Here is a 114,199-nt window from a genome sequence, read left to right on the forward strand (position 1 = left end):
AATTCCCTCGGTCGATGTCCAGTTGAGTCTTTGGCGGGAGGTCAATCAATGTCCCGTAATGGTTGCCATGGATGAGCCAACTGGCCCACGTTCCCTTTTGAGGGCTTGTTTTGAACCAGTCAGGTTCGGGCGTTTCGAGGACGGCAATGTTTGGGTGTTTCATGGCGTGTGAGAAACCGTTTGCCATTATTGAGCTTCCTTCAAGTCGTATTGGCTCTGGTACGACTCGATCTTGATGTTGACAGTCGCCGGCAGTGGTAACGCCACGAGCGACATGATGGATTCCGAGGTTGGAGATTCAACCAGGAGGACATTCCTGATTCGTTTGGCTTTGGCGCAGTAAAGACCGCGGGAGCCATTGGACAGGGCTTCTCGGAGAATGATGTGACGTCTGCGTACAGTCGGAAGCGCGAGAGGGCCTCGCACCTTCACCCCTTGCGTGCGGCTCAGGGCAGTTTTAATCGTTTTGGCAGTTTGCAGGACGATAGGGTGGTCCAGCCCATCGATGACGATGTAGAAGCTGGCGGAGGAAAAATTCGAGCGCATGGTCCTGGGATCTGCAAGATCCCAGGCTTGGGCAGATTTCGCTTCGCTGTACATTGGACGGGGCCCTTGAAATATCTCATGCCCTAATAGTGGAAAGAGACAGCCCCATTTCAGCGACTTTGACCGATATTATTTGTTCAGATCTGCAATTTTCTGATGATGATAGAGGGCGCTTGCGAAGGATCGCTGCGCTTTCCTTAGGCGCAGTGCATCAAACAGCCCCGGGTCTCGGCGGACTCGGATTGTGTGCGGCCCAGTGAGAACCCCAAGGATCTTGTCGTAAAGAGCCATTATCTGGGGATTGGCGAGCTGGTTCACCATAGGGAGTGACTCTTCATGTGCAGAGACGGCCTGACTGATGACCTGTTGCTTCCAAAGCTTATAGTCGAGGATCACTTAATTGCTCCCTTGGGTTTTGACTTCCTGCGGGCCTGGTGCATAAAGACCAGATGCATCCCACCAAAAAACCACACAGCTATGAATGTGGTTGAGAACGAAAGTAGACCAACCTTGGCGACGTCGAGGGAATGACTAGGGAATTTTTCATCGAAAACCGCCCGATGTAGGGTGTCGTTTTTGTAAGCAGTGATGATCACCTTCTGGCTTGCGCTAACCCCCCTCAGGACGGTATCGGATTCGTTATCGGTAGCAGGGAAGACCTCTAGCCATCCGGTAACACTCATTTTTGAGCTTTCGATCGACTCTAGGATACCTTGAGCAGAAGGTGCAGCCAAAACCTCAGCTGGGATTTCATTTCCCACCCATTGAAAGCATTTGATGGGTAGACGCTCACATTCATACTTGAACCGACCCGGATAGGTTGCCGTCAGTTCCTCTTGGTAACGCATCCTTTCTGTCAGCAATTCGCCCTGGATGTAGTAAGCGAAGAGATAGTGGATGCAGCACAAGAAGGTGGTGTAGGCCACAAGGAAGAATGTGATGTGAATTCGCATGAAACTGCGGAACCCACGCTGGGCAATGAACCGCAAAATCAAGCTCGTAAAAACGAGAGCCAGTGTGTAGACGTCTCCGCGTTGGCGCTCTTCGCCGGTGGGTACGTGACCGACCATCCAGCAAATTCCTTCGTACCCCAGGTTAAGAAAATTGACCTCTTCTTGGAATAGTGAAACTGCGGCAATTGCCGCGAGCCACCCCAAGGTCATTTCACGGCTGAAATGAGCATAGATACCAGTCCATAAGCTCAGAAATAGAACGTAGACGCCAAGATCCTCGAGCACTTTCAGGAAAGTGATTTGTTCGCCGTCAGGTGTGGCGAATGTGAGAGTCACACACACAGCCAAGTAAACAAAAAGGAACACCGGGATCTGAAGTTGCCAGGGTATTCGGGACTCGAGCACACCAGCACCTCGGGGCCAAATTGAAGCTGTGCTAGGGAGGAATTTCATAAGGGGGTTTTGAATAGCCGTTGAATATGTTGTGACGATACTATTCAGTTCCTTGAAGGTGACCAGCCAAAAAGGGGTCTCGGATTTCTGTAACGGCGCTCTGAACAGATCCGCACAACTAGCTATAGGAAACAAAGGATGAATGCGTCCAGCCGACGGCACACGCGGTACGTGATCTCTGAAGGAGCGCTGCTCTCTCAAAAAATCAAAGGAAAGGGTTTGGTAGCAGGGCTCCTGGGTTGGGCCGATTGCCGGGTGCGAGATTTATCGATCGCGGGCGCTATGATCCTGACAGAAAAGAAGAAAGGAATCGGAGATGCTATCTCGATGAAGCTGATCCAGCGGAATGGTGACGAGCTTCAATTCGAAGGGAGGGTGGTGAACTGCGGTACTGATCATCGAAGCGGAAATTTCCAGCTTGGGATTGCCCTGTCCGAACAAGCTCCGGAATCTCGTGAACATATTTTTCTTCACAGTCTGGGCGAGTCCTTCCCCGAAGCGCGCTGACCCGATAGCAGTGACTGCTTGGTTGTGATACGACAAGGCCCGCCCATTTGCATGGACGGGCCTTGAATAAGTCGAGGAGAAGCAACGGCACCCATAGGCATTTGGATGTAGAAGGGGGTGACTTAGGAGTTAGGAGGTCTAAAGCCTATGCTTTCCTCAAGAAACTGTGTCAAAAACTGGCTTGGGGGAGTGAACCCCATTCCGGACATTCTGTACGAACGACCGGGCTTTGTGAAGATGAAGGCCGTGAATTTGCGATAAATTGACACCTATGCAGCGGTCTCAGAAATCTCGCAAAACGGCGAAAATCTGGAAAAGCTTTCTATCTCAAGGGTCTTCGACCCTCTCGCCGCCCATCGGTTCAAAAAAACCAGGATTTTTCTTTTCTTGTCTCCGGCCCGAGTGGGCTGGTAATGCTCTATTTCAGGGCGTGCAGCTTCCTGTTGCGGGAATTCTACACCTCCCTTTTACGACAATTCTGTCAACTTGGTTGTGATTCTTGGCAATAACAGACGCGCTAATTTAGGACGCGTCTGGGAATGATAGAGCTCAACCAACGGCAGGCTTGCCGAATATCCGTTTGAATAGCGTAGCTCCTTGTGCCTGGGCTTGGGTTTCCGGCACGAGCTGGACGATGCTGAAGATTACTCCTGTGTCGTTCGAATGATAGGCGAGTTGCAGGTTGTTCTTCTTGAGGCCAATGAATGGAGCCGAAGCAACTAGCGATTGATCCATTTGCTCATGGCCCGTAGCAACCATTGTAGGGTCGAAGCCAAATATGACACGACTATCAAATTTGTCCCAAAGCATCGGGTCTGGATGAGAGATGGTTAGAACGACGTTGATGCCTACGCTACTGGCAAGCTTCAAACCGGCAGTGACCGATTCCTCATCCCTCGCGACCGATACCCGGTCGATGATGAGGGTGCGTCCACGCACAGCTCCCTCGTTAAGGGCAGAATAATGAGCGGAGACTAGCTGCTCGAGCGTGTAGGTACGACTTGGTAAAATCGTCACCGCCAAGTGGTGGTCTGGATGCTTCTGACGTTCACCCAGGATGAACGAACTGTGATCTTCAGAAAGCGATTTTCTGAAGACATCATGGCCGCGGCTGTAACGGTTCAGATAGTTGTCGCCATCGTTTGTGGCTCGCACTACGGCAACGAACAGGTCATCAAGGCGGTTGAGGCAAATCTCTTGGTCGATCCATTGAGAGATGTGCAGGGGCTCGGTATGGATGATTAGGGTATGGCCGGCATAATCACGTCCCAGTAAATATTGGGAGGGTGGCATGAAACCAGTGCGAGCCTTGAATCTCGCCATTTCCTCCGCTGATTGAGAGGTTGGATCTATCTTATCTTGCCTTGCGTATGCCTTCAGCGCTTCAAAATTGCTAAACCCCCACATGGTTGCAATGAGCGTTCCCTGAGGGTGCCCTTTACGAATGTCGGGTAACGTATTCTTGAGGGGATCCATGTTCATGGCCATTCGCAAGAACTCCATCATCTGGAGGCTTCGATCGGAAATGGCTCTTATCTGATCAGGGGTCTTGATCATCTGCAGGCCATTGATTGGCTCTTCGAGTTCACCAGTTTTAGCGTTCAGACGGTTGTACCCGTAAGCACGCGCAACGATCACATTTGCCGCTTCAGCATTAATGCCCAAGGCCATTTTCTTGACCAAACGTTCAGATTGCTCTTTGTACATGCTCACGAGTCCAGAAGGTTGGTGATGGGCTGGTGGCGCTCTACGAATCCAACGTAGGCCGCGTAGAGGGCTTTGTCGGACTTCTCGCTAAGCGAGGATGCCAGTAAGCGGTAAGCGCGGCGAAGATCTGGTTTGATGTCAGTCATGCCATGCTCGACGATCTTGACGAGCTCTATAGTGGCTTTAACGTAACCGGCAGAAGCAGCTCGCTCGATGTATTGGATGCCCTTAACTGGATCGGCCCCTGCGCGTTGTTTGAGGACGTGGGACATTCCGTAGGTGAATAGGGCGTCGGTCGACGCAGGTTTAGCAATGCAGGCGAGCCGGAGCCAGTGGTCAGCGCGGGTTATGTCAGTGTCTACACCGATGCCTTGATTGAGACACCTCGCCACTTGGAACATTGCTTTGCCATCTCCATTTTCAGCAAGCTCAAGCATGTCTCGATATGCGTTCGCTCGGTTTCGCTCATCGCAGGAGACCAGATCTCGAGTGAGACTGGCCAGGCGGAGACTGGTGGTTTGGTCAGTGGACTGCATTCTGATTATTGCCTTATTCATCAATTGAGGCAGGAAATGAATCGCTTTCGGCTTTCTGTACCAAAGGCCCAAAGACGCGATAGTTCTCGAGATACTGATAGAGGTTCATTTTCTTGATGTACGGTTCTTTCTCGAGTAGTTCGCGGCCGGCAGATTTGCGTCTTGCCGTGACTACGTCGTAGCTAAGTAGCGGTTTAATTGTGGGTGCAAACTTGCATTCATCGATGTCGTAAACGAAGGGCACGGAAGAGATGATCTGGCGCACCGGCGTATCACCGTCACGAACCCGTGCTCGGATGTGGGGTTTGACTGGTCTCCGAATAGCGACCTGTTCATTGCCTAGCTTCCGTAAGAGATCAATAGCGGTCAGCAAGCCCTCTTCAATTGATCCCTCAGGAGCGTCGGACATGGTAGGACGTCGGTCGTGAAGCTCATCCAAGAGGTCTTCCCACTCTTTCACTAAATCTGAAGCCACATGCCTTGATCCGGATGTGCCGGTATCAGTCCAGTAGAAATTAATGGTCTGAGGGTTCATCAGCACCGGGGTGCAACGCATTGCCTGCTTTGGCGATATGGCCTCAAACTTAATCCAAACCTTCCGGCGATCGTTAGATTTCTTGATCTTGCCGATTAGCATTTCCAGCTTGCTGCGCAGATCATTCGTTTCGATGATTTTGGCAATCACTTCCCCAGGCAGCGCAACTACCCCTGGACTCCTCAAGGTTTCCTTCGCGTTCTGAGTTTCCTTCATCGTGATGCAAGTGAGGACGTCTATAGCTGCGTCGACCGCGTCGCTACCTTCAAGCCTCCTCACCGGGATAGGCGCAGCTTCGTCAACTTCTGGCTCATGTCGAAACTCCATCTCAAAGATCGCATCGACTCTCAATCGGTGTCGTGAGTCATTGAGCATTCTGACCAGTACCTTGAGCTCGGCCTCAAGCTGTTTGACCACTGCGATTGCTTCACTGATAGCGCTGAGGTGGAGTTCCATAGAGATGTCCACTGCGTGAGCCCACACATCACTTTAACGGGCGTTGGATTTTCGACTAGGCGTTTTGAATTGGATTCTATTATGGCGCGGGTACACTCTGGCACATAACCAAATTGGGGTATCCGAATCTTGTCTCTGGCAAAAACCTTTGAATCTGCAGTGAACCTGGGCGCTCTTACTGAAGCCTGGTTGCGCACAATCAAGCCTCTGCTGAAGACCCAACTTTTCGAACTCGGGGTGAAGGCCAAGCTCAACAACGCTGCCTCGGTAATGGCCCCGGGAGCTTTAGTCGCGAATGTCGTTCGTCAATCAGGTATCAGCTGGAGCGAGAAGCCAATTCGTGTCCTTCTGCTGGGATCAGATCCTCTCATAAGATTCGATAAGTCCAAGTGGGCTAGCTTGGCTGGCGAATTTCTTGGAGCTCCAGGAGCTGTGGAGATCATCTATACCCTGGATGAGAATGCGGACTCCGAATTCTCAAAGCTTGCGACAGCGCTCAACCTTCCCGCATGTAGCGTATTGACCCACGGGGAAGCAGTCGAGAGCGGCTTTTCGAAGGTCGACTTGGCAATTTGGGTTCACCCTGCCGCAGAGTCAGCAGACGAGACTGAGGCTCTGAATACCTCCACTGCGATGTCGCTGTCCACCAAGCAAGGTGTTCCTGTTTATTCGGCCTCATTTAACGAGGTCGACCTCCACACACAGAATTTCCTGATTCAACATCACTCTGTGCAGTTGCAGCCACTTGGCGGGACGATTGCTCGTGGGGCCCCATCCATCAACCGGTACGGCATTTCTACCTTCGGTTTAGGGGTAGAGGGTGGGTGGGGTGCAATATTGGCAAAAGTTGAGCCGGCGCAGCAGCTCGGCGATCCAGGCGAGGCCGCTCTTGTACGCACGGCGATGAGACTCGTATGTGCAGAAGGAGCACTCCATACGTCATGGAGCCTGGGCCAGCGCATAAACGGTGTTGCCTTCAACCGGATCATCCCGTTGGGATTGCTTGGCAACATGGCCATCGACCCTTCAACTGGTCATGTCTTCCAAAAAAATGAAGACTCACGTGATCTCCGCGTTGTCGGCCATCTATGGGACAGCGAGCTTAGGCTGATGCCTAGCTCCAAGCGTGAGCTGTTGCTGTGGGCATGTCGAATTAAGCTGGCATTTCAAACAGAGCTGCCAAAAGAAGATTCCCGGCGCAAAGAGGCAATAGCCTCCCTTGAGCAGGGTTTTAATGACGGAATTGTCGAAGCTGCTGTAGCGCTGGCTCGGTGCTATGAGTCATCAAAAGCTGATGGAAGCGATGTAACGGCACATCTTTGGCAAAGCAAGGCTGGGGCCCGGCACCCATTGAGCTCTTACGGCTTGGCCTATGAGGCTTTGGGGGCTGGAGACTTAGCCGCCGTTGAGCGATATCTGCGAATCGCTGTCGCGTTCGGATACCCGATTGCGATGACAGACCTCGGGAAGATGCTCTGTGAAAGTAAGCGAGTAGACGAGGGTCTGGCTCTCTTGAACGAAGCTGCCTCTCGCAAGGATCCTGAAGCCAATTACGAGCTTGGAGAATTGTCTGCCAAAGGTGGTGACCTGCAAGGCGCCCTGGAATTCCTTCGCGCGGCATGGATCTATGGTCATGTCGACGCAGCAGCCCTTGCGCGGCAAGTAGCCGATTACATGCTTGAGCACGGAATTGGAAAGCGCTCGTTAATCAAGCGCGAAGCGAAGGAAATCGCCGCATTCCAAAAGAAGCTCGACACCCGCCTGGTGGCCAATGCTACCTAGGATTCGACTGAGTGCCTCAAATTGGGCTGGAAGAATCGCAATATCAGCGATCCTCGCATGGATGCCTTTACATTCTGTGGCATCAACGGCTCCAGTTGTGGATTCCAAGCTGATCACTTACGGAGTGTCCGGGCAAACCATCGATCAAATTCAACGATCGATTGCAGAGCATACACCCAGTCGAAACGGGGGCTCCTACTACGCCGGCGTCACGATATGGAATCTCTCAGCATCCTATGACCTGATTCCCTCCCCACATGGCTGCCTACTCGATAACGGGCAGGTGTTCTTGAAAATCAGGATTCACCTACCTGTTCTGGAATCGATTCCCAAATCCCCTGGTGTTGAGCAAGAGTGGCGGCGGTTTTACAGCGCCCTCAATGCTCATGAAGCATTGCATGCGCAAAACGCCTACCGGGCCGCCACCACGCTGCTGGCAAAAATAAACGGGACACGCACTGATGTGCCCTGTTCTCGCGCCAAGGTGATAGCTGAGAAGGCTACGGCCGCGCTGATAGAACGGATTTCTGCCTACGACAAAGATCTAGACATTCAAACCCGTCACGGAACTACGCAGGGCGCTTATTTGAACCCCGTTGTCAGATGACCCCCCACAGAATATGAAGCCTAACTGCCTGGAGCATAACCTTTGAAGAAAACGTTATTGATGTCTGCTTTGTTGGTGTTGGCTACTGCTATATCAGGGGTTGCCGCAGCCGCAGACGCTCGTGTTGGAACCTGGAATACAATGCGTCTGGGCAACGGTGACCAGAAAAGTTACCCAGCTTTAGCAGCAGTCGCCGCCAATGTTGACGTCCTGGCCGTTCAGGAGGTGATGAATGATGAGGGCATCCAATACCTAAAACTGGCACTGGAGCAACGGACACGTGAGAAGTGGAGCTCGCTGTGCTCAAGCCCTGTAGGCTCGCGCAGTTATAAGGAGCAGTATTGCTTTCTTAGCCGCGATTCGGCAGTTCAATATGAAGACGGCGCCGTAAGCTTTTTGGATCGTAAGCATGTGTTCATGCGAGAGCCCTATAGCGCGCGCTTTAAGTCCCTCAGTGACGGCAATACCTTCGCCTTGGCCACCGTACATATCATTTACGGCAAGTCAGCCGCTGACAGAACCCCAGAGCTGAAAGAGCTCGGTAATTACTGGGAATGGCTCGAGCAGGTATACCCAGGAGAGCCCATCATGCTGATGGGTGATTTCAACATGCCCCCTTCGGACCCTGCGTTCGAGTCCCTTCGAGCACGTGCTATCCCAATGGTTACAGACGGCGCAAGCACGTTGTCGAACACAAGCGGTCGGTTTGCCAATCTGTACGACAATGTGTTTGCCAACCAGTCAGCGCGATCGATGATGTCCGGTGTTGGGATCGTCAATTACCCTGCGATGCTCAAGGTAAGCCATGAGGATGGGCGACGCGCCGTGAGCGATCATGCGCCAGTGTTCTTCCAGCTTGGGAAGGCTAGGCTGGGGAGTGCTGTCCAGATGGCTTATCCTCAAGGCCCTGCTCAGCTGATGCACCAGGTAGTGAATGCTCCGGCTCGTAATGACTCTGTCTTCACTCCTCTCGCATCGACCGGGCTTGGTGCCCTTTCTACCGCTTCGAATACTCAGGTCGGGAGCGTGCACGGTAATAAGAGCTCCCATATCTACCACCTTTCCAGCGGTTGCCCGTCCTACGGAATGATCTCGGAGAAGAATCTGGTGGTATTTGCTAGTGAAGCCGAAGCGATTACGAGCAACTACAGGAAGGCGGGTAATTGCAAGTAAGGTAAGCAAACGGCATCTTGTCATGAATGACGGTAAATATAAAATGAGAGACCCAATGAAAGCCACAATGCAGCAGGCAACCGAACACAATCAAAACGTACTGAATGTCCTAACTGAACTTCTTAGTGTACTTCGCGATGCAGATGCCATTATCGGTCGTGACGAAGAAATTTTAGCTTTCGACAGTCACCGCACCCTAGCGGCAATTCATGGTGACATACACTCTATTTTTTTGGCTCGCTAAGTTTGATTGCGGGAGGTGAATATTCTGGCGGGTGGAACGTGTTCTCTCAAACCCAACAGGATAAGGACTTCTTTCTGCTCAATATTTGCTCCCTGCTCCGTGAATCGGACTTCAATAACGGCTTCCCGCTGATCACAGATGTTTGCACCCTGATCGAAGGGTTGCCGTGTATGCCACCCGAATACGCTTTGAAGGTCAAAATCGCTCACGATAAAATCTCTCATGCGATGAGAAGTTTTCGCTCGAAAAACAGTGGAGAGATTGAGGCGGCGATTTTTGACCACGAATGACCACGGAAACAGTCCTGACTGTTGCAAACAAAAACGAGCCTTGCGATCTGTTGGCAGCAAACAACATCGTTCGACACAAGACAACTTATTGCGACACTCGGCATTATAGATTGACACAAAAACGCTGATGAATCGCCCTCTGGAGCAGAGCAACAGCCTGCAGCGCCCGGAATCACTGGTAGGTTGTGTCAAACTATGTTGTCGTTGCTGTCCGGGTTGATACGTGAGTGGTCAGTGATTTAGGGGCTTTGTGTCAATCTATGTTGATGCCACCCAGTGAACCCGCAAAGCGCGGTCAACGCCCGCTTCACATGCGAAGGCATTGTGCTGGACGAAATCGTCGCCCGAATCGGTTTGAAGATGCGCAGCAGTGAAATCGTATGTTTAACTGACAACACCGTGTGGTGAAAAGCCTAAGGTGGCGCAGTGCAGATGTATCGCCACAGCGATGGCGGGATACCCAGCGTTGTTTGAATACGAGGCCACCGTCATGACGCAATTCATAGCTACTGAACACAAATTGGCTCGCCTATGGGTCGAGGTCTGCGGCAAGAGCTTGGGCATCGAGCGTGCTGAGGCCGCAGCCATGTATGCAAATCTGTGCGGTTTCCGAACTTGGGATGCAGTTACCAGTGCGATAGGGAACAAGCAGCCCAGTGTTCCAGACGAGCAACTAGAAGTACCCGAGTTGATGGCTCGACGGGATAGCTACATTGCTGTGATGGTTGATGTCTTTGCGATAAACCCATCGATGGCCGTCCACCTGGCCGCGAACCTCAGTCCCTCCAGCGGCAAAATGCCTAAGACTATATCAATCAACCGAAGTACTTTGCATTCTCCGCCTGAAGATGAAGGTTTGAGCCTCTATGTGCCGGGCTTTGATGATCCTCGGGTAGCAAACGCAATGCTCAAGGATTTGCTAGGTGGTGCGCCAGGCCTCGAAGGCTGCAATCTGGATAACTTAACCGACCGCCTGCGCATTTCTCATCCGGTTGAACCGGGGGATTTCTGGGACTTTTACAGCGATCAGGGCTTCGACCTGATCGAAGATACCTTTGTCGAAGATTATGAATACGGTGGACCATCGTTCTTCATGCCGTGTAGCCCTGAAATATCCGATAGCGAAAAGGTACCGGTCTTCCTGACCAGCCTTGCTTACACGCCGCTAGATCATCATGACCAGATGGCAGATGAGGTTCGTCGAGTGATGCTTGAGAGCGCCAAAGCGATCACTGGTGCGGATACCCTGCTCCTCTGCTGGGGACATTTGCAGCAAAAAGAAATTGGGGGCAAGCGGTTCACCTACGCTGGCCAGATTCATCATGAGGGGACTTGGCGCGATCTGCTCCTGAACAGATCGCTGGACTCATTCGACAAGTTGCTTCGTGCAGCAACTGCTCTACAGGACATTAATGAGCCAGGGCCAGAGTTTCAGGACAGCGGCTCGGAATGCATGATTCGCTTCTTTATGGTGCAGACCCAGTGCGAGTCTAGCGCGGAGTTCTTCCAAAAATACATTGTGAACAACATCGGCAACCCCAGCGGATGGTCAATTGGGATAATTTCTAGCAAGTCCGAGTAGACATCAAGAAAATCGCATGAGGAACACCCAAGCCCCGCCTAACCCGTGGGGCCGTTGCCGTAGGGGCGGCGTGATTTTCGCTCCCAGGATCGATCGTGAATATCAAATACTGGGGGCAAGCAACATAGATTGACGAAGCGCCACTAGATGCGACAAGAGACAATATAGTCTGACATAGGAACGGCACCCAATGAGGCCTCGGAGCGCCTGCCAGGATGGAGCCCCCAGAATCGCTGAGGGCTTGTGTCAAACTATGTTGTTAGTCGTCAGCCGCTGGTTTTTGACAATATATTTTGACACCAAGCAAAGGCCCCGGATTTGCTGGGGTTGGTGGCTTTTGCAAACATCGACAGGTTGGAGAGTTGGGTGCCCCACACGGTCTGCACCAGGCTGGTGAATGCTTTGGTCGCTGCCTCAGGGGTGAATAGTTTCCTAGAACATTTTTGAAGCGTCGATTCCTGCACTGCCGATCACAACCTGGACGGTCAAAGTGTCAAAATATTTTGTCGAGCGCCGAGGCGCGATTAGTGGTCATGGTTGAAAACTGTCAAAATCTATTTTCAATTCAGCAGTACCGGCACTCTTGCGAAGCCCGCTTTATGAGGGCAGCAGTGTCAGAATATTTTTGTTCGGCACCAGCCGCGAGCCGCGGATTTCGCGCCAAGCATCGAGCAGGAAAAGTCTATGAAAGTTAAATTAGCAGCTTGTCTGAGCTGTCTACTGGCAGTCCTAGCTATAGCTAGTGGCACCATAACTCTGACCGCCGGCGATGGAGTCATTATTCCGGTATTCGCGATTGTAACCGGTATCGCAACCCTCGTTTTGCTTTGGTGGGGCCAGAGCAAGCGCCGAACCTAGGAAAAATAGGAATGGATATTCTGAAAGTCGCCCGTTCTTTCCGCGAATCACTTGATGCGCAGAAAAACGAGGGCACTCTTCCATCCCATATGCAGAGGTTTCCCGTGTGCTGCTGTGGCGTTGTATCAGAGCTGCTAGGTCATTACTTAAACGCTTCTGGGGTTCAAGCTGAATACGTCTGTGGCTCTGGTCACGCTTGGCTTGAGTTCGAAGATGTTGTGATTGATATTACTAGCGATCAGTTTGCAGGCAGACCAGCGGTTTTCGTTGGGGCTAAAGATGATTGGTACCGGTCACTGGGTGAGTCATCTCGGCGTATAGCAACCCGTCTAAAAAGCAATCAATACAGTGAGGAAAGTGATGTCCTCCGTGAGGTCTTGCGTATGGCACAGCTACAGGATCCAGGTATTTAGTAAGAAGTCATGGCAATGTTTGATGACGTGGAGTTCGCGGCCGCTGGCTGCAATGGCTGTTCCGCAAGACTGTTGAGTGAAAAGTCGCCCGTTGCACCCAAGCCCGGCCTGGGGTCGGGTCAGTAGAAACGCCGGAATGGCCGGCGCGCAATGAGGGAACGACGATGACGAAGCCAGACCAGTCAATTACTGATATTCCAGAGGCAACGCTTGAGCAATTGGGACTTGCAAACGCCAATTTTGGCTTTCCGTTTGAGCCGCAGTATTGTGCGATGGACGATGGTATCGACTGCCCTGCTGGTTGCTGGCACTTGTTCGAGGATCTTCCTTCTTTCGATCCAGTCACACTTTCCTGGAAGAACGATGGTAATGCATGGGAGGTCGGTGTTGACGACTCTGAAGACCTGCATGACACGCCAGAATTTCAGCGTTGGGTGAAGGCCGGTTTTTCGCTCGTTCGAGTCGTGAAGCACGCTACCGCAGCGCCTCAATACCACCCGCTCGCGTACATGACTCCGGCTGCGTAGGAAATTATTATGGAAACGCTGCACTACCTGTTGAGTTTGGCAATTGTGTTGTGCACACCGCCGCTGTTCTTTTGGCTGATTGTAAGACCGACCAAGGCCGGGAAAGCAGCACAAGGAAAATCAGTCGAGTAAGTGGTGAAAATCGTGAATAACCCAAGCTGGAAACTGTTTGGCATCTCCCCCAGAACATTGGTTGCGACCGTTGCTTTCGGCATTGCACTGATGCTTCTGTTTAGCATCTGGATCGGCCTCCTTGCCGTGCTGATCGTATCTGGCGTAATCCAATATCGGAAATACCTCAAAGGGCGACCAGAGGCCGGGTATGAGGTCACTGAGAACGGCACTCGGCAGTTGTGGAATGACGGCCCGAAAATGTTCGAATAAAAGTCAAACTGACATGTGAAAGCGGCTACACGCCATCCATCGATTGGAGTCAGGGCGGGCCGCTGATCTTCGATCACCGTGTGAACTCGCTTTAGGTTATCGACGACTACTGGGAGGCATGGGTTACTGGTCGTGAGGAGCATCCGTACAAGGGTGGGATGCGCCGCTGGAGGCTATCGGCCGTGTTCTCGTTGCCTCGCAACTCGGCGATGGCATCAAGGTAACCTTACAGTTTTCGAGTAAACAAGCTGTGAACGATCAGGAAGCATTCAGCCGCGTGGTGGACGAATTAGCGGCTTTAGTTCGGCAACTAGTCCACCAACTCGGTAAGGTCGCACCAGATAGCGACCTCCCGGCGAAGGCTCTGGACTAATTAAAGCGCAAGTGTCTGCAAGGTAGTCCACTACGCAAAGACACCCTGCAGCTCACCTCACCTGGTGGTGCTGGCATGGACGAGGGTCTGCCTTCCCCTGATGCTGATAAGACCTTCCTGAGAAAGCTCCTTCATCACCTTTCCAACCATCTCTCGCGTGCACCCGACCATGGACGCGATCTCGACCCGTGTATTCTTCAATACGTACCCCTCTGGGTGAGAGATTGCACCGGGTAGACTGCATAGTTCCACGAGCGCGCTTGAAACTCTGCCGCGAACGTCATAGAAGGCAAATTGGCCGACCTTGCGTAAAGACCTAACGCTCGTGCGTGAAAGCTCACGACAGAGTCCAAACATCGCAAGAGGCTGAGATGCACAGGCCTGCAGCAGCTCTTTGGCAGTCAGCACGTATGCAAAGCACTCAGATTTGGCAAGCACGTACATTTCGATCTTGTTGCCTTCTCCGGGATCGATGCTTCCAAATACGTCGCCAGGAATTAGGTGCGCAATGTTGAGCTCGCTTACTTGAGAATGATCAGTGACTTGTATAGCCGCAGTACCTTCTGTGAGCAAAAAAACACATGGTTCCTCAGAGTCGAATCTCATCAACGTCGAACCCCGAGCAAATTTTCGTCTTTTGCCCGACGCAGTAAACAAGGTATTAGCGCCTGCCTTCTGGAGCGCACTGCTGCCGGCATGTTTCATTCATCGCTCCATCATCTGTAAGTCCCATAATGACGAGATACCTGGTCATTGGGAGATGGCAGGACGATACCCAGATTCAGTGGAAGGTGTTACTCAAAAGAGGGCTGTGTAATTTCCGTGAGCTCGTTTTGGGTAGCACATAGAGGATCCTGAAGACACACTTGATCTATTAATTTGTTCGACAGGCGATCACAGTGAATCAACCAATCGAGCCACCCTACGAACTCGATGAGCTTCCATTTCATCATCGCTTGGCAGCCCAGGTGTTGGGTGCTGGATTGGATCTGCTTAATGCGAGACATCTCGAGTCCTGGGAGGCTGGCCGCCGTATCGGTCTCATGGAGGCCAAGGCATTAGCTCAGCAGTCATCTACCCAGGATCAGGTCGTAATTCCCGGTTTGAAAACCACTGAGCCCGATCATCAGGTCACAGGCAAAGATGACTTGGTGTTTGGCGGCGAACGCATTCATATCAGCAGTGATGCTCGCGCAGCTATGCGCGCTGACTGTGAAGCAAGGCTAGATAAGTGTGCACAGCCCACAATGGAGCAATGGAAGGCTATCCTTTCGACATCCAATACGACTCTTCTCGGAGGTGGTGCGGGTACTGGTAAGACCAAGACATTGCTGTTCAGGGCATTGTTTTTCCATCGATATGCGCAGGTCCCTCTATCTCAGATACGTATTCTCACGTTCAGCCGTGAGGCTCGTGTAGAGATGGCCAGCGATCTACAGGAGGTCTTTGGTCTGTTCGGTGTGGTGCTCTCGCCGGCCGAATGTCAAGCGATAGTGATGACCCCACGCTCATGCCTTTTAACCCAATCGATGGCTCTTCCTGACCTTGCCACGGTGGTACCGCTTGAGAACTATGGAGCCAGCCCGCCTGACACATCTGCCCTCGCTGACGGCCGACCCTTCGAGGCGTCATTGAACAATACGCAGAGGGTGGAGATGACCAAGTGCCTCAACCTTCTCTATCGATCCAATAAGCGGTTCAATGAAACTTACATTGCTTTGTGGATTTCGTCGCTAAGACTACCTCAGCTTGAAGTCGATTCACCCGAAGTCGTAAAGCGCGCTTCATTGGGATGGAAGCTCAGCGAGCATGACGAGGCCCTGACCAACTCTGTTGAGGCTTTGTGGCGCAAAGCAAAGGCCTGGCCTGTTGAGGGTGTGACAGCCGCTAGAAAGGTCTTCACCGTCAGAGGTCGACCTTATGCAACACATGGCTACATCCCACAATTGAAACTCCACGTGGTGCTTGGCTTCGATAGGTCGGAAGGGCCGAGCTTGCGCCGCGATCCTTCAGCTTCAATGGAACTGTACAAAGAGGTCGCGATCAAGCGCACCCTGTTCCAGGCCTACTTTCCAGAGGGTGTGGTGCACCTGGACTCCTATCAAGATGCTGCCGAACTGTCGGAGAGGCTGAAATACCTCGCTCAAGCCGCTCCAAGCTTTTCTTACGCACTACAAGGTCAAACAGGTCCGGTACCGGTTCTCGATTCGTTCAATTCAACGTCAGCCTTACTTGATTCGCTGGGCATAGAGGTAGGGTCTGTGCCTGGCAGAATGAATTTTCTACCTGCAGATTCTGACGCACTCTACTTTGAGGCATTGGCGATTTACTGGGAGGCCCTTGAGCGGCACCTCTCTAAACTAGAGGGACCTGTGATTCCGTTTGGTCGTCTGTTCGCCGCGCTTGGGGGCGGTAAGCTGCCAGCCGTACGGTACGTGCCTATGAGTATTCTCGAGCAATGCCGCCACCTTCTCATTGACGGTGCAGAAGATCAGACGCTCCCGGTTGCCTCTTGGGTGCGGTCGGTACTGATTGAGATACGTAGAAGAGACTCAGCTCAAATATACACAAGGGGTTTGTCATCAAGTATTACAGTGGCAGGAGATCCGAATCAGTGGGTGTACGGTAGTTTTGGGGCGACTCCAAAATTGTTCTTTGACTTCGAAGATATGTTTAGTAGTCCGGTACCGGCTACGAAGGTGACCCTGACCGAGTCATTCCGGTCTACTCAAGCCATTATCGATGCGGGATCTAACCTGGTCCAAAACCTTTCTTTGGGAGTAAACCGAAGCCCTAGGTCTATTCGACCTCCAAAGGGGGAGGATCAGCCTGTCAGGATAGTTGGTGATGATCTGGATCAACTTCAACGCATCTGCCAGTCAGCAGCGGCAGATGGCTACAAAGTTTTGATACTCATCGACAGCGAGGTCGACAAGGCTTGGGTCGACTCTGCTGTTGGGGACCAGATTAGAGATGATCGTGCTTCAGGCGGGCGGTCTATCCGTGTTCGTTCATTCCACAAGGCGAAGTCACTTGAAGCGGACATCGTCGTGATGGTCGGAGACCCGTCGACTGGTGTTTCGTCTTGGTACCGCAATCAGCTCTACAAGATAGCGGGGTTCAGTTCGGGTGGTGACTCTGCGCCGGGGGATACGGTCTCTCACGGCGAGGCTTTGCGCCTAGTCCACGTGGCAATCACCAGGGCGAGGCATAAGTGCATTTGGTTTCCAAATCGCGGAGTGGGTACTGTCCGTACCGCGAGTGTGCTGGGTGGGCTGATGCCGGGACTCTTCGATGATGAGCGCCGTGCTTGATGCGGTAGGTATTTAGTAGATGGGCTGGTAAAGCCGATAGGTGATGCTCGAAATAGTGGTGAGGAGTTTGTGCTTGTTCTGTCAGGTGTAGATCTCGATGGGGCGTATGGGCTGACTGAGAAGTTTAGTCATTAAGTGGAGCGTCGCTACATGCATCTCAGCGTTCCTGTAGGCAGAGTGACCATAAGCGCTGACGTTTGTGCAGGCTTACCTGGTCAGTGCTTTGCGGCCACAAACAGTGGGTCGAGCCCTCTACTCAGCGAATTATTTCGGGCGTAATCAGGCGGCTCTGGCTTTCTGACTCGACGTCGGCAAAAGACATCAACATCAGCCTTCTAATCGGTTCAGGGAGCACTTTTACCTCTATGGTGACCCCTTCGTAGATAGCTTCGGTTTCAGAGGCTCTGAATACGCCATGGGGAATCCATGGCTCATGTCCAAGCCACCGCCTGGCCTGGTAGTCGATCATAAAGCCGTATACCTCGATCCAGAGGTGTGGACGCACGATAGCGCCGCGGGCGGACAGTGCCCCCGCTTTGAGAATTGGTTTGTGCCCTCTCTCCGTCAAAACGGAAAAGACAATTCGTGAAAATCCATCGCATTCGACGTTCGAGTGCTGGATAGGGTCGAAGAGGGCAGCCAGTTCATCGCGGGTCACAGTAGATCTCCATAGTGGAGTCAAGACTTTAACCGCGCTACATCATCCCTACCACCTGAAGGCTTCTGCCACAGGTTTCGCGATGGGAAGGTAGGGCATCGATATTTTAGGCGAGTTATCAGCAATGAAGTCTTTTAAGGCCAAGTCAGTACCAGCTTCGCAAGGTGAGCTTTTCGGAGCAGATCAGATCGCCGCCATCTATAGATCCCAACCGGAAGCACACATCGACAATGCCACCTTGTATGGATTGGTTGCCATGCGAAACGGATTGTCGGCTGGCGCATTGAACGAGCGTGTACCCGTAGGCCGATCAGGGCAGCGGCATAGCCTAGAGAGGCGTGCGATTCGATGGACGCAGCAAGATCTGCGCAGGGCAGGGGTCCTTGAGCGAGTACCGGGTGAGCGTGGTATTTGGCGCCTTACGGAGGAGGCTAAGCGCGATTTAAACATGGCGAAGCCAGGCGTCAAGGTACTTGGCTTTCGAACTGATCTAGGTGTCGCAATTTTCGGCGGTAGCGAGTATATCTTCAATAACTTAGATGTTCAGCCAGTATCAATTATTTGCAGTCCTCCCTATCCTTTGGCAAAAAGTCGGGCTTACTCTAATCCTACCCAATCGGAAATCGTTAAATACATTGTGGGGATTCTTGAGCCAATTATTGAAAAGCTTGCAGACACAGGTAGTCTCGCTATCAATGTCAGCAATGATATTTTCCTGCCTAATTCCCCCGCGCGCTCAACCTACGTTGAGCGATTGACGATAACACTGGAAGACATGGGTCTAGGGCTTATAGATCGTTTGGTATGGAAGTCCAACAAGCCGCCTGGGCCAGTTCATTGGGCGTCTAAGACGAGGCAACTTCTTAACGCAACCTATGAACCAATTCTAATATTTGCAAAGAACCCAAAGCTTTTTAAAGGGGACAATAGGCGCGTTCTCGAGCCTCACTCTGAGCGACATCTTGCATTAATCAATTCAGGTGGCGAAAAGAGAACAACAAACTATGGGGACGGTGCCTATCGGCTACGGGTTGGCAGTTACAGCAACCAAACTGAGGGACGTATTCCTAAGAACGTACTGGAGCGCGGCATTCGCTGCCCATATGGCTCACAGTTTCGTGCTTCAGCGGAAGCGCTGGGGTTGCCTAGTCATGGTGCGGGCCAGCCCTTTAGCGTTGCTGAATTCCTTATCAAATATTTGACTGAGGAAGGTGACCTTGTGGTGGATCCATGGGGTGGCCGCTCGATGACAGGTTTGGCCGCCGAAATGCTTAATCGGACTTGGATCACTGGCGAGCGGGCTCTACAGTACGTTCGTGGTGCAGCAGAGCTATTCCGCGAGCGCCCAGGCTTTCGTATCAACCCTCAACTAGAACAAGCATTCGCCGGCTCAGTCCAGCGCTAAGGATCCATTTTGCCAGCCATCAACGTTGCTGAGTTTCCTGCATTTCTTCGCGCCTATCGCTGGACTAACGTTAATCATGCTTCTCGTGGATATCCAGGGGACACGTTTCCTGATTTTCCATGGATTCAGTCGCTAGAAGGACGTGGTGTGAGGATTGTGGCGAAAGGTGTCATTACTGCGTGCCCGACGGACTACCTTCGCGAGATCCTTGCATGGGGCGCGGGGAAGAATGACCCCGGGATGAAATTTGAGGCCGGGCTGGGTAACGTGTCTCTCATTGTAATCCTCCAGCAAGTAGTGGCCAATCTTGAACAGCCGCTTGCTGCTATTGACGCTGCTCTTAAAATTCCGGGATTTGGTCTGACGTATGCTTCCAAGCTTCTCCGTTTTTTTGACCCTGGCCGGTATGGGAGCTTGGATCGCCGGATTAGGCTTGCACTGTTGAAAGCAGACCTACTTCCCAAAATACACGATAGCTATAAAAGCTCGATGATCGAAGGCTACGTGAAATTCCAAACACTCTGCGAGAGTTTGGTTTTCGAGCTCGAGTCTAAGGGCATATGCCGCCCGGAGTGCAATCTACCCTCCGCTGCGTCAGCGACGGGATGGCGCATCGCCGATGTTGAAATGGCTCTCTTCACCTGGGCCGATCGCGGCTTGCAAACGGAAAAGGGCAACCAATTCGAAACGGTGAATCCTGACATCTAGTGATAGACTTGATATTGATCCTCCGTTCTGCGTTGGCCCACTTTACACCGAATCATTTTTAGCTGGGTATCGTGATCCTTCATATGCCGAAATAGATTATCTGTGGACGACTAACTTGGAGTCTCTGCATAATTAGAGGGAGATTGTTGGGATTGTTAATCAGTCTTGGCCGTGCCGAAACTTATAATGTAGATGTTGTTTATATTTTACCGGTCTACCTTACCTCGTTTTGCCCCACACCCACCGTCGAGAAATATTTTGCTAGCGCAGTTACCGCAAGCAAGGCCGACCAATTTGAAACCCGCAAAACGGAATTGTAGAGGGGGGCTTTTTGTCGAAATGACGTCTCTATTTTGGGCGGCCCCCTGCATTGCCTTGAAGCTACAGCTGGACTCGTTATGTTCCGGTTGAACAATCGAATGCTGTCAGTCCCCTTCCTCGGGTTTGACTGTCAGTGCACATCTACAAGTGAGGTTAAAGTATGATTTGGTTTCTCGAAGGGCAGTCAAGCCAGCGTGACATTATTGAAGGTGCGCGTGACGCGCTGCCACCTGAGGTGAAGATATTCGCCTCGCACCGCGACAATCGCCCCGAAATTATGGCTGGAGCAGATATTAGCTTTTGCGAGCCCCGTGGCGCTGAAGAGCGGGTTTCGTGGGTGATTACTACTGCACGCACCTATGGAATCAAAGTAATCCTGGCGGGTCGCTTGGGGGCGGTATTTGAAAGCGCCCGGGATCGATTCGAGGAAGCTGGCCTGGTGCTGGTAACTGGTGGTTCATCGATGCGCACATTCGATCTTGTTGATGACAAAAGCAGGTTTACCGCTGAGGCGGAGCTTGCGGGCTTGGATTGCGTTCCGGCAATAACCGCAACTAATGCCGATGAAATGTTAGCAGCGTACGGGACTCTGTCTGCTTCGGGAGAGGTTTGCGTAAAGCCTGCCGTTGGCATTTATGGTCAAGGCTTTTGGCGCTTCAAGGAGGGTGCTGACCCATTTCGTAGCTTTGCTGATCCCGATGCCCGCGTTGCGAATTTCGCGACCTATATGCGTGCATACAGCGAGGTGGAAAATCCTCCGTCGATGCTTGTAATGCCCTACATGGCTGGAACCGAGTGTTCGGTGGATATGGTCTGTGAGACTGGCCGAGCGGTTGCGTTTGTAGGCCGGAGGAAGACCGGCGCGTATCAGTTATTTGAAAAGGAAGGTGCGGCGGTCGAGTTGGCACTAAAAGCGGCTGCTCATTTCCAGTGTGATGGCATCGTGAACGTTCAAACAAAGGATGATGCACAGGGTAAACCGCATTTGTTGGAAATCAATCCTCGCTACTCCGGTGGAGTCGGTTACACCCGGGAGGCTGGCGTCAATTTGGCAGGGATCTTTGCTACGCGCCGCTTAAACCTTCCTGAGCCACCTACCGTTTGGCGGGCAGGCGTACGTGTGAAAGGGGTCTCCGTTGCAGCTGTAGTTCCAAAATGACATCCTGAATCATCGAGAACCCTGAAGTTTGGTACCATTGGAGCGCTTCCGGTGGCGCGGTGGATTTAGCACTCAAGGAGTAAAAAAGGAATGATGGTGCTAGCGCCAGGCGCAAACACCGCGGTATCTAGTGCACGGAGTGAATGGACTCTGGAATGCGGGAACTCCTCGGCTTTCGGAGAGTACGCTGCGATTGCCATACTGCCGGTAAATGACAAGCGCCTACCCACTGGTGAGGCTGCCCTATTTCAGACGTCTCAGTCCTGGATGGAGTGGAGCGGCGACCAAGCAAAGGTTGGTTGTAAGTTGAACTTGTCAGCCCTCCCGTCCGGTAGCGATAGGCTACTCCTCATCGCATACACTTTTTCTGCAGCAGGACCGGTAAGCGATCTTCGTTCGTTGCACCTACTTGTTGACGAACAGATTGAATATAGGTTGGACCTTCGCGATAACGGTGAAGCGGCGATCATTATCGGCGAATTCTACATCCGCAATCAGCAATGGAAGTTTCGTGCACTGGCTGAGGGTTCGGCTTATGGTTTAGCCGCTCTAGGCCGCCGCATCGGGATCGATATTAATGACGCTCATCCAAAAGGGCGCACTAGCTCTGCGGAGGCTGACCGCGCACGAGCGGGCGCAACCGGCACTGGTTTCGCTGTTTCCCAGCACCATGTGCTCACCTGTGCTCATGTAATCGAGGGCATGAGTGATATATTCATTTCCTCCTTTGAAGGTCGTTATCGTGCAGAGCCGGTCGTCGTTGATCAGCGTAATGACATCGCTCTCCTCAGGGTGATGGAGTCGCCTGTCCTCAGATCTGTCACTTTTAAGGAAGGCTCCGGCTGCGACTTGGGTGAATCTGTAGTCGCGCTGGGTTTCCCTATGTCGGGTTTCGCCGGCGGTGGTGTCCACGTGACCCAGGGCGGCGTGTCGGCGTTGTTTGGCCTGCATAACGATTCTAGCCTTCTACAATTTACTGCGGCTATTCAACCGGGCTCTAGCGGATCCCCCTTATTTGATTCGACAGGCGCTGTTATCGGGTTGGTAACTTCTACAATGCCTGATGCTCAAAATATGAACTTTGCCGTTAAAGCGTCTTTGCTCCTCTCCTTTCTGGATGCGTGCCGCGTTGATGCAGTTCAAACATCCAGCAGCAGGACGTTCACAACTGCTGAATTAGCACGTTCGGCCCAAGCATCTATGTGGCGCGTCGAAGCCAAGAATTTTTAGCCCCTATTTTGACTTGAAAACTGCGGAAGAGACGTTAGGTTATCGACCTCACGCAACCCTAGGAATTTTTTCATGGAATGCAACGCAGATAAACAAGCTCTAAGCGCACAACTGATGCGCGGGCGTCTCGATGTCACTGTCGATGCCACACATATCGACCCGGACTCCTTGTTCGGTTTTGCCGAGCGCCGTAATCCAAAGCGTGCGTTTCTTTTCGTGTCCAAAGTACTTGGTCGCCACATACCTGTGCGGCCTTCGATCATGAATTCAAGCTTCAATAGCCTCGCAGCACAAATTCCTGACGACCTGCCTGGGCCCGTACTCGTTATCGGCATGGCTGAAACAGCAGTTGGCCTGGGTGCTGGTGTGCATCGCGCATACAGCGCGACGCGCCCGGACACGGTTTATATGGTCAGCACACGCCACCCTACTGGCAATGACCTGTTCGCCCGATTTGAAGAAGAACATAGTCACGCCAGTGCGCACCTCATTCATTTGCCGATCGATGCCGACGTTCGGGAAATGATGTTGAATGCCCGTTCGCTAGTGCTGGTCGACGACGAAGCCTCAACGGGCAAAACCTTCATCAATCTTCACCGTGCGCTGGTCGATGCCGGCCTGACTCGGGTCGAGCGCGTGGTGACTTGCGTACTGACGGATTGGTCCGGCGATGCGGTGCGCAAAACCATCGGTGACTCTGCTCAACAGGTTTCGCTGTTGCAGGGGGCGTATACCTTCCACGAGGACGCTGATGCGCCGCTGCCGGAAATGCCGGCCGTGGGCAGCATCGAGCCCGGAGAGTGGCCGTTGTCGGCGGAAAGCGATTGGGGGCGCCATGGTATTCGTTGTGTAGAAGACACTTTGGCTCTCGATCTGAAGGTCAAAGCGGGCGAGCGCGTACTCGTGGTTGGTACCAGCGAATTCGTCTGGCGTCCGTTTTTGCTCGCCGAGCGCTTGGAGCGTGCTGGTGCTGATGTGCATTTCAGTTCGACCAGTCGCTCACCAATCGCACTGGGCCATGCCATCGGTCACGCGTTGTCGTTCGCGGACAACTACGGTCTCGGTATCCCCAACTTCCTCTACAATGTCAGCCCAGGGCAATTTGATCGTGTCCTTATTTGCTCGGAAACACCTGAGCAGGCTGTGTCCGCCGCCCTGATTGAATCCCTGAGCGCGGAGGTGATTGTCGATGGTCAATAAGCGCCCCCTCGCCCTGGTTGATCTCGACGACACCCTGTTCCAGACTGCTCGCAAAATGCCAGAAGGTTCTCAGCGGATTACTGCGACTCTCGATATCGAGGGTCAGCCCAATGGCTACATGAGTACGGTCCAACACTCCCTCGCACAATGGCTCCTGTCCACGACCGACGTGGTCCCAGTTACAGCGCGCAGCGTTGAAGCATTCAGTCGTGTGAAACTGCCTTTTATGCACGGTGCCGTCTGCTCCCATGGCGGCGTGATCCTTGGTGCTGATGGAAAGCTTGACGAGGAATGGCAAGCACGCATGAGCGATGTTCTTGCTGACTATCAGGCTCGCTTGCCAGGCCTCAGTGAAGCAACCCTCGCCATTGGCAAGGAGCTTGGCATTTCCTTGCGCGGATGGGTTGTCGAGGAAGAAGGCCTGCGCCACTACGTAGTGACCAAGCACAACGAATCCAATGATGAAGTCCTGCAAACGGTTCTCGCTGAAGTTCAGGCCCGCGGTTTATTGGAAGGCATGCACATCCACGGAAATTCCAACAACCTCGCGTTCTTGCCGCTGGGCCTGTCGAAGGTAGTGGCTGTTCAAGAATTGTTGCGCCGTGATCGTGAGGCCAATGGTGAGCGTCCGGTGTTGGGCTTTGGGGACAGCATCACTGACCTCGGTTTCATGCAGGAGTGCCATATGTGGGCGACCCCAGCGCGTAGCCAATTGGCCAAGCTCGTTGGAGGGAAAGTCCATGACTAAGGCCATTGCGGGTCTGGTTACCGTGGGGAGCGGCAGCTATGCAGCAGATGATGTTCAGTTCCTGCTGCAGGCCGTTCAGATGGAGACCACTGATGTCTTGGAGAAGGAGCGTCTGATTCAGTCGAAGCAGAAGCACTACTCCGAAATGATCAGCCTTGAGAGTGCGCCGACTGACGTGCACAAAGCCCTCTACGAGCGCGCACTCGAACAAAACGGTACCCGCATGGCCATGGACGTTCAGTCCCTGGCGCTGGCGCTGAGCGAGGCATGCACGGGCCCGTCTATTGTTCTTGTGTCTTTCGTTCGTGCTGGCTTGCCGCTCGGCGTGTTATTGCGTCGGGCCCTGCTCGACATGGGTCGAGATGCGCACCACTACGGAATCAGCATTGTCCGAGATCGCGGGATCGACAAAGTCGCCCTCGAGGCCATCATTCAGGAACATGGTTCCGAGAACATCGTCTTCGTCGATGGCTGGACAGGGAAGGGCGCAATCTCTGGCGAGATTCAGCGCAGCCTCAATGGCGACTCGCGCTTCCCTGAGGAACCCCGGCTTGTAGTACTGGCAGATCCCTGCGGCCGGGCGTGGTTGTCCGCGTCGGCTGAAGACTGGGTTATCCCCTCCGGCATCCTTGGTGCGACGGTGTCTGGTCTGGTTTCGCGCTCCATATGGCCCGCAGATGGAGGCCTGCATGGTTGTGTGGTTTATGACCATCTGCGTGAGCACGATGTCACCCGCGAGTTCATCGAGCAGATCGAAGAGAAGCGAAAGGCGTTGGGGACGGCTCCTCAAGCCTCTCCATGGACCGATACCCAGCGTTTTGAACTGCAGGGTGCAGCTTCGCACGTAGTCAAGTCGCTGGCCTCCCAGTTCGGCATTACCAATCTCAATCGAGTAAAGCCTGGTATTGCCGAAGCAACACGCGCGGTACTGCGTCGCGTACCTGATCACGTCTTGGTGCGCAGCCGTAGCGACAGTGATGTTCAGTTGCTCATGCACCTGACTGAGGGCGCTGGGGTCGCTGTGGAAGAAGTGGGTGCTGCATTAGGCCCTTACCGGGCGGTAACCATCATTCGGAGTGTGAGCTGATGAAAGTCCTTTCTCCTTATGCCCTGGGGGCAACGCTCTACATGCCGGCCACACGTCCGGATCTGCTGGATGTGGTTTTCCGCACAAAACTGCCAGAACTGCGTTCTTTGGTCGTGTGCCTTGAGGATGCGGTCGCGGAGATTGACGTCGACACGGCTTTGAGAAATCTGCATGGACTGCTTACCGCAATCAACGAGCGCGGTGGGCGTCCGTCCGATGGTCCACTGCTGTTTGTTCGTCCCCGAGACTCGGTGATGGCTGCTGTGCTGAATGATTGGTCGTTGATGGCCCACGTTGATGGGTTCGTTGTGCCGAAATTGACCCTGCGCAACCTCGGGGAATGGGAACACGCCGTTACAAACCCGGCGCTGTACCTTATGCCGACGCTGGAAACCACAGACGTGTTCAACCCTGGTGCAATGGTCGAGTTGGGCCAGGCGCTGAAGGCGAACCTAAATCAGCGGATTATCGCCCTACGTATCGGTGGGAACGACCTGATGGGAAGTCTTGGACTTCGTCGGAATCCTGCAACAACGCTCTATAGCACCCCAATGGGCTACGTGATCCCAATGTTGGCAGGCGTCATGGGGTCCCAAGGTTTCGCACTGACGGCACCAGTGTTCGAGCAACTCGCGACACCGCATTTGCTGATGGAGGAGCTTGAACTCGACATCGCCCATGGCTTGGTAGGGAAGACGGCGATTCATCCATCGCAGATCAGCACGATCCAGGACACGTTGCGCGTAAGCCTCGAAGACCTCAACTGCGCGAAGATGATTGTCAGTGACGCTGCTCCGGCAGTGTTCAAGCACAACGATGCCATGTGCGAACCTGCGACCCATTACAAGTGGGCGGTCAACATCCTTGAACGAGCGAAGTGGCACGGGGTTCGGCAAGCAGATGTAGGACCCATTGAGGCCCCTATCCGTTTGGCCGAGGCCGTGGGATGACAATGGAATATGACGATGCTGGCGGGCAAAGGCGTCATGTGATGTCGGTTTTTGACTTCGACGGCACGCTGACCCGGCACGATAGCTTCGTTCCATTCCTGAAGTTTGCCTTTGGAACCCGGGAATTCAATCGACGTATTTTGCGGCTTGCCCTGCCAAGCGTTCGATACCTGGCTCGGCGTTTGAATCGTGATGAGTTGAAAGCACAGCTGATCAGCACGTTTCTCACAGGCGTAGAAACGAAATGGATGCAGGAGCAGGCCGTGAAATTCTGCGGGTTGTTTTGGGGACAGCTCATGCGCCCTTCAGGTTTAAAATCTGTCGCCGCCGAAGTAGAGGCGGGAGCAGTAGTTACTCTCTGCTCCGCGTCCCCAGCGTTGGTTCTCAAGCCGTTTGCGGATCGACTTGGCATCAAGTTGATCGGCACCGAGCTTGAGGTAGTAGACGGTCTGTTGACCGGGCGCATGACTGGCAACAACTGCAGATGCGAGAACAAAGTACTCAGGCTTGAGGCTGTGTACGGGCCACTGGACCTGTTCCGGGTTAAAGCATGGGGTGATACCCGCGGCGATTTCGAATTGTTGGCTGCGGCCCAAGAAGCACACTGGCGACACTTTCATCCCGCATGGCGTCGTCTAGGCCTGCGGGCAAATAGAAGCGGGAATTCGGGTGTGCGCAATGTCGCGCAAGCCAACCTGCAAGTGACGATCAACCCTGATCGACACGCGAACACTGATGACCAACAAGGAGCGTAACCATGGCACTAACCCTGCAAAAACAGCAATCCATCTCCCTGGCTAAAACGGCCGGTAGTTCGCTGACCAGCATCAGCCTTGGTTTGGGTTGGGACCCAGTCAAGGCGGGCGGTTTCCTCGGCAAGATGTTTGGTGGCGGTGCCGAGATCGACCTCGACGCTTCCTGCATTTTGCTGAACAGCGATTACCAAAAAATCGACCTGGTATGGTTTCGCCAACTGAAGTCTCAGGACGGTTCGATCAAACATTCCGGTGACAATCGTACCGGCGAAGGCGATGGTGATGACGAGACCATTAATGTCGACCTGCAGCGCTTGCCTGCCTCCGTCAAGTATCTGATTTTTACGGTAAACTCATTTACGGGACAGACTTTTGAGAAAGTCGAAAAGGCCTATTGCCGTATTGTGAATGGCAGCAACAACAATGAGCTAGCTCGCTTCAACCTATCGGAAAAAGGTGGGCACACCGGAATCGTCATGGCGAGCCTGACCCGCGAGAATGGCGATTGGGAATTCAAGGCAATCGGTACGACGACGAATGGCCGAACTGCCGACGACCTAATCACTCTGGCCGTTCAGGCGCTGCGCTAATGGCTAATCTCGTCCCTGGGGGTAATGCGCCGGTTGCCAGCGGCCAGCTTCGCGTTGATATCAATTACTCGCCAATCCCGGGGGCCGACATTGACGTCTCTGCCTTCGCACTGGGCGACTCGGCCAAAGTCCGAGGCGATGGTGACATGTGTTTCTATGGCCAGCCTCAAATTCTGGGTGGCGCTGTTCAGCTGACCGAGTCCTCGGCCGGGCGCGCAGTCTTCTCCCTCGATACGAGTCGACTTGAGTCTTCAGTTGAGAAAGTGGCCCTTACCGCCACTATCTACGAAAACAAGGCAAGCTTTGAGCGTGTGTCACAACTTTCGGTTGTTGTGACAGGAGGAATCGAAGCTCAAATCCCTACTGGCGGCATGAAGGAAACAGCACTCATCCTCGGCGAATTTTATCGCCGAAATGGTGACTGGAAATTCCGCTGTGTGGCCCAGGGCTTCAATGGCGGACTTGAGCCGTTGGCCAAGCACTTCGGTGTAGATGTCGCCGCACCAGCGCCGGCCCCAGCGGCAGTGGTACAAACGCCGCCGCCTGCTCCGGCCGCGCCCCCTAAATCTACGATTAGCCTGAACAAGGTCACCCTCGATAAAACACGATCGTCTATCAGTCTTGAAAAGACGGCAGCCGGTTTCGGCGAAATCAAGGTGAACTTGAACTGGAACAAAGGCAGCTCGGGCGGCTTCTTTAAGCGAAGCCAATCCGTCGACTTGGACGTTGGTTGCCTGTACGAGCTGCAAGACGGCGAGAAGGGGGTTGTTCAAGCCCTCGGAAGATCGTTCGGCAGCCTCACCCAGGAACCTTTCATCCAATTGATGGGTGATGACCGTACGGGCTCTGTCGCTGGTGGTGAGTGGCTGCACATCAACGGGGCGAAGTGGAGTGACATCCGCCGGATCTTGGTATTCGCCTTCATCTATGAAGGTGCTCCGAACTGGAAAGAAACCGATGGTGTTGTGACGATTTTCATCCCTGGCCAACCCGAAATTGAGGTCCGTCTCAATGAAGAGGGTGGTCGTGACGCAATGTGTGCCATTGCGATGCTTGAAAATGTGAACGGCGCCGTTAAGGTCTCTCGGCGTGTGGACTTCCATCGAGGTCACGCAGTAATGGACAAAGCTTACGGCTGGGGCATGAACTGGCGCGCAGGCTCCAAATAGAAAATCTGGCGGGGTCTGCCGACCCCGCCCTTGAGGGAACACAACATGTTTGCATGGCTTAAACAAAACGCTGTTGCAGCGCGTGAAGCACTGACTACTGAAGTTTCAAAGTTCAAGAACCAGAAGTTTCTTGATGCGATGACTGCGAATTGCGCGCTCATCTCGGCTGCGTCAGGTGGTATCTCTTCTGAAGAAAAACAGAAGATGACCGGTTTCATTCAAAACTCGCCTGAGTTGAAAGTGTTCGACATGGGCGACGTAATCAAGGCGTTCAACGCACACTGCGAAAAGTTTGAGTTCGACTTTCAACTCGGCCAAGCCGAAGCACTGAAGGTCATCGGCAAGATCAAGAACGATGCCGGCGCGTCCCGACTCCTGGTGCGCGTGGGCTGTGCCATCGGTGCGTCGGACGGCGACTTTGACGCCCAAGAAAAAGCGGCCTGCCGTTTGGTCTGCCTTGAGCTGGGCCTTAACCCAGCTGATTTTGAACTCTAAGGAGCGTTACTTTGGACACTCAAATCGGTTTCCCTCCGCTGACCATGGCGGTATTCGTCGGGATCGCGCTCGGCGCGCTTCTCCTCGACATGGTTACTCACCGCGGTGACAAGCCAATTTCCCTGGCTAAGGCTTCGATTTGGTCGATCTTCTGGATCGCTATCTCGTTAGCGTTCGCCGGCTTCTTATACGTACAGCACGGCCCTGAAGTCGCCAGCCTGTTTGTAACTGGCTACGCCCTGGAAAAAGTTCTGAGCGTCGACAACCTGTTCGTGTTCATGGCGATTTTCGCATGGTTCAAAGTGCCAGATGGCATGCGTCACCGAGTCCTGTATTGGGGCATTATCGGCGCCATTGTGTTCCGCGGCATCTTCGTTGCCATTGGTACCGGCCTGTTGGCTTTCGGTCCGTGGGTCGAAATCGTCTTCGCAGTGATCGTGGCTTGGACCGCAGTTATGATGCTGCGCGCCGGCGGTGATGATGAAGAGGAAGAGGACTACTCCAAGCATATGGCTTACCGCTTCGCCCAGAAGTTGTTCCCTGTGTGGCCGAAACTCCATGGCCATAATTTCTTCGTCAGCCGTAAGCAGCTGGAGGTGGAACTCCAGAAGCCTGAGAACAAAGGCATGACTCTGGCAGCAAAAGGAACGATTTTTGCGACCCCGCTGTTCCTTTGCCTTGTAGTGGCCGAAGTGTCTGACGTGTTGTTCGCGTTCGACTCTGTGCCGGCGGTGATCGCGGTTAGCCGTGAGCCCCTGATCGTCTACTCTGCCATGCTGTTTGCGATCCTGGGTCTGCGTACCATGTACTTCGTGCTCGAAGCGCTGAAACGCTACCTGGTCCACCTGGAAAAATCTGTAGTCGCGCTGCTGTTCTTCATCGCCATTAAACTCGGCCTGAACGCAACCGACCACATGTTCCACCATGGCTACACAATCGATGCAAACACCAGCCTGCTGATCGTTATGGTTGTACTGGCGATTGGTGTGGTTGCAAGCCTTGTCTTCCCAGGCAAGGAAGAAGCTCAACCTGAAACCGCTGAGTAACAGCCCATACCACAAGGAGTAATACCCATGGCGTTGACCCTACAGAAAGGTGGCAATCTTTCGTTGACCAAAACCGACCCGAGCCTGACCAAAATCTTGGTAGGCCTGGGCTGGGACCCGCGTGCTACTGATGGTGCTGAGTTCGACCTGGACGCCAGTGCGCTATTGCTGGCAGCAAATGGCAAAGTACGCGGCGAAGCCGACTTCATTTTCTACAACCAGCTGAAAAGCGTTGACGGTTCGGTTGAGCACACTGGCGATAACCGCACCGGTGCGGGCGATGGCGACGACGAAGTAATCAAGGTTGACCTGAGCCGCATCCCGGCCGACGTGGACAAAGTCGTCTTCATCGTTACCATTCACGATGCTGAAGTACGTAAGCAAAGCTTCGGTCAGGTCGGCGGTTCCTTCATTCGTATCGTTAACGATACGACCAGCGCGGAAGTCGTTCGTTACGACCTGGCAGAAGACGCTTCGACCGAAACTGCGATGGTGTTTGCTGAGCTGTACCGCAACGGTGGCGAGTGGAAATTCCGCGCTGTTGGCCAGGGCTATGCCGGTGGCTTGAAAGCTCTTGCCAATAACTACGGCATGAACTTCTAGCGCGTAGGTCGTTGATTTAATTAAATATTTTTCCTGATTGGCCTTGTATTAAAGGCCTTTCAACCTCACTAAAAGGAATCAAAAATGGCCGTATCTTTGCAGAAAGGTGGGAACGTAAGTTTGTCTAAAGAGGCTCCAGGCCTGACCGAAGTCACTGTAGGTCTGGGTTGGGACGCACGAGTTACCGACGGCTCGAAATTCGACCTCGACGCGTCGATCTTCATCCTGGGTGAAAGCGGCCAAGTCCTCGACGACGCCAGCTTCATTTTCTACAACAACAAAAAATCGGCTGACGGTTCGGTTGAACACCTGGGCGACAACCAGTCCGGCGAAGGCGCCGGTGATGACGAGCAAGCCAACGTCAAGTTGACCGGTCTGGCTGCCGCTGTGAAGAAACTGGTATTCGCCGTGACCATTCACGACGCTGAAGCACGCAAGCAGAGCTTCGGCCAAGTTGCCAACGCTTACATCCGTGTGGTGAACAAGGCTGACGGCAAAGAACTGGCGCGCTACGACCTGAGCGAAGACGCTTCGACCGAAACCGCCATGATCTTCGGCGAGCTGTACCGCAATGGCGACGAGTTCAAGTTCAAGGCGATCGGCCAAGGTTTTGCGGGCGGCCTGGCCCCTCTGGCTAAATCGATGGGCGTGAACATCGGCTAAGCCGGAAGGCTTGAGAAAGCCCCCGCGAACCGGGGGCTTTTTCTTGCCTACAGAATGACCTCGGAATGGGTCATGTGGGCGGCGGTTTGATCTCTTCAACATTAGGAACGACTGCTGGCGATCTCCACGGCAGTCCACCGGTTCTCGGGTTTAAAAGGATATTTGGATGGGCATGTTTCGTGGGGTTGTAGCTGTAGGTGTTTTGGTGTCCATGTCAGGCTGCGGAGCCTACAACGACTTCAAGGCCAACAACGCAGTTCAAGAATACAGGCAGGCATGCCTTGGAAATTATACGAACGAGTGCGAAAGCAAACTGGTCGACACGAACATTGTCATGCTCGAGCTCGCGCGCAGTAATATTGACCGGGAAAAGGACTCGATCGTGCAGGTCGTTGGCAAGGATGGGTTTGAACGCTTCTCAAAAACCGCCAATGAGCTGATTGACCACCTGGTCGACCAACAAGAAAACAAACGTCCCGGTTTTTTTGCGCGATGGTTCCTGGGGGAAGCCCAACCGTTCGGCAATACCCGCAACCAACTTTTTGACATTTCAGACATGCAAGAACTGCGTGCTGCAGTGCTTCAAAAGATCAGCGCCGGTGTTCAAGCGAGCAAAGCATCTGCTAAGCCTAATGAACCAATGACGGAGACTGAGGCAATCTTGTTAGGCAAGGTACCTCAAGCACCGACTCAGGCTCAGGTCACCCCGACTGCCCGGCCGGCGGAACCAGCAGCTCAGGCCGTCGAACCGACTGTTCAGGCAAAGGCATTAGTGCCATCCGACCTTGCTGCATCTGCAGATCGGATGATCGCGAGTGAAATCGCCCAGGATGGCGGGGATGAATACAAGGAGGGCCGTCAGGTTATTTTTGCTGACCTGAATAACGACGGCATCAAGGATGCCGTGGTGCTTTACACGATCGAAGGTCAAGGTGGCGGTAATGGCTACTTCCAAACCCTTGCCGCGTTCATTGGCAACTCGGCAGGTTGGGACTTCCGTGGAAAAGCTGTAGTCGGCAATGGTGTCCAGGACATTCAGGTAGTTGATCCCCAAACCGTCAGACTGACGGTTCTCTCCGTCGGTCCGGATGATGCGGATTGCTGCCCGAGTGTTCAGAGCACCGAAAACTACAAGTGGGACGGCACGACATTTCTTCAAGCCCCAACGTCGTAAGTAAGAGCCAGGCTTCAGGCACCTAGTCGTGTGCATACGAGCGCGGTTAGGCAGGGCTCTGGCGAAACGCTGGAGCAAACAAAATGAAGGAAAAATCGAATATGTCGCGATTCAACATCGGCTCTGGCCTTTTCGTCATGTTGCTCACCCTGGTATCAGCCTACTCCAATGCCACCAGCTTTGATTGCACCAAAGCTGCAAGCTTTGCTGAGAAATCGATTTGCACAGATTCTGCACTCAGTCGTCTGGATGAGCAGATGAACTCCGAATATGTCCGCGCTTTAGACGTAGCGCCGAACAAGGCCCAGGTCCGTCAAGATCAACGAGACTGGTTGCGTCTGCGCGACAACTGCAAGACCGCCAGTTGCTTAACCGCTTCGATGACTGATCGGCTCAGTGTTCTATTACGCACCAAGGTGGATCAGCCATCTAAAGCGCCAACCTCCGTTGCCGCTACCCGGGTTGATCAATCTGAAACGAATGTGATTTCAAAGGCCGCTACTTCTCCGATGGTCCCCGCCGTGGTGAAGCCGGCAGCCCCGCGAAATGCCACGGATGATCATCAAGCGATCCTGAACTTGAAGATTGGCCTGTTCGTGATGGCAATGTTGCTGCTGGTCTGCATTTACCTGCACCGTCGGGGGACCATTACGATCTATCAGGACTACACCGACGCGCTTTGGACAACCTTGACTCCGATCTTGGGGATTGGTGCGTATTTCGTCGCGAGCGCCTGGCTCGAGGTACCACGCAACTACTCCATCATTGCTGCCTGTGTCCTTGGTGGTCTTATGTCATTGCAGGTGCTTATCCAAACGTACAGAAGCAACAGCATCTGGTTTTTTCTTTTATCCCTCTTCGCAAAGGTCATTCTGCTGACCTTCTACCTCCTGATGATGGCCCTCCTGCTGTGCGGCGGTGCGCGAACCAAAAGTGAGGCCCGGCGGCGGCGCGGCTGGGCAGTTCTTGCCACGACCGTATTCGTATTCCTCTCAGGCTGGATGTGCCGGAATCGGCAATTCAGTTCGATCGACGATTACATAGCCGGACGGGCATAAGTGACATATCGGAGGTCGCGCTATTGCCACATGCGCGACCACCGATGTAAATGGACGTCGGGCCAGTTTAAGGGGCCCGACCGAAGCCGGCATTTCAAACAACAAAGAATCCAGGAAGAAGGATCAAGGAGTAGTCATGGGATTTCGTTTCAGCAAGCGAATCACGATTGTGCCTGGCGTACGCCTTAACATCAGTGGAAAAGGGGTAAGTACTTCGATTGGGCCTCGTGGTCTGAGTATGACGATGGGCCGCAATGGCACCTATCTCAATGCGGGCTTACCCGGTACTGGTCTTTCATATCGTGAAAGGATCGACCGGCCCAGCAGATCGAGTAGCTCTCAACCAGGCCCTGCCGGAAGCGAATACTCTGGCCAGGTAAAGGTGAAAGTAAACGACGATGGCACGTTGTTGATTACGGATATGGATGACATCGAGTTGCCGGCTGCTGTCATCAAACGCGTCAAATCCGAGATGGCCGATTCCATTCAGGATTTGCTGACGAAAGCAGCTGATAAGGTCAATCAGGATCTCGAATCATGCCTAGGTGTGCACCTACTGACGCCTCGGCCGGGGGCCATGCCGGTAATCCCAGTTCCTTTCGCCATTGAAGAACCCACGAGGCCTACTCAGCAAACGCCAGGCTTAATGGATCGAATGCTACTGCGCAGCTCGAAGATTGAGCGTGAGGCCGAGTCGGCGGAAGAGCAGTATCGACAAGACCTCGCGAACTGGGAGGCAACGCGGGACGCCCATGAGTTTGAACGCACCGAAATCGAGAAAGCATTCCGGCTGGCGGCAAAGGGCTTCAGTGCTCAGATGGAACGTGCTCTGGACTATGTGTTGAGCGGCATTGCCTGGCCAAAAGAAACACAAGTGGCCTATGAGTTCTCGCAAGACGTTACCGGCGTCGCGCTCGATGTTGATTTACCTGATGAGGGAGATATCCCGCAGCGCAGCGCTGAAGCCAGAGGCAATGGCAAGCTGACCTTTAAGAATCGTTCGGACGCCCAGGTGCGTAGGGATTTTGTCGCCTTGTGCTATGGCTCTCTGTTTCGAGTTATAGGAGAGGTATTTGCTCTACTGCCGGCGATCCAGAAGATCTTGGTGTCTGGCTACATTCAGCGTAACAACCCTGCTACCGGTGCGGTGGATGACCACTATGTGCTCTCGGTCTTGGTAGGCCGGGATCAGTGGGATGCGATTGACTTTAATCGTCTGGAGACGATCGATCCTGCAGCGACCTTGAACGCGTGTGGCGCAGTGGTAAAGCTAGACCGCTCTGCGCGTTTTGTTGAGGTGACGCCGATGGATATGTCGGTCTTGAACTGAAGATAACCGCGGCGGCTAGAGCCGCCGCGGTGTGGGGCAGGGCAGAGCGGGAGTGGATTAGCGAATGATTCCTTCGCGCTTTGCTTCCAAGATCCACATCGGGAATTCCCGCATCAGCCGGTCGTACAATTGCTCTTCCGTCATGTCGTGCAGGTCATCCAGGGCAAAGAATCCGCAGTTGTCCACAACTCTCCCGGGCATGGTGTCCAGTTTCTCAAGAATGCCGTAATTCCGGCCTGCTAAACCTACGTATTGCCAGAAGATTCCCAGCTTCGCTGCATCCACCATTAGTTGCGTGATCTTGCGGTTTTCAGACACTCCACCGTCGCTAATGAAAACGACAAACATTGGGGTTTTGTCTTTAGACGCTTCGAAGGACTCGATCACTTTTTGGATCGCTCTCGGCTCATCGTTGTAGCGTCGACCCACGTCCCACTTGGTCCAGCCATTGTTGTCGGCCGCGACAAAGTTCTGGTAGTTGTTCAGTGTCACAGGTGAGAGTCGCAACGGCCGTTCGGCAAATGTCCAACACTCAAGTTCGGCGTCTGTATCCATTGCGACGGCGATGGGCACAAGTCGATTGAGTACTTCCTGCACCCGGCCGGTTTTGTATTGATTTCTCATCGAGTCGGTGACGTCGAGCACAAGCAAAACGCGAGCTTTCATTCCAACCAGGCAGGCTTTCTCGAGGCTAACCTGTGCCTTCTTGGCCAGACTGACCAGTTCCGGCGCGACAGCAGCTACACGCTTCTCCAGAGAGATTGTGGAGGGAGATGGGGCCGGTGCAGCCTCTCCAGCAACTTCGCCGCCAAAATGCCTCACGAGAGCGTCCAAGCCCTCGGCAAACCCCTGAAGGTTTGAGGCCAACCGCCACTCCCCATTCTTACGGTAAAGCTCAACGATCATTACCGCTTTCTCGGTTGTGAATGTGAGCCCTGAGAATGCGCAGGTCGCTCCTATCTCACCAGCTGGGCTGATTACTTTGAAGTTGCCATTCTGGATGTCATTCATCGCCCCGGGACCGTCGATGGAGGCTGTAAAGACCAAGCGATCGATAGAGGCGGGCAGGGTGGCTAGATTAATTTCAAACTGGCCACCGGTGGCGAGAACCAAACTGCGGCAAGGCGTGAAAGGCTGATTGAAGAAGACCATGTAGCGATCATCAGAAAGCTTGCCATGTTCGTCGACACCGAAACAGACGAAGTCGATTGCGCTGGGGCTTTCGATGTTGACCGAGAGAGTGAGTGAGAGACCGGGAAGAATATTTGCCAGAGGCATACGCTGGCCTTGGGTGATCTGCATGCATGGTTCCTTGTGACGATTAGAGCGCCTGATTATGAAACGGCCAAGGTGATACAGCCGTTTCACAAGAGTGGCTGGTATATCCGTAGGCTTAAACTTAACGGCGCTCGACGTTTCTGCAAGTCTTATACGGCCAATGAGGTCGCAGCGGGAAATTCCTATGGGAAGAACTGTTCATTCTCTCGAGGACACGGGGCAATTCATCATGGGTTGACGAGGCCGATGATGCTTGCATACAACCAAAATAGAAATCCAGCGGCGGCCGTGTGCCGTCGCGGGTGTACTTGTCAAGCATGAATCTGCTGAAAGCGCCTGCTAGCACGAAAGCTTAGACATACTGTTTTTTGCCGCTCCTTTCGATTGGGTGGCCTTTAAATACGTGTGGGCCGTCCATGGTCAGCTCAATTTTGTCTCCCTTTCGAGTCAGCCACGGGGTGGCTTCGCTGCCGGCTTTGGAGGTAACTCCGGACGGGCGAAGCAGGACAAAGTCCTGGGAAATTTCGATCTGCCCGATCACATAGGTATACACCATTGAGCTAAAAAAACCGGACTTGAACTCGAATTCGCATTCCACGACTTGGTCGCCATACTCCATCCGCATCTTAGGTTTCAGCGATGCCACCGAAATCGCACCGTTATCTACTGCTGAATAAACGCTGCAGACCAGCGCTACCTTGCCGCCCATGAGCTGCGAGATTGCTGGGTTAATTTCGACGGTTTCAATACCAGGAGCGGAGGCGCTGGCGCTGATCACGTCGCCGGTATGGAAAACGAAGGGATCGACGTCAAAAGCCCCACGCTTATCAGGTGCCTGGATGATGGACATTCGCCCATCGGGACGAAGGATGCCGATTCGCAGATCGAGGTCGTCGTTGTCAGATCCGTCGCCGTTATCAACCCACGTAGCGCTGACGCGAATTACCTTTGGAGCTGACGGCCCTTTTTCGAGTGACACCTTGTGGCTGCTGCCAGGCTTGTCCAGTTTTACTACGGTCTTAGCGATGTTGACGGGCTTCGGAGGCGGTGCAGGTGTTACCGCCTGCCCGGAGGATGCATTGTCTTCAACTTCGATGCCATAAAACCCGCAAAGTCCGGCAAGACCTGAGGCGAAACCTTGCCATACAGAGCGCGCTTTGAGCTGGCCGTTCCGGACGTACAACTCAAGCACGATGATGCCCGTCTCTTGTGAGAAGGGCTCAGGGGCCAGTTCCAGGGTTTGGTCCCCGGCAATGACGATAGCGCGTAGGTCTTTGACTGCTTCGAAGCCGCCGGCGCTGCCGTCTTGCGTCAAAGTAATAGCGATCTTCGTTATGTTGGCCGGCAGTCGAGACGAGTCGAAGCTGATGCTGTGACTCACCGTGTCGCCACGAGCGACCGGGGGCGCGAATGTCGCCGCGCCTGAAGAGTGCTCTGGTGCATTGAAGAAAACCATGCCGCTGTCATCCACTACCTTGCCAGTGTCGGTGACCAAAAACGCAGTAAGGTTTACGTCTAGGTTGTTACCTGCCGCATGGGTAACTTCCACCCGCCCTTGGGAGGAAAAGATCGTTGTGTTCTCGCCGGGTTTGAGTGACTGATTCAATTCATGCCGCCTATTCCATGGGTTTTCGTAACGCATTGTTCATGCGCTGCGCTTTTGTTGTTTGAGCGCGAAGGCCGGCCAATGGGGAAACATCCCTCATTGGTGCTGATCGCATTGATGCAGTTTAACGGCTTGGCCGCCGGCGACCGCCGCGACATCCATTCTCCATTTACACACCGTCTGAAACCCAAGTTTGGAACGTACGAGAGGGAATGTTGTGCGCGACATTGAAAGTCCTCTCAGTCCCGTTAAGTTCTGTTCGTAGGAAACAAAAACATCTGCCCGGCGTTCTGCACCGGAATTCGACACGGCATTTTGAGTGGTGCGGTCTCCTGCTAGATGGCAATATGCTACATCTATTTGCGCTCCCCTCATCATCCAGGGTCTGGCGTTTAATTTCTGACAAGGACCCGTTGGATGCTAATCGCACTTGTGGTTTTGAACGCCCTTTATTTGATCTGCAGTCTGCTGTTCAACGCCGAGCTGCTCAACATGGCTGGCGCTGATATCCCCCTCCGAAAACTCGAAGTCCTTGAGACCTATAGCCAGATCCTGGCGGCGACGAGTATGTGCTTGCTGGTATGGCGAATCTGTTATCGACGATACCAAGGCAAGGGGAGGGTGCTGTGGGTTTGGCTCGGAGCATCGACACTTGTCGTTACGCCGTTGACGTGGTGGTTTCAGGGTGCGGCACCGGATTGGATCGCAGAGCAGTTCCCCGGCTCGCTACGGGTCAGTAGCCTCTACGCATACGTCACCAAAAAGGGATTGCTCTATGACTCCCTGACTATTCCGCAGATCCCCTATAAGGCTTACAAGGATCAGGGAGAGGGGAAGGCTTTTATAGCAAACCTCGGCGTTCTGATGAGTGTTCAAGGCTCTTACGTCGAGCGCATCGACAGGAACTTCCAAGGCTTTTCAGCTGCTGTTTTTCGTGGCTACACCGTCCGTAATGGAGACGCGTTATACGAGCGCTTGCAAGAAACTGTCGTGCCCTCAATCAGTGACATCAGCAGGGCGTATGCACAGCTTGAAGGTTTTCGTGCGGGAGGCATCTCGGGGAGTGAGTGGCGACCGATCAAATGGCCGAATGCAGGGGAAGATCTGGGATACCAGCCGACCATTGACGAGTACGCCCGGTCAATCAATCCCGGTGTGCGGACACGAGATGCTCTGGCCAACACCACCGAGGTTCGCCACATGGCGAAGACCAAACTCGGTCCTCTCTATGTGAAGGGCATGAACCTTCTGGCTACGCGAGAGCAGTACCAGGCTTATCTGCCTGGCATTGCCGACAACATGGCCTATGACGTCGCTCACACCGACATCCACGGGGCTGAAGGTTTGAACGTCCTCAAGAATATGTGGTTTATCCCCTTCTCCCTTCTTAGTGGGTTGTTCTTCGGCGGCATCAGTCTTGTGGTCTTGATCATCTCGGGTGTTGAGGCGCTTCGAAGCCTCCCCGGGCGAATTCGCTTCGTTCGACCGGTCGCCGTGATTTCGATCGTTATGCTGCCTCTCGTTGTTGGCAACGCAATTGTCGATAGCCCCGGTTATAGAGATGCGTTCAGGAGCTTGGGCAAACAGCCAGTTGTGCTTGCCACCGTTTTCCATTGGGCCATGTCCTCAGAAGCAATGCTTTACAACATCACAAGGCCTCTGCTGAAAGCAGAGTGACCTACACAAAGGGAGAGTCACCGTGCGTAAAAAGTTTCTCGTTTCAGTACTGGCATTGGCCATCGCAGCATCAACCTCTGGCTGCGCTGAGTTGGGCATCAACAAGCAACAGGCTGGTACCGCAGTGGGTGTCGTCGCTGGCGCTGTCATCGGGCAGTTCATCGGGAAAGGCAACGGACGGATCGTGGCAACCCTGGTCGGCGGTGCACTGGGCGGTTACATCGGTAACAAAATCGGTGCAAAACTCGATGAGCAGGATCAACAGGCCCTGGCGCAACGCACGCAAGATGCTTTGAACGCCTCGCCGAGCGGGTCCAGTTTGCCTGTGTCCTGGACATCGGCGCATTCCGGCGCTTCGGCGGAGATCGTTCAGGGCCAAGAGTTCACCCAAACCAAAACGGTTGAAGTGAAACGTGCACCTAAGATCGTTGCCGTCCCTTCGATGAAACTCATTAACGAGCAGTACGTCACCAAAAGCAGTTCGAACGTCCGCGCCGCGCCTGAAAAAGGCGCAGACAAAGTGGGTGGTTTGAAACCCGGCACCGAGTTCACTGCCGTTGGTTCGACAGGCGACTGGATTCTTGTCGGCCGCAAGGGTGTCACTGTCGGCTACGTCCACAAAGATTTGGTTGAACCAAAATCAGTAGCCGTTGCGAAGAGTGTGAAGCCCGCGGCCAACCTGGACGAGATGAACGTCGCTGCCGACAAGGAAACAAAGGCCTTCGATCTGGATTCGATCCCGACGTTGCCAACTCAGCAGGTCGCTGCTGAAACGTCTTGCCGGCCGGTGACAGTGAGCCTCAAAGCGGCCGACGGAAACACTGAGCAGGAGAAGAACACCTTCTGCAAACAAGCCAACGGCACCTGGGAACTCATCTAAGGGATCTTCATGAAAAACCGCGCACTCGCTCTCGTTGTAGTGGGTGCTTGCGGCATCGCGCCGCAAGCCTGGGCTCACCAGCTCGCCTACTCGAAGACAGAACAGATCCAGGTGAACGTCGATGGTGAGGCGACCACCTGGTGCAAACCAGAAGTGGCCATCACCATGCAGCGTCCAACGTGGGATGACCAGAAGCCGCTGAACACGCTTCTATCGAAGCTCCCGTATATTCTCGGACAGGAATGCCCGACGGCCAAGGTCACCTGGAAAGCAGTCGACGCAAAGGGGGCGGTTTACGCCACCGGTGCGGGCAATGCGACCAATCTGGGCCTGGCCACGCTGACTTCACCGCCTGCCGCTCCGGCCGCTGCCGCGCCCGCTGTTTCGGTAGCCCCCGTGGCTTCTCCTCCTACGCCACCAGCAGCTGGGGCGGCTGCGTCTGTACTACCAGCCGCCGCTGCGCCTACTGAGCCTGCCGTCGCAGCGCCTGTGGCTGCTGCACCGGCCCCAGCGCCTGTAACGGCACCTGTGATACCACAACCAGCACCAGAGGCTTCACCCGCGCCAGTGCAACCGGTGCCGGTGGCTCAAGTACCTGTGACGGTTGCGCCCGTTGCCCCTGTTGCTCCTGTAGCTGCCGTGGCCACAGTACCTGTGGAGGCAGCTTCAGCCGCCGCCCCTAAGCCTGCCGCTCCAGCTGAAGCGCCGGCCGCTGTTGCCGCCGTTCCTACCGGTGACTTCGGCCGCTCATTGGTGCTGGCCAACCAGAACCTGATGGGGATTACCGACGGAAGCGGATGCAAATGGGTTATCAGTAAGTCGGTAACTGATGAGTCCGATCCAAGTCTGTCCTTTGCGTCGACACCCGCCATGCCTTGCTCTGCATCAGGCTATGCCGAGGGGTCCTTTGACAAATTGCGTTGGGCGGTACCGAACACCTATCGCGGTGATACCTGGTCAAAAACAACCGTGCACCCGAGCGGTCTGATGTTCAACCAGGCACTGGTCCCAGCGGTGAAAGGCAAGGCGCTTTCTTTCCTGAATAGCCGGGCAGACCAAGCACTCTTTCAGGTGGGTGAACTGCCTGCGCGTAACATGAAGGTGTATTTGGCCTTTGAGCGCCCCAACTACCGTGTCCTGTCGCCGTTCTCCAGTGATCCGTATTACGTAGTGATCACTGCAGATGAGGCATTTGCTCTTGATGCGGTTGAGTTGAAGCGCGCTGTGGTTGAGGTCTACCAATTGGTGAAGGCAACGTCGCCAACGACCGTCGGCCTGTCGAACCTCTTCTTCGCCAAGAACTTCGAAGCGCTTTACCCCGAGGGATACGCGTCGGAAACCAAAGACAACATTCTCAAAACGCGTATGGGCGAGAACCGTGGTGAGTTTTACTTCGATGCTCGCCAAGGCAATAACTTCGCCCTGCGTCGCGAGGAGATCCGCATGAGAGAAGTACGTCGCCTGCAGCAGCAAATGGCTGAGCTGCACACACGCGTCTTGGAGCGTTACGAACAACTCAAATCCGGGATGAAGGAATTCGAAGGTCGGGAGGCTGAAGCGCTGGCGCAGATGGCCGGTATCAAAGTCACCTTCCCATCGCCGATCGCAATGCAGGACCCGAGCTCTTCAAAGTCCGCTGTGCCGATGATGATTCACGTCACCGGAAAGAGCGGCGACTTCTACGAGGTCGACTTCCCACGTAAGGGGCGTGTACAGGCTGATGCTGAACTGGAGAGCCAGTGGTACGTGCTGCCGGCGGCAAACATGACACCCTTCCTGCCGCTCGAAGACGGTCGCGCCGTTCCTACGTATCGCGTGTATACCGCTGGCGCGGCTGAGGCCTGCAAGCAAGACCACTGTGCTGACAGAGTGTCATTTGGTGCCGTACTGGCCAAGGAATTTCCTAGCGCCGGGATCGACTTCAACTGGACGCCTGCAGTCTCTCAGCAGCACGTGATTGATTGGCAGCAAGCATCTGCTCAAATTCAGTAAGGCAACCGACTATGAAAACGATGAACAAGAAGCACATCCTCATCGCCGCTGCGGTCGCCGGTATTGCGATTCTTGCGGCTGGTGTGGGGTTATCGAGCTCCGGCAAGAAGCAAGCGCTGCGTCAGTACGATGAGATGAAGGAACAGTACTTCCTCGAGAACGTCCTGAGCGAGGGAGATATTTCCTATTCCTTCTGGTCGGGAAACGTCACCGTTGAAACACCAGAAATCCGCCTGGTTGCAGCAGAGACCAACGGCGCAGATAAATTCCTGAAAGGGATTATGGGGCTGCTCGGTGGAATGGACTCCGGGGCAAAAGAGTCTGCCCTGGTCGAATGGTCACGGTATCTGCTTTCGTCCAGTACTGGTGGCGGTCGTGCCGGTGGCGTTTACTTGAAGGCCGACGCCCTCAAGGTTAGCCGCGAAGGTGATAACAAGAAGGGCGAGATTCATGTCCAATTGTTGGGCATGGACATGAGTACTCCTTACCTGTCGCACAAAGGCACAGATGTGGTCCTGCCTTCGGAAGTAGCGGATGAGATCCAGCCGCGCGCGGAGATGGATCAGTACGGAGGCGTGGTCAAGTCGCCCTACTCGTGGGGTAGCAATATCGTCCAACGTCTGCCGTTCACTGGTGCATTTATCACCGGCGCTACAGGGGAGTTCGGCACCAAAGTTGACTTGGACTTCAAGCTCACGCGCTCCAGCGACGGCGAAGGCTCGGTCGAGTTTGTAGTGGTGCATCGTAATGACGGCAGCGAAGTTGGCCGGATTGTGCGCGAGGCTAAATTTGCGTCCATCCCAGAGCTTGACGATGTCCAGGCGCAACTCAAGAGCGCGCTAAGTGGCTTCATCATGGGGGCTTACAGTACGTCCATGGGCCAGGCCGTAATTGCGGAAGCCGCAGGTGACTTTGCTCGTAAGACCAAGGTGGCCAGCTACTCGCTGACCTACAAGGGCTTCGACCAGTTAAAGGAGTCGTTCGACGAATTCAAGGCCGCTACCAAGCGTGAGGAGTTCACCGGCTTTTGCAATGAAACAGGCCTATCAGGTTATCAGAGTGACTTTGGAGTCAAGGGCAAGGATCACAGCGATTCGGAGTGCGCGATCGCTCAAAAGCTGGCCACCGATGCCAAGTTTGAAGAGTCCTACATTTTCAAGGAAGACAAGTCGTTATTTTCCGGCCTGTTCGTGAGCAAAAGCTTCACGCTTGAGACGAACTGATCACCACATTTCCTAGAGCCTGGAGTGCGGTCCGCCGTACTCCACGGTCACCTAAAAAAATCTCAAGACAAAGGCAGGCATTTCATGACGAACGTTTCCAAATGGGCAATCACGGCGCTCTGCTCGGTGCTGCTGGCCGGTTGCGGTTCAAGCCAGGACAAAGCTGAAGAACTGGTCAAGTTGATGGGCATGGACGTCCAATACAAGATGGTAGTGCAAGTCGCCACGTCGGGTTATGCATCCAAATATCGCGAAGTCGCGCCAGAAAAAATCAAGGCCGTGATCGAGGACAACATTTCCCAGGACCTACTGAAAGACACCCTGGTCCAGGTCTACGCAGATCACTTTGATGCCGACGAACTCGAATTGATGATCGAGGCCAACAAACATCCGGATCAGGCGATGAAAATTATCATGGGCTCTAAGGACGGCATGAAGTTGGCAAAAAAATCCATGGACGTCCAGGTGGATCTGCAGCGTGATATGGCCAAGGCGTTCGAGGATCGCGATGAGGACATTGTCGACGAACTGGACGACCTCCGAAAGGATGCCCGCGGCTGACCTTCATTTGCTCCGAACCACGGTAATCGACGCGGCTGCTACGGACAGTTCGAGGTAGCGTTTGGCAATTCATGGAGGGTGGGATGAGGTTTATTTTGGTAATGCTGCTGGTGCTCAGCGGCTTCGCTCACGCCGGTTGCGGCAGCATCAACAACGACGATCAACGCGCCTACTGCTACGTCAAAGAGGGGAATGGGAGCTGTGCGAGCATTAAGGACGACGATCTGCGCGCTACCTGCTATGTGGAGGCCGGCAATGGCAGTTGTGCGAGTATCCGTGATGATGACAAACGCAAATACTGCTACGTGAAAGAGGGCAACGGAAGCTGTGCAAGCATCAACAATGACGACTTGCGTAACGCCTGCTACGTCGAAACAGGCAACGGGAGTTGCGCGAGTATCCGTGACGACGATCAGCGATACTTGTGCTACGCCAAGACTGGCAATGGCAGTTGCGGGAGCATCAAAAACGACGACTTGCGACGTCAGTGTGAAATGGTAAAGCGCTGACTGGCTTGCTTTTGCCAGGCCGGATAAAAGAATCTCACCTACAAAAAATGCCAGTCAGGTAACTGACTGGCATTTTTCATTCTGCGGCTAACGATCCTCCAAGCTGAAAAGGCGAGTGGTTCAACCGCTCAACCCAGTACTTCGCCCCTGGTCTTGCGCTTGAATCGCCGGCGCAGGAAAAACACCACAAACAAAATAAGCAGCGTGCCTACGGTGAGGAAAATCGTGTTGAACCAAGGAAACGGCTCTTCGCGACTGTTCGTGGCTTCGATGTCTGTGATGTTTGGGAACACGGACAAGATTTGAATGCGCCAGCCGTAATAACGAATGAGAGCCAGCTGCTGGGCATCTCGTGAGTAACCCTGGGCCTTTGCCTGAACATCGGCCGCGTCAAACTTGAAGTACCACGGAAAACTCCACCCGGTATCTTCATTGCGATAGACCATTACGTTTTTCGATGTTGGGTGTTCAGTGTTAATGAAATACACATCCCGGGTAGGGCCGTCCGCGGGGTTTTCAGCATTAATGACGCCGTCATCATCTACACGTTTTACCTCGACGCCGGTGATGGCCACCACATCGTATTGCGGTAAAACATAAAACAGACCCAGGGCAGCGCCGGTGACCACCAGCAAAAACGCGCCGAGAATCACTCCTTTAATCCACTTCATGCGTGTGCTCCGTTATAGATGATCGAATTCTGCCCTAAATCGACCTAGGGATTTACTTTTAACAGTGACTTTTGGAAAAAACATGGTTAACAAATGTGTTTGCTCTAGACCTTGTATCTCGAAGGTGGCGAGCCAGCCTAATTGATTTTGGCTCTGTTAGGAGCGCCCAATAGCGAAGAAAATCACTACGTGCCCTGACTGTCATAAAAACCAGGGATATCTCCCTGGCCTGTATGGGTGGCCGCGAGATTTTTAACGAACAGATACCCAGCCTTCGACTACATCACCACCCCACTCAGCTTTCCACTCTTTCAGAATTTTGTGGTTGCCACCCTTTGTTTCAACAACTTCGTCGGTGTGTGGATTCTTGTAGACTTTTATCTGGCGTGGCGCTCGCTGGACCTGTTTACCGGGCACCGCTTTGGCAACCTTGCTCGCGGAAGCCTGCGGATCAAGGATATTGATCACGTCGCGGAGATTTTTCGCGTAGGAAGCCAGTAGGTCTTTCAACTTGGATTCAAACTCGATCTCTTTTTGAAGCTTCGGGTCACCCTTGAGTGCTTCTCGACGGGCCTCCAATTCGAGGATATTTGCTTCAATGGTACGGTATTCGTTGATGAGGCTCATTTGGTGCTCCATATGATTACGATTGCGTTACTGGCAAGACTCGAGATCCAAATGCCGTAGTGGTCCAGCCTAGAGCTCTCTGAATCTGTTCTGCCTGAAGCGCCTTTGGTGAGAAAAGGAGGTGCTATTGCGAGGCGGAGATCAGAATTTAGGTTTCAGTCTCAGATACTAAGTCTACCAATCCGTGGATTCTTTCCCAACAGGTTTCAGTTAAAGCCACCTTGAACTGCGCTCCGGCTATCTGTGAAATCTCCTTTTGAAGCGTTAATACAGAACATGAGCGGTTCGAAGGCAAAAATAGAGATTTCAAAGGTGACTGTAACGGTCAGACTATTTTTTCAAAATGTCTGTTGGGAGTTGGATTGAAGGCGAAGTGCGGTCGTTAGGTCTTAGTGTAATACCAGATGTAATTTGTTTCCATGCGCTAGAAAAATGCACCACATCACGATGGAGCGCATTGATATGATGACGTAATTGCAAGCCTATACTCCTGGCCGTCGTGTTAAAAGTCGATGGTCAGCTAGGCACCGCTGCTTCAAATTGATTGTTCATGAGCGCACGGACAAGGCATCCGATGGGTTGGTAATTTGGGGCTGCATGCAGAACGTTGTCATCATCATTTGAGAAGTCAAGATTGAATCCGTAATTTGCTTTGGACTTGAAACCTGAGGTCGTCGCCGTTATATTAACGGTTGGAGTGGGTTGGTGAGCTCTATCTAAATCTTGAATTCATATATAGGTATAAATGATGCTCATTGAAGTGATACTTTTTTTAACGGTGTTGTGCCTAATCGTCATTCCTATTGCCGTGTACTTTGTAGCCAATTTCAGTATATGGTGGGTGATCGCCTTGTGTTTTATAGCGCTCTTTGCACTGGAGTGCCATGAACCCAAAAAGAAGAAAACGTGATGTATATGCTGGCTCCATTCCGTGGCTACATAATCTTTACAAATTTCTGTTGTGTAGTTCAGTACCTTATAGTCAAGTTGGCTCTGGCTTGAAACTGTCCAGCCAAGCACTAATCCACTATTTTTTTCAAGTGCGCTGGGAGTTAATTGCTGCTTGCAAGGAAACTACCGAGAAAAGGTAGCCCGCAGCCATAGTGGTGCGGTAAGCTGTGGATATGCTCGGACAAGGGTGAATACCGTCGAGAAACCCTCAAAATCAGGCCAGGGTATTAATTCTCAGCTTTTCACTTCAAGTTGAAAAAGGGAAATTTCGGTGGAAACTAGTACAAAATCTCCAGTCGGCACTCGTGTAGTTTTGTATTTGGCTATCTTGTTAGTATTGGGAGGCTGTATCTATAATGGGCTCAGGATCTACATAGATAGGCAAACATACTCGCGAAGTGTTGCAGAGCTTGCCTTGCAAGCGTCGGCGCCAGTAACGCAGCGGATTGTAACGCGTGATGAGCATACTGAATACGAGAGGTGTGAAAGAGGTTTCTGTTGGAGTGCGCCTGATGAAGAAAGCCTAAAACAAGTAATGGAAATACAAGTTGGTGGAAATGGTGGGCTTCCCATGGTAGATACTGCTGCTTTTGAACAAGCCCTCAAACAACTGCAGGCGGACTACAGATCAATAAACAATTGACTTGGCACGATTCTATCATGAAGTTCTGAATTCCGATTTTCGGCCGGAGGCTGGGTTACTCAGTATCTGGGTGCATGTGTCACGATTCCTCAGCTTTCCAAACATACGGTAGTAACGCATTCCTAGTTGTGCGGGCCGCTATCGGTTGGCAAGATACTGAGTCTGAAACTGAGCACTGATACCATGATCTTCAAGTTACCCGGCGAGACCCTGCTTCGCCTTTGCGAAATTATTTCTGAGGCGCAGCGAGCCTTTACTGCCTCTCCGACGGTGTTGAGGTTTGAGAATGCGTTATTAGCGGAGGGTGTCTGTACGCTAACCGCGATAGGAACCCACTTGGTTGCCAATGAGAAACGGGGGTTTTCGGCCATTAAAGAACTGGTTGAAGACCTGGCCACTGTGTTTGACCTGTACATCCAGGGCATCTACCCCAGGCCTGAGTGCCTTGGTGATGAGGTTGAGGGCGAGAAGGGGTTGAATGCGGCCGATGCTACCTGGCTTCTCATCATGCTGGAGGCGATTGGGGTACAGGTTGATCCAAGTAGACTTGTTGAAGCACTCGTTACCCATATCGGGGATCGTAAACTTCTTACAGGCACTGAGTTCGACATCCTTCACTACAAGCATACCCTGGGAAAACGGCGGATCCAGTTGAATGCTGATCGAACCTTCCTTGAGGGGCCAGTTACCCAGAAGACGTTTAAAGACTCGATCGGGAATCGATACACCGTTTGTTCGCGGGGTGATCTGCCATATTCACTGGAAATCAGTGGGCCTAAATACCGGGAGCCCAAACCTCAGGAGGCGGTGACGTGCGACCTCTGCGGAATGCTCTACGTCACAAATCATCCTGGTGATGCGCGGCGGCACAAGACAACACACGATCGAGTGGTTCGCCGATTAAATCCCAAGCCGAGTGCGCGCCTTCAGAAGCGAGTCGTTACCGGGATTACCGGCGAACTCGTAGGTCCGGACGCCCCGCTGTGGATGCACGGTGAGGTGTACGAGAGGGCGGCAGCTTTCAGAAGGGAATTTGGTTACGATTTTATTCAGTGGCCTGGTGGCTCAAGTACACGCGCACCATCTGATTGGAGAGGCCATTTGTTTGCTGGCCCCGGGGGCGAAATCGCCGGAGCTTGCGCTTTCATGCATACAACGTCCAGAAAGGCTGAAGGAGAGTGGTCACTCCAATGGATCTGGATTGCCCCAAGGTTCAGGCGTATGGGCCTCTTAGAGACCAGGTGGGCTGACTTTCAGCAAAGATACGGTGACTTCGATTTGGAAAAGCCTTTGTCTGAAGCCATGGTGAATTTCCTTTGGAAGCATGGATCAGAAGCACAGCGTGCGTCGTTGCCGGTCTTTTAGTTCAAAAAGGCTGCCCTAAGCTCATCCCATATAAGTCCGAGTATGTTGAGCTAAGCGACCCTTGCGGACCTTTAAGATTGGTTGGCTCCGTATGCTCTGGCGTAGACTGGGCAACTATTTTTAAAGCAATGGCGCGGCTCGACTGACCCGCTATATCAAATCCCGCAGTTACAAGTGGGGTTAGTCCGTAGAAGCCCCGGATAAGCCGCCTAAACGAGGAATCACGTTATGCCCGACCGTGGTCATCAAGCTAGCCACGCCCCAGCGTTTGAAACGAAGCCGGATCTTGAGCTTTACCAGACTGGTCACTACGGCGTAACCGGAATTGCCAATTACGATCCTGCACTTTGGGAGCGTGTTCGGCACATGGTCCGTCATAGGGCCAATTTAGACGGTCGAAGCGAAGGTATCGACTGGCTAACGGTGAGTAAAGGTCTGAATGCCAAGCGCGCTTCAATTAAGGGGCAGTGAGCGCAGCGCTACTAATCCCCAGGCTTCAGGCCCGGGGGCAAGTGTGCGCTGGACTGCGCTATGCACCTTATGTACTGCTACCTGCAGGGAAGACTCGTTGCGGCACGCAAGCACGTAGCTGAATACAGGTTCGATGCCCCCGAGACATTGGCCATCAGGTTCAATGTCCCATTTGCAGCGATGGCCATCAGCAATGCATTGCGTAGCAGTGGCTCAGCGGCTCGAAGCAATTCTGGACTTCAGCTACCACGCTCGCTTGCCAAGAGCACGCTGGTATCCCGTGCGGCAGACTTGACTAGGGTCATGACACGAGGTGCAAACTCTAAGGAGTCGTCAGTCCTGTACCGCTTGCCCATTAGCCACCACGCGTCTGCATATACCATAAGGGTAAAGCCAATCTTGCGGCTTTCCTTGCAGCGGGCTGTGACGTCGGGGAGGCGAGATCCTGAATGTAGTGCAAGTTGTCCAGGCAACGTACTGCGATACCGCAACGCTCGCCTGTGAAGGTCCCCCTCGTTAAACCTTCCAAATACTAAATCAACCCTCTTCAGGCTACGACGGTGCCCCGGGCTTTCACAGTCAGGTTTTGAGTTGTGCCCCGTTTAGAGCCGCAGTAGGGTAGATATCCCAATCCGAGGTCCAGACCTCCCGACCCTTGATGAGGCGATTACCAATGCTTGGTTGCTGCGGCGCAGAACGCATGAAATTCAAACCCAACGAAGATGAGGTTGATCAGGAACGCCTCGAGAAAATTGTCGAGAATTTGACCGTAGGCGACTGGGACGACTCAGTCATTGAAAAGCTGCGAGTGTGCAGCTGTCCTTGTCATGTCGATGGCCGTAACGTCATGTGCTGAAACTGTGGCCTTTCGCACCGCGGAAGCTTGCTCCCTGCTTGGTGTTTGATATGCATTGAGGGCGGCCAGCAGGTTCAGGTATCGAATGGCTGTAGGCATAGCTTCAGGAGCGTAGATTCGTGAGGGAGGAGTTAATGTCCAATGACCGCATCAATGATGCGAGAGCAAGAGAGGTCCTTGAGCGCGCGGCTACTGAACTCCTCGCCAAAGGCTGTGAGGAATTGGCTTTTGATATCCAACAACTTCTGCTCGAGACCATAGACGTCCCGGTGGAGTACGGCTGCCTGTGCTGTGGGGGCAAGCACTCTCCGTGGACAGCGCATTGCATTCATTGCAATCCCGGCCAGCACTTAACTTCAAACACGGCTGAAGCATTAAAGGCCTGCAGCTGGACCAACACACCTCAAGTCAACAAGGAAGTGCTCACGAGAGCAATTCAGGAGCTTGAGGCGGCAACTCGTACTCGTGACTTCACCAAAGATCTGCTGTCTGCATTCATCGCGGAGTGGAACGGCTATCTGGTGCTTGATCGGGTCGGTGAAGGCTCTGATGCCAGATTCGTCTATCCCGAGGTTGAGCTGGCGTTTGTCAGCTGGTGCAAGGGCGGGATCAAACTGAATGCAGCGCTGAATCAACTTGCAAACCAACGAGTTGTCGTCAAGCGACTGCGGCAAGAAATAAATGATCTCACTGAAACGGCCGAAAAAGTGGAAATCGAGCTGGAGTCCAGCCTTCTCCATGCGCAACAGCGTGACACCGAAGCTTTCGGGCTTCTCAATCGGATCCTCAAAGGAACTCCCAGTGTTTCCAAGGGAGAGCTTCGAACTTTCCTCAAACGTGCGGAATCACTGAGGGCCTGGGGTGGCCAGTCCATGGCCCAGCCCCGTTTGAATCCCCCAATGGAGTAGCGGGATAGGTTCCAACTGCCGGCAGAAGAGAAAAGTGGGAGCGACATGCGTTGGGTTAGGCGAAGGGGGCGGCAGCCTGATCAAAAACCGTCGCATAGCGACCCTGGTCGTGAGTCTCCTGCAGTGCTGCACGAAGCTGGGCCAACTGCTCATACCCAGCCAACGCCTCTACCAGTTCCGCGACACCAGCTTTTTCCGGAAGGGTTGTGAGTACCTGGTCGAGCTGCTCGACCTGAAGATCATCAAGGGCAACAACGGCCCCCGACTGCAACAGATCCGACAGATACGCCAATTCCGGAAGAAAGCGCTTGCCCTTGCTAATGCGTCCGTTATTCGCCAGATCGATCTTAGCTTCCTCACCGGTTGCGGATTTCATGGTTACGATATTTGTGGTCATTTGACTCCCCGTATGTTGAGCGCGTGGTCGCGTCTCTATGTGCACAGCTCCGACTGGCCTGGATTTGAGTGTTGCAGAGCGCCGCTTTATTCGATTGGATCAGTAGGCCAGGTCTGCTTGAAACTCGTGCTCACACTCGGGGCAGGACAGTTCGATATCCCGGCTGGCCTCTGTGTCGTGCTCGCAAGTTTGAATACCTTCAGCAGCAATGTCGTGAGTTTCCAACACATCAAACTCCTGCTTGCACGCAGGGCAGCTAACGAGGAGGGTAAGCGACCAAACAGCCTTAACGTTGGGGGTGGCACTCATTACAGAGATCCTTGAGGATTTGCATCCCAGCGCGGCTCTTGCCGGTGCCGGGTTTCTACCGGGTCACTTCTTGTAGAGGCGAACCCAGTCCTATGGCTGGACATATTGTGGTTTGCCCTGTTCATCAGTGATCCACTTGCCGGAGTCGGTACCAGGTATAGGGCCACACACCTGACCAAATATCTGCCATCCATGCTCATTGCCGGATTCCTTCCCGATGCGGACCATATTGAGTTGGCATTCCTGCCCAAGCATCTTGGCAGTTACCAACGCGTGGTCGCCATCAATCTTAGGCGTTCCCACGAGAATGAACCGAGTTGCCATATAATCCTTTGCTAATGCCCCGGCAGCCTCTGATGTACCTGATTCGGCGCTCTTAGCCGACGCGCACATGGACGCCATGAGCAATGCGATGAATAGTGCAGATTTCATTTGGATCTCTTCTTGAACTATGTGAAAAAATGGCCCCGCATTATGGCGGGGCTGGGAGTATTGCTGGGCATATGCATCTATCACCGGCTGGGCACAGCAACCCCCTTTTGGTGATAAACATCGACGCGGCTACATACGAGTGGCAGGCGAGGCCGGCTTGCTTTTCAGTTCCTGAATTAGAGGGCCGAGCGCTTGCATATCGGCATTCAGGTTAACGAGCTTGAGCATATTTTCAACTGTGAAGAAGGCGCGGCCGGCGTCAACCACTTCCTGGGCTTTGATCAGGTCCTGCGGGACACGTCCGACCCATTTCGCAGTGTTTTGCAGCACGCGCGGTGACATGCGTTCAATGTCATCTATGGATTGTGTGGCGAATTGCTCAAGCGGCAGAACTAGGTTCGTCACCAGCATGTCTTTGAAGTTGGCGGCGAGGAACGTTAGTCCCGAGAGGGTGGTGACCAACACCTCTTTCGTCGGCAAGTCCTTTCTGGACTTCTTGTTGGTCGTCTCCCAGTAGGCAGCAGCCTCATCTGCGGTCATGGGTTCATCACGGATGATCCGATCCTGGCCTCTATCAGCTCGCTGTTTGAGCTGGGTATAGAACGGAGTGCCTACGGCCCCCATGAAACGGCGCTTCAGCTCTGAGAGCTCGGTATGGGCTTGCTTGAGGCTGCTCGCTGCCAGGATCAGCGAAGGGATGTCTTCACGTGCGCGCATGATGGAATCAATTCGGCGCTGCCGAGATAGGGCTTTGTCGATCCGCTGGCGCTCTAGGGTGAAGCTGATCCCGAAATGCTTGCGACCGCAATGGCCTCCAATGCCAGTCTCAAGTCCATCCGTAGTGGTGATGAGGTAGCCTCGACGATGCGGGGTATGGCAGGACTCGATGCCGCAGGGGATCGAATCGAGAAAGTGGTAGGGCATGACAACAGCGTCGAAGCCGCGATCGCTTTTGGGGCGGAACGCTAGCGATTGCGTGAAGTTCGGGCGCTTGGCGAGATCTTCAAAGCTTTCCAGGACAATTATCGATTGCTCCAAATCGCGTACCTCCGTTGACTGAACTGGCATTCTACCACTACTGGTAATGCAAACAGTGTTCAGGCCGGCGCAGATATTTGAAAGCCTCGCCCGCAACAGCATCAGCGCGGCGGGCAGTAGAGAATCTACTGATTACCGTCTACCATGCCGCGGCGGAGATGGGTGAGCCCGCTACGTCTTGGAGTGTCCATTCTGAATGCGCTCATAAATAATGGCGGCCGCGGCCTGAGCATCCCGGTCAAGTTCTGCGCTCATCGGAGCAATATCCAGCCCTTCGTCACCATCCACGTAGAAGTCGCCGCCCTGGTCATCATCAAACTCTTCTCCTGCGTATTGGCCACCGGCGTGGTATGCCCGCAGCGTCCCGACCGTGACATCTCTTCCGAGTAGACGGCTCAGATGAATCCACGTCCAGGTTTCAACGGTAGGAGCATCTCTGTCAGCGCTCACCAACCGGTGTAACGCTTCAGTGTCACCATTGCGTGCGGCTACCTGGGACCATGACATCGCCAACAAAGTCAAACCTGCAGCCTCAGCGAGGGTTGCAACCCGCCCGGCGAGTCCCGGCACCCCTGCATGCGAATCTAGGACTGCGAAGTCCTCCGCGGTTACAGCAATCCGCTTTTGCAATTCGTCGAGCTCAAAAAAGATAGCTTCAGCATGGCCAGATGCGGATGCCTTCGATAGATGAAATTCGGCACGCTCTATCAAACCCTCTTCGAAGAGAGCTTCGACGGCAAGTTGTTTCTCAGAACCTGATAGTTGTCGGCCTAAGCGCATCTGGAGCAGCCAGTAGACCGACCCTGAGTCATGATGCTTGACCAGCCGCTCGTAGATCCGGAAAAGGGCGTAATGCGCGGACGGGTTCTTGCAGCTGAAATCCTCAAGCATCCCCAAGGAAAGCCGCAGTTGAGGTGGCTCCATATCAAGGAAGCAGCCGTGCAGCTCCTCGAGGGCGAACTCGGTGGCATGGTCGATTGAAACCTGATCATCGTATAGGCCAAGCACCCCTGCGAGGGGAATCGCTGCCAGCTCATGGCGCTGTGCAAAAGACTCCACCACCAACGCAGTGAGGCGTGGAGAGCCTGCAGCCTGGAGTGCGACATGCCGTTCTGTGGCCCGCCTAAGATCTAGAAGCCCAGCCAGAAGGAGCCGAACGTTCTCGACTGCGTTGCCATCGCACCCGCTGAGCAAGACGATGAATGCCTGGCTATTCAGGCTTGCAAACGAGTCATACCCCAACAGCGCTGAAAGCAGTTCGTACGTGTGGCCAACCGAAGGTTTTTCGCCTGTCTGTTCAGCAAGGTTCTGGCGCAGGGAGAATACAAGTTCTTTGAGCAGCATGAGTCAATCCTCAAAGCTCGCCGACGGAGTGTGGGGTGCGCGTTTAAGACCTGTCGACGAGCGAGAGGGTTGAACGAGAATTTGGTGGTGCAAAGCCGGTTTCTACTCGCGCACAAGTATGCCTGGCGGCGCGGCCAATATAGTCGATGTTCAAGGAGGAGGGGTAGAGTGAAAGCTTTTTTTGATTAGGCTTCAAATGGGGCCGGCCTACAGTCAAACCGACTTGAATGCTCGTGTGGAAGTTCGTTCTACTCAACAGGGCTAGGCGCAGCGTTTCTGAATTCTGTGCGATCGTGAGCCCAGTCGTTATGATGAGCCGACTATTCGTTTAACACTTTGGCAATGCTCCGGTGAGCATGCTGAAGACTGTTCGAGGTTGGCTATGAGCATTAAGTCCCCCGTATTCACTGAAGCCCAGGTTGGGGCTGAACTGGCACAAGCTGCTGGGCTGATTTTTCACCCGCAGCTTTTCCGCCCGATGCCAAAGATCACGTTAGGTGAAGTTGGGGCTCCATCACAGACTGAGCCGCCCGCTGACGATTGGTCGGGTAAGATCGCATCTTCATTTGTCCGGCTTCCTGTTTTCGCAGATTTCATCCAGCGATGCGCTGCTGATGCCCATAAGGCCCTTTCGAATGATGACCCCAGGGTCAATCCGGCCGGCATGAAGGCAGACGAGATGTGCAGCTCATCACATGCGCAAACGGTGCTGGCGCGCGTCCGTGATGAATTGATAAAGAATCCCTACGATGTCAAGTGGATTGGAGTGGTTGTCTTCGCACTAATCCGTACGCTTGAGGAGACAGTCGACAACGCGACCACCTCGGGTGATAAGTCAGACATGTCATTCGCCGTTTCTATGATGAACAGCTCACTGGTAGCCGCAGATGCATGGGAGCTCGGCTTCGTAACGAAGCGTACGTTCACAGTCCCTCAAATCGAGACGAGCCTCAGAAAACACATATCAGAACGGGTAGTCATAGCGCTTGCTTCGATGGTTGCGGTCGATCCTGGCGCAGCGTTTTTCAATGAGCATGCACCCGTACGCCTTCACTGATCACTAGGAGTAAGGATTGCCCCATGTTCCTGGGACCAGATCAATACAGCGCCGCTTTGATGCGGATGGTCGCTGAAGAGTCTTCGCTGGACGTTGCTGTGGCGTTTTGGGGGAAGGGTGCTGAGATGAAAGTGCATCCTGATGAGACGAAACCTATCCGCATCATCTGCAACCTGCTAAGCGGCGGGACGAACCCCTGGGTCATTGCACGCTTTCTTAAGCGAGCTGAGTTGAATTCCAACATCCAGATCCGCCAATGCGATGTGCTACATGCAAAGGTTTTGGTAGGCCGGTCACAGGCGATCATTGGCTCGGCCAATATCTCCGCTAACGGCCTTGGTCTTGATGGCGATGAAACTGGCCGATGGATTGAGGCAGGTGTACATACAGTAGCCATCGAAGAGGTAGAAAGTGCCCGAGCCTGGTTCGACCAGCTATGGAACACCGCTAGTGTTCGCGTGATAACGCGGGATGACGTCGCGAAAGCAATTGTGGCTTATAAGCGGCATCGAGGTACGCGGCCGGACTGCAGCTCCACTGGACCCTTTAGCTTCTCGAAATTCACGCCGGCGGATCTGATCGACAGGGATGCGTACGGTTTGCTGTATGTGAGCGGCCCCTCGGATGACGCCAAGGCAGCTACTGCGCGACACGCTGCCGCCGAGTCTAAGGCGTTGGGGGCAATTCCTGGTAAAGGCACCGAGCGCTGGTCATTTGAATGCTGGCCTGAGGACCTGAACACAACTGGCAAGGTCGAATACTTGGCCATGCTCTGGAATCAGGAGAAAGCCAATGTAGTCGTCGACGGTCCGTGCGTTATGACGGCGACTCAGCTGGAGTTTACGTACTCAGAAGGTGGTCAGCCTGGCTGGTTAGATTTGGCGAGACCGACGTCGACGCTGATCGGCCACAGCTTGAACAAAATGGAATGCCGGGCTTTGGCCAGGGAGTTGAAGCCGTACATGCAAACTGTGTGGGACGAGTCAGAGATATTGGACGAAGGTATGCGGCGTATTCACCTCAGTCACATTGCAGAGATAATTGAGCGGTGAATGATTGACCTCGTTTGCAGATTAGGCCTTCTGAGCAGCATCATCTACAATTCGAGTAGAGTGAGGTATTGGCGGAGGCTGGAGTAGGTTGACGACCCAAAAGCCTCCCATCGAATTTCCGCCAACTCCCAAAGGCGGTAATTTACAACTAACTGATTTCTAAGGCTTTGTTCCTCATTCTTGCGATTATTCGCTTCCTATCATTAGATCAGTTTTCTTGCTCCCTCAGCGGGAGCATGAGATCCATTAATGTGAAAAGCAGGTATGGAAACCTCCTTCTTACGTATAGCATGGTTTGCCCGCTTCCTACCTGTCACTCATCCGGATTTCATGTGTGGTTTATGGCGTGACATCCTGAATAAGCGCGTTAATCTTGTCGTGAATACAGACCAGATCGGTACCCATGCCCCCGAATCGCCATCGTGCACTCGCGCCTGAAATCGCCGGCAAGCTTGGCCAGGTTTCCGACAGAGAACTCGCCAAGCTTTCCGGATTGAGTCCTTATTTCATCAAGCAAGCACGCTTAGCGAAATGCATAGAACCGCTCACCCGCGGTTACGATCTCCCTGACGGCCTGGTGCAGCAATTGGGCAAGGTTCCCGATGCCCAACTGACTGAGGGGTATGGTGTTCCAGGGCCTGTGCTTTTCCGGGCCCGTCAAAATCGATCAATACCCAGGTACAGAGTGCTTAAAAAGCCGGATAGCCCTGAATATGTGGCTTTTCCAGACGAAGCCCTCGCGCTGCTTGGTAAGGTCCCCGACGTAGAGCTTGCAAGCCAATACGGTCGATCCTTGCAGGAGGTTAAACAAGAACGTGGTATTCGTGGCTTAGATTCCTACACCAAGGGTCGCAACCTGCCAGAAGAGCTTGTTCAGCAGTTAGGATTGGTACCGGACTCTGTGCTTGTCCGTCGTTATTCGGTGGCGGCGACCACCATAAAACGAGCTCGCGATGCCCGCTCCATCGCACGCTTCAGGCCTTGTAAGTTGCCGAAGTCTGATCATTGGAGCGATTTAAACCAGCTAGATTCGGCGTACCTGCCCCCTGCTCAATCAACCGATGGGAAGCTTAACGGGGAAAAAAGGATTTGGTCGGAGGAAGAAGACTCCCTTCTTGGTACGGCAGCAGATAGCAAAGTAGCTGAGTTGCTGAAAATTGATTTTTGGTGCGTCTTTTATCGACGTAAAGCGATGAGTATTCCGCCGTTTGAATACGCCTACTCATAATTAAGCCCGGTCATTAGCCCTGACATGAGGTTAACTTGTTGAAATTAAACGCTTTTCCGCCAAAGCACATGTGCGGAAATTTAGGAGTGGGCGCCTGATAGAATAAACATTCTACCGGCCGCGTCCGTTCAGATTTGGAAACCAGTTTATGGCTCAGCTGATACATCAGGATAGCGCATTACTTACTCTAGCTCGAAAACTGGATAAATCTCCCCTTCCTACGTCTGATCGAGCATGTCTGATCACCCTTCCTGACGGCTCCACCCGCCTCGGCGTTACTCAGGTGGTCAACTTTGTTCATCACGGTGGAGAGTTCGCGGGGGCCTTGTTCGGCCGGGTTTCATTTCGGTTCGCCGGCGAGAACTCGGAACTTTCGAATGCCTTCTCCCCTACTCACGACGTTGCTTGGTTCATTGTGGACCACAAAAATGGATTAGTTCAGTTCGGCCCTCAAGATGGCTTGATCGTTCGTCATCCTGGGCTTGGCATCGGGTCGTACATTGTCGGCCAGTTGCTTCGCATTCTATCTGGCGGTACTGCTCACGGCTCTTACAAGGTTGTAACTACAGAATTGCCGCAGATCACGCTTGATGCCCTGCCCGCGGCCCTTAGAGCGGAGAATGAGCGGCGGATAGAAAATGTTTTCGGGAACGCTGGTTTTTACCTTTCCAGTGCTGCGGGTGTAAGGGTAATTGGCGCGCGCAAGGTCGCTGAGCTGAAACCCCATTGGAACTGGGAGAAGGTGAAGTTTCTGAATCCAGGCCAATTGATTGACATCGCCGCCAATTCGATCAATCGCTGCAGTAGCGCCGAGAAAGCTAGTGAGGCTCTCAGCGTTCAGGTAGAAGCGATTAAAAATGAGCTTGCATCGGCTGCCGATAATCTGGAGGCGTCCAGGACTGAATTAGGGGCGCTTTCAGAAAGAAGGAACTCCGATCTGCTGCAAGCTGCAGAGCGTGAGGCTCAGCTTGTATCGGGGCTTGAAGATGCGGAAGCAGATCTGTTCAGAGTCACGGGGGAGATGGATGAGGCCAAAGCGGCTTACCTTCAGCTGCTTTCAGAACCCGCAAGAGCCACAGCCAGTGAGATTCGATCTGCTACTTACCCGTCTTCGCCGCATTTCATCATCGAGCTTGGGAGACAAACTCGAATTTTGGCCTGGGCACTTGTAGCCGGTTGTATTTTTCTAGGCGCTGCAGGCTTGGCAATCCAGGCATTTCGCTGAGTCCTGGCCATTTTGAATCATGCAGTTACCTTGCATGGAACACTTCTAAAACTTGGAATTACCGTGGCATTTGGATCTGGCTTGGCCTTGCTTGATGATATCGCGACGTTGCTAGACGACGTGGCGGCCCAAAGTAAAATCGCAACAACGAAAACGGCAGGCGTGCTTGGTGATGACCTGGCGCTGAATGCTCAGCAGGTTACCGGGGTGCGAGCCGAGCGCGAGATCCCGGTTGTACTGGCTGTCGCCAAAGGGTCACTACTCAATAAGGCAGCCTTGATCCCAATCGCGATGTTGATCAGTGCCTTTGCACCGTGGGCAATTACTCCTTTGCTCATGGTTGGCGGTGCTTACCTTTGCTTCGAGGGGGTTGAGAAAGTCCTTCATCGCTTCCTTCATCCTGAAGTTGACCAAGAGCGGGCCGAACGCGTAAAGGCGATCGCCGAGCCGAAGGTCGACATGGTTGAGTTTGAGCGAAAGAAAATCCGGGGGGCGGTGATAACCGACCTTGTGCTGAGCGGCGAGATTCTAGTGCTGGCGCTGGCTACCGTTGCAAGTGAACCACTGCTTGAGCAGTTCCTCACGCTGGTGGTCGTTTCTCTAATCATCACATTCGCGGTATACGGGTTTGTTGCGGGCATCGTTCGTATGGACGATGTTGGACTGCGATTGGTAACGAGCACACGTACCATTGGCAATGCGTCAGGTCGGTTTCTTCTGTGGTTTGCACCCGTGCTGATGCGTGTATTGGCTGTCGTGGGGACAATTGCGATGTGGCTTGTCGGCGGCGGAATTTACACACATGGGTTGCCTTTCCTTCACGTCATGAGTGAGACCGTAGTTGGAACCGTATCTAGTGTTGCAGTCGCCGGGCCGGCGCTGGCTGTAGTAGGGGCGCCTTTGTTCGATGGCATTGTCGGGATTGTCGTAGGGTCCTTGCTGGTCGGACTGTTCATGCTTGGGAAGCTTGTGCTTGGCCGTAAATCGCACTTAGGGTGACTGTCAAAGCCGCGCGGCTGAGGGCATCTGTGATCCTGTAATGGCTATTAAGTGGCACTGAATGGTGAGATAGTTGCGCATCTCATCATTTCACGGATTTATCATGGTCGCACAAGCTGCTGGCAGGGTTGCCTTAATCGTTGGCGGTGCGGCTATCGCTGCATGTGTGACGGTGCCCGGGATGTATTTGTGGAACCGCAGCGCCAATAAAACAGCCCACGCTGCTGGCCGGGCAAAAGGTGAAGCAGAAGAGAAAGCACGCCAGGAAATTCTGCGGCAGATGAATAATGCGGCTACAGCAGAGATGTTGGCCAAATACGCTGAGTCCCAAAAAGGGTTCAAGATCACCCTCGCCTGCGTCACGATCGGCGTTGCATGCGCGGCTACATTCGGACCTGTCAGCAATGATGACGTAGCCATGATCAAGGCATACCTTCTCGGAGTTTCCGAGGCGTACATACCAAGCTTTGTCCGGATCAAAGTAGACGAAGCCGTAGCAGCACCTCCATCTATCAACACCGCCTATGCACTTGCCGCTAAGGTCGGCTCGCCCGAAAACTGGAAGCTGTTCGATGAACTCGTAGACCTGGTCGCGCAATCTAAGCAGATGGCCAACGAACAATGCCGATCCTCATTCCGGTCGGAATGGCATCTGTTACGATCCGTCGGTTGAGGCCTTGTTGATGAGCGAAAGTGCCGATCGATTCCGTCAGACCCAAGCGTTGCTTGCACAGATCCGTAGTGCTCCCTCACTTGTTGTGCTGCCCTCCCCAGCTGATTCGCAGCGCGTACTTAATGCCCCAGTGGACGATCAGTTTCTTGCCCAGGCTTTTCCCACGGAATCTAGACTCTTGGGGCGAAATGAGGCCCCTGAATACGAGGTTCGGGCGAGATTATCCGAGCTTGAGATCGCCTTTCACTCACAGCGTATAGAGCGTCTTTTCTCTGACACACGTCGATCAGCTCTTCAGGCAATCGCCGGGCCTTTTGGGGTCGGGAAAATGCTCAGTGCCTATGACAAGACCGGCGGTGTAGTGGATACGATCCACAACGCCCGGGCCGGTGTGTATGCCACTGATGAGGCTGAACAGAAGTATGCGGATAGGGGTGAGTACACGAAGAGGGTGAAGGAGAACTATCACCACCGTGATCCCGCCTACAAAAAGATGAGCCAGGACAGCACAAGGGATCGGGTAGAAGGCAAGGTGACTGATGCCTACACCGGTGAGCAAATGAGCAGCCAGCGGAGTGATAGCCACAGCATTGATCATGTTATTGCCGCAGAAGAGATCCACAACGATGCCGGCAGAGTTCTCGCAGGATTGGACGGCGTTGAGCTTGCGAATGCTTCAACAAATCTGCAGATCACCTCGTACTCAACAAACTCGGCAATGGGCACCAAAACAGCCACTGAATATGTGCTGTGGCTTGAGCAGACGAAAGACACCCGAGCGAAGAAACAAGCAAAGCTACAGGCGAAGGTTGATGCCGGCGAGCCTATGAGCCAAAAGCAAAAAGACGAACTCGCCAAGCTCAAAGAGCAAGAGAAAATCGCGGCAAATCCGGAGCCTTTGCTTGAGGCAGATAGAAAGGCTCGGGCGGCCAACGAGAAAAAGATCAACGACGCCTATTATCGCAGCCCAAAATTCCGGAATGACTGCTTGAAGACAAGCGTCGCAGCCGGCGGCCGCGCCGCTTTTCAGTCAGCAATGGGGGCTATCCTGGTCGAGTTGTTCGCAGGGATATTTGATGAGGTAAGCGATTGGTACAAAAACGGCCGAGCCGACGGTAATTCAATATTTGCTGAGCTCAAGCGTCGTCTCAGGAAAGTCGGACTGAGAGTAGCCAAGCAGTGGAAGGCTGTGCTCTCAGCCGCGGCTGGGAGCTTTCTCAGTGGTTTCCTAGCTAACCTAGTCACTGTGCTGACCAACGCTTTCCTGACCACTGCCAAGCGGACTGTTCGTATGATCCGCGAAGGTGGCAATGCCTTGGTTGGAGCTTGCAAAGCTTTGATTGTGCGCCCTGAGGGAATGGGGATCCGAGAGGGCTTGCATGAGGCATCGAAGGTGCTAGTTGGTGGGGGCATCATAGTAGGTGGCGTTCTGCTGGAAGATGCTGTTAGCAAGTCGATGATGGCGGTTCCGTTCCTTGTTCCTTTTGCCGACACTGCTACAGCAGTCATCGTTGGTGCGGCTACTGGCATCATCTCTACCATGGCTGTGTACCTGGTCGACAAGGCAGACGTGCTAAGTGTGAATCGAAGCAAGATGCTAGCTGGCATTAACTCGGACCTTGACGCATCGCTTCTGCATCAGCGCGCTATTGAAGCCTCCCTGCTCGAGCAGTTCAAGGCACTCTGAGCCTCTCTTCTGGAAACTCCTTGCGTAAGTTTCACGTCAGGCGTTGCGCATCGGAGCGGGCAATCGGGTGTGAGCCTCTGCTGGTCTCATCAAGTGTTGTCGCGTGGAAAAGGAGCGTCTCTTTTGGCTATCGCCTTTATCTGGCCATGGGCTATGCTCGCCGGCTTGTAAATCGCAGTCCGACGGTTATAACAGACTGCTCAAAACACACGCCAGGATTTAGCATGAAACGTTTCACAGGTATCGCTGTAGCAATCTCTATGGTAATCGTAGCATCAGGCTGCACCACTCACCTGGCAGATGGACAGAAACAAGAGATGGAGGTGTATGAAAGCAAGGGGCTTGCTGTTGAAGAGAAGTCAGTCGCATTAGCCGCTGGACTGGGTGTTCTGCCAGCCGCTGGTTACTTTTATACTAATCATCCCGCAGTCGCAGTCTTCTCCATCCCGCTTTGGGTAATCTCTCTCGGTCCTCTGTGGATGCCTTTTGATACTGCTGCCGCAGCTGAAGTGCAAAACTTCTATGCCACTCGGCGCAAAGTAGAGTTTGAGAAGGCAAAAGATCTGCGAGAGCTTGATCATCGCCTTGAAGACAAGCAGTTGACCTATGAGCAACACTTGCGCGAACAACGTACCATTGAGCAGAAGTATTCTGCTTACTGATCCCAATGGTCTCCTTGTCCATGCCCTTCCCCTTCGTGTGATCAGGTGAAACAAAATGAGCACATTACTCATTGTCGATGATTCCCCCACCGACACTTATCTTGCTAGAAAGTGTGCAGCTGAACTTTTTGAAGAAATTCGTGCGGTGCACAACGCGGAGGGTGTGTTCCGGGAACTGGAGGAATTCAGGCCTTCTTGCGTCATCATGGACTGGACGTTGGACGACTTGATGAATGGAATATCGCTGATCGCTGAGATCCGCGACCGAAACGATGATGCTAGTGTGGTGCCAATCATCGTCTGCACAAGTCGATCAATGCCTGCAGACAAGCAGATTGCTGCTAATGCTGGCGCTTCGGCTTACATCGTCAAGCCAATTACTGCTGAGGCTCTTGCCGAAGTCTGTTCACGTCTGATCCCTGGATTTGCTGGCCCCAGCCTTCCTCGTTCCGATAAGTAACGCATCACTATGCTGCGCCTGAACAAATGGGCGCAGCTACCCTCCTCCGCCTTGCCATTCCCCACAAAATAATCAACTGTCTAAATACCTCACTATCATCAGTATTTAAACCCTTCCGGGATTTCACAGTACCCTAGTAGGGATGGTTGTACGTTGGTGCCGAAAACATGGATATCAGACATGTTCTCGACAATCTCGGGTGCTTCAATGGTTTCGAACCTAACGGCGAAAACCAGAAACTCCTGCGCGATATCCCTGCCGAGATGGGCTAAGCATGAACTGCTTTTCTTTGCGTAAGACACCGATGCTAATTGGCCAGTGCCCAAATCGAGCGATGATTTGAAACCATGCTTCAGTATTGAGAACAAATTCTTCTTTGGAGTTGCATGAAAGAAGACTAGGGTGTCCTGCTCTAATGCTCCGGCAAATAGGGAGTAATTGTTTTCTTCAGTAGGTTGGAATGATTCAAGTTTTCCGCATTCATTGTTCATGCTGGGCTTCACTCTTTCAGTTTGATTTCTAGTAATAACTGGCCAAGTATCGCGGCTAGCGCCATGGTAGGCCTGAATGGTGTTTTTCCGTTCAAAAGACTGGAAGTTAAGTGAAGCACAGGTGAATTCCATGCATAGGTTTTGAGGTGTCGAATTTTCCAAGCCCGGTAAAATCAAGGTTGCGGGTTTGATTCCGTCTCCCAACCTACCACCGGTGACACACCATGACCACGTTGCACTTATTGAAGCTCTATCCAGCAGTCTTTGCGATCCTAGTGGGGATTGTAGGCCTGATGGTCGGCAGCTTCCTCAACGTTGTTGTCTACAGGCTGCCTGTGATGATGAAGCGATCCTGGCTGCAGGATGCCCGTGCTGCCCTTCAAATGGAAGCCACTCCGACCGAGCCGTTCAACCTTGCAATGCCGAATTCCCGATGCCCATCCTGCGGCCATTCGATCAAGCCTTGGGAGAACATTCCGTTGATCAGCTGGCTCTTGTTGAGGCGAAAGTGTTCAGGCTGTCGATCGCCGATTTCGGCAAGATACCCAATAGTTGAGCTGGTGACTGCCGGCCTATCATTCGGCACGGCCTGGCACTTTGGCTATGGTGCAGAGACTTGCTTCGCGCTTCTGATGGTTTGGGGCGGAACTGCACTTTTCCTTATCGACCTCGATGAGATGCTTCTGCCTGATACGATCGTTATTCCGGGCATATGGGTTGGCTTAGCTGCCAGCTTTCTTGGGCTTTTCTCGACGCTCCAGGATGGCTTCATTGGAGCTGTCACAGGCTACCTGCTCCTTGCACTGCCGGCGTTGATCTTTCAGGCGATCACCGGCCGCCAGGGAATGGGCAACGGTGATTTTAAACTGCTCGCCCTCTTCGGGGCCTGGCTCGGCTGGCAAGCACTCCCTTTGATAATTCTCGTATCTGCCGTGGCTGCATCAATTGTCGGACTCATTGCGGGTTTAGGGGTAAAATCTCGAAGCGAGCCTTTCCCCTTTGGCCCCTTTATCATCGCCGGCGGTTTACTAGCCTTGTTCTTCGACCATGAGCTGTACACGCTTTATGGTCATGTAGCCGGCGTCAACATTGGAGCACTACTTTTTGAATAAGCGAGTAGAGGCAATTCCTCCCCGCCCCCTTTTCGATACCATTGAATCGATCCTGGGTGACTACGCCGACTTTAAAGACCTGCATCCAGACATGGCCCCTTACCTGGCTGCTTTTCCAGCCGAGATCAGTGTTGAGACCGATCTTCGTCATGCTCGAGCTTTTTTAAAGTCCTACAGCCAATCGCCGTCCACCTTCAAAAACTACCGCGGTTATCTGGAGCGTTTGATTCTCTGGAGTTGGATTGTCCAGAGCAAGTCCGTACTGGATCTGACCCGCACTGATGCTGAGGCTTTCCTCGCGTTCAACGTCGCGCCACCACAGTCATGGGTTGGTGCTTCTGCGATGCGCAGATTTGCTCCCAAGGATGGCCTGCTTATGTTCAACCCTCGGTGGCGACCTTTCGGCGTGAAGATCGAGAAAGCTGACCGCAAGAGGGCTGCTGAGGCGCATGTGAAGCCCGTCGCCAGTCAGAAGAAACAGGGATCAGGAAGCACTGATCTGATCTACTCGGTTGCGTGTTCGTTTTATGACTTCTTGCTGCAGGACGGCATGGACATCGCTAGCCCGTTCAAATCTATCAAACGGGTGAAGGGCAAGCGGGGAAAACCTAAGATCAAGGCATTGACCACGCTGCAGTGGGACTACCTTGTCGGTGAGGCCGAGACAATGGCCAATGAGGACCCCAAACACGAGCGTACTCTGTTCATCGTCGTGGCCCTCTTTGCGATGTACTTACGGGTTGGTGACTTGTCTGGCCGAGATGATTGGCTTCCGACCATGAACTCTTTTTTCAAAAGAAATGGTTCATGGTGGTTCGAGGTTGTTGGGAAGGGCAACAAGGAGCGTGAGATCACGGTTAAGGATGCCTTTATCCCCTACCTCAAGCGGTACCGTGAGAGCTTGAATATGTCGCCACTGCCGACCAAGGCCGACGATGCACCGCTGCTCTATACAAGCCATGGCCGGCCCAACCTGACTGCACGCCAGATCCGGAATATTGTTCAGCCAGTTTTCGACCGCGCTCGGTCCAGAATGCAGGCCGACGGACAGCCTGAGGACGAGTGTCAGGAATTGATGGAGGTTACCTTGCACTGGTTACGGCACACGGGCGCAACGTTCGATGCCAAATTCCGGGACGCAAAGCACCTGCAAATGGATCTGGGTCACGAAAGCCTTTCAACCACCCAGGACATTTACTACAACGCAATTAATCAGGAACGCTCCGCAAGTAACCGAGGCAGTATTCGCGGTCGATAACCTGTCTTATCAGAAGGCAGCCTCTCAGCTGCCTTACTTCACGTCTCTCCACATCCATTCAGCGAACTGTTCGTAGTTCTCGATTCTGAATGTCGAACCTGGGCTCCAGGTAAAGCCACACCGAATAAAATGGCCGTTCGACTTATCAGCTAAGGTGGCGCCCTCCCCGTGGCAGAGCGCGCCATACGACGTCGGGCCTGTAGCCATCGACTCGCTTATCGTCAAAGGGCTCGCAAGTATCATGGAGTATGAGTCAGCGTTCACCCAGTACAGTCGTTCAGCGGTCATTAACATCCCCCATATGAGGAATGCCAGCCAGGCTGCTTTGATGAGTGAGTTGACTCCTTTGGTTGTTGGCACTGTCAGAAGCTCCACGTTGGTACGACGAGGACCACCAAGCTCAGAGATCCTGCCAAGCTAGCCAGTGCAATCAAAGCCTGTTTTCGTGTCGAGGTAATGATCTTGCCGCGCTCACCTGCTAGCTTGCGCAAGTGGAAGGCTTGCAATTGAGGTGAGCTATACCCGTCGCGATCGATGGCCCTAAATACCAGGTATCTGTAGGTGTAGCGGATTGTGATACAGATGCATATTGCTAGGCAGAGAGTGCCGGGTAGGTAGAAATTCGCTGGTGAAATGAATGGCTGTACGTCGTTCATGGGGAATTGATTGCTATTTGGTAGTTGAATACGTCCATGTTACCAGTTTGAACTGCTGGTCGGCCCCTGTGCCCCGTTCGACAGGCCGGTTAAGGGGTGTAGCGCTTGTGGCCTATCCATAGCGCTACGCCCCATTGCTCTCAAGTCCTAGACGAGCTTGAAGGCTCCGAGCACTGATGCTCGTACTGATACCGCACCCACAGTTCGGTTCAGGTGCTTGGCGCATTTTTCTCTGGCTAGAGTATGCACATTGGCTAAAAGCCAGGCATCGTCTTCGGCACTCCAAGGCGTGGTGACTTTGTTGGAGTGCAGCCCGAGACTTTGTGCTTTGTGCCTGATTCTCTCTGCGAGCATACCTAGCTTTGCAGCACACCAGATCGATCCTTTCTTAGGGTAATACTCCCTCAGAATTTCGATTTCAGCGCTGGTCCATTTCCGCTTGTTGACCTCTGCCGGCCGCACTGGCAAGTAGATGAGCCCGTCGACCCATTCTTTGCCTTTGGATTCAAATAGCCGACTCAGTCCCGCCCTTGAAAACTCAGAGGTCTCGTTTTTGAGGAATCGCACTCGTTTATCGACTGCATATTCAGGTCTGTTGATCAGCTTGCCAATCTCGGCGTTGGTCTTCTTCCCAAGATTCTGTAACAGCAGCTGATCGTCGTGACCTGTCCAGCCCGGGAATATACCCAGCTGCTTTGGACGCAGACTAACAGCAGCCATTGTCCGGCCCAACTGCTCTGCTACCCAAGGAAGCGGCTCTGTTTGGAGATGCTCGAGCAGGAAAATCGTTTCCTCGCGGGTCCAGGTAACCAGTGTGTTGGCTACCTTCAAGCGTCGAGCTCTGTTAGTGGTTTGGTAGTAGGACATTCCGACGTGGTCGGCTATCTGTTCGACCGGTTGGCTATGGTAGTGCTGCTTAAGGTAGTCGTCCTTCTCCTTCGTCCAGCGTGATCTAGGTGGCAAATCAGGAACGGGTTTAAGCAGGGATTCGTGCGGAGCTATGTGGAAACTGCTCGCAGCGGCGAGAAATGATTCGGCTGCCTTTCGGAACTCTTTAGCGGACGTTACGGCCGGCGGTACAAATGGCTCGAGCAGCATTGTCTCATCAGGATCCTCATCGCCCTTTGTTGCTAAGACATGTTTTGTGGTTGCTGATTTGTCTTGAGGTTTGCCATGCAGCGCCTGCGGGGTAAGGGGCATTGGGGTCAATGGCGGGCTACTTCTTCGCTCTCTGATAACTCTTTTGTTGGGTGCATCAGATGTTCCTGCAAGGGCCAGGGTTATGGTCATAGCCTCGACATCCTGAGGTGACCTGCCAAGCAGGTCAGCTATCGAAGCGATCGACTGGTGGCCAACATATTCCTGCCGCAGGATTCGTTCATCGCCACTCGGCCAGGCAGCTCCTCTGCTTGATCGTGGCCAAGGCCCAGCACCGTTCGGGGGAACATAGATGCCTAGAGCTACTGCCAGCTCATATGTTTCCCGCAGTGAGTGTTTGGTTTGATCGGCAGCTCCCTGTATGCCCTGCAGAGGCACGCTCTGCTCCAGGGTGGTTAGATCTTCGGAAGACCATTTTGCCTTCATGCCTGCGTATCTCCAATCGCCTCGGTCGGGGCTGTCGTTTAGGGCTTTCTGCCCACGCTTATGATTATTGTGTAGCTAGGTTTTGGTATCGCAAAGTTTGGTTCTGCCTATCACCTCTTGAAAACGATAATTTGAGGCTGACTAGGAACGCTTGCAAGCGTTTGACCCTGTTGGAAAGCGTTTATCACGATTGGCTGATTGGTTGCTGCAGACATTTAAGGGCCAGGCATTGATCAGCCGCACTCGTGCCGCGCTTCATCAGTCGCGGTACTCCTCCGGGTATTCAATCCCATGCAAGAACCACAGACTTTTGGCATTGCTCTCATGAGGTGCCTGATTAAAGATGAAGGCAGGGCATTCCTCATCTGCTTTGTCGATCAGCTTAGCCACCAGATCAGCGTTGCGGCGCTGTTGCTCTGACAGCTTTGCACTCGCTTCTTCCAGTTGATCAATGCTGCACTTTTCCATAAAGCTGAAATGTTTGCCCAGGAGTCCGCAGAGAATGTCCGAGATCTGTATGGCTGGTTCATTGTGTGAAATTGCGAACCGGTAGCTTACGGGCTGGCCACCCCACACAATTTCGTTGCGCTCAAGGCTTTCCCTGACCCGCGGTTCTTCGTCAAATACGTGAACCGACCTCACGAATGTGGCAAGTCTATGGATGAAGGCTGTATCAAAACCACTCATCCTTCTCGTTGCCGCAAAGATACACCAACGTAGTAACCCTGGCAGCCTCTTGGAGAAGGTCTGAGAGCGCCATTCTTGCCATGTTTCTGAACGTGAAGCCGCCCCTGAAGAGAAATTGGCGTACAGCTTTTAGGAATTCGGGTATTCGCGCGGCAGGTACGTTCGGGTAGTCGAAGGTCTTTAGTAGCCGGAAATACCCAAGTGGTTCTAGCCTCACTATGGCGTGGAGTTCGTTTTTCAGATCGTCCCGAATGGATCTGTAGGCCTCGAACTGATCATGGTCTAGCAGCGAGTCAATCAGGTCGACTATCGACCAGTTCAAGATGCTGAAGTTAGAGAAGTGAATGTAAGCTGGCGACGCCAGAAGCCATGTGAGGAACTGCTCCAGCTTGTTGGAGCTGAGGCAGGTGATGTAACCCCCTTGGGCAAGGTGCTTTAGCTTCAACTCTTTGACTGATGGCTGAATTCTCAATTGAGCCCTCAGGTCATGAATATCAGGCAGGCTGGCCCCTGGCCCCAGCGCTACACCCCCGAGCACAAAGCAATCCAGAACCTCATGATTGAGCCCGGTTCCAGTCAAGGATAGGCTTCGGATATTGTTCGTTTCGTCGTAATACAGCGTGTAGGCCTTATTGATGTTCTTCATCAGGTCCTGCCCGGGGAATCTAAACAGGCCGGCATCGATCACTGTTTTTTCGTAGCTGTCATTGATCATGGGTCTACCTGGACGTTGATTGTCAGTCCGTTTTCTTCTGTCCTGAGGTGCTTTTCGGTGGGCGCTTCGCTCGAGGTTTTGGTGCCGCCGCAGCCTTCCTGGTCTCAATCAATTGCTGTTCCAGCGTATCAGCTCGTGCCTGGGCCGCTGCTGACTGTTCACGTGATGATGCCAGGGCGCTCTGGTTTTCCTGCAGGGTCTTCAGTGTTGATTGAAGCTTGCCATTGGCTTCCTGCAGTTGTGCAGCAACCGATTTGAGTTCCTCTCTTGCACGGTCAACTTCTCTGTGAGATCGATCCTCAACATCGCGCGTGTAGCGCTCCTGCTCAGCCCGAGTGTTTTCGGCCTGAGCCGATGCTTCTACCAGCTTCTGCTCCGCGGCCGCGAGTTTTGCACGATAGTCAGTTCGCTGCTCACGCATATCCTCTAGGTCAGCATTTCGCTGATCCAACAATACCTGCAAGTCCTTCAGTCTAGTTTCAATGGCGAGTCGTGCGGTCTGTGCTTCGTTGGTTTGAGATCTTGCGAAGGCTACGTCCTTGCGAGCCTGCTCTTCGAGGCCGGCAATTCGCTCGCGCTCCTCTGCTAGCACCTTTCGCTGGACAGACATGCCCTGCTCCACCACAGCCTCTGCCATCAGAGTGGCCTGCTTCCAGATGTCCACAAAGGCGTGCGCCACTTCAGTGGGCAAGCCTGGCAGGCGCGTCTCAGCGCGCAGCCTGGCTGACAGGCGCACCCACCACTCATCAAGCAGGGCGCCGACACGCGCCGGGCTACCGCGCCCCAGCTTTTCTCGTACCCGCTCAACCGTTGGGCGCTTACCGCCCTCCAGCACGGCGTCAGCCGCATCAAAGACTTCCTGCTCAGGTACACCTGTCGACATGGGTCAAACTCCACTATTCTATATCCGATAAGTATTGGTTAACGGACATGATGTTTCGATAAAATACGTCGCACGTATTAAATAATACGCTTTAATCAAGAGTAGCTCAAAATCTCTCAAAAATGGGCTTTTGAACGTGAAATTCGTGGAGGTTTGGAATGAAGTCGGAATTGAGGGCACCAACAACCGTGGGCGCTCTATCGCGCTTACTGCCCCTAGATAATGCGGCCGTGCTTGAGCTTGACTCGCTCAGCCAGGCATCACAGGACGCAGTTTCTGACTTTCTGAAAGCAGGGACTGCGCCCAATACGGTGCGTAGTTACCAGGGTGCGCTTACCTATTGGTCAGCGTGGCTGCAGGTCCGTTATGGGGTTGCGCTGGGGGATGGGCCAATTCCAGCGGCGGTGGCGATCCAATTCATCGTTGACCATTTGAATAGACCGCAGGATGACGGCACCTGGACGCACAACCTCCCCCCTTCGGTTGATCAGGCGCTGGTCGACGCCAAGATCAAAGCTACTTTGGGACCTCACTCTTACAACACGGTCAGCCTTCGTATGGCAGTCCTTGGCAAATGGCATGGGATGAAGGGCTGGGCTAGCCCAACTGATATCAAAGAGGTCAAAGCACTGATGCGGGATGCGCAGAAGGCTCAGGCCCGGGGCGGCATTTCGGTTCGCAAGAAGACAGCACTCGTGGCTGAGCCTTTAAAGGCAATCCTGGACACATGCTCAACTGATGGACTGCGAGGCATACGCGATCGGGCTCTACTCCTCCTAGCGTGGAGCGGCGGTGGTCGGCGCCGCTCTGAGGTTGTGGCCCTGCAGGTTTCGGACGTTCGAAGGCTTGATGCTGACACTTGGATGTATTCACTCGGGGTAACCAAGACAGATACTGCTGGCGTCCGGCGTGAGAAGCCTCTGACGGGTGCCGCCGCCCATGCTTTGACTGCTTGGCTTAGTGTTGCCCCGATTGAGAGTGGCCCGCTTTTTCGGGGGATGCTACGAGGCGGCAGGGTGGGAACAGCACCCATGACTGGTCATGAGGTAAACCGAATCCTACAGAGGCGTGCAAAGCTTGCCGGCCTAGAGGGTGATTGGGGTGCACACAGTTTACGATCAGGCTTTGTGACTGAGGCTGGGAGACAGGGTGTGCCGCTGGGTGATGTGATGGCTATGACAGAACACACCAGCATTTCGACTGTGATGGGGTATTTCCAATCCGGCAACATGCTGAACAGCGCCGCTACGACCCTGTTAGCGGGCTATGACGTCCCTGAAGTGGAGGTGGACGATTCCAGCCCCGAATCGGGTTCTCATCTTCCGCGTTGATGTCTGGTGGGGCACTATTGTAGTGATGCAGCCCTTTCCGGGTGGCACTTACTCTGGGTACGAAGCAATGGCTAAAGGGATGAGGTCTTTGAAGTGGGGAATCATAGCGGGCTTGCTTGTGCCTGGCTTCGCCTCAGCTGACTCTTCAGGCGAAGTCGGGGTGGCGCTCAGCGCTTGGGCTCCAGAAAGTGTGACGGAACAAGGAGCCCGAACCACGGTTGTGCTTGATGAGAATACGGTTACAACGCAAATCTTTACTCAGGCCATCAGTAACGGTGTCTGCGCAAGAGTTTGGCTCAAACAGGCAAGCAGTGGCTATTTGGCAGGCATCACCGAGATTGCTGTCTTCAATAGATCACAGCGGCAAGGCTTCATCCTAGAAGGCGGCAAAGAGATTTGTGATGAGTTGGGGCTTTTACCTAGTAGCAAAATTCCTGAAGCGTTAGCCGCAAAGACACGGTCGCTTTGATCTTGGCCAGATGGTGGGTGACGCTCATATTAGGTTTCCGAAGCCAGGTAATGGGTTGCTTTTCGGGGGTATAGCATTAGCCTCAAGTCGTGAAAAGATGATGTCCTACCGGTGGAAGCGAACAGCCGGAGGGAGCTACAGAGAAGACGAGGCAATGATGAATCCCGCAGAATTCAATGCGATCCTTAACACCGCAACCCCTGCTCAACAGCTGTCCCTTGAGTCGGCCCACTGGCGGTACATGACGCTCATTGGCCATGTGCGAGGTGTAGTGGATCCTGAAATTGCGTCAGGTGATCGCGAAGCTTTCCCCCGCTACTCTGTCAGCGTCGGACAGTCGCTGGCATTCTCCGAACCTGACTGTTGCCGATTCATGGTTGCAGTTACCGGCCTATCAGCAAAGTTATGTGCTGCATGGGCGGACCCTGATTTCTACAGCCTACAAAACGAAAACCACGACGCATCTATCGCGGACACCGCCTAGCAGTGCTGAATCCTGATCGTAGCGGTAAATCGTCCACGAGGATTTTCGCTCAGCCAACCCTGATGCACCTGCAAGGGATCCCAAAAATGAACGGGGTTATACTGATTTCATCCTTATGAAATTGTTTAACCAAGGCAGAGGTTCCAGTGTCTGTGATTATTCAGATCCCCCTTTCACGATTGAAATACTTCAAAGCCCTAGGCAGCCCTGCTGAACCCAATGCCCAGGTAGAGGCCATGGCCGCTGACATCAAAGTACATGGCATTCGCGAACCGCTGATTGTCAGGCCCGTTGGCGATCTATTCGAAGTCGTATGCGGCTTGGTCCGCTGGAAAGGCGCGATAGTTGGTGGACTGGAGACAATTCCTGCTGAGGTTCGCCAGCTTAACGACGCTGAAGCCCTTGAGCTTTCGATCATGGATAACATGCGGCCACTCGGAGAGCTGGAGCTCCCTCATGCTGAGGTGATCGACCAGCCCATGCCGATTATTGATGTTGTCAGATATACCTCGACGGCACCCTACAAGATCGACGAGCCGCTTGGCATCGGGTTTTGCAGGCTTTTAGAAAGCGACTTCTCCCTCGAGGACGTCCAACTCCTCATGAAAGACAGTGCCGTCGACTCCAGTAACTTGGAGGTGGACCTATCCATGTTCTGGGAAGGTTTAGCGGACGGCCGGCTTCACATAGAGGGTCGAGGTGATGATTGCGGCCAGTTCATCTTGGCCTATATCGAGGACTATTTCGACGTTGAGGAGCCCGATGTTGCATTCACCGGCCCTAACATCGGGATCTGGCAGAACCTGACTGATGGAGAGCGAGAGCAAGTGGTTGCAGATGCGATTCGCCTAAACCCGATAGTTAACGCTGCTCTGTCTGTGATTTATGAGTTTCGCGACAATGATGTCAATTTATAGACGCGGAAGACTAGGCCCCCAGGGATTACGGGAGTGAACGCACTGCCAGTTGTTGCACACAGCCCCATTGCAGTAACTGGCCCTTTCCGAACTCGGTCTGCAAATAAGCACGCGGCGCTCGCAGGCGTGAAAGTGTCGTAGACCATACTTTCTGTAATTGTCTTCTGCGGGTTCTGGCACGCGCTAGAGTGGGTTGAAATGGCTCCACATTCATAGAGGAGCATCACCATGACACAAGCAGCCAACCCAGCAGCAGCTAACTTTGACCGCACGAAAGCAAAGTCGGCTGTTGAGAGCATCCAGAAGGCCATGAATGGATTGAGCACCGGTTATGAGCTTGAAATTGGGAGCGGTTCTTTTTCAGGAAGCGAACTGACTGTTCAGCTTAAAATCCGCATTCCGGGAGGCGTGAGTAAAGAGCGTACGATGCTTGAGCTGGAATGCAAGCACCGAGGCTTCGATCCTGATACGACCCTTAAATCATCGTCTTACGGCGAGTTCAACCTCGTGGGATATCATCCTCGCCGGCCGAAGTACCCTTGGACTGTCCAAATTGTAGGTGGTCAACTTTACAAGTTCACTGATGAAGCGATTACTGACGCATTTAACCGTCTGAAAAACTAATTTCATTCTGACAAGAAAAGGGAGCCTCGGCTCCCTTTTCGTCATGGATAAATCCTATTGGAGCTCCCTGTGGAGCGCAACTCTTCTCATGCGCCACGCTCCTTAAGAACAGGCGTGATGCGTATGGCATCCAGCCGACTCCCAACTAGAGTTTAAGTTTAACTTGCGGAACGATGGTGCCGTCGTTGCCGAGGTTTGAAGCCACAACTTGGATCACGTGAGAACGGAGCAACTCCTTTGCAAACTCCTCCGAAATGATTTCTGAATCGCCATTAAGCGCAACGAGGTAAGTCAGATGAGTATCCCCCGATATCTCCATGGAGTTACCGTTTTGCTGGGTTCTTCTGGTGATGATCGAAGCCTTGACGGAACAAACTGCTGCCCTGTCTGACAGCGGGTTTGCGATCATCTGGAAACCTCGTACCACCTTCTGTTCGCGCACACCATCTTTAACAGTACCGGTCCTTACTAAGTCGGAGAATACAGCGCTATGCCCGCAGAAATCTTCCAGCGCTCGCCGTGAAAAATCTTTCAAAGAAGCCGGTGGTATGACCTGGGTTTCAACTGGATCGGTATGCCAAATTGCATATCCAACGGCGATCCCTGCCGCAAGAGCCAGCACCGTTGAAGCGATGGCCATATTTCGTTTCATGTAAATTCCTATGAGGACTTGCGCCTAGTAACTGGTAATTTAGCAGCCCGTTTTAAACTGCCGAAATCAAGGGTTCAGGTGACACACCGTTCAGCTATCAGTTGAGAGTTTTGCTGTCATTACCTTTTGACACCCCGTTGAACGCTACAAACGCATAAAATGCTGTCAATGCACCTGGACCCACGTACATGACTGCTTTAGCCACAATCAAAGATATCGCCAGCAGACTATTCGCCATCTGATCCATTTGAGCATTGGCGCTTGATGTATCAAGAAAGGTATTGAAACCAACTCCAATGACCAAGACAACTGCAACAAAGAAAACTGTCATGAACCTCCAATATTTACGTGCAGGCTTCGACAGAAGTAGAAAGGCGAAGCATACGCTGAGGCAAATCATGTAGTAACGATAAGTCCATTCAGTAAATCCAATCAAATCGGCTCCGGCCCCAATTAGCTGTGTAAACAAGATTATTCCAAAAGCTACAAATACACCGCCGACCATTCCCCAAAACATCCCGACTAAAGTTTTCATATTTGTCACGTTCCTTAATGCAAAAGCGCAATATTTAAATAGATGTGATGGCGCAGAATTTAATTTGGTTTATTTCCATATTGGTTTACCGGCTATCTTCCAAGCCAGTAGAGCAGTCGGGAGGTGATGCTCTGTTTTTTGATCGCTGCCTCCCTTGTCACTCGGCGATGTTGGAAGGGAGAGTTGGCATGACTTACAAGCTGCAATCCGGCCTCGGTCAGCAGGTAGACGTCACGTTTGCATTTCAAGCAACATTTCCCCTTGGTGGCCAGGCCCCGTGTCTGAAGCGAATTAACCGTATCCAAAAAGGTATTCGATACGTGTACGGAGAGCCAGTTTCGGTTGAATTTCCACTGAATCGCACTTCCTTGTACCCAATGACCCTTTGCAAGTGATCGTAAAGCTATGAATTGATCTTTCGTGAGCCGTCCACGGGCTTCATCCTGGCTAGGAGGTTTAGATTGGGGGGCATAGAGAAAACGGAAAAAATCGTACGATAAGCCCTGCTGACAGCCTGCAAGCCCTTAGGTTGTGTAGTCGGTGTCCGAATGGGGTATACCCTAACTTGATGTCAGGCAGGGCCGCGCCGCTTCGTCAGAATAGAGTCTGCTTTCCCATTTTTTGACACATGCCCGCGAAGGTTATAGATTTCAGCCTGACAGAAATGGGCTTTGAGGCACAACGGAACAGAAAGTGCACTTAAGCCGCCTTCAACCAAGGAGACATCGTGCAGGGGCACCGCATCGGCTACGTCCGGGTCAGCAGCTTTGACCAGAACCCGGAACGCCAGCTGGAACAAACCCAGGTGAGCAAGGTGTTCACCGACAAGGCATCGGGCAAGGACACCCAGCGCCCCCAGCTCGAAGCGCTGCTGAGCTTCGTCCGCGAAGGCGATACAGTGGTGGTGCACAGCATGGATCGGCTGGCCCGCAACCTCGATGACCTGCGTCGCTTGGTACAGAAGCTGACTCAGCGCGGCGTGCGCATCGAGTTCCTGAAGGAGGGCCTGGTGTTCACTGGCGAGGACTCGCCGATGGCCAACCTGATGCTGTCGGTGATGGGGGCCTTCGCTGAGTTCGAGCGCGCCCTGATCCGCGAGCGGCAGCGTGAGGGCATCGCCTTGGCCAAGCAGCGTGGCGCGTACCGGGGCCGCAAGAAAGCCCTGTCCGATGAGCAGGCTGCTACCCTGCGGCAGCGAGCGACGGCCGGCGAGCCCAAGGCGCAGCTTGCCCGCGAGTTCAACATCAGCCGGGAAACCCTCTACCAGTACCTCCGCACGGACGACTGACACATGCCGCGTCGCTTGATCCTCTCGGCCACGGAGCGGGACACCCTGCTTGCGCTGCCGGAAAGCCAGGATGACCTGATCCGCTACTACACCTTCAACGACTCCGACCTGTCGCTGATCCGCCAGCGACGCGGCGACGCCAACCGCCTCGGCTTCGCCGTGCAGCTCTGCCTGCTGCGCTACCCCGGTTACGCGCTGGGAACCGACAGCGAGCTGCCCGAGCCGGTCATCCTGTGGGTGGCGAAGCAAGTCCAGGCCGAGCCGGCGAGCTGGGCAAAGTACGGCGAGCGCGACGTGACCCGTCGCGAGCATGCCCAGGAACTGCGCACCTACCTGCAACTGGCCCCGTTCGGCCTGTCCGACTTCCGCGCCCTGGTGCGCGAGCTAACCGAGCTGGCCCAGCAGACCGACAAAGGCTTGCTGCTGGCCGGTCAGGCCCTGGAGAGCCTACGGCAGAAACGACGCATCCTGCCGGCGCTGAGCGTGATTGACCGGGCCTGCTCGGAAGCCATTGCGCGAGCCAATCGGCGGGTCTACCGCGCCCTGGTCGAACCACTCACGGACTCGCATCGGGCCAAGCTGGACGAGCTGTTGAAGCTCAAGGCCGGCAGCAGCATCACCTGGTTGACCTGGCTGCGCCAGGCACCGCTGAAACCCAACTCTCGGCACATGCTGGAACACATCGAGCGGCTGAAGACATTTCAGTTGGTGGACTTGCCCGAAGGCCTGGGCCGGCACATCCACCAGAACCGCCTGCTCAAGCTGGCCCGCGAGGGTGGGCAGATGACGCCCAAAGACCTCGGTAAGTTCGAGCCGCAGCGCCGCTACGCGACCCTGGCCGCCGTGGTGCTGGAGAGCACCGCGACCGTGATCGATGAGCTGGTCGATCTGCATGACCGCATCCTGGTCAAGCTGTTCAGCGGCGCGAAGCACAAGCATCAGCAGCAGTTCCAGAAGCAGGGCAAGGCGATCAACGACAAGGTGCGCCTGTACTCCAGGATCGGCCAGGCGCTGCTGGAAGCGAAGGAAAGCGGCAGCGACCCCTATGCCGCCATCGAGGCGGTGATTCCCTGGGACGAGTTCACCGAGAGCGTCAGCGAGGCCGAGCTGCTGGCCCGGCCGGAAGGCTTCGACCACCTGCACCTGGTCGGCGAGAACTTCGCCACCCTGCGCCGTTACACGCCGGCCTTGCTGGAGGTGCTGGAACTGCGCGCCGCGCCGGCCGCGCAAGGCGTGCTGGCAGCCGTGCAGACCCTGCGTGAGATGAACGCCGACAACCTGCGCAAGGTGCCGGCCGATGCACCCACGGCCTTCATCAAGCCGCGCTGGAAGCCGCTGGTGATCACCCCGGAAGGCCTCGACCGGAAATTCTACGAAATCTGCGCCCTGTCCGAGCTGAAGAACGCCCTGCGCTCCGGCGACATCTGGGTCAAGGGCTCGCGGCAGTTCCGCGACTTCGACGACTACCTGCTGCCGGCCGAGAAGTTCGCCGCACTCAAGCGCGAGCAGGCCCTGCCCCTGGCGATCAACCCGAACAGCGACCAGTACCTGGAAGAGCGTTTGCAGCTGCTGGACGAGCAGTTGGCCACCGTCACCCGCCTGGCCAAGGACAACGAGCTGCCCGATGCCATCCTCACCGAGTCAGGGCTGAAAATCACCCCGCTGGATGCGGCGGTGCCGGATCGGGCGCAGGCGCTGATCGACCAAACCAGCCAGTTACTGCCGCGCATCAAGATCACCGAACTGCTGATGGACGTGGACGACTGGACGGGCTTCAGCCGCCACTTCACCCACTTGAAGGACGGGGCCGAGGCCAAAGACAGGACGTTGCTGCTGTCCGCAATCCTCGGTGATGCGATCAACCTCGGGCTGACCAAGATGGCCGAGTCGAGCCCCGGCCTGACCTACGCCAAGCTGTCCTGGCTGCAAGCCTGGCACATCCGCGACGAAACCTATTCGGCGGCCTTGGCCGAGCTGGTCAACCACCAGTATCGCCACGCCTTTGCCGCCCACTGGGGCGACGGCACGACCTCATCCTCCGATGGCCAGCGCTTCCGCGCGGGTGGCCGGGGCGAGAGCACCGGGCACGTCAACCCGAAGTACGGTAGCGAGCCGGGACGGCTGTTCTATACCCATATCTCCGACCAGTACGCGCCGTTCAGCACCCGCGTGGTGAATGTCGGCGTCCGCGATTCCACCTATGTGCTCGACGGCCTGCTGTACCACGAGTCCGACCTGCGGATCGAGGAGCACTACACCGACACGGCCGGCTTCACCGATCACGTCTTTGCCCTGATGCACCTGCTAGGCTTCCGCTTCGCGCCGCGCATCCGCGACCTCGGCGAAACCAAGCTGTACGTGCCGCAGGGCGTGCAAGCCTACCCGACGTTGCGCCCGCTGATCGGCGGCACCCTGAACATCAAGCACGTGCGTGCCCACTGGGACGACATCCTGCGCCTGGCCAGCTCGATCAAGCAGGGCACCGTCACCGCCTCGCTGATGCTGCGCAAGCTCGGCAGCTACCCGCGCCAGAACGGACTGGCCGTGGCCCTGCGCGAGCTGGGCCGGATCGAGCGCACGCTGTTCATCCTGGACTGGCTGCAAAGTGTTGAACTGCGCCGCCGCGTGCATGCCGGCCTGAACAAAGGTGAGGCGCGCAACTCGCTGGCCAGGGCGGTGTTCTTCAACCGCCTTGGGGAAATCAGGGATCGGAGCTTCGAGCAGCAGCGCTACCGGGCCAGCGGCCTCAACCTGGTGACGGCGGCTATCGTGCTGTGGAACACGGTGTACCTGGAACGCGCCACCCAGGGGTTGGTCGAGGCCGGCAAGCCGGTGGACGGCGAGCTGCTGCAATTCCTGTCGCCGCTGGGCTGGGAGCACATCAACCTAACCGGCGATTACGTCTGGCGGCAGAGCCGCAGACTGGAAGACGGGAAGTTTCGGCCCTTACGGATGCCCGGAAAACCTTAGCGTACGATTTTTTCCGAATTCTGCGGGCTCCCCTATCTCATCTGCGCAAGGCAGAACGTGAAGACGGCCGCCCTGGACCTCGCCCGCGAGCGCCAGGCGCACGAGGCCGGCGCGCGGACCCGCGCCACGGCCCACGAGCGGACGCCGCAGCAGGAGCGCCAGAAGGCCGCCAGAGAGGCCGAGCGCGGCCGTGAGGCTTGGACGCTAGGGCAGGGCATGAAAAAGCCCGTAGCGGGCTGCTACGGGCGTCTGACGCGGTGGAAAGGGGGAGGGGATGTTGTCTACATGGCTCTGCTGTAGTGAGTGGGTTGCGCTCCGGCAGCGGTCCTGATCAATCGTCACCCTTTCTCGGTCCTTCAACGTTCCTGACAACGAGCCTCCTTTTCGCCAATCCATCGACAATCACCGCGAGTCCCTGCTCGAACGCTGCGTCCGGACCGGCTTCGTCGAAGGCGTCTATCGCGGCCCGCAACAGCGGCGAGAGCGGAGCCTGTTCAACGGTGCCGCCGCGCTCGCCGGCATCGCTGTCGCCGGCCTGCTCCTCAAGCACGGCCCCAACAGTGAAGTAGCTGATTGTCATCAGCGCATTGACGGCGTCCCCGGCCGAAAAACCCGCCTCGCAGAGGAAGCGAAGCTGCGCGTCGGCCGTTTCCATCTGCGGTGCGCCCGGTCGCGTGCCGGCATGGATGCGCGCGCCATCGCGGTAGGCGAGCAGCGCCTGCCTGAAGCTGCGGGCATTCCCGATCAGAAATGAGCGCCAGTCGTCGTCGGCTCTCGGCACCGAATGCGTATGATTCTCCGCCAGCATGGCTTCGGCCAGTGCGTCGAGCAGCGCCCGCTTGTTCCTGAAGTGCCAGTAAAGCGCCGGCTGCTGAACCCCCAACCGTTCCGCCAGTTTGCGTGTCGTCAGACCGTCTACGCCGACCTCGTTCAACAGGTCCAGGGCGGCACGGATCACTGTATTCGGCTGCAACTTTGTCATGCTTGACACTTTATCACTGATAAACATAATATGTCCACCAACTTATCAGTGATAAAGAATCCGCGCGTTCAATCGGACCAGCGGAGGCTGGTCCGGAGGCCAGACGTGAAACCCAACAGACCCCTGATCGTAATTCTGAGCACTGTCGCGCTCGACGCTGTCGGCATCGGCCTGATTATGCCGGTGCTGCCGGGCCTCCTGCGCGATCTGGTTCACTCGAACGACGTCACCGCCCACTATGGCATTCTGCTGGCGCTGTATGCGTTGATGCAATTTGCCTGCGCACCTGTGCTGGGCGCGCTGTCGGATCGTTTCGGGCGGCGGCCGGTCTTGCTCGTCTCGCTGGCCGGCGCTGCTGTCGACTACGCCATCATGGCGACGGCGCCTTTCCTTTGGGTTCTCTATATCGGGCGGATCGTGGCCGGCATCACCGGGGCGACTGGGGCGGTAGCCGGCGCTTATATTGCCGATATCACTGATGGCGATGAGCGCGCGCGGCACTTCGGCTTCATGAGCGCCTGTTTCGGGTTCGGGATGGTCGCGGGACCTGTGCTCGGTGGGCTGATGGGCGGTTTCTCCCCCCACGCTCCGTTCTTCGCCGCGGCAGCCTTGAACGGCCTCAATTTCCTGACGGGCTGTTTCCTTTTGCCGGAGTCGCACAAAGGCGAACGCCGGCCGTTACGCCGGGAGGCTCTCAACCCGCTCGCTTCGTTCCGGTGGGCCCGGGGCATGACCGTCGTCGCCGCCCTGATGGCGGTCTTCTTCATCATGCAACTTGTCGGACAGGTGCCGGCCGCGCTTTGGGTCATTTTCGGCGAGGATCGCTTTCACTGGGACGCGACCACGATCGGCATTTCGCTTGCCGCATTTGGCATTCTGCATTCACTCGCCCAGGCAATGATCACCGGCCCTGTAGCCGCCCGGCTCGGCGAAAGGCGGGCACTCATGCTCGGAATGATTGCCGACGGCACAGGCTACATCCTGCTTGCCTTCGCGACACGGGGATGGATGGCGTTCCCGATCATGGTCCTGCTTGCTTCGGGTGGCATCGGAATGCCGGCGCTGCAAGCAATGTTGTCCAGGCAGGTGGATGAGGAACGTCAGGGGCAGCTGCAAGGCTCACTGGCGGCGCTCACCAGCCTGACCTCGATCGTCGGACCCCTCCTCTTCACGGCGATCTATGCGGCTTCTATAACAACGTGGAACGGGTGGGCATGGATTGCAGGCGCTGCCCTCTACTTGCTCTGCCTGCCGGCGCTGCGTCGCGGGCTTTGGAGCGGCGCAGGGCAACGAGCCGATCGCTGATCGTGGAAACGATAGGCCTATGCCATGCGGGTCAAGGCGACTTCCGGCAAGCTATACGCGCCCTAGGAGTGCGGTTGGAACGTTGGCCCAGCCAGATACTCCCGATCACGAGCAGGACGCCGATGATTTGAAGCGCACTCAGCGTCTGATCCAAGAACAACCATCCTAGCAACACGGCGGTCCCCGGGCTGAGAAAGCCCAGTAAGGAAACAACTGTAGGTTCGAGTCGCGAGATCCCCCGGAACCAAAGGAAGTAGGTTAAACCCGCTCCGATCAGGCCGAGCCACGCCAGGCCGAGAACATTGGTTCCTGTAGGCATCGGGATTGGCGGATCAAACACTAAAGCTACTGGAACGAGCAGAAGTCCTCCGGCCGCCAGTTGCCAGGCGGTAAAGGTGAGCAGAGGCACGGGAGGTTGCCACTTGCGGGTCAGCACGGTTCCGAACGCCATGGAAACCGCCCCCGCCAGGCCCGCTGCGACGCCGACAGGATCTAGCGCTGCGTTTGGTGTCAACACCAACAGCGCCACGCCCGCAGTTCCGCAAATAGCCCCCAGGACCGCCATCAATCGTATCGGGCTACCTAGCAGAGCGGCAGAGATGAACACGACCATCAGCGGCTGCACAGCGCCTACCGTCGCCGCGACCCCGCCCGGCAGGCGGTAGACCGAAATAAACAACAAGCTCCAGAATAGCGAAATATTAAGTGCGCCGAGGATGAAGATGCGCATCCACCAGATTCCCGTTGGAATCTGTCGGACGATCATCACGAGCAATAAACCCGCCGGCAACGCCCGCAGCATCGCGACCGTCATCGGTGAGAAGTTCGGCAGGTATTGGGTGGTGACAATGTAGGTGCTGCCCCAAATGGCAGGTGCTATCGCTGTGAACAATAAATCGGGCGTGCGTAATGACATGCGATTACAAGACCTCCGCTACGGCGATGGGTTTTTGAGAGTTGCAGGCGCCGCGATGACCGCACCCTGACTTGGACTGGCCCTGCCTCGCACCAATCCACCTGCGGCTATGGCCGCGATCATGCGAGGCCCGAAAATTACACGACCTGTACACGTCCGCCGAACCCGGAACGCAACAGAGCTTCGTGGGCATCCCGATCCGGGTCGTAGCAGCAGTCCTGGACCAAACGCACGTCGTAGTCCGCATCACTAGCCCAGGCGACGCTTGAAAGAACAACGCCGGTGGTGCTTATCCCGGCCATGACAAGCGTGCTTACGCCGCGCGTCCGAAGGTCGGCGTCGAGCGCCGTGCCATAAAAGACGCTGGCTCGCGGACATGCATAGAAAAGGTCGCCCCGTTCGATCGCAAGCCCTTCGACGGGCAGACCGGTGCGAAATCGTCCGCTCGGGAGATACGGTGAGATTTGGCGATTCGTCGCCGGCGGCGCATGTTCATACTCTTCGCCGAGCGAAAAGTTGGGGAACAGCACGGGCCGGCCGCGCAAGGCGTGCTGGCAGCCGTGCAGACCCTGCGTGAGATGAACGCCGACAACCTGCGCAAGGTGCCGGCCGATGCACCCACGGCCTTCATCAAGCCGCGCTGGAAGCCGCTGGTGATCACCCCGGAAGGCCTCGACCGGAAATTCTACGAAATCTGCGCCCTGTCCGAGCTGAAGAACGCCCTGCGCTCCGGCGACATCTGGGTCAAGGGCTCGCGGCAGTTCCGCGACTTCGACGACTACCTGCTGCCGGCCGAGAAGTTCGCCGCACTCAAGCGCGAGCAGGCCCTGCCCCTGGCGATCAACCCGAACAGCGACCAGTACCTGGAAGAGCGTTTGCAGCTGCTGGACGAGCAGTTGGCCACCGTCACCCGCCTGGCCAAGGACAACGAGCTGCCCGATGCCATCCTCACCGAGTCAGGGCTGAAAATCACCCCGCTGGATGCGGCGGTGCCGGATCGGGCGCAGGCGCTGATCGACCAAACCAGCCAGTTACTGCCGCGCATCAAGATCACCGAACTGCTGATGGACGTGGACGACTGGACGGGCTTCAGCCGCCACTTCACCCACTTGAAGGACGGGGCCGAGGCCAAAGACAGGACGTTGCTGCTGTCCGCAATCCTCGGTGATGCGATCAACCTCGGGCTGACCAAGATGGCCGAGTCGAGCCCCGGCCTGACCTACGCCAAGCTGTCCTGGCTGCAAGCCTGGCACATCCGCGACGAAACCTATTCGGCGGCCTTGGCCGAGCTGGTCAACCACCAGTATCGCCACGCCTTTGCCGCCCACTGGGGCGACGGCACGACCTCATCCTCCGATGGCCAGCGCTTCCGCGCGGGTGGCCGGGGCGAGAGCACCGGGCACGTCAACCCGAAGTACGGTAGCGAGCCGGGACGGCTGTTCTATACCCATATCTCCGACCAGTACGCGCCGTTCAGCACCCGCGTGGTGAATGTCGGCGTCCGCGATTCCACCTATGTGCTCGACGGCCTGCTGTACCACGAGTCCGACCTGCGGATCGAGGAGCACTACACCGACACGGCCGGCTTCACCGATCACGTCTTTGCCCTGATGCACCTGCTAGGCTTCCGCTTCGCGCCGCGCATCCGCGACCTCGGCGAAACCAAGCTGTACGTGCCGCAGGGCGTGCAAGCCTACCCGACGTTGCGCCCGCTGATCGGCGGCACCCTGAACATCAAGCACGTGCGTGCCCACTGGGACGACATCCTGCGCCTGGCCAGCTCGATCAAGCAGGGCACCGTCACCGCCTCGCTGATGCTGCGCAAGCTCGGCAGCTACCCGCGCCAGAACGGACTGGCCGTGGCCCTGCGCGAGCTGGGCCGGATCGAGCGCACGCTGTTCATCCTGGACTGGCTGCAAAGTGTTGAACTGCGCCGCCGCGTGCATGCCGGCCTGAACAAAGGTGAGGCGCGCAACTCGCTGGCCAGGGCGGTGTTCTTCAACCGCCTTGGGGAAATCAGGGATCGGAGCTTCGAGCAGCAGCGCTACCGGGCCAGCGGCCTCAACCTGGTGACGGCGGCTATCGTGCTGTGGAACACGGTGTACCTGGAACGCGCCACCCAGGGGTTGGTCGAGGCCGGCAAGCCGGTGGACGGCGAGCTGCTGCAATTCCTGTCGCCGCTGGGCTGGGAGCACATCAACCTAACCGGCGATTACGTCTGGCGGCAGAGCCGCAGACTGGAAGACGGGAAGTTTCGGCCCTTACGGATGCCCGGAAAACCTTAGCGTACGATTTTTTCCGAATTCTGCGGGCTCCCCATGTTGTTCCCTCCCCGGCATGGTGATGGTTGGTCTAGTGTTTGTGGGTTTGATGTTCCGGCGTTTGATGAACAGGCGCAAGGTGTGAGGGCTGACGCCTAACAACTCGGCTGCGCGACTCTGCGGCAAGCCAAGATTCACGTATGCCTGTACTTCATCAATACGGCTGTCCAGCTTCAAGGCGCTCGATTTGCTGCCCTTGGGTCGCCCGAGCGTCTTGCCGCGCTCTCTGGCGACTTGTAGCGCCTCGGTGGTACGTGCCTGAATGAAATGCCGCTCGATCTGTGCAGCCAAGCCAAGCACGGTTGCCATGATGTCGCTTTGTAGGCTGCCGTCCATGATGATCTTCTGTTTGGTCACGTGGACGATCAGGCCGCGCTCGCTCGCCGCTTTGAGAATTTCCAAGGCGGCGAGGGCGGAACCGGCAATGCGCGTAATCTCCGGCGTCAGTAGCACGTCGCCACGCTCGGCCTTCTCGATGATTGCTCCGAGCTTGCGCTTGCGCCAGTCCTTTGCTCTGCTGGCAACTTCTTCCTCGATCTGTAGCGGCGCGAAGCCTTTGGCGTTCGCGTATTCGAGCAAACCGTATTTTTGGTTTTCCGGGTCTTGGCCGTCACGCGAAACCCGGAGATAGGCATAGTATTTTGGCATTTGCAGGGAAAACGTCAGATTCAGTTAAACATGCCTCATTCTAGCGCAGATTAAATAGGAATTAAATACCCTGTTGCGGTATAGATAAAACGTTGGTTTGTTCTGCCCTATGAGCGTACAAAAAAGGCCGGGTGAGTGGCCCGGCCTTCGTTTAGGTGCTGAATAGGATTGGTTCTGGTGCCAGCCTCATGAGAAGCGCGTCATAAAACCACATGAGGGCCGACGCACCAAGGCCGACGCCTGCGACCGATAGCATGATGTGGGTCTTATTGGCCGAGTCCAGCCCAAGCCACATGATCGGTAGGGTGATGAGACTGGCGAACGAAGCCAAGCCGAGAAGAAAGCGCACCGGGCCGCGCAGCCACCAGAGAATGAGGAACACCAGATGTCGTTTTCAGAAGACGGCTGCACTGAACGTCAGAAGCCGACTGCACTATAGCAGCGGAGGGGTTGGATCCATCAGGCAACGACGGGCTGCTGCCGGCCATCAGCGGACGCAGGGAGGACTTTCCGCAACCGGCCGTTCGATGCGGCACCGATGGCCTTCGCGCAGGGGTAGTGAATCCGCCAGGATTGACTTGCGCTGCCCTACCTCTCACTAGTGAGGGGCGGCAGCGCATCAAGCGGTGAGCGCACTCCGGCACCGCCAACTTTCAGCACATGCGTGTAAATCATCGTCGTAGAGACGTCGGAATGGCCGAGCAGATCCTGCACGGTTCGAATGTCGTAACCGCTGCGGAGCAAGGCCGTCGCGAACGAGTGGCGGAGGGTGTGCGGTGTGGCGGGCTTCGTGATGCCTGCTTGTTCTACGGCACGTTTGAAGGCGCGCTGAAAGGTCTGGTCATACATGTGATGGCGACGCACGACACCGCTCCGTGGATCGGTCGAATGCGTGTGCTGCGCAAAAACCCAGAACCACGGCCAGGAATGCCCGGCGCGCGGATACTTCCGCTCAAGGGCGTCGGGAAGCGCAACGCCGCTGCGGCCCTCGGCCTGGTCCTTCAGCCACCATGCCCGTGCACGCGACAGCTGCTCGCGCAGGCTGGGTGCCAAGCTCTCGGGTAACATCAAGGCCCGATCCTTGGAGCCCTTGCCCTCCCGCACGATGATCGTGCCGTGATCGAAATCCAGATCCTTGACCCGCAGTTGCAAACCCTCACTGATCCGCATGCCCGTTCCATACAGAAGCTGGGCGAACAAACGATGCTCGCCTTCCAGAAAACCGAGGATGCGAACCACTTCATCCGGGGTCAGCACCACCGGCAAGCGCCGCGACGGCCGAGGTCTTCCGATCTCCTGAAGCCAGGGCAGATCCGTGCACAGCACCTTGCCGTAGAAGAACAGCAAGGCCGCCAATGCCTGACGATGCGTGGAGACCGAAACCTTGCGCTCGTTCGCCAGCCAGGACAGAAATGCCTCGACTTCGCTGCTGCCCAAGGTTGCCGGGTGACGCACACCGTGGAAACGGATGAAGGCACGAACCCAGTGGACATAAGCCTGTTCGGTTCGTAAACTGTAATGCAAGTAGCGTATGCGCTCACGCAACTGGTCCAGAACCTTGACCGAACGCAGCGGTGGTAACGGCGCAGTGGCGGTTTTCATGGCTTGTTATGACTGTTTTTTTGTACAGTCTATGCCTCGGGCATCCAAGCAGCAAGCGCGTTACGCCGTGGGTCGATGTTTGATGTTATGGAGCAGCAACGATGTTACGCAGCAGGGCAGTCGCCCTAAAACAAAGTTAGACATCATGAGGGTAGCGGTGACCATCGAAATTTCGAACCAACTATCAGAGGTGCTAAGCGTCATTGAGCGCCATCTGGAATCAACGTTGCTGGCCGTGCATTTGTACGGCTCCGCAGTGGATGGCGGCCTGAAGCCATACAGCGATATTGATTTGTTGGTTACTGTGGCCGTAAAGCTTGATGAAACGACGCGGCGAGCATTGCTCAATGACCTTATGGAGGCTTCGGCTTTCCCTGGCGAGAGCGAGACGCTCCGCGCTATAGAAGTCACCCTTGTCGTGCATGACGACATCATCCCGTGGCGTTATCCGGCTAAGCGCGAGCTGCAATTTGGAGAATGGCAGCGCAATGACATTCTTGCGGGTATCTTCGAGCCAGCCATGATCGACATTGATCTAGCTATCCTGCTTACAAAAGCAAGAGAACATAGCGTTGCCTTGGTAGGTCCGGCAGCGGAGGAATTCTTTGACCCGGTTCCTGAACAGGATCTATTCGAGGCGCTGAGGGAAACCTTGAAGCTATGGAACTCGCAGCCCGACTGGGCCGGCGATGAGCGAAATGTAGTGCTTACGTTGTCCCGCATTTGGTACAGCGCAATAACCGGCAAAATCGCGCCGAAGGATGTCGCTGCCGACTGGGCAATAAAACGCCTACCTGCCCAGTATCAGCCCGTCTTACTTGAAGCTAAGCAAGCTTATCTGGGACAAAAAGAAGATCACTTGGCCTCACGCGCAGATCACTTGGAAGAATTTATTCGCTTTGTGAAAGGCGAGATCATCAAGTCAGTTGGTAAATGATGTCTAACAATTCGTTCAAGCCGACCGCGCTACGCGCGGCGGCTTAACTCCGGCGTTAGATGCACTAAGCACATAATTGCTCACAGCCAAACTATCAGGTCAAGTCTGCTTTTATTATTTTTAAGCGTGCATAATAAGCCCTACACAAATTGGGAGATATATCATGAAAGGCTGGCTTTTTCTTGTTATCGCAATAGTTGGCGAAGTAATCGCAACATCCGCATTAAAATCTAGCGAGGGCTTTACTAAGCTTGCCCCTTCCGCCGTTGTCATAATCGGTTATGGCATCGCATTTTATTTTCTTTCTCTGGTTCTGAAATCCATCCCTGTCGGTGTTGCTTATGCAGTCTGGTCGGGACTCGGCGTCGTCATAATTACAGCCATTGCCTGGTTGCTTCATGGGCAAAAGCTTGATGCGTGGGGCTTTGTAGGTATGGGGCTCATAATTGCTGCCTTTTTGCTCGCCCGATCCCCATCGTGGAAGTCGCTGCGGAGGCCGACGCCATGGTGACGGTGTTCGGCATTCTGAATCTCACCGAGGACTCCTTCTTCGATGAGAGCCGGCGGCTAGACCCCGCCGGCGCTGTCACCGCGGCGATCGAAATGCTGCGAGTCGGATCAGACGTCGTGGATGTCGGACCGGCCGCCAGCCATCCGGACGCGAGGCCTGTATCGCCGGCCGATGAGATCAGACGTATTGCGCCGCTCTTAGACGCCCTGTCCGATCAGATGCACCGTGTTTCAATCGACAGCTTCCAACCGGAAACCCAGCGCTATGCGCTCAAGCGCGGCGTGGGCTACCTGAACGATATCCAAGGATTTCCTGACCCTGCGCTCTATCCCGATATTGCTGAGGCGGACTGCAGGCTGGTGGTTATGCACTCAGCGCAGCGGGATGGCATCGCCACCCGCACCGGTCACCTTCGACCCGAAGACGCGCTCGACGAGATTGTGCGGTTCTTCGAGGCGCGGGTTTCCGCCTTGCGACGGAGCGGGGTCGCTGCCGACCGGCTCATCCTCGATCCGGGGATGGGATTTTTCTTGAGCCCCGCACCGGAAACATCGCTGCACGTGCTGTCGAACCTTCAAAAGCTGAAGTCGGCGTTGGGGCTTCCGCTATTGGTCTCGGTGTCGCGGAAATCCTTCTTGGGCGCCACCGTTGGCCTTCCTGTAAAGGATCTGGGTCCAGCGAGCCTTGCGGCGGAACTTCACGCGATCGGCAATGGCGCTGACTACGTCCGCACCCACGCGCCTGGAGATCTGCGAAGCGCAATCACCTTCTCGGAAACCCTCGCGAAATTTCGCAGTCGCGACGCCAGAGACCGAGGGTTAGATCATGCCTAGCATTCACCTTCCGGCCGCCCGCTAGCGGACCCTGGTCAGGTTCCGCGAAGGTGGGCGCAGACATGCTGGGCTCGTCAGGATCAAACTGCACTATGAGGCGGCGGTTCATACCGCGCCAGGGGAGCGAATGGACAGCGAGGAGCCTCCGAACGTTCGGGTCGCCTGCTCGGGTGATATCGACGAGGTTGTGCGGCTGATGCACGACGCTGCGGCGTGGATGTCCGCCAAGGGAACGCCCGCCTGGGACGTCGCGCGGATCGACCGGACATTCGCGGAGACCTTCGTCCTGAGATCCGAGCTCCTAGTCGCGAGTTGCAGCGACGGCATCGTCGGCTGTTGCACCTTGTCGGCCGAGGATCCCGAGTTCTGGCCCGACGCCCTCAAGGGGGAGGCCGCATATCTGCACAAGCTCGCGGTGCGACGGACACATGCGGGCCGGGGTGTCAGCTCCGCGCTGATCGAGGCTTGCCGCCATGCCGCGCGAACGCAGGGGTGCGCCAAGCTGCGGCTCGACTGCCACCCGAACCTGCGTGGCCTATACGAGCGGCTCGGATTCACCCACGTCGACACTTTCAATCCCGGCTGGGATCCAACCTTCATCGCAGAACGCCTAGAACTCGAAATCTAACGTCCGTTCGGGCATCGAGGTCCATGTCGGGGTGGGACGGGCCCGTGGCTTCAAGATCACTTGCAGTCCGACCGCGATGTCTTGGTTGCGCGAGAGGTTGTCGATATCCTCCACTTCCATCATCAACCCTGGATAATGCCGCCGCCGTCATCGCCGCCGACGCCCGTGCCGGGCTTTTCGGGCCTGTCAGGCTCGCTCGGCCGCCTCTGCGACTTCGCGCACCTTCGGAAAAATAATGACGTTGGTGCGGTGGGGTTCCATAGTGTGTTGGCGCTGATGGAAAATTGACCCACCCTGCCGATTGAAATTTGACCCAGGGCGGATTGCTGATTTTGTTACCAGCAACTGTGGATAAGTCTACCAGCGCAGCTGCTGTTGCCCCCACTCCTTCGCTAGCCCAGTTCAGTTGTTTAAGACCTGCCACACGCAGCCATGTAGCAGGCCGTCGTCGCCATGAAATCAGAACGGCTCATCGTCCTCCGGTTCCTGGCCGCCCTTACGCTTTCGCTCCCGTGATTTGATCTTGGCCTGGGCCGCCAAGCTACTGTGTTGCAGGCGATAGGACTCGTTACCGGTTTCGACGATGTGGCAGTGGTGGGTCAGCCGATCCAGCAGGGCGGTGGTCATCTTGGCGTCGCCGAACACGCTCGACCATTCGGCGAAGCTCAGGTTGGTGGTGATCACCACGCTGGTGTGTTCGTACAGCTTGGATAGCAGGTGAAACAGCAACGCACCGCCGGCCTGGCTGAAGGGCAGATAACCCAGTTCGTCGAGGATGACCAGATCCATGCGCAGCAGAGCTTGGGCGATCCGCCCGGCTTTGCCGTCGTGCTTTTCGCGCTCCAGCAGATTGACCAGATCGACCGTGGAGTAGAAGCGCACGCGCTTGCCGTGCCGGGTGATGCCGGACACGGCCAGCGCAGTGGCCAGGTGGGTTTTACCGGTGCCAGGCCCACCGATCAGCACCACGTTCTGCGCGGTGTCGGTAAAGGCCAGACTGGCCAGTTCGCTGATCAAACGAGCGTCTGCGCTGGAGGCGCTGAAGTCGAAGCCGGCCAGGTCGCGGTGCATCGGCAGCTTGGCCATGTTCATCTGGTGGCTCACCGAGCGCATGGCGCGATCTGTGTGCTCTTGTTCCAGCAGGTGTTCGAGCAGCCACTTGGACGAGGCTGTGTTCGACTCACCCTGCGCAGTCAACTCCGCCCAGGCCGTGGCCATGCCGTGCAGGCGCAGCTCCTTGAGTTCCGCCATCAAATCACGCATGACCGATCTCCTCGGTCTGGCCACGCAGGCGGTCGTAGCGCGCCGTGTTAGCGACGGGGGCTTCCTTGAGCGACAAGTGGGTTTCGACGCTGGGTGGTGGTTCGGTCGCGGCCAGGCGCGCCACGACATTGAGGATGTGTTCGGCGCTCAGGCTGCCGCTTTCCAGTACCAGCTCAACAGCCACCAGCACCGCATCGAGCCCGGCGACCGGTACGGCAGCCAGAACTTGCGCCATGATCCGGTCACCGCCGGCATGACGCCCCAGACCGTGCTTAAGCTGACGCAGCGGCGCCGGCAGATCAGCAAAGGGCGCGCCGTTGCGCAGCGCACCGGGCTTGCGTTCGATCAGCGGGAGGTAGTGCTGCCAGTCATAGCTGACCTGGTCGCGATCCAGCAAGCGGACATGGCTGGCGATCAGCGCGTCGTCAGCCACCACCTCGATTCGCGTCGGATACAAACGGCTGCTGACCCACTTACCCGCATACTCACACGGCACCGAGTAGCGGTTGCGCCCGACGCTGACCAGGCAGGTGCTGGAGACCCGCGCAGGCCGCTCGACGTAACCGTCGAATGGCGCTGGCACAGGCATCAGTTCAGCGCGCTCCAACTCCAGCACTTCGGCCACACTCAGCCCGCTGTATTGAGGGTGCGTCAGCTCGTTCCAAAGCGCGCGGCAGCGCTGGCCCAGCCAGGCATTGAGTTCCTCGAAGGAGTGAAACTGGCAGTCCTGGGCGTCTAGCCAGATACGCCTGCGGCTGTCTTGCACGTTCTTTTCAACGATGCCCTTTTCCCAACCAGCGGCGACGTTGCAGAAGTCCGGATCGAACAGGTAATGCGCGCACATCACCGCAAAGCGCGCATTCACCGCCCGGCCTTTGCCCTTATTGACCTTGTCGACGGCGGTCTTCATGTTGTCGTAGATGCCCCGGCGCGGCACGCCGCCCAAGGAGCCGAACGAGCGTGTATGGGCGTCAAATAACATCTCATGGCCCTGGCTCGGATACGCCACAAGCCAGAACGCACGGCTGGCACACAGCTTCAGATGTGCCACCTGCATACGCCGGTAAATGCCGCCGACCAGCAAGCCTTCCTCGCTCCAGTCAAACTGAAACGCCTCGCCAAGAGCAAAGGTCAGCGGCACAAAGGCCTGCGACGCCTTGCCCTGTCCCCCTCGCCAGGCACGGATAAACGCGGTGAGCTGGCTGTAGCCACCGTCATAACCTTCGGCTTTGATTTGCGCCAACAGCGCCTTGGCACTGCGCCGCTGTTGCTTGGGCCGCAGCGAATCGGCTTTTAGCGCCTGCTCCAGCGTGGCGTGAAAAGGGCTGAGTTTGTTGAAGATCGCGCGGCGTTGGTAGACCGGCGGCTTGGCCTCAGGTGCTCTGACCCACTTGCGAATCGTGTTGCGCGCCAACCCGGTGCGCTTGGCTATCTCATGCAGCGACAGCTTGTCGCGGAAATACATCCGGCGAATTTTGCCCATCATTTCCATACTGATCACCCTGTGTTCTCCTGCTCAAAAATTGAGCAGAAGCAGTTGAACACCTGGGTCAGTTTTCAGTCGGCAGAACAGCCTCTACTGGGTCAGTTTTCGGTCAGCGGCAACAATGGTATGGTCTGTGCGTTCTGACTCGTCAAGGATCGGCCAATGGATCGTTTGTCTAATTTGCTCTCGCGGTTCGGCGTGCGGGCCAATCTGTTCTATGACGGCGACCTATGCGGCTCTGCATCTTACGATGGCGCCGAGCGGCGAGGTTATATCCATCTGCTTCAGGCCGGCAGCGTGACGTTGCTTGGTCCCGATCGCAAGGATTTGCAGCTCACTCGCCCTAGCTTGATTTTTATGCCACGCCCCGCCAAGCATCAATTGTTTGCGGGTGAGTCCGATGGCGCAAAGTTGTTGTGTGCTTCCATGGAGTTTGAGGGCGGAATTGATAATCCTTTGTCGGCTTCATTACCGGACTGTTTGGTGCTCGCACTCGATGATCTGCCCATGCTGGCAGACACGTTGGAGTGGATGTTTGCCGAGGCGGCAAATGTGCATTGTGGAAGGGAAGCCGCGCTTGAGCGCTTATTTGAGCTCCTAATCATTCTGTTGCTCCGTTACCTGCTCGATCATCACCAGTTGCGCACCGGAATGATGGCTGGACTGGCCGACATGCGGCTTGCCCGATCGCTTTTACAGATGCACAACTCCCCGGAACATGCCTGGTCAATAGCAGAGCTGGCCAGTGAGTCAAATATGTCACGCGCTGCGTATGCCGTGCATTTCAAGAGTGTCATCGGACAGACGCCTGCTGATTATTTGTTGAGTTGGCGAGTTAGCCTGGCTCAGAAGCTGATGCGAGAAGGGCGCTCGATTACGCTGATTGCAGCTCAAGTCGGCTACGAAAGTCCTTCGGCGCTGTCTCGCGCATTTAGACGCAAGACGGGGTTGAGCCCTCGTGACTGGTTGAAAGATCTGGCGGGGGAAAATGATGGCAAAAAGGCCTAAGGAAGGTCTGAAAAAGACTTCCCGCATCTGGTGAAATACGCCGATCCCGCCAGCCGAGTTTTTCCATGAAGCAGATGACCTTCGCCGACGCCGAGTACGCCGGCAAGCGCAAGCAGACCCGTAAGGAATTGTTCCTGATCGAGATGGATCAGGTGGTGCCGTGGAAGGGATTGATTGCCCTGATCGAGCCACACTACCCAAAGGGTGAAGGTGGTCGTCCAGCCTATCCGCTGATGGCCATGTTACGTATCCATCTGATGCAGAACTGGTTCGGCTACAGCGACCCGGCCATGGAAGAAGCGCTCTACGAGACGACCATCCTGCGTCAGTTCGCCGGGCTGAGCCTGGAGCGCATTCCCGACGAAACCACCATCCTCAACTTCCGTCGTTTGCTGGAGAAACATGAGCTGGCAGCCGGCATCCTCGGCGTAATCAATGGCTACCTGGGGGATCGCGGCCTGTCGCTGCGCCAGGGCACTATCGTCGATGCCACACTGATCCACGCGCCCAGCTCGACCAAGAACCAGGACGGCAAGCGCGACCCGGAAATGCACCAGAGCAAGAAAGGGAACCAGTATTACTTTGGCATGAAGGCGCACATCGGCGTGGATGATGAGTCGGGGCTGGTACACAGCGTGGTAGGCACGGCAGCCAACGTGGCGGATATCACCCAGGTCGACAAACTGCTGCACGGTGACGAGAACGTCGTCTGCGCCGATGCCGGCTACACCGGCGTCGAAAAGCGCCCCGAACATGCTGGCCGCGAAGTGATCTGGCAGGTCGCAGCACGCCGCAGCACCTACAAGAAGCTCGATAAACGCAGCGCCCTGTACAAAGCCAAGCGCAAGATCGAGAAGGCCAAGGCACAAGTGCGAGCGAAGGTCGAGCACCCGTTTCGAGTGATCAAGCGCCAGTTCGGTTACGTGAAGGTGCGCTTCCGTGGCCTGGCCAAGAACACCGCTCAGCTGGTGACGCTGTTCGCGCTGTCGAACCTATGGATGGCGCGCCGACATTTGCTGACTACCGCAGGAAAGGTGCACCTGTAATGCGGAAAATGGCTGCTGCGAGGTGCTCGCGGCGGCCAAAAACGGAGAACTGAGCGGGTTATCTGGTCGATTTTGATCGACGGCCCGCTTTCAAAAGCAGCGAGGGCTGAAGTCGACCGGAAATACAGGGCTACTTCAGACCTTCCCTAAGGCATTACTGCCTTAAGCCATTGAAAAAATTATGCATTAATTTTACGTTTTTCCAGTTCAACCAGCGAATGGCCTGCCACAAATATCGAAACAGCAAGCAACCCTAAGTCTTTAAGCAGAAACTGACCTGGCGCAACGGAAATCGCCGGAAACCCTAAACTAGGCTCAATGACGCCCGGAGTGGAAAACATAAAGCTAAGGGTTGTGAAGAACAGGCCTGCAGACAGAGCGCCTCCTACCACGGATAGTTTGGGCGACAGCATGCGGCCTGCGATCAGAGTGCCGATCGAAATCTCTAGTATGCCGAGCAGGCTGGAGAACATGTCGACCGAAAAAATGCTATACACCCATCCCAAAAGCGGGCTGTTGCTCACCAGTGGAACCAGGCCCTCGGCCTCGTAGTGGGTAAATTTCATGCCGCCGAACCAGAAGTAAATAATAGCGAGAGCCAAGTACGCGCCATAGATACCTAGCCCCATAGTTTTGGTTCCAAGCGTTAAGTGGGCCTGTACGCTGGACTTCGAGTTTTCAATGCCTATGGTTTTCATGTCTGAGCTTCCAGTAGTGAGTGAGAGTGTGTTGGCTGCCGAACGCCGTATGCGTTGGCGATGAGATGATTATGGCTGGCATCTCTAATCAAGAGGCATCAGAAAGTATTGATTTCAGTGCAGATCGTCTTGGGCGGTGCAATTCGCGATGAAGGGGGTCGCCTCAGAAAACGGAAAATAAAGCACGCTAAGCCGGTTGCAGCGGTCGTAGCGGCCTGAACTTGCCCGCGCCGATCTTGGCGCTGCTGCGCCAGAGGTAATCGCCGGTGAGGTTGATGTGCTCCCAACCGAGCGGCGACAGGTACTGCAACAGCGCGTCATCAACGGCATGGCCGTTGCCACGCAGCGCGTGCGCAGCCCGTTCCAGATAGACCGTGTTCCACAACACGACGGCAGCCGTTACCAGATTGAGGCCGCTAGCCCGGTAGCGCTGCTGCTCGAAACTGCGGTCGCGGATTTCACCCAGGCGGTTGAAAAACACTGCCCTGGCCAGCGCATTGCGCGCCTCGCCCTTGTTCAGGCCGGCATGCACGCGGCGGCGCAGTTCCACGCTTTGCAGCCAGTCCAGGATGAACAGCGTGCGCTCGATGCGGCCCAGCTCGCGGAGCGCCACGGCCAGGCCGTTCTGGCGTGGGTAGCTGCCGAGCTTTCGGAGCATCAGGGAGGCCGTCACCGTGCCCTGCTTGATCGAGGTGGCCAGCCGCAGGATTTCGTCCCAATGGGCGCGGACGTGCTTGATGTTGAGCGTGCCGCCGATCATGGGTTTCAGCGCGTCATAGGCGGCGTCGCCCTTCGGGATGTAGAGCTTGGTGTCGCCCAGGTCGCGGATGCGCGGCGCGAAGCGGAAGCCCAGGAGGTGCATCAGGGCGAAGACGTGATCGGTGAAGCCCGCCGTGTCGGTGTAATGCTCCTCGATCCGCAAGTCGGACTCGTGGTACAGCAGGCCGTCGAGCACGTAGGTCGAATCGCGCACGCCGACGTTCACGACCTTGGTGTGAAATGGCGCGTACTGGTCAGAAATGTGGGTGTAGAACGTCCGCCCTGGGCTGCTCCCGTATTTCGGGTTGATGTGGCCGGTGCTCTCGGCCTTGCTGCCGGTGCGGAAGTTCTGGCCGTCCGACGATGAGGTGGTGCCGTCGCCCCAGTGCTCGGCGAAGGGATGGCGGAACTGTGCGTTGACCAGATCGGCCAGCGCCGCCCCGTAGGTTTCGTCGCGGATGTGCCAGGCTTGCAGCCAAGCCAGCTTGGCGTAGGTCGTGCCGGGGCAAGACTCCGCCATCTTGGTCAGGCCCAGGTTGATCGCGTCGGCGAGGATCGTGGTCAGCAACAGGTTCTTGTCTTTGGCCGGGTCGCCCGATTTCAGATGCGCGAAATGCCGAGTGAAGCCCGTCCATTCGTCCACCTCCAGCAGCAGTTCGGTGATCTTGACGTGCGGCAGGATCATTGCCGTCTGGTCGATCAGCGCTTGGGCGGTGTCGGGTACCGCCGCGTCGAGCGGCGTGATCTTCAAGCCTGACTCGGTGATGATGGCGTCCGGCAGCTCGTTGGCCGTCGCCATACGGTTGACGGTGGCAAGCTGTGTTTCCAGCAGCGTCAGCCGGTCGTTCAGGTACCGGTTGCAGTCGGTGGCCACGGCCAGCGGCAATTCGCTGGCCTGCTTGAGGCTGGCGAATTTCGCGGGCGGCACCAGGTAGTCCTCGAAGTCCTTGAACTGGCGCGACCCCTGCACCCAGATGTCGCCGGAACGCAACGCGTTCTTCATCTCCGACAGCGCGCATAGTTCGTAGTAGCGCCGGTCGATGCCGGTGTCGGTCATGACCAGCTTCTGCCAGCGCGGCTTGATGAACTCGGTCGGCGCGTCGGCGGGCACCTTGCGGGCGTTGTCGCTGTTCATGCCGCGCAGCACCTCGATGGCGTCGAGCACGTCCTTCGCGGCGGGAGCGGCCCGCAGCTTGAGCACGGCAAGGAATTCCGGCGCGTAGCGGCGCAGCGTGGCGTAGCTTTCGCCGATGCGGTGCAGGAAATCGAAGTCCTCGGGCTGCGCAAGCTTCTGCGCTTCGGTGACGCTCTCGGCGAAGGCATCCCAGGACATGACGGCCTCGATGGCGGCGAACGGATCGCGGCCCGCCTGCTTGGCCTCGATCAGCGCCTGGCCGATGCGGCCGAACAACCGCACCTTGGCGTTGATCGCCTTGCCGGACGCCTGGAATTGCTGCTGATGCTTGTTCTTGGCGGCGTTGAACAGCTTGCCCAGGATGCGGTCGTGCAGGTCGATGATTTCGTCGGTGACGGTGGCCATGCCCTCGATGGCAAGCGCCACCAGGGTGGCATAGCGTCGCTGCGCCTCGAACTTGGCCAGGTCGGCGGGCGTCATCTGGCCACCCTCACGGGCGATCTTGAGCAGGCGGTTCTGGTGCACCGACCGCTCGATGCCAGAAGGCAGGTCGAGCGCCTGCCACGCTTTGAGGCGTTCGATGTGTTCCAGCATGTGCCGCGAATTCGGTTTGACGGGCGATTGGCGCAGCCAGGCCAGCCAGGTCGTTTTGCCGTTGTCCCGACGCTTGAGCAGATCGTCGAGGCGGCGGCGATGCGCGTCCGACAGCGGTTCGGCCAAGGCATCGTAGATGCGCCGGTTGGCGCGGGTGATTGCTTCGGCGCTCGCCCGCTCGACGGCGTTGAGGGCAGGCAGAATGACCGACTGCTGCCGCAGGTGCTCGATCAAGGTGCTGGCCAGCACGATGCCCTTGTCGGTCTGCAAGGCCATCTCGGTCAGCAACTGGACGGCCTGCCGGTAGTGGCCCATGGTAAAGGGCTGGAAGCCGAACACCGTTTGCAGTTCGACCAGGTGCTCGCGCCGGGTCTGCTCCCGCTGCCCGTATTCGTCCCAGCTTTCGACGCTGACCTTGAGCTGGTCGGCGACCAGTTTCAACAAGGGCGGAAACGGCGGCTCATCGACGCCCAGGATGACACCAGGAAAGCGCAGGTAACAGAGCTGCACGGCGAAGCCCAGCCGGTTGGCCGGGCCGCGCCGCTGCCGGATGATGGAGAGGTCGGTTTCGCTGAACGTGTAGTGACGGATCAACTCATCCTTGGTGTCCGGCAACGCCAGCAGGCTTTCGCGCTCGGCGGCGGACAGGATTGAACGACGTGGCATATTTACTGATCCGTTCTCAAGTATTGATACAGGGTTTCGCGACTGATTCCGAATTCACGAGCCAGCTTGGTCTTTTGCTCGCCAGCCTCGACACGTTGGCGCAGTTCGGCAATACGCTCAGACGACAGGGATTTCTTCCTGCCACGGTAGGCCCCGCGCTGCTTGGCGAGCGCGATGCCCTCGCGCTGCCGCTCGCGGATCAAGGCGCGTTCGAACTCGGCGAACGCGCCCATTACCGACAGCATCAGGTTCGCCATCGGCGAGTCCTCGCCGGTGAAGGTCAAATGCTCCTTAAGGAACTCGATGCGTACGCCGCGCTGGGTGAGGCCCTGCACCAGGCGGCGCAGGTCGTCGAGGTTGCGCGCCAGACGATCCATGCTGTGCACCACGACCGTGTCGCCTTCGCGCACGAAGGCGAGCAGCCGTTCCAGTTCGGGCCGCCGTGTGTCCTTGCCCGACGCCTTGTCGGTGAACACTTTATCCACCTGGATCTGTTCGAGCTGCCGTTCTGGGTTCTGGTCGAAGCTGCTGACGCGGACGTAACCGATGCGCTGACCGTGCAAGGTATCCTCCTGAGGGAAATGTGTCAGGAAGAAATCTATGACCCTTGACGGCGTATGTCAATCAATTCGGAAGGCAACTCTATTCTGACGATTTAGCGCCGGATGGTCTGACGCCAAGTTAGGGTATACCCCATTCGGACACCGACTACACAACCTAAGGGCTTGCAGGCTGTCAGCAGGGCTTATCGTACGATTTTTTCCGTTTTCTCTATGCCCCCCAGATTGAAGTGTATTCATTACGCATCCTCACTTATCTGCATAATTATCGATAGCCTGCAGCGACATAGCGATCTCCTTGGCCGTGGTTACACCGACAAGCCTGGATGATTGAACCTCAACCCCACCAGAGCGATACACCTGAACAGCTGCAGGGCCCAAAAGTCCGTTTAGCTCCAATAAGCTGCGAACCGAATGGCCACCCTGACTGAGGTCGACTCGAATAGTTTTGAAAGCCCCGAGACTGTCTCTTATCAATGTAACGTGCCGCGCTGTGTCGGCAACCTGGTCGCTCCCTGGGGCCCAATTCGCTACCCACTCCACAACAGCCGGGCTTCCCGCAGTCTTAGCTTCAGCAAGGGCTATGGCCAACTGCTGTGGTGTGTTGACCACTACCCATGGCTGTTCACGGGGGGCCTCAGAGGAGATGCCTGGACCAAGGGGCTGTAAGGGTGACGTTTCGCCTTTGAGCATCCCGATCCATGCGGCGATCCCATATAACAAGACCGCAATCGCGGCGAACCTATTTAACAGCGATGGCGCTGACCCCAGTGATCCGAAAACTCCAAGTGACACGGCCAAATAAACCGCCACTACCCCATAAAGGCCCAGAGTTACCGGCCCTGGCAGCACACGTCCAAGCACCCAAATTCCGACAATGGCCAGAAGCGCGCGAACGAATACCAGTATCGCCTCATTCCACTTCCCAACTGAGGAAAGCAGTCCTCCCAATGTCGCGGCAAACATCACCAGCGGACAGCTCATACCCAATGCGATCCCGGCAAGTTGCGCTATCCCTCCAATGGGCTCACCCCCTGCCTTGAGGTACAGCATCACCGCTGCCATCGATGATGAGGTGAATGGTGTTGTGTAGATAAGGGATACTAAGCCCAGCATTACTGCGCATGGGGCGCTGGCAAAAAAAACAAAGACTCTGCTGGCGTGATTTCCATGGACATCTCGCCGGGTTTTGCCAATTGCAGTTTCCATAACAGCCAGCCCCAACAGAACTAATACTGACGGTACGAGTATCCATGCGGACTGAGCGATGGGCTGTATCTCGATGCCGGCTTCGGTTAGCGCTATAGCCGAGCTGAGGACCACAAGACCTGTCGCCATGGGTACCGTGAAAGCTAGGCCTATAGTGATGCCTCTTCGGACTGACGGTTTACCGAGTAGAAGCACAAATGCGAGTAGTGGAATTACAGGCAAAACACCTGGTGTGAGGAACAGATTCAGGCCCGCTATGAATGCGGAAACCACTGACATTGCGCTCCAGTCACTGGCGGCTGTAATCCCTGCATCCCCTTCTATACGGATGATCTGTTGATCAGGGGGATAGCAAAGACCTTTTTCGGCGCACCCTTGGAAGCCAACCCTCACGTCAAAGCCATCAGCACCATGGTTCTGAACTGGTAGGCGTACCACCAATGTGTCGTGATAAACCACCACGTTTCCAAAATAGGGATCTGCTTTGTGCTCACCCGCGGGCAGCACTGCTGCGCCTGACCGAACACCAATGCCCTGAGCTTGAAAACTCAATTTGGACTTGTACAAATAGTACCCAGGCGCTGCCAGGATGCGAATTTGTACGGAATCTGGAGTACCAGTTGCTGACACCTTGAACGCTTCATGGACTGGTAGGAAGTCTTGGTTTGATGTGAATTCAAACCCATGAGCAGGTACCAGCACCGCGAGACAGGTAAGCCCGATGATGGCAGAGATAAAGCTTCGGAACATTGAGGGCCGCACCTTCAGGAAGAGCAGCCATGTTAGATCACTTGGTTCGGGCAAGCCGCCCAAAACGGGTGGGGCTTTTCCACCTCCACTGGGACAACTGATCAGTTCAGGTTAGGGGCGCACACGAGGGCAAATGAGTAGCCGAAGTCATCGTCATGAGCGGATCCTGATGTTTTTTTCGAGTTGATCTCGTTCATTACAGAAGCGATCAGGTTGTTGATGTCAGGGAAGTTGCTATGCCGGGTACCCTGCAGGCGAACGAACAGTGCCTGCCCGGCGGTTGGTGCTTCTGGGTGAAATGCTACAGGCTCGACGAAGAACGATGGGCCTGCTACTTGTTCTTGGTACGCATACTTATGGGTTACGACCCCGTCACTACGTTCGCCTACCGTTTCGCCTTTGATGAGTTTCAGGAATACCTGGTCAAGCTCAGCAATTAAGTGCCCCAGAGTAGTCTGAGCGCTGCCATGGATCTCGATTACAACTTGCTTCAATGGGTATGCGTGATCTATCCAGCTCTGGCTTGGGCCTTGTTGCAGGTTTACGTCAATTGGTTGGATCCCTGGGTCTGAGCTATCGACTGAGGCGCCCTTGAGGAGAGCAGAATCGATATGCACTATAGGTTTGCGGGACTTAAGGCTTAGCGATTCAAAGAGTTTACGGAACATGATTGCTTTCCTGGGCGGGGGAATGAAAGGCCGGCCGTTGAGTTGACCGCCGGTCGTAGTGACGAAGAGCTCCGCCCTCGGTGGTGATGGGTTGAAGGGCAGCGGTCTTTGTTCCGGGCTGTTGGCGACCTGCTATAACCATCATTTCAACAATACCCTGCCGCCTCAACCCAAAATGACGGTACAAAATAGCGCTAGGGTTGACCTAACCCTTACCATTCCATCCATTGGGCCGTAGAGCTGGTATCGACTATTCAGTTCGCGCTGTTACCCTGCACTGAATGATCAGCCCCGCCATGGAGAGTGAGATGGCCCTTCCCGATTATTCAACCGTTTCAATTTTGAGCTACAGCCCTATCGCCGGTGTGCGGCGCGCAACTGGAGTCCCGATTAAGCTACTCAAGGATGCGGATGAGCGAAACGCTGTGTTCAGTGCAGATGCTACCCAGCTAACCTCCCTCACGAAGCAACCGGACCCCAAGCTCCGACTTGTCTTCGGGCTCTGGGCAATGGATAACGCTCCCTCGCCGGATCTGCGGGATCGAATTCCCCTTGAGGTGATGATCATTCACTACGTCCGTTCGCTGCCTACCTGGTCGATGTTGAGCAAGGCCCCTGCCCTGAATATCATCACTTTGGATTGGCCGGTTGGTGACAGCTACGAGCTCAGAGCCTTCCTGATCGGAGGGGATGCGCCTATGCCACCTGAGCAGCTCCGGTATTTCTACGAACAACAGAAAGGACTTTACCGCCCCGAGGTGGCCGATCTAATGCCCGAGGTGAAGAAGTAAGAAGGCGCGGGCGTCGGTTCAGCGCTGCGATTATTCATCAATGCTCGCGATGTGTCGGCGTTTGAGCGAGTTAAATACTCCAGCTCCGCCCTCAAAGAGAATCCCCGGCACTACTACAAGTCCCAGGCCCCCAATCATGGCAAGCGTGACAAGCCTGACGGCTCCGGTCAGCCCCATCTCAAGTGTGACCCTAATCCAGTACGTTATGAGCAGCCCTAATGATTGGAAGCTGCTCCCGAAGCTCACATATGAGGCCGCTATCTCACTAGCCGCGCCGGCGAATATTGCAGTAACTCCCAGCATCAGCGAACCCTTCAGCCCAACTCGTACATCTGCCCAGCTTGGAATGGAGTGCATGGCGATCACCAGTATTCCCAGCAGTACAGTGAAACCCACGCCGCCAGACGCAGCCATCACGACAGTGGCATTCAACGTCCTAACTGCCTCATCAACGATCCAGCCTGGATCGCCAGATATCTCAGACGGCACGCTCACAAGACCTTGGCCCTTCAGGACGTAGTGCACGATCGTCGCACCTCCGATCAAGGGTGCAACACCCTGTACTGCCATTCCCGCGTTATTGAAAATAGATCTGGGGTTGGCTGTGAATACTACGCATCCAAGGCACCCATCTGTTCTGCCAGGCGTGTAAAGCGCTACCCGTTGGACCTGCAGGCGGAACGCGATACAGGCCAACAAATGAGATAGCTCATGGACAGGGGCCCCGATCGCACCAGTTATCTGGTACGCGCGCCATGTGAAACGGCTTATGCGGCTCAGGGCGAGGTGCCATACGGTGATTGCTGCCGTGGGTATAAGGAGCAGGGATAAGAACATCTGGAGCATCAGCTATACCGCTGGATTAAGTTGGGCGTCGATCAAGTATGAGGCCATTTCGGCTCGCATCATCCCCAAAAAAGGGGTATCAAGTGCCCCAAAATGTAGCCATTCAGGTTGCGGCCGTTATTCTTGTCCTCATGGCCAAGCCCCTTTTATCTGCACGGCCCGGGAGGTAAGTGATGTTCAGCCCTATTTTTCGAGGTTTCGTCCTCAGCCAATCCCAACTTGATGCTTTGGTACCTTTGCTGAACGAAGAGATGAGCAGAGCCAGACCCCGAAGTCGGAAGGCACTCGAGGAAGCAGCTGATGCTTTGTTCCGGGCTGCTGGTTGCGAAGTGAATGAAGTCAACAACGAGCGTGCCACCCCAGAAATGATTGCCAAGGCCGATAAGCGTGACCGCGGGAGTGTGAAGTGAAAAGGATATTGATGCTCGGCCTAGCTGGCTCGCTTGCCCTTCTGGCGGGTTGCAGCGGCATTCAGACAACCAATCCAGGCGTAGTAGGCGTGGATCGAACTCAATACATGTTTGCCGGCCTTTCTCAGAATGATGTCGACACGTCATATGCCCTGTCTTACCGGGCCGGGGTGAAAAAGGCCGAGGCGTCGGGAGTCCTGATCACGAACTCTCCACTTGGCAAACATGTCCAGCAGATTGCTGTACGGCTGGTTATGCAAACACACGTCTTCCGCCCGGATGCTGAAAAGTGGGGATGGTTCGTTAACGTCATCGATGCCGACGTTGTGAACGCGAACTGCGGGCCAGGCGGAAAGATCATTGTCTATAGCGGCCTGATCAAAAGGCTCAATCTCACTGATGACGAGCTTTCGATTGCCCTAGCGCATGAAATTGGGCATGCAATACGTGAGCATGGACGGGAGCAGGCATCGCAGAATGCTGTCTTTGAACTTGCAGGAGGAGTTGGAGCGAATGTCCTGGGTGCTGGTTCGTTAGGTAAGAGCGCTATCACTAAGGCGCTGAGCACCGGGGTAGGTTTGCCATTTAGTCGACGCGACGAGGAAGAAGCCGACTTAATCGGTTTGGAGTTGGCAGCTCGTGCTGGTTTTGACCCTCGCGCAGCAATCACCCTTTGGAAGAAGATGGCAGCCGTTAGCAAGGGTTCGTCCACCCCGAATTTCCTGAGCACTCACCCGAGCGATGGCGATCGGATGAAGCTGCTCGAAGCTGCAATTCCTAAAGTGATGCCTCTCTACCAAGCTAGCCTGAAATAGCCTTGCCACATTTGCGGCCGGTCAGGCTTCATCGAGTTCATGCAATTCCGAAGCCTGGGTTTGAGTAGTCATTTCATCACCGTTCGTTAAGCTATTCATCCATACCAACTCATTCAGTTGCTGAAAGCAGCCAGGCTGCCAGCGAATTCGCGATCGTCAAATCCGCACTACAAGCTCGCCTACTCTTAGCCCCACCCATTCCTATTAAGGTTCCTTCGAATGAAAGCCCATGTCCGCAAACAGAATTCCTTCGCGAGGGTAGCCATAGCTGCGACTTACGGAATTCTGGCTGCCCTATGCGCTCTGGCATCAGATGCCTCAATCCCTACTACGATAGGGGTTGCTATGGGTATCAGCGCTGGAGTTTGGATAAAAGCACCACGGCTGTTCAAGTTATCCCGCTGACCTCCCTCTCCGCTTATACATCCCCACGACCCGAGACGTGAATTTGGTGACCCCCTTTTGAATGGAGTCATCACTGGATCACGGGGAGAATATCCAGCGCTAGGCAGCCCGCCTAGCCGCCTGAAGGCGTGAATCCCTGAAGTGATGGAGCGCTATGCGAGCCCTAATTAAAAATCTTAGCCAGGTTGAGGGCGACGCCTCAACCGTTAACGTTAAGCGGACGACACTCGTCGCCGGCGCACTTATCACCATCGTCGTTCTGATGGTCCTGGTAGTCATCGCGTTCTATGCTTCCTTCAAGGCTATGAGTGCTGCGAATGCGGTGGATGATGCCTGGCAAAGTCAACGTGAGCGGATCCTCAACATCGAGGCTAAGTCAGTGCAGGCCAGCAGTGACGCGGCCGAGGTTAAGATCAGCCAAGCAGCCATCCAGCAAAAACAGCTTGCCTCCGAAAAGAGCATTGCCAGCCTGCAGCAGTCGATCGAACAGTCACAGTCCTACCGCACAGCAAAAGCCGCGCTCGATGCTGAGCAAGAGGCCGCTGTGGCCAAAATTGAGGCTGCGAAGGCTGACGCTCAGAAGCAGGTAGAAGAAGCAGAGAAGAAGGGCGTTGAGAATTTCGACAAGATGCTTGTCGCTCGCCTTCAGAGTCGATGGATGCGTCCTGAGTCAGCCACTTCTCCCGTGTCAGTAGAGGTTCTAGTCCAATTCGCTCCAGACGGCACCATTACCAACGCACTGGTGCCGACTTCCAGCGGTTCGAAGGACGTGGACGACTCAGTGATAAAGGCTGCTGCTGATTTGGCCAAAATTCCTGAAATGGCCACGGTGAATCGTGCGATATACGTGAAATATCTTCGCCAGCGCACAGTGAAGTTCGAAGCCGGCGCGTAAGCAATTGAGGTAGGGAAAGACAAGAAGGCCCCTAAATTAGCGGGCCTTCCTTATGCAGCTGTGGGAACGAAGTTCGCGGGTATCTCGTATGCTCGTATTCCAACAGAAGTACAGTCTTCAGACTCACTACACTCATCCTCAAGCGCTGAGTCATCAAAGCCCGAGACAGCCTCAATTTTCACTTGATAAGGTTTATGGTCTGGGCCTAGCTCAACAAATACCTCTGCATCAGCGCTATATCCCGTCAGCGCCTCGATAACTGCACTTGTCAGATCGTATTCTTCTTTCGAATCCCGGAGAAACCATTCTGGGTCATCAAGCGAGCTCGCACATTTCCCGTGCTGTATCTCAAAAGCGCGAATGAGCACTGAGATCCCGGCTTTTGAACTGGCATCCGCGACCAGTCTGATGCTTTCGATCGATACACAGTACGGCTCACCGTCCTCTCCAAGGGTCACAAAAATGCAGCTATCTGCATCAAACTTGCGAAGGGTCTTAACCAAGTTTGAAATTTTCATATGATTAAACCAGTGACTTAGGTGCAGGCTGGTCAGCCAGCAGGGTTGGCTGATCGTCAGCAGACACCCCTTCGGGCAGTTCGTAGTGAATCCCTTCGAAAATTGCTTGAGCCTTTTTTGGCCCTATACCTTTTACCGCGCACAGCTCATCTATCGAGGCGTTGTTGACCCTGAAAACAGAGCGGAAATGATTGAGCAGTTTTCGGGCGGCTACAGGACCACAACCGCACTTCCCCTCTAGATCGAATAGTGCCTGGCCAATACCCGCCGGTACTTTCCCTTTGCGCATGGGAGGTTCATACCCCAGCCCTGTCTGGGCGTGTTTCGCCATTCTATAAATTATCCCCGCAGCCCGCTTCGGGCTTTTGTACCAGATGACAGTTTGACCCAAAACCACTGCAAGGTAGCTCAACGCACCATCTAGTGCGTCAGGGTGGATCTGCGATCTGACGGCAAAAATGTCGCCTTCTATCAACCAAATGACTTTCTTGAAGTTCAGCCCCATCTTGTTGGCCTGGTTGATAAACCGGCTATCTATGATGCTGGCGCAGAAATCCGCAGCCGTCTTGCGCTCGACCACTAGGTTCGCTTCCAAAACGTAATCGCCAGTTTCGAGATTCCCGGTTGCGATTTCAGCACCCAGCTCACGAAGGGCTTCGGGGATGCGCGATGGAATTTCCCGGGAGTCGACAAATATCTTGACCATTTCGGTTCCTGGTCCGGTTTAGGAGTGTCTTCAATATAACGACTGTGCCCGTTTCTGCCACTTCGAACTGCATACTGAAAAACCATCATCCCTACTGGATTCGGGCACCCTGTTTTGGCTTTGAATTCCCTTATAAGCCGTTACCCTATCCGCACCAACAAGAGGGATGAGTGGTGACTGAAAAGCATCTGGCGCTCCTAGCGTCGACAATTTCATTGGTCCTAGCAACCATGTCTGCCACAGCGCTGATCATGGTCAACTCTGCACGCACCGAGATGAAGACCCAGCATGAAGAGAGCCAGCGGGAGATCGGGAAACTGAACTCGCTTGTTTCGCAGCTAAAAGATAACCAGATTGCCATGCTGCCGCTCCTGGGGCGCCCAAGTGAGATTTCCACGCCACAAGAGCAGGCACCCCAAGATGAGGTCCAGTCTGTTGCATCAAGTCAAGCCGATACGAGCAATGACCAGCCAGATGCGGCGACAGCCGTAACCGAACCCCACCCGACTCCTAAGGTTGCTGTACGGGAATCGCAGCACGATATCCCGGTGGGTATCGCAAAGCCCGAAATCCCTCTAGGGCCGGCTGCCCCGACTCCTGCCGGCGTAAAAGTCTTCAAAGCTACTGACTCTCGGATCGAAGAGTCCCCGGTGCGTGAAAGTGGAGCTCCTCAGGCGAGTATCGGAAATGCTGGGGACACAATCCTTGCGGCTTTCCAAACCCCAACAATGGGGTTAAAGCCCCACCCTGTACTTGATCAGATCAAAGCACCCGTTGTAGTCGAAGAGCCCAAGGTGCTGGAGAGTGTGGACGGGATTCTCGTATCGAAGATCATCTCAAACTGGAAGCGGCCTGAAAGCGCCCGGAACGGTATGGCCGTCGAGATCGTGATCAAGATGGGGCGTAAGGGTCATATTGAGTCGGCAAAGGTGGTCAAATCGAGTGGTGACAAGGCATTCGACTCCTCTGCGACTTCTGCCATCCTGGCTGTCAAGCAGCTGCCTGAAATGACCCAGGTCACCGACGGTACGTACAAGCGCCTTTACCAAGAACGCAGAGTTCGCTTCAGCCCTGAAGACCTCTCGGGCTAAACCAGCTGCTTCAAAAAAGCCGACTAGATGTCGGCTTTTTCGCATATGTACATCAGTCTACTTTCGACTGCTTGGCAGCTATGCCTGCACCGCCGTTGCATAAGCATGTTGAGCATCAGCGTCCTTAACAATTTCGACTTCAAACTCAACGAACTCTTCAGCTAAGGCCTTGTTGATAGCCTCAACCTCCAGATCCGTAATCCCGGTAACCCCTGGCCAGATTCGGACGTAAGCAGCTTCGCGCGGAAACATAAAACGGCCTCGGGTGTACGACTCGCGCAGGACAACATCCACGAGCGTTTTCTGAAAAGCATCGGAACTGATGATAAATCGTAAGTCTGACGAGAATTTGCCACTGAAGTGCTCGGCACCTTCGATTTCGATCACGTTAGGTTTTACGTTCAGATACACCCGATTTCGTACAGCTTTCCGAGTGAACAAAATCAGCCAAGTGCAAATAGCCATACAACTAGCTGTACAAACGGTTACTGGCCAGAAAATTTCTTTAGGTACATAGCCGCGCCACAGGAATGAAAGGCAGCACCAACCAATAAAAATCAACGGAGGTGAAATGAGCTTCCCAATTTGCTTGCCCTGTATTTCCTTCAAAGTGATTCCTCTTTAAGTCGTCAGTTCCAAAGCCGCCCATTAGCCTTTTAAAACAGGTTTTCTCGATCTCAAGCGGTATTTTCTGTACAGATGAATAAGGACAGCTTCAACACTGCTCACCACAACAATGGCTATCAAGAAATTGGTCAGCGTAGCGCTGAAATAGATGAGGCAAGCCATCATGGCCAGATGTCCCAGGCCACTGATGATCATGTTCATCCTTGCGATGCGTGTCATTGCTAACTCCCATACTGGAGACTTTATACGGCCTAATTCTTAGCGAGCGGCGTCTTCCGCCTGAACCTGGGTATCCAACAGATCCATCACTGACGGCGCATCAATCTCTCTTCCGATCCGCCCATACGCCGGCACAGTCTCATCACCTAACATGAGAGTGAGGGATGGTGTTTCATTCACTCCAAACTGCTCACGAATGCTGTGGGTAGCCGCGTCGGGGGTTTCGATACGAATAAGCCTATAGCCAGCAAGTTTGGGGTTTACGCTCGGATTCAAAACTGTCAAATCCAAAACTGAAGAACATGCAGTACAGCCAGGCGCGGTCCAAAGGATCAGACTCTTCTGTCGCGCCGCAACGGCCGCTGCTATCAGGTTCCGCCCTTCCCCTTCGTTGTTTGCAAGCTTCCATAGCGATTCATGTGTTTGTGCTGGTGGCTGCAAGCTCCTGAGCGGCGTTGTAGGGGCCTCGTGACCGGCGAGCCCACCACCAATTGCACAGGCGCCGTAAACGATTAGGAATACCCCGAGAGTCTGCCTCATGGCAGGGCGAAGCGGCTCAGTTCGCCTCATCAGGAAAATAACACCTGAAATAGCAGATAGGAGGCCAAAGGATGCAAGCCCCGCAGATGACCAGGTCGCAGCTGGCAAAACGGCGACAGCGGCAATCCCGGCCAAGGTGAAGGCTGACGCCCCCCAGAACACCGGTGAGCCAACTTTTAACCAATCGTGCCTACCTATGCGCGGTATCAATGCTTTGTTGCCTCTTCAGCAGATTCGGCTTCACTGGCTAGGAAGGTTTGAATCAGCTCAGGATCGGCCCCGACCCACTTCAACGCATCAGACATCAGATTAAATCCCCGTGTGCTCGCGTCGGTTTTGCTTATGGTTTTTTTGACCTTTTCATCCATGACGACCCATGTTTTCTTGGTGTCTTCAATCAGATCAACGACTGAAATCAAACCGCTCTTGGACGCGACTAGCATGGGTGAGTTCCTATGTTTTGGGGGGTGTGCCCATTCAGACCCAATGCTAGGTCCCAGATCTGTCACTAGCAAACCAAACACATGCTACGAAATCGTGTTGCTCGTTCGACCCTTGCAAGCTTTGATTAATCTGTGCGCGAGCATCGCCCACTTGAGGTAGGCATCAAGCCGCTCTACATACCCAGTGCCGGGCTTGCTCGTGCTTTCTCCGATTCTGAACAGCTGAAGCTCTGTATCACAAAGTGAGATCCTTAGAACCAGGATGCCGCGGATGGATTTTATGTGGTCATGAGCTTCTTTCGGCGACATGCCTGCCAGGCCGAACAGCGGCAGTTCGCAATAATGGCAACTAGAGAGATTTACGCCGTTCCACAGCAGCGAGGCTGTCCAAGGGTTTTTTGAGGCTTCCCCACTGTTTTTTGTGCACTCACTGCAGACGACCTGCCAACGCTTTCGCTTGCCCGGGCGCTTTACCTCGGTGAGGATCGCGCCACTTGAACAGGAGTCGCAATCGAAAAGCGCCACGACCCTTGGGTCATGAGAGCCAAAAGCAAGCGTTGGTACCGCACATGAACCCTGAGATGTGGCCAGAAGCAGTTGCAGCGCTTCTTTTTTGCCGGCCAAGCTCAGCTTCTGATGTCCCTTGGACAATCCAGGCATAACAGCATTCCTTGCTTCCGGCCGAAGCCGGCTATTTACCGCGACTTACAAAGCAACGGGGTGGTAGAAAAGCGATTCCACAGGGTCCCGTATCCATCATTGTGTGTTGCGTCTACGACAACGATTTCCACGCAAGAGCCGTCAAGCTGAGCGCTGTAGGCCTGCGCGACTGAAGGGGGAACCACTGGGTCGTTGGAACCAACAATGTGTCTTTGGGGAATCTGAGCAAGCCGTGCTTTGTACGCCAAAGGGGTGATGGGGGCTTTGAGTGGGCTCAGCTTGTGGAGCTTTGTCCAAAATACCGGGTCTACGTTGCCGGCAATGGTCTGCACCTGGTCAACATCATCGCGCATACCGGCCAGCACGAGCGCGACCTCACCACCGCCCGAGTGCCCAACCAGTTCAAAAGTCTCTACATTGAAGCGACGTTTCAAGGCAGTTAGGGCTGAATCCATAGAGTCGATGGCCGGCTTACCGAAGCGTGATCCAGTCCAGACATCAAGGGTGCAGGCGCTGGACCTTACAAACTGACATGGCCTGGCCAAGTACGCCGCGGATGTTAAATCCTCAGCTGCAAACTGAAGCATGAGTGAAGAGTGTGGGGTTGGATCAGTGCTCGGTTGGGAGGATGTTGCCCAGGCGTGGCCGTCCCCCTCTATGTACACACGTAGGTGCTTGTAAGTCCCCGGTGCGGGAACCATTCCCTGAATAGGAAATGTAGGTGTCTGTAGCACGGCTCCTCTCAAGGAGCCTGTCGAAAACTGGGCAAGGTTTACCGGTGATGCACAGCCTCCCAGCAAAGCAGCACTGGCTAGGGCGATGCTGGTGATCATAGTCTTAAGCATTTTCAGCCTCTCTCTAATGCATCTCTCGATAGCGTCCCTCAAGGAGGCTATCGGCAAGTGCATCCAAAAGAATAACGGCCAGCAATGCTGGCCGCTTCTTCTAACATCCTGAATTTATTCTAGAAATCGTATCGGGCCTTGACCGTGAAGGTATCGGCATTGAAGTCGGTTTTCTTGAGGTAGGAGTAGCTCGCGCCTACCGTAACCGCACCGATCGAGTAGTCAGCGCCCAGGCCCAGCTCGAGGCTGTTGCGAGCGCTAGACGCGCCCGAGGACACGAATGGAGAGCCGCCCAGTGTGTAAGTGCTGGTGGTGTTCGCCTTGTCTCCGATGAAGTCGTGGTAAGCCATGGCCGTCGCCGAAGGCTTCAGCGTACCGTTCATGAAGCTGAAGTCCTTGGCGACACGAACGCCGCCGCCGATTTCACCTACTTCGATACGCTGGCCACCGACGCTGAGAGCAGCACTGGAGTTTTTCTCGGTGTAACCATCGATCTTCAGGTTGCTGTAGCGCAGAGCAGCACGTGGTTCGACGAGGAAGCCGTTGTCGAAGTTGAAGCCGTAACCGCCCAGTACGTTGATACCGAACAGGTCACTGTCGTAGTCGCCTTTTGCAACGGTGTCTGCGATGTCACGCTTGCTGGTGTTTTCGTTCTTACCGATGGTCACGCTACCGTCTACGAAAGCAGGGCCTTGGTTCCAGCTGCCGTAGGCAGTCAAAGCGTATGCATCGACGTCGGTCTTGTTGTACAAGCCGTTCACTTTCGAGTTGATGTAGCTGTAGGCAAGACCCAAGGTCAGGTCCGGGGTCAGCTTGCCGTCAGCACCGATGACGATA

General features: G+C 54.9%; 116 protein-coding genes and 1 pseudogene (2 of these 117 only partly in view). 71 read left to right on the top strand and 46 right to left on the bottom strand.

What is annotated here, in order from left to right:
- From H8F22_RS29210 to H8F22_RS29225, 4 genes are all read right to left on the bottom strand, one after another.
- Window positions 1-187 carry the 5' end (the start) of a Crp/Fnr family transcriptional regulator gene (locus tag H8F22_RS29210; protein ID WP_078465827.1) on the bottom strand. 539 nt of this gene lie to the left of the window's left edge, so only the first 187 of its 726 coding nucleotides appear in the window; its start codon is at window positions 185-187; its stop codon lies beyond the left edge, outside the window.
- Window positions 187-600 carry a 30S ribosomal protein S10 gene (locus tag H8F22_RS29215; protein WP_194940995.1) on the bottom strand — a complete coding sequence of 138 codons (414 nt, stop codon included), beginning with the start codon at window positions 598-600 and terminating at the stop codon, window positions 187-189. The genes H8F22_RS29210 and H8F22_RS29215 overlap by 1 nt, the downstream gene beginning before the upstream one ends.
- Window positions 601-675: 75 nt before the next feature.
- Window positions 676-942: a hypothetical protein gene (locus tag H8F22_RS29220; RefSeq protein WP_116826534.1), complete on the bottom strand. Its 267-nt coding sequence runs from the start codon at window positions 940-942 to the stop codon at window positions 676-678.
- A complete protein-coding gene (locus H8F22_RS29225; RefSeq protein ID WP_324188484.1) occupies window positions 939-1,904 on the bottom strand; it encodes a hypothetical protein in 966 nt (321 codons plus the stop codon). The genes H8F22_RS29220 and H8F22_RS29225 overlap by 4 nt, the downstream gene beginning before the upstream one ends.
- 186 nt (window positions 1,905-2,090) lie before the next feature.
- Between H8F22_RS29225 and H8F22_RS29230 the strand changes: the two genes are divergently transcribed.
- Window positions 2,091-2,459, top strand: a complete 369-nt coding sequence (locus tag H8F22_RS29230; RefSeq protein WP_078465823.1) for a PilZ domain-containing protein — start codon at window positions 2,091-2,093, stop codon at window positions 2,457-2,459.
- A 549-nt stretch (window positions 2,460-3,008) separates the two neighbouring features.
- Here H8F22_RS29230 and H8F22_RS29235 read toward each other — a convergent pair.
- The 3 genes from H8F22_RS29235 to H8F22_RS29245 all read right to left on the bottom strand — a co-directional run bounded on the left by H8F22_RS29235 (window position 3,009) and on the right by H8F22_RS29245 (window position 5,693).
- Window positions 3,009-4,166, bottom strand: a complete 1,158-nt coding sequence (locus tag H8F22_RS29235) for a hypothetical protein (protein WP_194940996.1) — start codon at window positions 4,164-4,166, stop codon at window positions 3,009-3,011.
- 2 nt (window positions 4,167-4,168) lie between these two features.
- The gene (locus tag H8F22_RS29240; RefSeq protein WP_169904180.1) at window positions 4,169-4,603 is read right to left on the bottom strand and encodes a tetratricopeptide repeat protein; all 435 of its coding nucleotides are present in this window, start codon (window positions 4,601-4,603) and stop codon (window positions 4,169-4,171) included.
- A gap of 112 nt (window positions 4,604-4,715) precedes the next feature.
- Entirely contained in the window at window positions 4,716-5,693 is a 978-nt protein-coding gene (locus tag H8F22_RS29245) for a DNA replication terminus site-binding protein (RefSeq protein WP_194940997.1), read from the bottom strand.
- A gap of 129 nt (window positions 5,694-5,822) precedes the next feature.
- Between H8F22_RS29245 and H8F22_RS29250 the strand changes: the two genes are divergently transcribed.
- The 10 genes from H8F22_RS29250 (at window position 5,823) to H8F22_RS29290 (ending at window position 13,553) form a co-directional block, all read left to right on the top strand.
- Entirely contained in the window at window positions 5,823-7,475 is a 1,653-nt protein-coding gene (locus tag H8F22_RS29250) for a sel1 repeat family protein (protein ID WP_194940998.1), read from the top strand.
- A gap of 97 nt (window positions 7,476-7,572) precedes the next feature.
- Window positions 7,573-8,082 carry a DUF922 domain-containing protein gene (locus H8F22_RS29255; protein ID WP_194940999.1) on the top strand — a complete coding sequence of 170 codons (510 nt, stop codon included), beginning with the start codon at window positions 7,573-7,575 and terminating at the stop codon, window positions 8,080-8,082.
- 42 nt (window positions 8,083-8,124) lie between these two features.
- Window positions 8,125-9,255, top strand: coding sequence for an endonuclease/exonuclease/phosphatase family protein (locus tag H8F22_RS29260; protein ID WP_228759002.1), 1,131 nt, complete (start codon window positions 8,125-8,127; stop codon window positions 9,253-9,255).
- A gap of 22 nt (window positions 9,256-9,277) precedes the next feature.
- Window positions 9,278-9,499 (top strand): hypothetical protein, encoded by a 222-nt coding sequence (locus H8F22_RS29265; protein WP_194941000.1) that lies wholly within the window; start codon window positions 9,278-9,280, stop codon window positions 9,497-9,499.
- 38 nt (window positions 9,500-9,537) lie between these two features.
- Entirely contained in the window at window positions 9,538-9,789 is a 252-nt protein-coding gene (locus H8F22_RS29270) for a hypothetical protein (protein ID WP_194941001.1), read from the top strand.
- A 490-nt stretch (window positions 9,790-10,279) separates the two neighbouring features.
- Window positions 10,280-11,371 carry a hypothetical protein gene (locus H8F22_RS29275; RefSeq protein ID WP_194941002.1) on the top strand — a complete coding sequence of 364 codons (1,092 nt, stop codon included), beginning with the start codon at window positions 10,280-10,282 and terminating at the stop codon, window positions 11,369-11,371.
- An 869-nt stretch (window positions 11,372-12,240) separates the two neighbouring features.
- On the top strand, window positions 12,241-12,642 hold the full coding sequence (locus H8F22_RS29280) for a hypothetical protein (RefSeq protein ID WP_194941003.1): 402 nt from the start codon (window positions 12,241-12,243) through the stop codon (window positions 12,640-12,642).
- Between the two features lie 164 nt (window positions 12,643-12,806).
- The gene (locus H8F22_RS29285) at window positions 12,807-13,169 is read left to right on the top strand and encodes a hypothetical protein (RefSeq protein WP_116826523.1); all 363 of its coding nucleotides are present in this window, start codon (window positions 12,807-12,809) and stop codon (window positions 13,167-13,169) included.
- Window positions 13,170-13,178: 9 nt separating this feature from the next.
- A complete protein-coding gene (locus tag H8F22_RS32925) occupies window positions 13,179-13,301 on the top strand; it encodes a hypothetical protein (protein ID WP_267463992.1) in 123 nt (40 codons plus the stop codon).
- Window positions 13,302-13,313: 12 nt separating this feature from the next.
- Entirely contained in the window at window positions 13,314-13,553 is a 240-nt protein-coding gene (locus H8F22_RS29290; protein ID WP_194941004.1) for a hypothetical protein, read from the top strand.
- A gap of 430 nt (window positions 13,554-13,983) precedes the next feature.
- On the opposite strand, the gene H8F22_RS29295 is transcribed toward H8F22_RS29290, so the two are convergent.
- On the bottom strand, window positions 13,984-14,631 hold the full coding sequence (locus H8F22_RS29295) for a helix-turn-helix domain-containing protein (protein ID WP_078465815.1): 648 nt from the start codon (window positions 14,629-14,631) through the stop codon (window positions 13,984-13,986).
- A gap of 194 nt (window positions 14,632-14,825) precedes the next feature.
- Here H8F22_RS29295 and H8F22_RS29300 point away from each other — a divergent pair, with 194 nt between their 5' ends.
- Complete coding sequence (locus H8F22_RS29300; protein ID WP_194941005.1) at window positions 14,826-17,240, top strand: UvrD-helicase domain-containing protein; 2,415 nt, start codon at window positions 14,826-14,828, stop codon at window positions 17,238-17,240.
- A gap of 256 nt (window positions 17,241-17,496) precedes the next feature.
- Here the strand turns inward: H8F22_RS29300 and H8F22_RS29305 are convergent, their stop codons facing one another.
- On the bottom strand, window positions 17,497-17,898 hold the full coding sequence (locus H8F22_RS29305) for a hypothetical protein (protein WP_193069076.1): 402 nt from the start codon (window positions 17,896-17,898) through the stop codon (window positions 17,497-17,499).
- A 124-nt stretch (window positions 17,899-18,022) separates the two neighbouring features.
- On the opposite strand from H8F22_RS29305, the gene H8F22_RS29310 reads away from it, so the two are divergent.
- From H8F22_RS29310 to H8F22_RS29395, 18 genes are all read left to right on the top strand, one after another.
- Window positions 18,023-19,303: a site-specific DNA-methyltransferase gene (locus H8F22_RS29310; protein ID WP_078465812.1), complete on the top strand. Its 1,281-nt coding sequence runs from the start codon at window positions 18,023-18,025 to the stop codon at window positions 19,301-19,303.
- Window positions 19,304-19,312: 9 nt separating this feature from the next.
- Window positions 19,313-20,011: a hypothetical protein gene (locus H8F22_RS29315; protein ID WP_194941006.1), complete on the top strand. Its 699-nt coding sequence runs from the start codon at window positions 19,313-19,315 to the stop codon at window positions 20,009-20,011.
- A 481-nt stretch (window positions 20,012-20,492) separates the two neighbouring features.
- On the top strand, window positions 20,493-21,491 hold the full coding sequence (locus H8F22_RS29320) for an ATP-grasp domain-containing protein (protein WP_194941007.1): 999 nt from the start codon (window positions 20,493-20,495) through the stop codon (window positions 21,489-21,491).
- Window positions 21,492-21,581: 90 nt separating this feature from the next.
- Window positions 21,582-22,721, top strand: a complete 1,140-nt coding sequence (locus H8F22_RS29325; RefSeq protein WP_078465809.1) for a trypsin-like peptidase domain-containing protein — start codon at window positions 21,582-21,584, stop codon at window positions 22,719-22,721.
- A gap of 72 nt (window positions 22,722-22,793) precedes the next feature.
- Window positions 22,794-23,921, top strand: coding sequence for a phosphoribosyltransferase domain-containing protein (locus H8F22_RS29330; RefSeq protein WP_194941008.1), 1,128 nt, complete (start codon window positions 22,794-22,796; stop codon window positions 23,919-23,921).
- Entirely contained in the window at window positions 23,911-24,669 is a 759-nt protein-coding gene (locus H8F22_RS29335) for an HAD family hydrolase (RefSeq protein WP_078465807.1), read from the top strand. Before H8F22_RS29330 ends, H8F22_RS29335 begins: the two co-directional genes overlap by 11 nt.
- Entirely contained in the window at window positions 24,662-25,756 is a 1,095-nt protein-coding gene (locus H8F22_RS29340) for a cysteine protease StiP family protein (protein ID WP_194941009.1), read from the top strand. The genes H8F22_RS29335 and H8F22_RS29340 overlap by 8 nt, the downstream gene beginning before the upstream one ends.
- Window positions 25,756-26,706 carry an HpcH/HpaI aldolase/citrate lyase family protein gene (locus H8F22_RS29345; RefSeq protein ID WP_078465805.1) on the top strand — a complete coding sequence of 317 codons (951 nt, stop codon included), beginning with the start codon at window positions 25,756-25,758 and terminating at the stop codon, window positions 26,704-26,706. Before H8F22_RS29340 ends, H8F22_RS29345 begins: the two co-directional genes overlap by 1 nt.
- A complete protein-coding gene (locus H8F22_RS29350) occupies window positions 26,703-27,461 on the top strand; it encodes an HAD family hydrolase (RefSeq protein ID WP_194941010.1) in 759 nt (252 codons plus the stop codon). Before H8F22_RS29345 ends, H8F22_RS29350 begins: the two co-directional genes overlap by 4 nt.
- Before the next feature lie 2 nt (window positions 27,462-27,463).
- Complete coding sequence (locus H8F22_RS29355) at window positions 27,464-28,051, top strand: TerD family protein (protein WP_078465803.1); 588 nt, start codon at window positions 27,464-27,466, stop codon at window positions 28,049-28,051.
- A complete protein-coding gene (locus H8F22_RS29360; RefSeq protein ID WP_194941011.1) occupies window positions 28,051-29,220 on the top strand; it encodes a TerD family protein in 1,170 nt (389 codons plus the stop codon). The genes H8F22_RS29355 and H8F22_RS29360 overlap by 1 nt, the downstream gene beginning before the upstream one ends.
- Window positions 29,221-29,265: 45 nt before the next feature.
- Window positions 29,266-29,715: a tellurite resistance TerB family protein gene (locus H8F22_RS29365; RefSeq protein ID WP_194941012.1), complete on the top strand. Its 450-nt coding sequence runs from the start codon at window positions 29,266-29,268 to the stop codon at window positions 29,713-29,715.
- A gap of 44 nt (window positions 29,716-29,759) precedes the next feature.
- On the top strand, window positions 29,760-30,761 hold the full coding sequence (locus H8F22_RS29370; protein WP_042562209.1) for a TerC/Alx family metal homeostasis membrane protein: 1,002 nt from the start codon (window positions 29,760-29,762) through the stop codon (window positions 30,759-30,761).
- 27 nt (window positions 30,762-30,788) lie between these two features.
- Complete coding sequence (locus H8F22_RS29375; protein WP_042561212.1) at window positions 30,789-31,364, top strand: TerD family protein; 576 nt, start codon at window positions 30,789-30,791, stop codon at window positions 31,362-31,364.
- Between the two features lie 84 nt (window positions 31,365-31,448).
- Window positions 31,449-32,027 (top strand): TerD family protein, encoded by a 579-nt coding sequence (locus tag H8F22_RS29380; protein WP_033896483.1) that lies wholly within the window; start codon window positions 31,449-31,451, stop codon window positions 32,025-32,027.
- A gap of 166 nt (window positions 32,028-32,193) precedes the next feature.
- Window positions 32,194-33,201 carry a hypothetical protein gene (locus H8F22_RS29385; protein ID WP_194941013.1) on the top strand — a complete coding sequence of 336 codons (1,008 nt, stop codon included), beginning with the start codon at window positions 32,194-32,196 and terminating at the stop codon, window positions 33,199-33,201.
- Between the two features lie 83 nt (window positions 33,202-33,284).
- A complete protein-coding gene (locus H8F22_RS29390; protein WP_194941014.1) occupies window positions 33,285-34,259 on the top strand; it encodes a lysozyme inhibitor LprI family protein in 975 nt (324 codons plus the stop codon).
- A gap of 136 nt (window positions 34,260-34,395) precedes the next feature.
- Entirely contained in the window at window positions 34,396-35,589 is a 1,194-nt protein-coding gene (locus tag H8F22_RS29395; protein WP_194941015.1) for a DUF4236 domain-containing protein, read from the top strand.
- 57 nt (window positions 35,590-35,646) lie between these two features.
- Here H8F22_RS29395 and H8F22_RS29400 read toward each other — a convergent pair whose 3' ends face one another.
- Both H8F22_RS29400 and H8F22_RS29405 read right to left on the bottom strand, forming a co-directional pair.
- Window positions 35,647-36,891, bottom strand: a complete 1,245-nt coding sequence (locus H8F22_RS29400; RefSeq protein ID WP_194941016.1) for a VWA domain-containing protein — start codon at window positions 36,889-36,891, stop codon at window positions 35,647-35,649.
- 328 nt (window positions 36,892-37,219) lie between these two features.
- Complete coding sequence (locus tag H8F22_RS29405) at window positions 37,220-38,473, bottom strand: TerD family protein (RefSeq protein WP_194941017.1); 1,254 nt, start codon at window positions 38,471-38,473, stop codon at window positions 37,220-37,222.
- A 417-nt stretch (window positions 38,474-38,890) separates the two neighbouring features.
- On the opposite strand from H8F22_RS29405, the gene H8F22_RS29410 reads away from it, so the two are divergent.
- The 6 genes from H8F22_RS29410 to H8F22_RS29435 all read left to right on the top strand — a co-directional run bounded on the left by H8F22_RS29410 (window position 38,891) and on the right by H8F22_RS29435 (window position 45,315).
- Window positions 38,891-40,150, top strand: a complete 1,260-nt coding sequence (locus tag H8F22_RS29410) for a hypothetical protein (protein WP_169904190.1) — start codon at window positions 38,891-38,893, stop codon at window positions 40,148-40,150.
- Window positions 40,151-40,172: 22 nt separating this feature from the next.
- The gene (locus H8F22_RS29415; protein ID WP_033896491.1) at window positions 40,173-41,030 is read left to right on the top strand and encodes an SH3 domain-containing protein; all 858 of its coding nucleotides are present in this window, start codon (window positions 40,173-40,175) and stop codon (window positions 41,028-41,030) included.
- 9 nt (window positions 41,031-41,039) lie between these two features.
- Entirely contained in the window at window positions 41,040-43,022 is a 1,983-nt protein-coding gene (locus H8F22_RS29420) for a hypothetical protein (RefSeq protein ID WP_194941018.1), read from the top strand.
- An 11-nt stretch (window positions 43,023-43,033) separates the two neighbouring features.
- Window positions 43,034-44,245 carry a hypothetical protein gene (locus H8F22_RS29425; RefSeq protein WP_033896493.1) on the top strand — a complete coding sequence of 404 codons (1,212 nt, stop codon included), beginning with the start codon at window positions 43,034-43,036 and terminating at the stop codon, window positions 44,243-44,245.
- An 84-nt stretch (window positions 44,246-44,329) separates the two neighbouring features.
- Window positions 44,330-44,806 carry a DUF2059 domain-containing protein gene (locus H8F22_RS29430; RefSeq protein WP_194941019.1) on the top strand — a complete coding sequence of 159 codons (477 nt, stop codon included), beginning with the start codon at window positions 44,330-44,332 and terminating at the stop codon, window positions 44,804-44,806.
- An 83-nt stretch (window positions 44,807-44,889) separates the two neighbouring features.
- On the top strand, window positions 44,890-45,315 hold the full coding sequence (locus H8F22_RS29435) for a hypothetical protein (RefSeq protein ID WP_057710748.1): 426 nt from the start codon (window positions 44,890-44,892) through the stop codon (window positions 45,313-45,315).
- Between the two features lie 128 nt (window positions 45,316-45,443).
- On the opposite strand, the gene H8F22_RS29440 is transcribed toward H8F22_RS29435, so the two are convergent.
- Window positions 45,444-45,986: a DUF1523 family protein gene (locus tag H8F22_RS29440; RefSeq protein ID WP_078465791.1), complete on the bottom strand. Its 543-nt coding sequence runs from the start codon at window positions 45,984-45,986 to the stop codon at window positions 45,444-45,446.
- Window positions 45,987-46,238: 252 nt separating this feature from the next.
- Window positions 46,239-46,613 (bottom strand): histone-like nucleoid-structuring protein, MvaT/MvaU family, encoded by a 375-nt coding sequence (locus H8F22_RS29445; protein WP_194941020.1) that lies wholly within the window; start codon window positions 46,611-46,613, stop codon window positions 46,239-46,241.
- A 1,222-nt stretch (window positions 46,614-47,835) separates the two neighbouring features.
- Here H8F22_RS29445 and H8F22_RS29450 point away from each other — a divergent pair.
- The 4 genes from H8F22_RS29450 (at window position 47,836) to H8F22_RS29470 (ending at window position 51,807) form a co-directional block, all read left to right on the top strand.
- Window positions 47,836-48,207 (top strand): hypothetical protein, encoded by a 372-nt coding sequence (locus H8F22_RS29450; protein ID WP_153045949.1) that lies wholly within the window; start codon window positions 47,836-47,838, stop codon window positions 48,205-48,207.
- A 183-nt stretch (window positions 48,208-48,390) separates the two neighbouring features.
- Complete coding sequence (locus H8F22_RS29455; RefSeq protein ID WP_194941021.1) at window positions 48,391-49,572, top strand: C2H2-type zinc finger protein; 1,182 nt, start codon at window positions 48,391-48,393, stop codon at window positions 49,570-49,572.
- 228 nt (window positions 49,573-49,800) lie between these two features.
- The gene (locus H8F22_RS29460; RefSeq protein WP_078465788.1) at window positions 49,801-50,043 is read left to right on the top strand and encodes a hypothetical protein; all 243 of its coding nucleotides are present in this window, start codon (window positions 49,801-49,803) and stop codon (window positions 50,041-50,043) included.
- A gap of 990 nt (window positions 50,044-51,033) precedes the next feature.
- Window positions 51,034-51,807: a hypothetical protein gene (locus tag H8F22_RS29470; protein ID WP_194941022.1), complete on the top strand. Its 774-nt coding sequence runs from the start codon at window positions 51,034-51,036 to the stop codon at window positions 51,805-51,807.
- A 55-nt stretch (window positions 51,808-51,862) separates the two neighbouring features.
- Here H8F22_RS29470 and H8F22_RS29475 read toward each other — a convergent pair whose 3' ends face one another.
- From H8F22_RS29475 to H8F22_RS29495, 5 genes are all read right to left on the bottom strand, one after another.
- Window positions 51,863-52,204: a hypothetical protein gene (locus H8F22_RS29475; protein ID WP_194941023.1), complete on the bottom strand. Its 342-nt coding sequence runs from the start codon at window positions 52,202-52,204 to the stop codon at window positions 51,863-51,865.
- Window positions 52,205-52,303: 99 nt separating this feature from the next.
- Window positions 52,304-52,513, bottom strand: a complete 210-nt coding sequence (locus H8F22_RS29480; RefSeq protein ID WP_078465784.1) for a hypothetical protein — start codon at window positions 52,511-52,513, stop codon at window positions 52,304-52,306.
- Between the two features lie 90 nt (window positions 52,514-52,603).
- A complete protein-coding gene (locus tag H8F22_RS29485; protein ID WP_078465783.1) occupies window positions 52,604-52,945 on the bottom strand; it encodes a hypothetical protein in 342 nt (113 codons plus the stop codon).
- Between the two features lie 129 nt (window positions 52,946-53,074).
- On the bottom strand, window positions 53,075-53,983 hold the full coding sequence (locus tag H8F22_RS29490) for a hypothetical protein (protein ID WP_194941024.1): 909 nt from the start codon (window positions 53,981-53,983) through the stop codon (window positions 53,075-53,077).
- Window positions 53,984-54,154: 171 nt separating this feature from the next.
- On the bottom strand, window positions 54,155-55,327 hold the full coding sequence (locus H8F22_RS29495; RefSeq protein WP_194941025.1) for a hypothetical protein: 1,173 nt from the start codon (window positions 55,325-55,327) through the stop codon (window positions 54,155-54,157).
- A 382-nt stretch (window positions 55,328-55,709) separates the two neighbouring features.
- Here H8F22_RS29495 and H8F22_RS29500 point away from each other — a divergent pair, with 382 nt between their 5' ends.
- The 9 genes from H8F22_RS29500 to H8F22_RS29540 all read left to right on the top strand — a co-directional run bounded on the left by H8F22_RS29500 (window position 55,710) and on the right by H8F22_RS29540 (window position 64,370).
- Window positions 55,710-56,384 (top strand): hypothetical protein, encoded by a 675-nt coding sequence (locus H8F22_RS29500; RefSeq protein ID WP_194941026.1) that lies wholly within the window; start codon window positions 55,710-55,712, stop codon window positions 56,382-56,384.
- A 23-nt stretch (window positions 56,385-56,407) separates the two neighbouring features.
- Window positions 56,408-57,436: a phospholipase D family protein gene (locus H8F22_RS29505; protein ID WP_078465779.1), complete on the top strand. Its 1,029-nt coding sequence runs from the start codon at window positions 56,408-56,410 to the stop codon at window positions 57,434-57,436.
- A gap of 403 nt (window positions 57,437-57,839) precedes the next feature.
- Window positions 57,840-58,664, top strand: coding sequence for a hypothetical protein (locus H8F22_RS29510; protein ID WP_169904194.1), 825 nt, complete (start codon window positions 57,840-57,842; stop codon window positions 58,662-58,664).
- A gap of 148 nt (window positions 58,665-58,812) precedes the next feature.
- A complete protein-coding gene (locus H8F22_RS29515) occupies window positions 58,813-59,889 on the top strand; it encodes a hypothetical protein (protein ID WP_169904195.1) in 1,077 nt (358 codons plus the stop codon).
- A gap of 63 nt (window positions 59,890-59,952) precedes the next feature.
- Window positions 59,953-60,888 (top strand): DUF808 domain-containing protein, encoded by a 936-nt coding sequence (locus H8F22_RS29520; RefSeq protein ID WP_078465776.1) that lies wholly within the window; start codon window positions 59,953-59,955, stop codon window positions 60,886-60,888.
- Between the two features lie 103 nt (window positions 60,889-60,991).
- Complete coding sequence (locus H8F22_RS29525; protein WP_078465775.1) at window positions 60,992-61,561, top strand: hypothetical protein; 570 nt, start codon at window positions 60,992-60,994, stop codon at window positions 61,559-61,561.
- Between the two features lie 10 nt (window positions 61,562-61,571).
- The gene (locus H8F22_RS29530; protein WP_078465774.1) at window positions 61,572-63,248 is read left to right on the top strand and encodes a hypothetical protein; all 1,677 of its coding nucleotides are present in this window, start codon (window positions 61,572-61,574) and stop codon (window positions 63,246-63,248) included.
- 224 nt (window positions 63,249-63,472) lie between these two features.
- The gene (locus tag H8F22_RS29535; protein ID WP_078465773.1) at window positions 63,473-63,910 is read left to right on the top strand and encodes a hypothetical protein; all 438 of its coding nucleotides are present in this window, start codon (window positions 63,473-63,475) and stop codon (window positions 63,908-63,910) included.
- Window positions 63,911-63,965: 55 nt separating this feature from the next.
- Entirely contained in the window at window positions 63,966-64,370 is a 405-nt protein-coding gene (locus tag H8F22_RS29540) for a response regulator (RefSeq protein WP_078465772.1), read from the top strand.
- Window positions 64,371-64,468: 98 nt separating this feature from the next.
- Here the strand turns inward: H8F22_RS29540 and H8F22_RS29545 are convergent, their stop codons facing one another.
- Window positions 64,469-64,993 carry a hypothetical protein gene (locus H8F22_RS29545; RefSeq protein WP_153045946.1) on the bottom strand — a complete coding sequence of 175 codons (525 nt, stop codon included), beginning with the start codon at window positions 64,991-64,993 and terminating at the stop codon, window positions 64,469-64,471.
- Between the two features lie 92 nt (window positions 64,994-65,085).
- On the opposite strand from H8F22_RS29545, the gene H8F22_RS29550 reads away from it, so the two are divergent.
- Window positions 65,086-65,973, top strand: coding sequence for a prepilin peptidase (locus H8F22_RS29550; RefSeq protein ID WP_194941027.1), 888 nt, complete (start codon window positions 65,086-65,088; stop codon window positions 65,971-65,973).
- On the top strand, window positions 65,966-67,231 hold the full coding sequence (locus H8F22_RS29555) for a tyrosine-type recombinase/integrase (protein WP_228759004.1): 1,266 nt from the start codon (window positions 65,966-65,968) through the stop codon (window positions 67,229-67,231). The genes H8F22_RS29550 and H8F22_RS29555 overlap by 8 nt, the downstream gene beginning before the upstream one ends.
- Before the next feature lie 803 nt (window positions 67,232-68,034).
- Here the strand turns inward: H8F22_RS29555 and H8F22_RS29560 are convergent.
- The 4 genes from H8F22_RS29560 to H8F22_RS29575 form a co-directional block, all read right to left on the bottom strand.
- The gene (locus H8F22_RS29560) at window positions 68,035-69,471 is read right to left on the bottom strand and encodes a hypothetical protein (RefSeq protein WP_169904196.1); all 1,437 of its coding nucleotides are present in this window, start codon (window positions 69,469-69,471) and stop codon (window positions 68,035-68,037) included.
- A gap of 258 nt (window positions 69,472-69,729) precedes the next feature.
- Entirely contained in the window at window positions 69,730-70,203 is a 474-nt protein-coding gene (locus H8F22_RS29565; RefSeq protein ID WP_407692655.1) for a hypothetical protein, read from the bottom strand.
- A complete protein-coding gene (locus tag H8F22_RS29570; protein ID WP_169904198.1) occupies window positions 70,145-70,873 on the bottom strand; it encodes a hypothetical protein in 729 nt (242 codons plus the stop codon). The genes H8F22_RS29565 and H8F22_RS29570 overlap by 59 nt, the downstream gene beginning before the upstream one ends.
- Before the next feature lie 22 nt (window positions 70,874-70,895).
- On the bottom strand, window positions 70,896-71,756 hold the full coding sequence (locus tag H8F22_RS29575; protein ID WP_116827301.1) for a DNA-binding protein: 861 nt from the start codon (window positions 71,754-71,756) through the stop codon (window positions 70,896-70,898).
- A 158-nt stretch (window positions 71,757-71,914) separates the two neighbouring features.
- Between H8F22_RS29575 and H8F22_RS29580 the strand changes: the two genes are divergently transcribed.
- The 4 genes from H8F22_RS29580 to H8F22_RS29595 all read left to right on the top strand — a co-directional run bounded on the left by H8F22_RS29580 (window position 71,915) and on the right by H8F22_RS29595 (window position 75,581).
- Window positions 71,915-73,087 (top strand): site-specific integrase, encoded by a 1,173-nt coding sequence (locus H8F22_RS29580; RefSeq protein WP_169904199.1) that lies wholly within the window; start codon window positions 71,915-71,917, stop codon window positions 73,085-73,087.
- 88 nt (window positions 73,088-73,175) lie between these two features.
- A complete protein-coding gene (locus H8F22_RS29585) occupies window positions 73,176-73,556 on the top strand; it encodes a hypothetical protein (RefSeq protein WP_169904200.1) in 381 nt (126 codons plus the stop codon).
- A gap of 636 nt (window positions 73,557-74,192) precedes the next feature.
- Window positions 74,193-74,957, top strand: coding sequence for a ParB/RepB/Spo0J family partition protein (locus tag H8F22_RS29590; protein WP_311775990.1), 765 nt, complete (start codon window positions 74,193-74,195; stop codon window positions 74,955-74,957).
- A gap of 228 nt (window positions 74,958-75,185) precedes the next feature.
- Window positions 75,186-75,581 (top strand): hypothetical protein, encoded by a 396-nt coding sequence (locus tag H8F22_RS29595; RefSeq protein WP_169904202.1) that lies wholly within the window; start codon window positions 75,186-75,188, stop codon window positions 75,579-75,581.
- Between the two features lie 145 nt (window positions 75,582-75,726).
- Here H8F22_RS29595 and H8F22_RS29600 read toward each other — a convergent pair whose 3' ends face one another.
- Both H8F22_RS29600 and H8F22_RS29605 read right to left on the bottom strand, forming a co-directional pair.
- The gene (locus H8F22_RS29600) at window positions 75,727-76,233 is read right to left on the bottom strand and encodes a hypothetical protein (RefSeq protein WP_169904203.1); all 507 of its coding nucleotides are present in this window, start codon (window positions 76,231-76,233) and stop codon (window positions 75,727-75,729) included.
- 97 nt (window positions 76,234-76,330) lie between these two features.
- Window positions 76,331-76,768, bottom strand: coding sequence for a hypothetical protein (locus H8F22_RS29605; protein WP_169904204.1), 438 nt, complete (start codon window positions 76,766-76,768; stop codon window positions 76,331-76,333).
- 727 nt (window positions 76,769-77,495) lie between these two features.
- Here H8F22_RS29605 and H8F22_RS29610 point away from each other — a divergent pair.
- Window positions 77,496-78,056 carry a recombinase family protein gene (locus H8F22_RS29610; protein WP_001161490.1) on the top strand — a complete coding sequence of 187 codons (561 nt, stop codon included), beginning with the start codon at window positions 77,496-77,498 and terminating at the stop codon, window positions 78,054-78,056.
- Window positions 78,057-78,059: 3 nt separating this feature from the next.
- Window positions 78,060-81,026 carry a Tn3-like element TnAs1 family transposase gene (locus H8F22_RS29615; RefSeq protein ID WP_001138014.1) on the top strand — a complete coding sequence of 989 codons (2,967 nt, stop codon included), beginning with the start codon at window positions 78,060-78,062 and terminating at the stop codon, window positions 81,024-81,026.
- A gap of 331 nt (window positions 81,027-81,357) precedes the next feature.
- Here H8F22_RS29615 and tetR(A) read toward each other — a convergent pair whose 3' ends face one another.
- Entirely contained in the window at window positions 81,358-82,008 is a 651-nt protein-coding gene (tetR(A), locus tag H8F22_RS29625; RefSeq protein ID WP_000164043.1) for a tetracycline resistance transcriptional repressor TetR(A), read from the bottom strand.
- Window positions 82,009-82,113: 105 nt separating this feature from the next.
- On the opposite strand from tetR(A), the gene tet(A) reads away from it, so the two are divergent.
- Window positions 82,114-83,313, top strand: coding sequence for a tetracycline efflux MFS transporter Tet(A) (gene tet(A) / locus H8F22_RS29630; protein WP_000804064.1), 1,200 nt, complete (start codon window positions 82,114-82,116; stop codon window positions 83,311-83,313).
- Between the two features lie 31 nt (window positions 83,314-83,344).
- Here tet(A) and H8F22_RS29635 read toward each other — a convergent pair whose 3' ends face one another.
- Both H8F22_RS29635 and H8F22_RS29640 read right to left on the bottom strand, forming a co-directional pair.
- Window positions 83,345-84,229, bottom strand: coding sequence for a DMT family transporter (locus H8F22_RS29635; protein ID WP_000058717.1), 885 nt, complete (start codon window positions 84,227-84,229; stop codon window positions 83,345-83,347).
- A gap of 137 nt (window positions 84,230-84,366) precedes the next feature.
- Window positions 84,367-84,759, bottom strand: coding sequence for a cysteine hydrolase family protein (locus tag H8F22_RS29640; RefSeq protein WP_001351729.1), 393 nt, complete (start codon window positions 84,757-84,759; stop codon window positions 84,367-84,369).
- Window positions 84,760-84,762: 3 nt separating this feature from the next.
- Here H8F22_RS29640 and H8F22_RS29645 point away from each other — a divergent pair.
- Window positions 84,763-86,514: pseudogene (locus H8F22_RS29645) on the top strand (Tn3-like element TnAs1 family transposase); the annotation flags it as partial.
- On the opposite strand, the gene H8F22_RS29650 reads toward H8F22_RS29645, so the two are convergent.
- From H8F22_RS29650 to intI1, 3 genes are all read right to left on the bottom strand, one after another.
- The gene (locus tag H8F22_RS29650) at window positions 86,491-87,198 is read right to left on the bottom strand and encodes a recombinase family protein (protein ID WP_058178452.1); all 708 of its coding nucleotides are present in this window, start codon (window positions 87,196-87,198) and stop codon (window positions 86,491-86,493) included. The pseudogene H8F22_RS29645 and the gene H8F22_RS29650 sit on opposite strands and share 24 nt — an antisense overlap.
- Before the next feature lie 151 nt (window positions 87,199-87,349).
- Window positions 87,350-87,580, bottom strand: a complete 231-nt coding sequence (locus tag H8F22_RS29655) for a hypothetical protein (RefSeq protein ID WP_012196455.1) — start codon at window positions 87,578-87,580, stop codon at window positions 87,350-87,352.
- A 206-nt stretch (window positions 87,581-87,786) separates the two neighbouring features.
- Window positions 87,787-88,800 (bottom strand): class 1 integron integrase IntI1, encoded by a 1,014-nt coding sequence (gene intI1 / locus H8F22_RS29660; RefSeq protein WP_000845048.1) that lies wholly within the window; start codon window positions 88,798-88,800, stop codon window positions 87,787-87,789.
- Window positions 88,801-88,945: 145 nt separating this feature from the next.
- On the opposite strand from intI1, the gene H8F22_RS29665 reads away from it, so the two are divergent.
- From H8F22_RS29665 to H8F22_RS29680, 4 genes are all read left to right on the top strand, one after another.
- Window positions 88,946-89,737: an ANT(3'')-Ia family aminoglycoside nucleotidyltransferase AadA2 gene (locus H8F22_RS29665; protein WP_001261740.1), complete on the top strand. Its 792-nt coding sequence runs from the start codon at window positions 88,946-88,948 to the stop codon at window positions 89,735-89,737.
- Between the two features lie 163 nt (window positions 89,738-89,900).
- Window positions 89,901-90,248 carry a quaternary ammonium compound efflux SMR transporter QacE delta 1 gene (locus H8F22_RS29670; protein ID WP_000679427.1) on the top strand — a complete coding sequence of 116 codons (348 nt, stop codon included), beginning with the start codon at window positions 89,901-89,903 and terminating at the stop codon, window positions 90,246-90,248.
- Complete coding sequence (gene sul1 / locus H8F22_RS29675) at window positions 90,242-91,081, top strand: sulfonamide-resistant dihydropteroate synthase Sul1 (RefSeq protein ID WP_000259031.1); 840 nt, start codon at window positions 90,242-90,244, stop codon at window positions 91,079-91,081. The genes H8F22_RS29670 and sul1 overlap by 7 nt, the downstream gene beginning before the upstream one ends.
- A 127-nt stretch (window positions 91,082-91,208) precedes the next feature.
- Window positions 91,209-91,709 carry a GNAT family N-acetyltransferase gene (locus H8F22_RS29680; RefSeq protein WP_000376623.1) on the top strand — a complete coding sequence of 167 codons (501 nt, stop codon included), beginning with the start codon at window positions 91,209-91,211 and terminating at the stop codon, window positions 91,707-91,709.
- 459 nt (window positions 91,710-92,168) lie between these two features.
- Here the strand turns inward: H8F22_RS29680 and istB are convergent, their stop codons facing one another.
- Together istB and istA are read right to left on the bottom strand one after the other, a co-directional pair.
- Window positions 92,169-92,972: an IS21-like element ISPst3 family helper ATPase IstB gene (istB, locus tag H8F22_RS29685; RefSeq protein WP_010454871.1), complete on the bottom strand. Its 804-nt coding sequence runs from the start codon at window positions 92,970-92,972 to the stop codon at window positions 92,169-92,171.
- Window positions 92,965-94,464, bottom strand: coding sequence for an IS21-like element ISPst3 family transposase (gene istA, locus H8F22_RS29690; RefSeq protein ID WP_024012635.1), 1,500 nt, complete (start codon window positions 94,462-94,464; stop codon window positions 92,965-92,967). Before istA ends, istB begins: the two co-directional genes overlap by 8 nt.
- Before the next feature lie 156 nt (window positions 94,465-94,620).
- On the opposite strand from istA, the gene H8F22_RS29695 reads away from it, so the two are divergent.
- Window positions 94,621-95,466, top strand: coding sequence for an AraC family transcriptional regulator (locus tag H8F22_RS29695; protein ID WP_003464995.1), 846 nt, complete (start codon window positions 94,621-94,623; stop codon window positions 95,464-95,466).
- 65 nt (window positions 95,467-95,531) lie between these two features.
- A complete protein-coding gene (locus tag H8F22_RS29700) occupies window positions 95,532-96,512 on the top strand; it encodes an IS5-like element ISPa16 family transposase (RefSeq protein ID WP_011270155.1) in 981 nt (326 codons plus the stop codon).
- Window positions 96,513-96,691: 179 nt separating this feature from the next.
- Here the strand turns inward: H8F22_RS29700 and H8F22_RS29705 are convergent, their stop codons facing one another.
- The 5 genes from H8F22_RS29705 to H8F22_RS29725 all read right to left on the bottom strand — a co-directional run bounded on the left by H8F22_RS29705 (window position 96,692) and on the right by H8F22_RS29725 (window position 103,551).
- Window positions 96,692-97,210 (bottom strand): YkgB family protein, encoded by a 519-nt coding sequence (locus H8F22_RS29705; protein WP_003464991.1) that lies wholly within the window; start codon window positions 97,208-97,210, stop codon window positions 96,692-96,694.
- A gap of 187 nt (window positions 97,211-97,397) precedes the next feature.
- On the bottom strand, window positions 97,398-100,364 hold the full coding sequence (locus H8F22_RS29710) for a Tn3 family transposase (protein WP_001138070.1): 2,967 nt from the start codon (window positions 100,362-100,364) through the stop codon (window positions 97,398-97,400).
- Window positions 100,365-100,366: 2 nt separating this feature from the next.
- Window positions 100,367-100,927, bottom strand: a complete 561-nt coding sequence (locus H8F22_RS29715; protein ID WP_003124096.1) for a recombinase family protein — start codon at window positions 100,925-100,927, stop codon at window positions 100,367-100,369.
- Window positions 100,928-101,173: 246 nt separating this feature from the next.
- Window positions 101,174-102,883 carry a protein-disulfide reductase DsbD domain-containing protein gene (locus H8F22_RS29720; RefSeq protein WP_169904205.1) on the bottom strand — a complete coding sequence of 570 codons (1,710 nt, stop codon included), beginning with the start codon at window positions 102,881-102,883 and terminating at the stop codon, window positions 101,174-101,176.
- A 101-nt stretch (window positions 102,884-102,984) separates the two neighbouring features.
- Window positions 102,985-103,551, bottom strand: coding sequence for a hypothetical protein (locus H8F22_RS29725; RefSeq protein ID WP_169904206.1), 567 nt, complete (start codon window positions 103,549-103,551; stop codon window positions 102,985-102,987).
- Between the two features lie 308 nt (window positions 103,552-103,859).
- Here H8F22_RS29725 and H8F22_RS29730 point away from each other — a divergent pair, with 308 nt between their 5' ends.
- Window positions 103,860-104,342 carry a hypothetical protein gene (locus H8F22_RS29730; RefSeq protein ID WP_169904207.1) on the top strand — a complete coding sequence of 161 codons (483 nt, stop codon included), beginning with the start codon at window positions 103,860-103,862 and terminating at the stop codon, window positions 104,340-104,342.
- A gap of 30 nt (window positions 104,343-104,372) precedes the next feature.
- On the opposite strand, the gene H8F22_RS29735 is transcribed toward H8F22_RS29730, so the two are convergent.
- Window positions 104,373-104,867: a hypothetical protein gene (locus H8F22_RS29735; protein ID WP_169904208.1), complete on the bottom strand. Its 495-nt coding sequence runs from the start codon at window positions 104,865-104,867 to the stop codon at window positions 104,373-104,375.
- A gap of 494 nt (window positions 104,868-105,361) precedes the next feature.
- Between H8F22_RS29735 and H8F22_RS29740 the strand changes: the two genes are divergently transcribed.
- The 3 genes from H8F22_RS29740 (at window position 105,362) to H8F22_RS29750 (ending at window position 107,713) form a co-directional block, all read left to right on the top strand.
- Window positions 105,362-105,598, top strand: coding sequence for a hypothetical protein (locus tag H8F22_RS29740; protein ID WP_078465749.1), 237 nt, complete (start codon window positions 105,362-105,364; stop codon window positions 105,596-105,598).
- An 11-nt stretch (window positions 105,599-105,609) separates the two neighbouring features.
- Entirely contained in the window at window positions 105,610-106,413 is an 804-nt protein-coding gene (locus tag H8F22_RS29745; protein ID WP_186353504.1) for a M48 family metallopeptidase, read from the top strand.
- 559 nt (window positions 106,414-106,972) lie between these two features.
- Entirely contained in the window at window positions 106,973-107,713 is a 741-nt protein-coding gene (locus H8F22_RS29750) for a TonB C-terminal domain-containing protein (protein ID WP_169904209.1), read from the top strand.
- A gap of 50 nt (window positions 107,714-107,763) precedes the next feature.
- Here the strand turns inward: H8F22_RS29750 and H8F22_RS29755 are convergent, their stop codons facing one another.
- Complete coding sequence (locus H8F22_RS29755; protein ID WP_078465746.1) at window positions 107,764-108,231, bottom strand: hypothetical protein; 468 nt, start codon at window positions 108,229-108,231, stop codon at window positions 107,764-107,766.
- 4 nt (window positions 108,232-108,235) lie between these two features.
- Window positions 108,236-108,937 carry an ERCC4 domain-containing protein gene (locus H8F22_RS29760; protein WP_078465745.1) on the bottom strand — a complete coding sequence of 234 codons (702 nt, stop codon included), beginning with the start codon at window positions 108,935-108,937 and terminating at the stop codon, window positions 108,236-108,238.
- A 170-nt stretch (window positions 108,938-109,107) separates the two neighbouring features.
- Between H8F22_RS29760 and H8F22_RS32990 the strand changes: the two genes are divergently transcribed.
- Entirely contained in the window at window positions 109,108-110,028 is a 921-nt protein-coding gene (locus H8F22_RS32990; protein WP_078465744.1) for an energy transducer TonB, read from the top strand.
- 78 nt (window positions 110,029-110,106) lie between these two features.
- On the opposite strand, the gene H8F22_RS29770 is transcribed toward H8F22_RS32990, so the two are convergent.
- The 4 genes from H8F22_RS29770 to H8F22_RS29785 form a co-directional block, all read right to left on the bottom strand.
- On the bottom strand, window positions 110,107-110,637 hold the full coding sequence (locus H8F22_RS29770; protein ID WP_078465743.1) for a hypothetical protein: 531 nt from the start codon (window positions 110,635-110,637) through the stop codon (window positions 110,107-110,109).
- 39 nt (window positions 110,638-110,676) lie between these two features.
- Window positions 110,677-110,874 (bottom strand): hypothetical protein, encoded by a 198-nt coding sequence (locus H8F22_RS29775; RefSeq protein ID WP_078465742.1) that lies wholly within the window; start codon window positions 110,872-110,874, stop codon window positions 110,677-110,679.
- A gap of 746 nt (window positions 110,875-111,620) precedes the next feature.
- Window positions 111,621-111,857, bottom strand: coding sequence for a hypothetical protein (locus tag H8F22_RS29780; protein WP_078465740.1), 237 nt, complete (start codon window positions 111,855-111,857; stop codon window positions 111,621-111,623).
- 84 nt (window positions 111,858-111,941) lie between these two features.
- Window positions 111,942-112,517 carry a hypothetical protein gene (locus H8F22_RS29785; RefSeq protein WP_078465739.1) on the bottom strand — a complete coding sequence of 192 codons (576 nt, stop codon included), beginning with the start codon at window positions 112,515-112,517 and terminating at the stop codon, window positions 111,942-111,944.
- 281 nt (window positions 112,518-112,798) lie between these two features.
- On the opposite strand from H8F22_RS29785, the gene H8F22_RS29790 reads away from it, so the two are divergent.
- Window positions 112,799-112,960, top strand: a complete 162-nt coding sequence (locus H8F22_RS29790; RefSeq protein ID WP_161952140.1) for a hypothetical protein — start codon at window positions 112,799-112,801, stop codon at window positions 112,958-112,960.
- A 521-nt stretch (window positions 112,961-113,481) separates the two neighbouring features.
- Here H8F22_RS29790 and H8F22_RS29795 read toward each other — a convergent pair.
- Window positions 113,482-114,199, bottom strand: partial view of an autotransporter family protein gene (locus tag H8F22_RS29795; RefSeq protein WP_078465737.1) — the end only. It continues 1,883 nt past the right edge of the window; 718 of the gene's 2,601 nt are visible here — the last part of the coding sequence; its start codon lies beyond the right edge, outside the window — the gene reads right to left on this strand; its stop codon occupies window positions 113,482-113,484.

This window comes from Pseudomonas mucoides (genome assembly GCF_015461845.1).
GTDB classification, from domain to species: Bacteria; Pseudomonadota; Gammaproteobacteria; order Pseudomonadales; family Pseudomonadaceae; genus Aquipseudomonas; species Aquipseudomonas mucoides.

Coding starts and splice junctions, on each gene's coding strand:
- H8F22_RS29215 (WP_194940995.1), bottom strand. CDS start 600: ATGTACAGCGAAGCGAAATCTGCCCAAGCCTGGGATCTTGCAGATCCC.
- H8F22_RS29230 (WP_078465823.1), top strand. CDS start 2,091: ATGAATGCGTCCAGCCGACGGCACACGCGGTACGTGATCTCTGAAGGA.
- H8F22_RS29235 (WP_194940996.1), bottom strand. CDS start 4,166: ATGTACAAAGAGCAATCTGAACGTTTGGTCAAGAAAATGGCCTTGGGC.
- H8F22_RS29240 (WP_169904180.1), bottom strand. CDS start 4,603: ATGCTTGAGCTTGCTGAAAATGGAGATGGCAAAGCAATGTTCCAAGTG.
- H8F22_RS29245 (WP_194940997.1), bottom strand. CDS start 5,693: ATGGAACTCCACCTCAGCGCTATCAGTGAAGCAATCGCAGTGGTCAAA.
- H8F22_RS29265 (WP_194941000.1), top strand. CDS start 9,278: ATGAATGACGGTAAATATAAAATGAGAGACCCAATGAAAGCCACAATG.
- H8F22_RS29275 (WP_194941002.1), top strand. CDS start 10,280: ATGACGCAATTCATAGCTACTGAACACAAATTGGCTCGCCTATGGGTC.
- H8F22_RS29280 (WP_194941003.1), top strand. CDS start 12,241: ATGGATATTCTGAAAGTCGCCCGTTCTTTCCGCGAATCACTTGATGCG.
- H8F22_RS29285 (WP_116826523.1), top strand. CDS start 12,807: ATGACGAAGCCAGACCAGTCAATTACTGATATTCCAGAGGCAACGCTT.
- H8F22_RS32925 (WP_267463992.1), top strand. CDS start 13,179: ATGGAAACGCTGCACTACCTGTTGAGTTTGGCAATTGTGTTGTGCACA.
- H8F22_RS29295 (WP_078465815.1), bottom strand. CDS start 14,631: ATGAAACATGCCGGCAGCAGTGCGCTCCAGAAGGCAGGCGCTAATACC.
- H8F22_RS29310 (WP_078465812.1), top strand. CDS start 18,023: ATGAAGTCTTTTAAGGCCAAGTCAGTACCAGCTTCGCAAGGTGAGCTT.
- H8F22_RS29320 (WP_194941007.1), top strand. CDS start 20,493: ATGATTTGGTTTCTCGAAGGGCAGTCAAGCCAGCGTGACATTATTGAA.
- H8F22_RS29325 (WP_078465809.1), top strand. CDS start 21,582: ATGATGGTGCTAGCGCCAGGCGCAAACACCGCGGTATCTAGTGCACGG.
- H8F22_RS29330 (WP_194941008.1), top strand. CDS start 22,794: ATGGAATGCAACGCAGATAAACAAGCTCTAAGCGCACAACTGATGCGC.
- H8F22_RS29335 (WP_078465807.1), top strand. CDS start 23,911: ATGGTCAATAAGCGCCCCCTCGCCCTGGTTGATCTCGACGACACCCTG.
- H8F22_RS29340 (WP_194941009.1), top strand. CDS start 24,662: ATGACTAAGGCCATTGCGGGTCTGGTTACCGTGGGGAGCGGCAGCTAT.
- H8F22_RS29345 (WP_078465805.1), top strand. CDS start 25,756: ATGAAAGTCCTTTCTCCTTATGCCCTGGGGGCAACGCTCTACATGCCG.
- H8F22_RS29350 (WP_194941010.1), top strand. CDS start 26,703: ATGACAATGGAATATGACGATGCTGGCGGGCAAAGGCGTCATGTGATG.
- H8F22_RS29355 (WP_078465803.1), top strand. CDS start 27,464: ATGGCACTAACCCTGCAAAAACAGCAATCCATCTCCCTGGCTAAAACG.
- H8F22_RS29360 (WP_194941011.1), top strand. CDS start 28,051: ATGGCTAATCTCGTCCCTGGGGGTAATGCGCCGGTTGCCAGCGGCCAG.
- H8F22_RS29365 (WP_194941012.1), top strand. CDS start 29,266: ATGTTTGCATGGCTTAAACAAAACGCTGTTGCAGCGCGTGAAGCACTG.
- H8F22_RS29370 (WP_042562209.1), top strand. CDS start 29,760: ATGGCGGTATTCGTCGGGATCGCGCTCGGCGCGCTTCTCCTCGACATG.
- H8F22_RS29375 (WP_042561212.1), top strand. CDS start 30,789: ATGGCGTTGACCCTACAGAAAGGTGGCAATCTTTCGTTGACCAAAACC.
- H8F22_RS29380 (WP_033896483.1), top strand. CDS start 31,449: ATGGCCGTATCTTTGCAGAAAGGTGGGAACGTAAGTTTGTCTAAAGAG.
- H8F22_RS29385 (WP_194941013.1), top strand. CDS start 32,194: ATGGGCATGTTTCGTGGGGTTGTAGCTGTAGGTGTTTTGGTGTCCATG.
- H8F22_RS29390 (WP_194941014.1), top strand. CDS start 33,285: ATGAAGGAAAAATCGAATATGTCGCGATTCAACATCGGCTCTGGCCTT.
- H8F22_RS29395 (WP_194941015.1), top strand. CDS start 34,396: ATGGGATTTCGTTTCAGCAAGCGAATCACGATTGTGCCTGGCGTACGC.
- H8F22_RS29400 (WP_194941016.1), bottom strand. CDS start 36,891: ATGCAGATCACCCAAGGCCAGCGTATGCCTCTGGCAAATATTCTTCCC.
- H8F22_RS29410 (WP_169904190.1), top strand. CDS start 38,891: ATGCTAATCGCACTTGTGGTTTTGAACGCCCTTTATTTGATCTGCAGT.
- H8F22_RS29420 (WP_194941018.1), top strand. CDS start 41,040: ATGAAAAACCGCGCACTCGCTCTCGTTGTAGTGGGTGCTTGCGGCATC.
- H8F22_RS29425 (WP_033896493.1), top strand. CDS start 43,034: ATGAAAACGATGAACAAGAAGCACATCCTCATCGCCGCTGCGGTCGCC.
- H8F22_RS29430 (WP_194941019.1), top strand. CDS start 44,330: ATGACGAACGTTTCCAAATGGGCAATCACGGCGCTCTGCTCGGTGCTG.
- H8F22_RS29435 (WP_057710748.1), top strand. CDS start 44,890: ATGAGGTTTATTTTGGTAATGCTGCTGGTGCTCAGCGGCTTCGCTCAC.
- H8F22_RS29440 (WP_078465791.1), bottom strand. CDS start 45,986: ATGAAGTGGATTAAAGGAGTGATTCTCGGCGCGTTTTTGCTGGTGGTC.
- H8F22_RS29445 (WP_194941020.1), bottom strand. CDS start 46,613: ATGAGCCTCATCAACGAATACCGTACCATTGAAGCAAATATCCTCGAA.
- H8F22_RS29455 (WP_194941021.1), top strand. CDS start 48,391: ATGATCTTCAAGTTACCCGGCGAGACCCTGCTTCGCCTTTGCGAAATT.
- H8F22_RS29460 (WP_078465788.1), top strand. CDS start 49,801: ATGCCCGACCGTGGTCATCAAGCTAGCCACGCCCCAGCGTTTGAAACG.
- H8F22_RS29470 (WP_194941022.1), top strand. CDS start 51,034: ATGTCCAATGACCGCATCAATGATGCGAGAGCAAGAGAGGTCCTTGAG.
- H8F22_RS29475 (WP_194941023.1), bottom strand. CDS start 52,204: ATGACCACAAATATCGTAACCATGAAATCCGCAACCGGTGAGGAAGCT.
- H8F22_RS29480 (WP_078465784.1), bottom strand. CDS start 52,513: ATGAGTGCCACCCCCAACGTTAAGGCTGTTTGGTCGCTTACCCTCCTC.
- H8F22_RS29485 (WP_078465783.1), bottom strand. CDS start 52,945: ATGAAATCTGCACTATTCATCGCATTGCTCATGGCGTCCATGTGCGCG.
- H8F22_RS29495 (WP_194941025.1), bottom strand. CDS start 55,327: ATGCTGCTCAAAGAACTTGTATTCTCCCTGCGCCAGAACCTTGCTGAA.
- H8F22_RS29500 (WP_194941026.1), top strand. CDS start 55,710: ATGAGCATTAAGTCCCCCGTATTCACTGAAGCCCAGGTTGGGGCTGAA.
- H8F22_RS29505 (WP_078465779.1), top strand. CDS start 56,408: ATGTTCCTGGGACCAGATCAATACAGCGCCGCTTTGATGCGGATGGTC.
- H8F22_RS29510 (WP_169904194.1), top strand. CDS start 57,840: ATGCCCCCGAATCGCCATCGTGCACTCGCGCCTGAAATCGCCGGCAAG.
- H8F22_RS29515 (WP_169904195.1), top strand. CDS start 58,813: ATGGCTCAGCTGATACATCAGGATAGCGCATTACTTACTCTAGCTCGA.
- H8F22_RS29525 (WP_078465775.1), top strand. CDS start 60,992: ATGGTCGCACAAGCTGCTGGCAGGGTTGCCTTAATCGTTGGCGGTGCG.
- H8F22_RS29530 (WP_078465774.1), top strand. CDS start 61,572: ATGAGCGAAAGTGCCGATCGATTCCGTCAGACCCAAGCGTTGCTTGCA.
- H8F22_RS29535 (WP_078465773.1), top strand. CDS start 63,473: ATGAAACGTTTCACAGGTATCGCTGTAGCAATCTCTATGGTAATCGTA.
- H8F22_RS29540 (WP_078465772.1), top strand. CDS start 63,966: ATGAGCACATTACTCATTGTCGATGATTCCCCCACCGACACTTATCTT.
- H8F22_RS29545 (WP_153045946.1), bottom strand. CDS start 64,993: ATGGAATTCACCTGTGCTTCACTTAACTTCCAGTCTTTTGAACGGAAA.
- H8F22_RS29550 (WP_194941027.1), top strand. CDS start 65,086: ATGACCACGTTGCACTTATTGAAGCTCTATCCAGCAGTCTTTGCGATC.
- H8F22_RS29560 (WP_169904196.1), bottom strand. CDS start 69,471: ATGAAGGCAAAATGGTCTTCCGAAGATCTAACCACCCTGGAGCAGAGC.
- H8F22_RS29570 (WP_169904198.1), bottom strand. CDS start 70,873: ATGATCAATGACAGCTACGAAAAAACAGTGATCGATGCCGGCCTGTTT.
- H8F22_RS29575 (WP_116827301.1), bottom strand. CDS start 71,756: ATGTCGACAGGTGTACCTGAGCAGGAAGTCTTTGATGCGGCTGACGCC.
- H8F22_RS29580 (WP_169904199.1), top strand. CDS start 71,915: ATGAAGTCGGAATTGAGGGCACCAACAACCGTGGGCGCTCTATCGCGC.
- H8F22_RS29595 (WP_169904202.1), top strand. CDS start 75,186: ATGACACAAGCAGCCAACCCAGCAGCAGCTAACTTTGACCGCACGAAA.
- H8F22_RS29600 (WP_169904203.1), bottom strand. CDS start 76,233: ATGAAACGAAATATGGCCATCGCTTCAACGGTGCTGGCTCTTGCGGCA.
- H8F22_RS29605 (WP_169904204.1), bottom strand. CDS start 76,768: ATGAAAACTTTAGTCGGGATGTTTTGGGGAATGGTCGGCGGTGTATTT.
- H8F22_RS29615 (WP_001138014.1), top strand. CDS start 78,060: ATGCCGCGTCGCTTGATCCTCTCGGCCACGGAGCGGGACACCCTGCTT.
- H8F22_RS29635 (WP_000058717.1), bottom strand. CDS start 84,229: ATGTCATTACGCACGCCCGATTTATTGTTCACAGCGATAGCACCTGCC.
- H8F22_RS29650 (WP_058178452.1), bottom strand. CDS start 87,198: ATGCCAAAATACTATGCCTATCTCCGGGTTTCGCGTGACGGCCAAGAC.
- intI1 (WP_000845048.1), bottom strand. CDS start 88,800: ATGAAAACCGCCACTGCGCCGTTACCACCGCTGCGTTCGGTCAAGGTT.
- H8F22_RS29665 (WP_001261740.1), top strand. CDS start 88,946: ATGAGGGTAGCGGTGACCATCGAAATTTCGAACCAACTATCAGAGGTG.
- H8F22_RS29670 (WP_000679427.1), top strand. CDS start 89,901: ATGAAAGGCTGGCTTTTTCTTGTTATCGCAATAGTTGGCGAAGTAATC.
- sul1 (WP_000259031.1), top strand. CDS start 90,242: ATGGTGACGGTGTTCGGCATTCTGAATCTCACCGAGGACTCCTTCTTC.
- H8F22_RS29680 (WP_000376623.1), top strand. CDS start 91,209: ATGGACAGCGAGGAGCCTCCGAACGTTCGGGTCGCCTGCTCGGGTGAT.
- istB (WP_010454871.1), bottom strand. CDS start 92,972: ATGCGTGATTTGATGGCGGAACTCAAGGAGCTGCGCCTGCACGGCATG.
- istA (WP_024012635.1), bottom strand. CDS start 94,464: ATGGAAATGATGGGCAAAATTCGCCGGATGTATTTCCGCGACAAGCTG.
- H8F22_RS29695 (WP_003464995.1), top strand. CDS start 94,621: ATGGATCGTTTGTCTAATTTGCTCTCGCGGTTCGGCGTGCGGGCCAAT.
- H8F22_RS29700 (WP_011270155.1), top strand. CDS start 95,532: ATGAAGCAGATGACCTTCGCCGACGCCGAGTACGCCGGCAAGCGCAAG.
- H8F22_RS29705 (WP_003464991.1), bottom strand. CDS start 97,210: ATGAAAACCATAGGCATTGAAAACTCGAAGTCCAGCGTACAGGCCCAC.
- H8F22_RS29710 (WP_001138070.1), bottom strand. CDS start 100,364: ATGCCACGTCGTTCAATCCTGTCCGCCGCCGAGCGCGAAAGCCTGCTG.
- H8F22_RS29720 (WP_169904205.1), bottom strand. CDS start 102,883: ATGTTCCGAAGCTTTATCTCTGCCATCATCGGGCTTACCTGTCTCGCG.
- H8F22_RS29725 (WP_169904206.1), bottom strand. CDS start 103,551: ATGTTCCGTAAACTCTTTGAATCGCTAAGCCTTAAGTCCCGCAAACCT.
- H8F22_RS29730 (WP_169904207.1), top strand. CDS start 103,860: ATGGCCCTTCCCGATTATTCAACCGTTTCAATTTTGAGCTACAGCCCT.
- H8F22_RS29740 (WP_078465749.1), top strand. CDS start 105,362: ATGTTCAGCCCTATTTTTCGAGGTTTCGTCCTCAGCCAATCCCAACTT.
- H8F22_RS29745 (WP_186353504.1), top strand. CDS start 105,610: ATGCTCGGCCTAGCTGGCTCGCTTGCCCTTCTGGCGGGTTGCAGCGGC.
- H8F22_RS29750 (WP_169904209.1), top strand. CDS start 106,973: ATGCGAGCCCTAATTAAAAATCTTAGCCAGGTTGAGGGCGACGCCTCA.
- H8F22_RS29755 (WP_078465746.1), bottom strand. CDS start 108,231: ATGAAAATTTCAAACTTGGTTAAGACCCTTCGCAAGTTTGATGCAGAT.
- H8F22_RS29760 (WP_078465745.1), bottom strand. CDS start 108,937: ATGGTCAAGATATTTGTCGACTCCCGGGAAATTCCATCGCGCATCCCC.
- H8F22_RS29775 (WP_078465742.1), bottom strand. CDS start 110,874: ATGACACGCATCGCAAGGATGAACATGATCATCAGTGGCCTGGGACAT.
- H8F22_RS29780 (WP_078465740.1), bottom strand. CDS start 111,857: ATGCTAGTCGCGTCCAAGAGCGGTTTGATTTCAGTCGTTGATCTGATT.
- H8F22_RS29785 (WP_078465739.1), bottom strand. CDS start 112,517: ATGCCTGGATTGTCCAAGGGACATCAGAAGCTGAGCTTGGCCGGCAAA.